The organism is Corynebacterium sp. 74A (genome assembly GCF_008930665.1).
In the GTDB taxonomy this organism is placed as follows: Bacteria; Actinomycetota; Actinomycetes; order Mycobacteriales; family Mycobacteriaceae; genus Corynebacterium; species Corynebacterium megadyptis.
In genome coordinates, this window is record NZ_PQMG01000001.1 from 57,672 (window position 1) to 173,014 (window position 115,343).

The 115,343-nt window shown below is 63.1% G+C and carries 99 protein-coding genes and 1 tRNA gene (2 of these 100 cut by a window edge); 31 read left to right on the top strand and 69 right to left on the bottom strand.

Going from position 1 to position 115,343, the window contains the following annotated elements; translation table 11 throughout:
- Both cobN and GBB11_RS00270 read right to left on the bottom strand, forming a co-directional pair.
- On the bottom strand, positions 1–321 hold the 5' portion of the coding sequence (cobN, locus tag GBB11_RS00265) for a cobaltochelatase subunit CobN (protein ID WP_151548549.1). It extends 3,300 nt beyond the left edge of the window; 321 of the gene's 3,621 nt are visible here — the first part of the coding sequence; it begins with the start codon at positions 319–321; its stop codon lies beyond the left edge, outside the window.
- Positions 322–506: 185 nt separating this feature from the next.
- Entirely contained in the window at positions 507–1,823 is a 1,317-nt protein-coding gene (locus GBB11_RS00270) for a lipase family protein (protein ID WP_192796338.1), read from the bottom strand.
- Positions 1,824–1,841: 18 nt separating this feature from the next.
- On the opposite strand from GBB11_RS00270, the gene GBB11_RS10780 reads away from it, so the two are divergent.
- The 4 genes from GBB11_RS10780 to cobJ are packed head-to-tail and all read left to right on the top strand — an operon-like array spanning position 1,842 to position 5,733.
- Entirely contained in the window at positions 1,842–2,318 is a 477-nt protein-coding gene (locus GBB11_RS10780) for a hypothetical protein (RefSeq protein ID WP_192796337.1), read from the top strand.
- Between the two features lie 4 nt (positions 2,319–2,322).
- Positions 2,323–3,543, top strand: coding sequence for a precorrin-3B synthase (locus GBB11_RS00275; protein ID WP_151548551.1), 1,221 nt, complete (start codon positions 2,323–2,325; stop codon positions 3,541–3,543).
- A 22-nt stretch (positions 3,544–3,565) separates the two neighbouring features.
- The gene (locus GBB11_RS00280) at positions 3,566–4,210 is read left to right on the top strand and encodes a precorrin-8X methylmutase (protein WP_151548552.1); all 645 of its coding nucleotides are present in this window, start codon (positions 3,566–3,568) and stop codon (positions 4,208–4,210) included.
- Between the two features lie 2 nt (positions 4,211–4,212).
- Positions 4,213–5,733 (top strand): precorrin-3B C(17)-methyltransferase, encoded by a 1,521-nt coding sequence (gene cobJ, locus GBB11_RS00285; protein WP_151548553.1) that lies wholly within the window; start codon positions 4,213–4,215, stop codon positions 5,731–5,733.
- An 84-nt stretch (positions 5,734–5,817) separates the two neighbouring features.
- On the opposite strand, the gene GBB11_RS00290 is transcribed toward cobJ, so the two are convergent.
- The 18 genes from GBB11_RS00290 to GBB11_RS00375 all read right to left on the bottom strand — a co-directional run bounded on the left by GBB11_RS00290 (position 5,818) and on the right by GBB11_RS00375 (position 26,989).
- Positions 5,818–7,269, bottom strand: a complete 1,452-nt coding sequence (locus GBB11_RS00290; protein WP_151548554.1) for a hypothetical protein — start codon at positions 7,267–7,269, stop codon at positions 5,818–5,820.
- Positions 7,270–7,553: 284 nt separating this feature from the next.
- Positions 7,554–8,195 carry a DUF3558 family protein gene (locus GBB11_RS00295; RefSeq protein ID WP_151548555.1) on the bottom strand — a complete coding sequence of 214 codons (642 nt, stop codon included), beginning with the start codon at positions 8,193–8,195 and terminating at the stop codon, positions 7,554–7,556.
- An 806-nt stretch (positions 8,196–9,001) separates the two neighbouring features.
- Entirely contained in the window at positions 9,002–9,739 is a 738-nt protein-coding gene (locus GBB11_RS00300; protein WP_151548556.1) for a cobalt-precorrin-6A reductase, read from the bottom strand.
- Positions 9,727–10,497, bottom strand: coding sequence for a precorrin-4 C(11)-methyltransferase (cobM, locus tag GBB11_RS00305; RefSeq protein ID WP_151528795.1), 771 nt, complete (start codon positions 10,495–10,497; stop codon positions 9,727–9,729). Before cobM ends, GBB11_RS00300 begins: the two co-directional genes overlap by 13 nt.
- Before the next feature lie 13 nt (positions 10,498–10,510).
- The gene (gene cbiE, locus GBB11_RS00310) at positions 10,511–11,689 is read right to left on the bottom strand and encodes a precorrin-6y C5,15-methyltransferase (decarboxylating) subunit CbiE (RefSeq protein ID WP_151548557.1); all 1,179 of its coding nucleotides are present in this window, start codon (positions 11,687–11,689) and stop codon (positions 10,511–10,513) included.
- 15 nt (positions 11,690–11,704) lie between these two features.
- Positions 11,705–12,424: an SDR family oxidoreductase gene (locus tag GBB11_RS00315; protein ID WP_151548558.1), complete on the bottom strand. Its 720-nt coding sequence runs from the start codon at positions 12,422–12,424 to the stop codon at positions 11,705–11,707.
- Positions 12,424–13,554, bottom strand: a complete 1,131-nt coding sequence (locus GBB11_RS00320; RefSeq protein ID WP_151548559.1) for a Xaa-Pro peptidase family protein — start codon at positions 13,552–13,554, stop codon at positions 12,424–12,426. The genes GBB11_RS00315 and GBB11_RS00320 overlap by 1 nt, the downstream gene beginning before the upstream one ends.
- A gap of 65 nt (positions 13,555–13,619) precedes the next feature.
- Positions 13,620–16,421 (bottom strand): RNA helicase, encoded by a 2,802-nt coding sequence (locus GBB11_RS00325; RefSeq protein WP_151548560.1) that lies wholly within the window; start codon positions 16,419–16,421, stop codon positions 13,620–13,622.
- Between the two features lie 59 nt (positions 16,422–16,480).
- Positions 16,481–17,629 (bottom strand): twin-arginine translocase subunit TatC, encoded by a 1,149-nt coding sequence (gene tatC / locus GBB11_RS00330; protein WP_151548561.1) that lies wholly within the window; start codon positions 17,627–17,629, stop codon positions 16,481–16,483.
- A 91-nt stretch (positions 17,630–17,720) separates the two neighbouring features.
- Positions 17,721–18,035: a Sec-independent protein translocase subunit TatA gene (gene tatA / locus GBB11_RS00335; protein WP_151548562.1), complete on the bottom strand. Its 315-nt coding sequence runs from the start codon at positions 18,033–18,035 to the stop codon at positions 17,721–17,723.
- 2 nt (positions 18,036–18,037) lie between these two features.
- Complete coding sequence (locus tag GBB11_RS00340) at positions 18,038–19,039, bottom strand: YafY family protein (RefSeq protein ID WP_151548563.1); 1,002 nt, start codon at positions 19,037–19,039, stop codon at positions 18,038–18,040.
- 4 nt (positions 19,040–19,043) lie between these two features.
- Positions 19,044–20,060, bottom strand: a complete 1,017-nt coding sequence (locus GBB11_RS00345) for a YafY family protein (protein ID WP_151548564.1) — start codon at positions 20,058–20,060, stop codon at positions 19,044–19,046.
- Positions 20,057–21,571 carry a Pup--protein ligase gene (gene pafA / locus GBB11_RS00350; RefSeq protein WP_151548565.1) on the bottom strand — a complete coding sequence of 505 codons (1,515 nt, stop codon included), beginning with the start codon at positions 21,569–21,571 and terminating at the stop codon, positions 20,057–20,059. Before pafA ends, GBB11_RS00345 begins: the two co-directional genes overlap by 4 nt.
- Positions 21,572–21,580: 9 nt before the next feature.
- Positions 21,581–21,769 carry a ubiquitin-like protein Pup gene (locus GBB11_RS00355; protein WP_151548566.1) on the bottom strand — a complete coding sequence of 63 codons (189 nt, stop codon included), beginning with the start codon at positions 21,767–21,769 and terminating at the stop codon, positions 21,581–21,583.
- 12 nt (positions 21,770–21,781) lie between these two features.
- Positions 21,782–23,281 carry a depupylase/deamidase Dop gene (dop, locus tag GBB11_RS00360; RefSeq protein WP_151548567.1) on the bottom strand — a complete coding sequence of 500 codons (1,500 nt, stop codon included), beginning with the start codon at positions 23,279–23,281 and terminating at the stop codon, positions 21,782–21,784.
- Positions 23,278–24,813, bottom strand: coding sequence for a proteasome ATPase (gene arc, locus GBB11_RS00365; RefSeq protein WP_192796344.1), 1,536 nt, complete (start codon positions 24,811–24,813; stop codon positions 23,278–23,280). Before arc ends, dop begins: the two co-directional genes overlap by 4 nt.
- Positions 24,814–24,857: 44 nt before the next feature.
- The gene (locus GBB11_RS00370) at positions 24,858–25,697 is read right to left on the bottom strand and encodes a tRNA (adenine-N1)-methyltransferase (protein ID WP_151548569.1); all 840 of its coding nucleotides are present in this window, start codon (positions 25,695–25,697) and stop codon (positions 24,858–24,860) included.
- Between the two features lie 47 nt (positions 25,698–25,744).
- The gene (locus GBB11_RS00375; protein WP_151548570.1) at positions 25,745–26,989 is read right to left on the bottom strand and encodes a M18 family aminopeptidase; all 1,245 of its coding nucleotides are present in this window, start codon (positions 26,987–26,989) and stop codon (positions 25,745–25,747) included.
- Positions 26,990–27,055: 66 nt separating this feature from the next.
- On the opposite strand from GBB11_RS00375, the gene GBB11_RS00380 reads away from it, so the two are divergent.
- Positions 27,056–27,922, top strand: coding sequence for a RecB family exonuclease (locus tag GBB11_RS00380; RefSeq protein WP_151548571.1), 867 nt, complete (start codon positions 27,056–27,058; stop codon positions 27,920–27,922).
- A gap of 15 nt (positions 27,923–27,937) precedes the next feature.
- On the opposite strand, the gene GBB11_RS00385 is transcribed toward GBB11_RS00380, so the two are convergent.
- Entirely contained in the window at positions 27,938–28,888 is a 951-nt protein-coding gene (locus GBB11_RS00385; protein WP_151548572.1) for a LysR family transcriptional regulator, read from the bottom strand.
- Positions 28,889–28,979: 91 nt separating this feature from the next.
- Between GBB11_RS00385 and GBB11_RS00390 the strand changes: the two genes are divergently transcribed.
- A complete protein-coding gene (locus GBB11_RS00390; protein WP_151548573.1) occupies positions 28,980–30,107 on the top strand; it encodes a TDT family transporter in 1,128 nt (375 codons plus the stop codon).
- Here the strand turns inward: GBB11_RS00390 and GBB11_RS00395 are convergent.
- The 10 genes from GBB11_RS00395 to GBB11_RS00440 form a co-directional block, all read right to left on the bottom strand.
- The gene (locus GBB11_RS00395) at positions 30,104–31,414 is read right to left on the bottom strand and encodes an anaerobic C4-dicarboxylate transporter (RefSeq protein WP_151548574.1); all 1,311 of its coding nucleotides are present in this window, start codon (positions 31,412–31,414) and stop codon (positions 30,104–30,106) included. The two genes, GBB11_RS00390 and GBB11_RS00395, sit on opposite strands and share 4 nt — an antisense overlap.
- A gap of 409 nt (positions 31,415–31,823) precedes the next feature.
- Positions 31,824–33,263, bottom strand: a complete 1,440-nt coding sequence (gene aspA / locus GBB11_RS00400; protein WP_151548575.1) for an aspartate ammonia-lyase — start codon at positions 33,261–33,263, stop codon at positions 31,824–31,826.
- 375 nt (positions 33,264–33,638) lie between these two features.
- A complete protein-coding gene (hisG, locus tag GBB11_RS00405; protein WP_151548576.1) occupies positions 33,639–34,484 on the bottom strand; it encodes an ATP phosphoribosyltransferase in 846 nt (281 codons plus the stop codon).
- A 124-nt stretch (positions 34,485–34,608) separates the two neighbouring features.
- Positions 34,609–34,872 carry a phosphoribosyl-ATP diphosphatase gene (locus tag GBB11_RS00410; RefSeq protein ID WP_151548577.1) on the bottom strand — a complete coding sequence of 88 codons (264 nt, stop codon included), beginning with the start codon at positions 34,870–34,872 and terminating at the stop codon, positions 34,609–34,611.
- An 81-nt stretch (positions 34,873–34,953) separates the two neighbouring features.
- A complete protein-coding gene (locus GBB11_RS00415; protein WP_151548578.1) occupies positions 34,954–35,634 on the bottom strand; it encodes an HAD family phosphatase in 681 nt (226 codons plus the stop codon).
- Entirely contained in the window at positions 35,627–36,082 is a 456-nt protein-coding gene (locus GBB11_RS00420; RefSeq protein WP_151548579.1) for a DUF2867 domain-containing protein, read from the bottom strand. The genes GBB11_RS00415 and GBB11_RS00420 overlap by 8 nt, the downstream gene beginning before the upstream one ends.
- Positions 36,083–36,120: 38 nt before the next feature.
- Positions 36,121–39,741 (bottom strand): methionine synthase, encoded by a 3,621-nt coding sequence (gene metH / locus GBB11_RS00425; protein WP_225979071.1) that lies wholly within the window; start codon positions 39,739–39,741, stop codon positions 36,121–36,123.
- A 162-nt stretch (positions 39,742–39,903) separates the two neighbouring features.
- Complete coding sequence (locus tag GBB11_RS00430; protein ID WP_151548580.1) at positions 39,904–40,320, bottom strand: hypothetical protein; 417 nt, start codon at positions 40,318–40,320, stop codon at positions 39,904–39,906.
- A 94-nt stretch (positions 40,321–40,414) separates the two neighbouring features.
- Positions 40,415–41,668 (bottom strand): cysteine--1-D-myo-inosityl 2-amino-2-deoxy-alpha-D-glucopyranoside ligase, encoded by a 1,254-nt coding sequence (gene mshC / locus GBB11_RS00435; protein ID WP_151548581.1) that lies wholly within the window; start codon positions 41,666–41,668, stop codon positions 40,415–40,417.
- Positions 41,669–41,743: 75 nt separating this feature from the next.
- Positions 41,744–42,568, bottom strand: a complete 825-nt coding sequence (locus GBB11_RS00440) for an undecaprenyl-diphosphate phosphatase (RefSeq protein WP_151528874.1) — start codon at positions 42,566–42,568, stop codon at positions 41,744–41,746.
- Between the two features lie 62 nt (positions 42,569–42,630).
- On the opposite strand from GBB11_RS00440, the gene GBB11_RS00445 reads away from it, so the two are divergent.
- From GBB11_RS00445 to GBB11_RS00455, 3 genes are all read left to right on the top strand, one after another.
- Entirely contained in the window at positions 42,631–43,563 is a 933-nt protein-coding gene (locus GBB11_RS00445; RefSeq protein ID WP_151548582.1) for an aldo/keto reductase, read from the top strand.
- A gap of 58 nt (positions 43,564–43,621) precedes the next feature.
- Entirely contained in the window at positions 43,622–44,638 is a 1,017-nt protein-coding gene (locus tag GBB11_RS00450) for a YncE family protein (RefSeq protein WP_151548583.1), read from the top strand.
- 81 nt (positions 44,639–44,719) lie between these two features.
- Positions 44,720–45,823: a quinone-dependent dihydroorotate dehydrogenase gene (locus GBB11_RS00455; protein ID WP_151548584.1), complete on the top strand. Its 1,104-nt coding sequence runs from the start codon at positions 44,720–44,722 to the stop codon at positions 45,821–45,823.
- Between the two features lie 100 nt (positions 45,824–45,923).
- Here GBB11_RS00455 and GBB11_RS00460 read toward each other — a convergent pair whose 3' ends face one another.
- Together GBB11_RS00460 and GBB11_RS00470 are read right to left on the bottom strand one after the other, a co-directional pair.
- Positions 45,924–46,373, bottom strand: a complete 450-nt coding sequence (locus GBB11_RS00460) for a hypothetical protein (protein ID WP_151548585.1) — start codon at positions 46,371–46,373, stop codon at positions 45,924–45,926.
- Between the two features lie 90 nt (positions 46,374–46,463).
- A complete protein-coding gene (locus tag GBB11_RS00470) occupies positions 46,464–47,003 on the bottom strand; it encodes a YbhB/YbcL family Raf kinase inhibitor-like protein (RefSeq protein WP_151548586.1) in 540 nt (179 codons plus the stop codon).
- 176 nt (positions 47,004–47,179) lie between these two features.
- Between GBB11_RS00470 and GBB11_RS00475 the strand changes: the two genes are divergently transcribed.
- Positions 47,180–47,265 (top strand) — tRNA-Leu (locus GBB11_RS00475).
- Between the two features lie 198 nt (positions 47,266–47,463).
- Here GBB11_RS00475 and GBB11_RS00480 read toward each other — a convergent pair.
- Both GBB11_RS00480 and GBB11_RS00485 read right to left on the bottom strand, forming a co-directional pair.
- Positions 47,464–49,224 carry an alpha-glucosidase gene (locus tag GBB11_RS00480; RefSeq protein WP_151548587.1) on the bottom strand — a complete coding sequence of 587 codons (1,761 nt, stop codon included), beginning with the start codon at positions 49,222–49,224 and terminating at the stop codon, positions 47,464–47,466.
- Positions 49,225–49,234: 10 nt separating this feature from the next.
- Positions 49,235–50,098, bottom strand: coding sequence for an endonuclease/exonuclease/phosphatase family protein (locus tag GBB11_RS00485; RefSeq protein ID WP_151548588.1), 864 nt, complete (start codon positions 50,096–50,098; stop codon positions 49,235–49,237).
- A gap of 232 nt (positions 50,099–50,330) precedes the next feature.
- On the opposite strand from GBB11_RS00485, the gene GBB11_RS00490 reads away from it, so the two are divergent.
- From GBB11_RS00490 to GBB11_RS00500, 3 genes are all read left to right on the top strand, one after another.
- Positions 50,331–51,959, top strand: coding sequence for an alpha-glucoside-specific PTS transporter subunit IIBC (locus GBB11_RS00490; protein WP_151548589.1), 1,629 nt, complete (start codon positions 50,331–50,333; stop codon positions 51,957–51,959).
- An 87-nt stretch (positions 51,960–52,046) separates the two neighbouring features.
- Positions 52,047–52,820: a MurR/RpiR family transcriptional regulator gene (locus GBB11_RS00495; RefSeq protein WP_151548590.1), complete on the top strand. Its 774-nt coding sequence runs from the start codon at positions 52,047–52,049 to the stop codon at positions 52,818–52,820.
- A complete protein-coding gene (locus tag GBB11_RS00500; RefSeq protein ID WP_151548591.1) occupies positions 52,817–53,275 on the top strand; it encodes a hypothetical protein in 459 nt (152 codons plus the stop codon). The genes GBB11_RS00495 and GBB11_RS00500 overlap by 4 nt, the downstream gene beginning before the upstream one ends.
- Positions 53,276–53,398: 123 nt before the next feature.
- Here the strand turns inward: GBB11_RS00500 and meaB are convergent, their stop codons facing one another.
- The 3 genes from meaB to GBB11_RS00515 all read right to left on the bottom strand — a co-directional run bounded on the left by meaB (position 53,399) and on the right by GBB11_RS00515 (position 58,904).
- Complete coding sequence (gene meaB, locus GBB11_RS00505; RefSeq protein ID WP_151548592.1) at positions 53,399–54,535, bottom strand: methylmalonyl Co-A mutase-associated GTPase MeaB; 1,137 nt, start codon at positions 54,533–54,535, stop codon at positions 53,399–53,401.
- Between the two features lie 282 nt (positions 54,536–54,817).
- Positions 54,818–57,061: a methylmalonyl-CoA mutase gene (gene scpA, locus GBB11_RS00510; protein ID WP_151548593.1), complete on the bottom strand. Its 2,244-nt coding sequence runs from the start codon at positions 57,059–57,061 to the stop codon at positions 54,818–54,820.
- Between the two features lie 7 nt (positions 57,062–57,068).
- Positions 57,069–58,904 (bottom strand): methylmalonyl-CoA mutase family protein, encoded by a 1,836-nt coding sequence (locus GBB11_RS00515; RefSeq protein ID WP_370513506.1) that lies wholly within the window; start codon positions 58,902–58,904, stop codon positions 57,069–57,071.
- A 521-nt stretch (positions 58,905–59,425) separates the two neighbouring features.
- On the opposite strand from GBB11_RS00515, the gene GBB11_RS00520 reads away from it, so the two are divergent.
- Entirely contained in the window at positions 59,426–60,160 is a 735-nt protein-coding gene (locus tag GBB11_RS00520) for a TVP38/TMEM64 family protein (RefSeq protein ID WP_151548594.1), read from the top strand.
- 98 nt (positions 60,161–60,258) lie between these two features.
- Positions 60,259–60,837, top strand: coding sequence for a MarR family transcriptional regulator (locus tag GBB11_RS00525; RefSeq protein WP_151548595.1), 579 nt, complete (start codon positions 60,259–60,261; stop codon positions 60,835–60,837).
- Positions 60,838–60,916: 79 nt separating this feature from the next.
- Here the strand turns inward: GBB11_RS00525 and GBB11_RS00530 are convergent, their stop codons facing one another.
- From GBB11_RS00530 to GBB11_RS00555, 6 genes are all read right to left on the bottom strand, one after another.
- Entirely contained in the window at positions 60,917–62,152 is a 1,236-nt protein-coding gene (locus GBB11_RS00530; RefSeq protein ID WP_151548596.1) for an SPFH domain-containing protein, read from the bottom strand.
- 8 nt (positions 62,153–62,160) lie between these two features.
- Positions 62,161–62,595, bottom strand: coding sequence for an NfeD family protein (locus tag GBB11_RS00535; RefSeq protein ID WP_151528754.1), 435 nt, complete (start codon positions 62,593–62,595; stop codon positions 62,161–62,163).
- Positions 62,596–62,620: 25 nt separating this feature from the next.
- Positions 62,621–63,454, bottom strand: coding sequence for a DUF3097 domain-containing protein (locus GBB11_RS00540; protein WP_151548597.1), 834 nt, complete (start codon positions 63,452–63,454; stop codon positions 62,621–62,623).
- A gap of 1 nt (position 63,455) precedes the next feature.
- Positions 63,456–64,568: a ferrochelatase gene (locus tag GBB11_RS00545; RefSeq protein ID WP_151548598.1), complete on the bottom strand. Its 1,113-nt coding sequence runs from the start codon at positions 64,566–64,568 to the stop codon at positions 63,456–63,458.
- 161 nt (positions 64,569–64,729) lie between these two features.
- Entirely contained in the window at positions 64,730–66,442 is a 1,713-nt protein-coding gene (locus GBB11_RS00550; RefSeq protein WP_225979074.1) for a DIP1281 family NlpC/P60 protein, read from the bottom strand.
- 777 nt (positions 66,443–67,219) lie between these two features.
- The gene (locus tag GBB11_RS00555) at positions 67,220–67,741 is read right to left on the bottom strand and encodes a DUF6676 family protein (RefSeq protein ID WP_151548599.1); all 522 of its coding nucleotides are present in this window, start codon (positions 67,739–67,741) and stop codon (positions 67,220–67,222) included.
- A gap of 426 nt (positions 67,742–68,167) precedes the next feature.
- Between GBB11_RS00555 and acnA the strand changes: the two genes are divergently transcribed.
- Positions 68,168–70,972 carry an aconitate hydratase AcnA gene (gene acnA / locus GBB11_RS00560; RefSeq protein WP_151548600.1) on the top strand — a complete coding sequence of 935 codons (2,805 nt, stop codon included), beginning with the start codon at positions 68,168–68,170 and terminating at the stop codon, positions 70,970–70,972.
- Between the two features lie 87 nt (positions 70,973–71,059).
- Positions 71,060–71,623 (top strand): TetR/AcrR family transcriptional regulator, encoded by a 564-nt coding sequence (locus GBB11_RS00565; protein ID WP_151528750.1) that lies wholly within the window; start codon positions 71,060–71,062, stop codon positions 71,621–71,623.
- Here the strand turns inward: GBB11_RS00565 and GBB11_RS00570 are convergent.
- Complete coding sequence (locus GBB11_RS00570; RefSeq protein WP_151548601.1) at positions 71,620–73,299, bottom strand: formate--tetrahydrofolate ligase; 1,680 nt, start codon at positions 73,297–73,299, stop codon at positions 71,620–71,622. The genes GBB11_RS00565 and GBB11_RS00570 overlap by 4 nt on opposite strands.
- A 75-nt stretch (positions 73,300–73,374) precedes the next feature.
- Here GBB11_RS00570 and GBB11_RS00575 point away from each other — a divergent pair, with 75 nt between their 5' ends.
- The 3 genes from GBB11_RS00575 (at position 73,375) to GBB11_RS00585 (ending at position 75,911) form a co-directional block, all read left to right on the top strand.
- A complete protein-coding gene (locus GBB11_RS00575; RefSeq protein WP_192796336.1) occupies positions 73,375–74,127 on the top strand; it encodes a glutamine amidotransferase in 753 nt (250 codons plus the stop codon).
- Positions 74,128–74,219: 92 nt separating this feature from the next.
- The gene (locus tag GBB11_RS00580; protein WP_151528870.1) at positions 74,220–74,489 is read left to right on the top strand and encodes an ACT domain-containing protein; all 270 of its coding nucleotides are present in this window, start codon (positions 74,220–74,222) and stop codon (positions 74,487–74,489) included.
- 48 nt (positions 74,490–74,537) lie between these two features.
- Positions 74,538–75,911, top strand: a complete 1,374-nt coding sequence (locus GBB11_RS00585) for a PFL family protein (protein WP_151548603.1) — start codon at positions 74,538–74,540, stop codon at positions 75,909–75,911.
- A gap of 83 nt (positions 75,912–75,994) precedes the next feature.
- On the opposite strand, the gene GBB11_RS00590 is transcribed toward GBB11_RS00585, so the two are convergent.
- Positions 75,995–77,626 (bottom strand): ABC-F family ATP-binding cassette domain-containing protein, encoded by a 1,632-nt coding sequence (locus tag GBB11_RS00590; protein ID WP_151548604.1) that lies wholly within the window; start codon positions 77,624–77,626, stop codon positions 75,995–75,997.
- Positions 77,627–77,782: 156 nt separating this feature from the next.
- Between GBB11_RS00590 and GBB11_RS00595 the strand changes: the two genes are divergently transcribed.
- A complete protein-coding gene (locus GBB11_RS00595) occupies positions 77,783–78,955 on the top strand; it encodes a lycopene cyclase family protein (RefSeq protein WP_151548605.1) in 1,173 nt (390 codons plus the stop codon).
- A 41-nt stretch (positions 78,956–78,996) separates the two neighbouring features.
- On the opposite strand, the gene GBB11_RS00600 is transcribed toward GBB11_RS00595, so the two are convergent.
- From GBB11_RS00600 to GBB11_RS00630, 7 genes are all read right to left on the bottom strand, one after another.
- Positions 78,997–79,413 carry a metal-sulfur cluster assembly factor gene (locus GBB11_RS00600; RefSeq protein ID WP_151528744.1) on the bottom strand — a complete coding sequence of 139 codons (417 nt, stop codon included), beginning with the start codon at positions 79,411–79,413 and terminating at the stop codon, positions 78,997–78,999.
- Between the two features lie 48 nt (positions 79,414–79,461).
- The gene (gene sufU, locus GBB11_RS00605) at positions 79,462–79,914 is read right to left on the bottom strand and encodes a Fe-S cluster assembly sulfur transfer protein SufU (RefSeq protein WP_151528743.1); all 453 of its coding nucleotides are present in this window, start codon (positions 79,912–79,914) and stop codon (positions 79,462–79,464) included.
- Positions 79,915–80,062: 148 nt separating this feature from the next.
- Entirely contained in the window at positions 80,063–81,322 is a 1,260-nt protein-coding gene (locus GBB11_RS00610; protein ID WP_151548606.1) for a cysteine desulfurase, read from the bottom strand.
- A gap of 66 nt (positions 81,323–81,388) precedes the next feature.
- Positions 81,389–82,147, bottom strand: coding sequence for a Fe-S cluster assembly ATPase SufC (sufC, locus tag GBB11_RS00615; protein WP_151548607.1), 759 nt, complete (start codon positions 82,145–82,147; stop codon positions 81,389–81,391).
- Between the two features lie 97 nt (positions 82,148–82,244).
- Complete coding sequence (gene sufD, locus GBB11_RS00620; protein WP_151548608.1) at positions 82,245–83,441, bottom strand: Fe-S cluster assembly protein SufD; 1,197 nt, start codon at positions 83,439–83,441, stop codon at positions 82,245–82,247.
- A gap of 5 nt (positions 83,442–83,446) precedes the next feature.
- Entirely contained in the window at positions 83,447–84,880 is a 1,434-nt protein-coding gene (gene sufB, locus GBB11_RS00625) for a Fe-S cluster assembly protein SufB (RefSeq protein WP_151548609.1), read from the bottom strand.
- A gap of 2 nt (positions 84,881–84,882) precedes the next feature.
- Positions 84,883–85,662, bottom strand: a complete 780-nt coding sequence (locus GBB11_RS00630; RefSeq protein ID WP_225979076.1) for a metalloregulator ArsR/SmtB family transcription factor — start codon at positions 85,660–85,662, stop codon at positions 84,883–84,885.
- Positions 85,663–85,818: 156 nt separating this feature from the next.
- Here GBB11_RS00630 and mptB point away from each other — a divergent pair, with 156 nt between their 5' ends.
- The 5 genes from mptB (at position 85,819) to GBB11_RS00655 (ending at position 91,643) form a co-directional block, all read left to right on the top strand.
- Positions 85,819–87,570 carry a polyprenol phosphomannose-dependent alpha 1,6 mannosyltransferase MptB gene (gene mptB / locus GBB11_RS00635; RefSeq protein ID WP_151548610.1) on the top strand — a complete coding sequence of 584 codons (1,752 nt, stop codon included), beginning with the start codon at positions 85,819–85,821 and terminating at the stop codon, positions 87,568–87,570.
- An 81-nt stretch (positions 87,571–87,651) separates the two neighbouring features.
- Positions 87,652–88,602, top strand: a complete 951-nt coding sequence (locus GBB11_RS00640; protein ID WP_151548611.1) for an ABC transporter ATP-binding protein — start codon at positions 87,652–87,654, stop codon at positions 88,600–88,602.
- A gap of 58 nt (positions 88,603–88,660) precedes the next feature.
- A complete protein-coding gene (locus GBB11_RS00645; RefSeq protein ID WP_151548612.1) occupies positions 88,661–89,431 on the top strand; it encodes an ABC transporter permease in 771 nt (256 codons plus the stop codon).
- A gap of 130 nt (positions 89,432–89,561) precedes the next feature.
- Complete coding sequence (locus tag GBB11_RS00650; protein ID WP_151548993.1) at positions 89,562–90,551, top strand: heme A synthase; 990 nt, start codon at positions 89,562–89,564, stop codon at positions 90,549–90,551.
- Positions 90,552–90,683: 132 nt separating this feature from the next.
- Positions 90,684–91,643, top strand: coding sequence for a quinone oxidoreductase (locus GBB11_RS00655; RefSeq protein WP_151548994.1), 960 nt, complete (start codon positions 90,684–90,686; stop codon positions 91,641–91,643).
- Between the two features lie 107 nt (positions 91,644–91,750).
- Here the strand turns inward: GBB11_RS00655 and GBB11_RS00660 are convergent, their stop codons facing one another.
- Positions 91,751–92,683 carry a heme o synthase gene (locus GBB11_RS00660; protein WP_151548613.1) on the bottom strand — a complete coding sequence of 311 codons (933 nt, stop codon included), beginning with the start codon at positions 92,681–92,683 and terminating at the stop codon, positions 91,751–91,753.
- Positions 92,684–93,293: 610 nt separating this feature from the next.
- Between GBB11_RS00660 and tkt the strand changes: the two genes are divergently transcribed.
- The 5 genes from tkt to pgl all read left to right on the top strand — a co-directional run bounded on the left by tkt (position 93,294) and on the right by pgl (position 100,082).
- Positions 93,294–95,384, top strand: coding sequence for a transketolase (gene tkt, locus GBB11_RS00665; protein WP_192796335.1), 2,091 nt, complete (start codon positions 93,294–93,296; stop codon positions 95,382–95,384).
- Between the two features lie 115 nt (positions 95,385–95,499).
- Positions 95,500–96,576, top strand: a complete 1,077-nt coding sequence (gene tal / locus GBB11_RS00670; RefSeq protein ID WP_151548614.1) for a transaldolase — start codon at positions 95,500–95,502, stop codon at positions 96,574–96,576.
- A 192-nt stretch (positions 96,577–96,768) separates the two neighbouring features.
- Positions 96,769–98,301 (top strand): glucose-6-phosphate dehydrogenase, encoded by a 1,533-nt coding sequence (gene zwf / locus GBB11_RS00675; RefSeq protein ID WP_151548615.1) that lies wholly within the window; start codon positions 96,769–96,771, stop codon positions 98,299–98,301.
- A gap of 73 nt (positions 98,302–98,374) precedes the next feature.
- A complete protein-coding gene (locus tag GBB11_RS00680; protein ID WP_151548616.1) occupies positions 98,375–99,349 on the top strand; it encodes a glucose-6-phosphate dehydrogenase assembly protein OpcA in 975 nt (324 codons plus the stop codon).
- Between the two features lie 28 nt (positions 99,350–99,377).
- Entirely contained in the window at positions 99,378–100,082 is a 705-nt protein-coding gene (pgl, locus tag GBB11_RS00685; RefSeq protein ID WP_151548617.1) for a 6-phosphogluconolactonase, read from the top strand.
- Positions 100,083–100,217: 135 nt separating this feature from the next.
- Here pgl and secG read toward each other — a convergent pair whose 3' ends face one another.
- The 15 genes from secG to GBB11_RS00760 all read right to left on the bottom strand — a co-directional run.
- Positions 100,218–100,454 (bottom strand): preprotein translocase subunit SecG, encoded by a 237-nt coding sequence (gene secG, locus GBB11_RS00690; protein WP_018019764.1) that lies wholly within the window; start codon positions 100,452–100,454, stop codon positions 100,218–100,220.
- Positions 100,455–100,589: 135 nt separating this feature from the next.
- A complete protein-coding gene (gene tpiA / locus GBB11_RS00695) occupies positions 100,590–101,375 on the bottom strand; it encodes a triose-phosphate isomerase (RefSeq protein WP_151548618.1) in 786 nt (261 codons plus the stop codon).
- A 120-nt stretch (positions 101,376–101,495) separates the two neighbouring features.
- Positions 101,496–102,707 carry a phosphoglycerate kinase gene (gene pgk, locus GBB11_RS00700; protein WP_151548619.1) on the bottom strand — a complete coding sequence of 404 codons (1,212 nt, stop codon included), beginning with the start codon at positions 102,705–102,707 and terminating at the stop codon, positions 101,496–101,498.
- 241 nt (positions 102,708–102,948) lie between these two features.
- Positions 102,949–103,956, bottom strand: a complete 1,008-nt coding sequence (gene gap, locus GBB11_RS00705) for a type I glyceraldehyde-3-phosphate dehydrogenase (protein ID WP_151528728.1) — start codon at positions 103,954–103,956, stop codon at positions 102,949–102,951.
- A gap of 484 nt (positions 103,957–104,440) precedes the next feature.
- Positions 104,441–105,427, bottom strand: a complete 987-nt coding sequence (whiA, locus tag GBB11_RS00710) for a DNA-binding protein WhiA (RefSeq protein ID WP_151548620.1) — start codon at positions 105,425–105,427, stop codon at positions 104,441–104,443.
- Between the two features lie 34 nt (positions 105,428–105,461).
- Positions 105,462–106,433, bottom strand: coding sequence for a uridine diphosphate-N-acetylglucosamine-binding protein YvcK (yvcK, locus tag GBB11_RS00715; protein WP_151548621.1), 972 nt, complete (start codon positions 106,431–106,433; stop codon positions 105,462–105,464).
- A gap of 63 nt (positions 106,434–106,496) precedes the next feature.
- Positions 106,497–107,363 carry an RNase adapter RapZ gene (rapZ, locus tag GBB11_RS00720; RefSeq protein ID WP_192796099.1) on the bottom strand — a complete coding sequence of 289 codons (867 nt, stop codon included), beginning with the start codon at positions 107,361–107,363 and terminating at the stop codon, positions 106,497–106,499.
- 170 nt (positions 107,364–107,533) lie between these two features.
- Positions 107,534–109,588 carry an excinuclease ABC subunit UvrC gene (uvrC, locus tag GBB11_RS00725; RefSeq protein WP_151548622.1) on the bottom strand — a complete coding sequence of 685 codons (2,055 nt, stop codon included), beginning with the start codon at positions 109,586–109,588 and terminating at the stop codon, positions 107,534–107,536.
- A 73-nt stretch (positions 109,589–109,661) separates the two neighbouring features.
- Complete coding sequence (locus GBB11_RS00730; RefSeq protein ID WP_151548623.1) at positions 109,662–110,168, bottom strand: PH domain-containing protein; 507 nt, start codon at positions 110,166–110,168, stop codon at positions 109,662–109,664.
- A gap of 137 nt (positions 110,169–110,305) precedes the next feature.
- On the bottom strand, positions 110,306–110,776 hold the full coding sequence (gene ribH / locus GBB11_RS00735; RefSeq protein ID WP_151548624.1) for a 6,7-dimethyl-8-ribityllumazine synthase: 471 nt from the start codon (positions 110,774–110,776) through the stop codon (positions 110,306–110,308).
- A 4-nt stretch (positions 110,777–110,780) separates the two neighbouring features.
- Positions 110,781–112,058: a bifunctional 3,4-dihydroxy-2-butanone-4-phosphate synthase/GTP cyclohydrolase II gene (locus GBB11_RS00740; protein WP_151548625.1), complete on the bottom strand. Its 1,278-nt coding sequence runs from the start codon at positions 112,056–112,058 to the stop codon at positions 110,781–110,783.
- A complete protein-coding gene (locus GBB11_RS00745) occupies positions 112,051–112,677 on the bottom strand; it encodes a riboflavin synthase (RefSeq protein ID WP_151548626.1) in 627 nt (208 codons plus the stop codon). Before GBB11_RS00745 ends, GBB11_RS00740 begins: the two co-directional genes overlap by 8 nt.
- Positions 112,678–113,706: a bifunctional diaminohydroxyphosphoribosylaminopyrimidine deaminase/5-amino-6-(5-phosphoribosylamino)uracil reductase RibD gene (ribD, locus tag GBB11_RS00750; RefSeq protein ID WP_151548627.1), complete on the bottom strand. Its 1,029-nt coding sequence runs from the start codon at positions 113,704–113,706 to the stop codon at positions 112,678–112,680.
- 11 nt (positions 113,707–113,717) lie between these two features.
- Positions 113,718–114,380 (bottom strand): ribulose-phosphate 3-epimerase, encoded by a 663-nt coding sequence (gene rpe / locus GBB11_RS00755; RefSeq protein ID WP_151548628.1) that lies wholly within the window; start codon positions 114,378–114,380, stop codon positions 113,718–113,720.
- 21 nt (positions 114,381–114,401) lie between these two features.
- A protein-coding gene (locus tag GBB11_RS00760) for an RsmB/NOP family class I SAM-dependent RNA methyltransferase (RefSeq protein WP_151548629.1) crosses the window boundary here: on the bottom strand, positions 114,402–115,343 show its 3' portion. The gene runs 642 nt beyond the window's last position; only the last 942 of its 1,584 coding nucleotides appear in the window; its start codon lies beyond the right edge, outside the window — the gene reads right to left on this strand; its stop codon occupies positions 114,402–114,404.

Below are 115,343 nucleotides of genomic sequence, written 5' to 3' on the forward strand. Positions count from 1 at the left end.
CTCTGCGAGATAGGTGTGGGCCTCGGTGGTCACACCCGCCGGTGTGGTGGAGGTGCGGGTGAGCTCGGCGTCCACGGCCAACTCGCCCGAGACAAACACGGTGGGCTTGTTATGCGCGAGCACGGTGGTGATGAGGTCTTCCCACCAGCGATAGCCACCCAGCAGCCGGGCGACGATGATCTCGGCGTCGCCCACCAGCTCATCGATGCGTTCAGAGCTCAACCCAGTGGGATTGGCGTAGCGGAAATGAACATTATCCTCGGAATTGGCCGCCTTTGCGGAGAGCAAATCCGTATCAGACGTGGAGAGCAACAGAATCATGGAGAAGATGACTCGCTTTCATCGTGTGTGGGTGTGCGCGCCCACGCGAACAATGGGGGTACGACAGCGGCAGCGGCCTTGAGGTCTGGCTATCACAGTGGCGCGACCGCGACCGGAGTTGCACCGGTTTCCCAAGACACTGACTGTGACCTAACCCTACACATATGTGATGTGTCTCAAGGGCACTAGCCGGTCGATCTACCGCAAGTTTTTTTCTCTGCGCCATAGAGATGACTGCACAGCCACTGGGCATGACGACGCATCGTTAAGGCATAGGTGCCAAAGTGGCCCACAGTGAAGTGAAAGATGGTGGGCAAAAAGGCATACACTCGATAATCCAGAAACTCCGGGCTGAGCCTGGCCCAGCCGCGCGCCACTTCCTCTACCTGTGGGAAAGGGATCACATCGTCATAGCGGTTGCCCCACAATAGCGTGGGGTGATGCAGCGGCTGGGTGCCTAAACGATGCCGCTCCAGTTCGGCGGTGAGCGCCGCAGACTCATCAAGACTGGCGCTGAGGCGTTGGTCATTCGTAGTCCAGTGCCTACTACCACGCCAGCCGCCGCGCAGTGCCGCGCCGAAGGCAGAGAGCAGCGCTGTGGCCCGGATCTGTTCCAGTCCGTAGTCACTGACATTCGCCAACGCCGCACGCACCGTCTCCGGATGGGAGGTATAAAAACCGAGCACGGCAAAGGAAACAATGCCGGTGAGAGTGTGGTGATCCACAAAGCGCAATACCTTCACGAGGTCCGAGGGCGGTGCCCCCACCACCGCCGCGCGTGGCCGCGGCTCAGCTGTAGCGGCCAGTTCGCAGGCCTTGCCTACGGCTCCCCCGCCCTGAGAAAATCCCCACCACCCCACCGGGGCGGCTGCGGGAAAGAAATGGCTACTGCAGGCGCGGACGGCGTCGATAAGCGCATAACCGCAGGCGATGTTGTTAGCGTAGAGCTGAATGCCGGTGCGTGGATCGCGGGGATAATCGATGACCACTACCCCCATGCCGCGGGAGACAAAATGATTGATCACCGGCAGCTCATAGGCAAAGATCACATCCTCGATACGGCGGCCGCGGCGCCGCACCGCCCAGCCGACCGGCGCCGACTGCGAGGGGTCAGAGGAGGCCCCCATGCCCTGGGTGGAGGGAGCAAACGCCACCACTGGGCGCGGCCCAGGCCCCGTCCACGGGCGCAACGGGCGGATATACAAACCCGTGGCGGGAATGACACGGCCGGTCGAATCGTCGGTGGTATAGCTAAAACGCCAGCTGCGCGCCGGGATAGCACGCCCACCCACCCCGACAGTGGAGGTGGGTTGGGCATCAATGAGGACTCCTCGCACATCCGGGTGAGGCTGGGTGCGCACCTCGACCGCAGGGGCGGCAGGCGGCCGCCGGAGCGCATGGCCAACCAGACCGGCCACCACCCGCAGCTGCGCGGCCACTCCCCGCCCCGCAGGCATGCTGCGCCGCCGCTGCTCGCTAGGAGGAGACTGAGGATCATCCATGCCAGATAGGATAAACCCATGTCTGAATTTGACCAGAACATTGCTCTCGGGAGGGAGCTTTTCGGCGACACCCTCGATAGCTATGAACGCAGCGCGGAGTCCCTGTTGGAGTCCTGGGACCAAGACTTCAGCGATGCCGCGCTCAAGGAGCTCGACCAGATTCTGCTGCGCGCTTATGGTCTCGAGAGCGACTACGCAGATAAGGTTCTCGGCGCGTTGGGATTGCCCGTTCCCGAGGAGGCGGAGTATGTGACCATGCTGCTCGGCCAGGCCCTCGTGGCCACCGGGCAGTGGGAGTGGGCGCTCGTGTGGGCGCCGCCGAAGATCCCCGGCGAGATCACCTTCACCTACTGCCTCGCCTGCGCCGACCATGAGCAGCTGCTCTTTCCTGGGTCTTGGGTAAAAATGGCCGTATTCGGCACCGCCCCCGAGGAGCCGCTCGTCGCCGCGCCGGGGCTGGCATGGGCTCTGGGCTCGGCACGGGACTATCTTTAAAGCTATGGAGAAGTTCGATCACATCCCCTCTGTCGCCGACACGCTCGGTCTTGGCAATCGCCAACGCGGTGATGGCTGCCCTGGCGCGTTGAAGATGCATGAGGCCGCCGATGGGTTCATCGGTCGCATCCGCATCGCCGGTGGTCGCGCCAGCTCGGAGCATCTTGCAGCGCTCGCCCACCTTGCCGAGGAGCATGGCGATGGCGATATTCACGTCACCACCCGCGGCAACGTCCAAATCCGCGGTATCCGCCAACGCGAGGCGTTTTCCTCGGCGGTGTGCGAACTCGGCCTCTTACCGAGCATCGCCCACGACAAGATCCGCAATATCATCGCCTCTCCCCTCTCCCGCGACCTCGACGCGCTCGTCGCCGACCTCGATCGCGGGCTCCTGGCCAGCGAGGAAGTCACCGGCCTCTCCGGCCGTACTCTCTTTGGCCTCGATGGCGGCGACGGGGGCATCACCGCCCAGCACCCCGACTTCGGCATCCAACTGATCTCGCCGCGCGAGGCCATCGTGATCCTCGGTGGTCTCCCCACTGCCCTCTCGGTGCTTATCGACGCCGCCCCGCAGGTCCTCATCCACGCCGCTGAACAGTGGCAACGAATCCGCGGTGAGTGCTGGCGCGTGCAGGAAAGCCCAGAGTTGCGTGCCCAGCTGCTCGACTATCTGGCGGAGCTGCCCGAGTGCAGCCCCACGCGAGAGACCGTGCAGCTGACTAAGCGGGCCAAAGCCGAGGACGCCCCCATCGGCTGGCTGGAGCGCAGCGATGGCCGGGTGGATCTCGGCGCCTCCTTGCCTTTTGGCGTCCTCAGCGCCCGAGTGGCGCTGATGCTGGCGGCTAGCGACAAACCCGTTCGTATTACTCCGTGGGCCGGCGTGGTGGTGTGCGATCTCGACGAAGACGAAGCCGAGGCCGCGGCTAAGGTGCTTGCTCCTCAAGGGCTGGTATTTGACCGCCACTCCCCATGGCTGCGGGTCAGCGCCTGCACCGGGCTTCCCGGGTGCAGCAAATCCCGCAGCGATGTGCGCGGCGATGCCCTGAGCGCGATCCGCACCCAGGCCCTGCCCGATCCCTCCACCGCCGACGCGGTGCACTTCTCCGGCTGCGAACGCCGTTGTGGGCACCCCTTGCACAATTACTGGGACTATGTGGCCGAAAGCGATGGTGACTATGACGTCACCGTCGCCAGCGGCACTCCCGCTACCGCGCGCACCTTCTAACCCCGAGAGGAAACCCTGTCAGGTGTACACCTACGAAACAGACGGCAACGAGATTTACCGGCAGTCCTTCGCCATGATCCGCGAGGAATCCGATCTCTCCCCCTTCGATAAAGAGCAGTCCCAGGTGGCGGTGCGCATGATCCACGCCGCCGGTGCCACCGATCTTGCAGCAGATATCGAGTTCTCTGCGGGACTTGTCCCCGCCGCGCGAGAGGCACTACGCAGCGGAGCTCCCATCATTAGCGATGTGAACATGGTGCGCTCAGGCGTGACGCGCACCCGGCTGCCCGCGGACAACGATGTTGTCTGCATGTTGCGCGATGAGGAGACCGTAGAGCTTGCCCGCAGCAGAGGAACTACGCGCTCTGCCGCGGCCGTGGAACGCTGGGAGCCGATCCTCGAAGGCGCCGTGGTGGCCATTGGTAACGCCCCCACCGCACTATTCCACCTGCTCAACTGGCTCGCCGAGGATTCTCAGCGACCTCGCCCAGCAGCCGTGCTCGGCATTCCCGTCGGTTTCGTCGGCGCCGCCGAATCCAAGGTGGCCCTAGCGGAGTCCGCTGCCGATCTCGGAATCGAGTTCCTCACCGTTCATGGCCGCCGCGGCGGCTCTGCCATCACCTGCGCCGCCCTAAACGCCCTAGCCACCGAGAAGGAGATCATCTAACCGTGGCTTCCGGAACACTCATCGGCATCGGGGTCGGCCCCGGTGATCCCGAACTACTGACCCTCAAGGCCGTCGCCACGTTGAAGCAGGCCGATGTGGTGGTCTATCACGCCGGTCCGAAGCGCAGTTCGACCGCGCGAGCCATCGCCGCCGACTACCTGCCCGAGGACTGTGAAGAGGAACTGCTCGCCTACCCAGTGACCACTGGGATTACCAACCACCCCGGCGGCTACGCCGGGGCCATGGCCGAGTTCTATAGCGAGGCCGCCGAAAGGCTCAGCGCGCATCTCGCTGCCGGCAAGACTGTGGTGGTGCTCAGCCTGGGCGATCCCATGCTCTACTCCTCGTATCAGCACCTGCACCGCCTGTTGGCGAGCGACTTTAAGGCAAAAATCATTCCCGGTATCCCGTCTATTACCGCCTCCGCTGATGCCTTGGGGCTTCCCCTCGCCGAGGCCGAGGACATACTCGCTGTGCTGCCCGCCACCGTGGGCGTGGAAAACCTCAAGCGTGCACTGAGCACCGCCGATACAGCCGTGATCATGAAGTTGGGCCGCACCTTCACCGCCGTCCGAGACGCCTTGGAGGCCACCGGCCGGCTGGAGGACTCCTATATCGTCTCCCGCGCCAGCATGGAAGGCCAGCGCATCCTGCCCGTGCTCGAGGCTGATCCGGAGAATATTCCCTACTTCTCCTGCGTTGTGGTGCCCAGCCAGCGTCAAGGCTTTGTGCTTGAGGATCAACAGCCCTCCCATGGTGAGGTGGTAGTGCTGGGACTCGGCCCAGGCGACTCTGCGTGGACCACTCCCGAGACGTCATGGGAGCTTGCCAGAGCCACCGATGTGGTGGGCTACTCCACCTATGTGCGGCGGGTGTCGCAGCGGGCCGGACAGCGCCAGCATCTCTCCGATAACAAGGTGGAAGCCGAGCGCGCCGCTATGGCCCTCGACTTGGCGAAGGAAGGCAAGCGCGTGGCCGTGGTCAGCTCCGGTGATCCGGGAGTATTCGCCATGGCCTCAGCGGTGCTCGATGTAGCCCAAGACCCGCAATGGGCCGATGTGTCGGTGCGGGTCGTGCCGGGAATGACCGCAGCGCAGGCTGTGGCATCGCGCGTCGGCGCCCCTTTGGGGCATGACTTCGGCATGATCTCCTTGTCCGACCGACTAAAACCGTGGGAGGTTATCGAGAAGCGGATCCGCGCACTCGCCTCCGCCGACATGGCCTTCGCGGTATATAACCCGGCATCGAAGACTCGTCGCGAACAGGTGGCGAAACTCGCCGAGATCGTCGGTGAGTACCAGTCGCCCGAGCTGCCGGTGATCGTCGCCCGCGCCGTGGGCTCCGAGCAGGAACGGGTGCAGGTGACTACGCTCCGCGACTTCGACCCAGAGATCGTGGACATGCGCACTATGGTGATTATCGGCGCCTCCACCACCACCGTGTATCGTGGCGGGCCGGAGAAGGCCACGAGGGTGTTTACCTCTCGCCGCTACGCCACCCAGGACCCGTTGAATCTGTTTTAGAGCCTGATTCCGCAATAATGAAGCCGGCTGCGCACCTCTCAGGGTGCTGCAGCCGGCTGTGCTGTGTGGCGAAGCAATAAGGGCCTAGTTTTTCTTCGATTCCTGGCGCTTGTCTGGGGTTTGGCGAGCCCACGTGCCGATGGGGCCGGCCACACGCGGAGTTTGTTTGCCCAGTAAGGCGCGTTTATTCGCGTCCTTTTCCTCTGGCGCAAGTACAGAGATGACGGGCCCCTTCCCCTGTGCCTTAGGGTTGCGGCCCCCAGCGGGGCCGAACGCCGCCATGGGGCCGCGACCAGGGCTGGGCTTGCTGTTGCTTGTATTCTGCCCCAGCACCGCCGGCGGTGGCGTGGCGGCACCGCGTGGCGACGCCGTCGTGTTCGGGGAGTGATTCGGAGTAGAAGTAGCCGCGGGAGGGATCAGCGGCTGAGCAGAGCGTGCCAAGGGGGCCGGCCCTGCCCCACTGCTACTACGCAGGGGCGCACCTGGTGCGGAGAACCCAGCGTGCCGGGACGTAGTGGATGTCACCCCGCGGGCCGAGCCGGTGGCGTGTGGCACCGCTCCGAGTGGCTGCACTGGGCTGGTTGCGGTGTGGCGGCCGGCAGATGCTGGGGATGGCGAGCCCAACGTGGTGGGCGTGGTGAGCGCATTGGTGAACGTCTGTGGACTTCTCGCGCCGCCTACCGTGCCAGCAATCGGGGATGTCTGCGGTGAAGAAGGATGGAGCAGGTTCTGGGACAGCTGTGGTGCGGCCGCTGAGGTGCCGGGTGTCGTAGTGGTGCCGGCGGTCTCCGTAGAGGGCGCGGCGATACTGGAGAGTTCGTTGAGAGCGGCGTGGGCACGCGCCATAGAACCCGGGTGATTGCTGGTGCTGTTGTGGGTGATGGCGTCGAGGGTCCGGAGTGTTTTAGGAACGTTGGCTCCCGCCGCGTCAACGGCGTGATCCATTCCCGTGGGAATGAGGTGGGCGTAGCCGCCTTGTGGCGGAGTAGCCATGAGATTGCGGAGAACCGGCACACCCATGTGGAGTGTGGGCGGAAAGAGCGTGGTGGTGAAAGTTTTGACGAAGGCGTCCTCGGCCTGAGCCTTGAGAGCCGGATCAGTGATGTGGGCGGTCCGCGCAGCCGCCTCGTTGACGAGGGAGTGGCCGTAGCTATGGATGGTGTGCAGGTTCTGCACCGTCATGCCCATTGCCTCAGCGTTGACGGAGAAATTCTGGGCTTGTTGCGCAGCTTCTCGGATGGTGGCTGCAGAGGCTTCGATCGCTTCGCCCTCATTGGTGCCGGCGATATCTGCAGCTATATGGTGCAGATCAGCGGAGATGGCGGCCGATTCAGTAGAGATCCATCGCCAGAGGTCCGCCGTAGTATCAACAAGGTTGAGCCGTGTGGCGGCGAAGGCCGCCTGGAGCGCTTGTAAGGAGGTGGCTGGATTAACCACCGCTGGCGCGAAGGGGAAATCACTGTAGAAGATGCTCGGTTTCGGTGGAAAAGTTCCTAGGACTTCCGCAGAGGATGTTCCGTAGAGGCTTTCACGCATAGCCTCATCCTGAAACTGGAATCCGCCATTTGTTGCATGTGTGGCATCGCTGAGCCAGTGAACGTGCTTCGCAAAAAGGGAGCAAACCTGTGTCAAGCTGCCTGGAGTAGACAGAAGAACATTCCCATGCTGCATGCCCAGCTGGTCTAGCCCAGAGACTTCGGTGAAAGTCTTTATGAAAGTGCCGCCGAGTACACGTATATTTAGCACCTCCATCCGTTTTAGGCATGAACTTAATCGGTCTCCGTTGAGGCCGAGATTTCCAGTACAGACGTCCATGGTGATTATTCCTTCGCCTTTTCAGATATATGTTTTAGTACGTTATATGCAGAAGTGCATGCATCGTCTTGTGTTTCTTTAATGAAATATGAAGAGTAAATAACCGAAACTCGTCCTTCTGGGCTGAAACTTCCGACGCCACAATGCTTTGACACCAAATCTTGACTCTCAAAGGTGTGTACCTTTTCATCGGCGATGAACTGCCCCTTCGGATGGACTAGTGCCTTAACTTCGAGTGTCTCTAGAGTATTCGGGTCCGTCATCGTTAAATAGGTTCCGGACGCTGGTGGGTCGGTATGGTATGTGCATGAATCAATGCCGTCATTGAAAACATGGGGAACAAATTTACGGTCTCTTAGACCGAGCTTTTCCATGTCTGCCGGCGAAATTACTTCACAGGTATTGAAATAGGCGAATCCCGGCGCCCGGTAGTCGAAGTTTTCTGATGTGGCTTCGAACCAGTCGGATAATTCAGTTCCCGCCTCCTTAGTTGTTGTTGGGTTCTCCTCGGTGGTACTGCGTGTTGCCTCCTCAGTTTCCGGTTGTCCAGTCGCTGCTGTGCAGCCGCTGGTTGTGATCAGCGTTAGGGCTAGGGCGGTGCCGAGGGCGCGGCGGCGTTGTACTGCGGAGTATCGGTTGCTCCTCATGGGTGTCCTTTCATTAGGTGTGTGAAACTAAGAGTGAATGAGGATGGACAGTTGTGCAGTACAACTCACTGCGGGTGCCCTTTTAAGGGGTGGCGAAGTGGTTGCGGAGACGACATCCCCCGAGGTCATCTCTGCACCACTTCGCCGATATCGCCGCCATTGCCTAGGGATGTGACGGCGACGGGGCGCGCTGCTCAAACAACCCCTATGTTTGAGCACGCAGCCGATGCTGCCGAGGTGTGCGTCGCCACGGTACGGTCGCCGCTGAAAGCGGATTCCGCCGCTGGGTGTGCGGTGGCGAGCACGCGCCTTTTCGGAGAGATGGCCCTCGCCGGGATCGCCGGCGTGAGGCTTTCTCCTTGGGCGCACGCTGCGGTGAGAGGCAGTTTCTTTCGAGTTCCGTTCCCACATCAGAGCCGCACCAAAGCGAAGCGAACGGCGGAGCGCCGCCGCGTCACTCTGCTGCGTAGTAGCACCACAAACCATGTGTGCTGCTTCCCCTTTGTCTCAGATATTGGTACGTTCACTCGGCCACAGCGCTGCAATACAGTGTGGTTGCGAGCGCATGGTTGACGCCCTAGTGCCATGGGTGGGACACCGCGCGCACTCATGCGCTCACAGGGAGTAGACGTATCCACGGGGCGGCGAGGTTCCCTTGGCCCCTTTAGGGGGTAATAGCCGATAGAGGGCAGAATAAAGACCCCTCTCCCCTGCTGCTGTGATGCAGGAGGGATGGAGAGGGGTCGGAGAGGTATCCGTTAAAGGAGCCTCGGGCATCGGCCGAGGTGGGGATACGAGCCGGCCGGCTAGACCAGCCGAGCTTCGCGCATGGCGTCGGAGGCGTTGTCCACCACGATCACGTTGGAGCCGCCCGGTAGCGGAGGTCGTTCGACCATGACCACGTCGATGCCGAGCTCCCGTGCAGCGTCGAGCTTGGCACGGGTGTAGTTGCCGCCGGAGTTTTTGGTGACGACAACGTCAATCTGGTTGCCGATCATGAGTTTCTTCTCCCCAGCGACATCGAAGGGGCCGCGGTCGAGGAGAACGCGGTTGCGCGGCGGTAGCGCTACTTCTGGCGGGTCGACGCAGCGGATGACGTAGAGGTTATGGGTATCGGCGGCGAAGGGCGCGAGTTTCTGTCGCCCGATAGTGAGGAAAATATGCGAGTAGTCGCGGGCAACCACCCGCGCTGCCTCTTCCACGCTGTTCACGGAGTGCCAGCGATCCCGCGGCTGCGGGCTCCAAGCGGGACGGTGAAGAGCGATGAGCGGGCGGCCAGTGGCGCGGCTTGCCTCGGCAGCGGATTCGCTGATGACCTCGGCGAAGGGGTGGGTGGCATCGATGAGCACGTCGATATCGTTGCTCACGATCCACTGCGCCAGCCCCGCCGGCCCGCCGAAACCGCCGATACGCACCATGCCCACAGGCAGGCGTGGATTCGCTACGCGGCCCGCCAGCGAGGTCGTGACCTCCCAGTTCTCGGCGAGCATGCGCTTAGCAAGGTCACGTCCCTCCGAGGTGCCGCCCAAAATTAGTGCACGCATGGAATCGTCCTTCCGTGTTCATCGCGGGGCCGGTCATCCGAGTAGAGGAAGGAATCTGGGAACTGCTCGGCGGCGAGAACTTTGCCGACGATAATCATGGCAGTGCGGGTAATTCCTGCTTCGCGGATGGCGGCAGCGATCGTCGATAAGCGCCCGCGCACGATCTGCTCGTCGGGGCGAGAGGCATAAGCCACCACGGCCACCGGGCAGTCGCCATAATAGGGCTCGAGGGTGGCCACAACCTCGTCGATTGCGTGGGCGGCGAGGTGAATGCACAGGGTGGTGCCGGTGCGGGCGAAGTTCTCCAGCTCCTCCCCTTCGGGCATCTGGCTGGCGCGACCATTGATGCGGGTGAGCACCACGGACTGGCCCACGGTGGGCACCGTCAGCTCATGGCCGAGGCTGGCGGCCGCAGCGGCGAAGGAGGGCACCCCGGGCACGATCTCGTAGTCGATCCCGAGCGCGCTCACACGCCGCGCCTGCTCCGCTAGCGCCGAATACACGCTGGGATCCCCCGACTGCAGCCGGGCCACGTCCTTGCCCTCCTTGTGGGCGCGCTCGATGACCTCCATGATCGCGTCGAGCGGCATGCGGGCGGTATTAATCACCTCCGCGCCGTCTGGGGTGTGCTCCAGTACCTCCTCCGGCACGATACTGCCGGCGTAGAGGCACACGGGGCAACGCCGAATGAGAGCATCGGCCCGCAGCGTTAAAAGATCAGCGGCACCGGGGCCAGCGCCAATGAAGTACACAGTCATAGGGGTTGTCTTTCTATTTGCTTACACGCCACTGCCATACAGGATAGGCCGGCTTATAGGCGGTGAAGGAACCGATCGAGGTTTCGTTTTCAATCGCGATGCGCCGCAGTGTGCCGCCGTACTCTCGTTTCAGCTGCCAGAGCTTGTCGACGCTTTCTGCCGTCACCGCATTGGCCACCAATCGCCCGCTTGGGCGCAGGGCCGCCCACGCCGCCTCCCAGACCCCCTCGGCGGTGAGGCCGCCGCCAATGAAGATGCAGTCGGGAGAGTCACTACGCAGTAGAGCATCGGGTGCGGCGCCGCTGATTTCTAGCTGGGGCACGCCGAGGGCGCGGGCGTTGGCCGCGATGCGCTCGGCGCGCTGCGGATGGCTTTCGAAGATGCGGGCGCGGTTACGGGGATCGAGTCGCAGCCATTCGATACTGATTGATCCCGAACCTCCACCAATGTCCCACAGCAGCTCCCCCGCTCGGGGCGCCAGCGCGCACACGGTGAACGCACGAATATCTTGTTTAGTCAGCTGTCCATCATGGTCATAGCTGTCATCGGGCAGCCCAGGGGCGAGGGTACGCGCCGCCCGTGCCGGCGGTTCGACCGCGATAACGGCAAGGCCGCTGTCTTGTGCCGGTGGCGCGGCGGCAGTACCGGTGGTGATGCACTCGTGTGCCGCCCCGAGATCAGCGAGCACCGTCACGGCCGCGTCCTCGAGGCCGCGTTCGCGAAGATAGTCGCATATCGTGGCCGCGGAGGAGCGATCGCGCCCGAGCACGAGGAAGGGCCGGGCCTGATCCACCAGCACTCCGATGCTCGCGACATCGCCGGTCACCAGCGAAGTGTGCGGGGTGTTCTGCTGCGCCCAGCCAAGACGGGCACAAGCCATAGCGAAGGAGGACACCGCCGGATAGATACGCAGCTGCACCCCAGGGACTTCCCGCTGCAGCGTGCTGGCAATGCCGTGGAAGAGCGGATCACCGCTGGCGAGCACGGCGACGCGCTGCTGCTGCAGCTCGGCGATCATCCCCGGTAGCGCAGGAACGAGCGGTGAGGGCCAGGCGCGGGTGGCGGGTGCATCGACCAGCGCAAGCTGGCGCGTCGAGCCCAGCACAATCTCGGCGGAGTCGAGGGCGGCACGGGCGGCGGGGCTGAGCGAGGACATCCCCTCGGCGCCGATTCCGATGACATCAATGATCACAGAAGATGACCTTTCTTAACGCGGCATCCGCCGCCACACCGGGCGCGGAACCAGAGACATGATCCACGCCAGCAGCCGCAGCCGACGCGGCACCCACACCGTGGTGCTGCGGCCGCGGGCAGCCAGCACAGCCTCGGCAACCTGATCGGGGGTGGATGACAGCGGCGCCGGCTTCATGCCGGTGGTCATGGACCCGATCACAAACCCAGGGCGGGCAGTGAGCAGATGCACCTTCGTGCCATGCAGCCGATCAGTGAGTCCTTGGCAGAAGGCGTCCAGGCCGGCCTTGGTGGAACCGTAGACGTAGTTGGCGCGTCGGGCCCGCCAGCCGGCGATAGAGGAAAAAGCGTAGATGGTGCCCGAGCGCATCACATCGGCCAGCACGGTGAGCATCGATACCTGCGCCACGTAGTCGATGTGGGCGATCTCGGCGGCGTGCTGTTCTTCGTGCTCTGCGCGTTCTTGTTCGCCGAGAATGCCGAAGGCGACGATGGCATCGGTGATCGCCGCTCCCCCTGCCTGTTCAACGAGGCGGCGGTGCGAGTCCAGCTCCGTAGCATCCCACTCGATGATCTGCACGCTGGCGGCTCCCAGCCGGCGGAGCCGCTCGGCTACCGGCTCCATTCTTTCTGGGGATCTCCCAGCCAGCACAACGGGTCGTCCGCGGCAGAGCCGAGACGCCATCTCGCCACCAATATCAGAGGTGCCGCCAAGCAGCAGAAGGGTCTCTGACATCAGTGATCCTCGGGGTGCGCGCCGGAGCTATCGGGGTAGAGATTCCGGGGGCGTGTGTTGAGCACGCGGACCCCGTCATCGTCTACCGCCACGACGTCTTCGATGCGGGCGCCGAAACGCCCGTGCAGGTAGATGCCCGGTTCCACAGAGAAGCACATACCCGGCTGCAGCACGAGATCATTGCCCGCGATGATGAAGGGCTGCTCGTGTACCTCGAGCCCGATGCCGTGGCCGGTGCGGTGGAAAAAGGCTTCGCCATAACCCGCGGCCTCGATGATGTCCCGCGCGGCGGCGTCGATGTCTGCCGCGCGCACCCCAGGCGCAATGGCGGCGATGGCGGTGCGTTGCGCCCGATCCAGCACGGAGTACATCTCCGCGACGTCGGTGTCGATCTCGCCAACTGCGTAGGTGCGGGTGCAGTCGGAGTGATAGCCGCTGGGCATAGTGCCGCCGATATCCACGACCACGATGTCGCCGGCCTGTAGGCGGCGATCGGAGAAGCTATGGTGCGGATTCGCGCCATTGGGTCCAGAACCGACGATGACGAAGTCCACGGTGCTATGCCCTGCGCGGAGGATGAGCGTGTGCAGTTGCTCGGCGATAGCGCGCTCACTCACACCCTCTTGAAGCAGCGCGGGAACCTGCGCGTGCACCGCGTCGATGGCGGCTGCGGCCTCGGCGAGCCACTCGATCTCGATGTCTTCTTTGACCACACTCAGCTCCGGAAAGGCGCTATCGACCCCACGGATCGGCCGGTCCATAAAGTGCGCTGCATGCGCGAGGGGCATCTGCTCACTCAGCGCCAGCGGAGCGTCGCTGGCGGCATCGTCGAATACTGCGCGAACCATGCCGTAGGGGTCCTGCCCATCCCGCCACCCGCGGGCGGTGACGGAAGCGGGCGCCTCGTGGGCGTCTACTTCGGGGATCACCACCACGGGCTCGCCGTGGGCGGGAATCACCAGCGCGGTGAGTCGCTCGTGGGTATCGAGCCCGAGACCGGTGAAGAAACGAAACTCTCGCCCCGGACTGGCCACCAGCGCGGCATAACCTTTCTCCGCGATGAGCGCCTGGGCGCGTGCAATACGTGCTGAATAATCGATACTCACTACAGCCTTCACCTTCTTTTTCATGGGCACGGGGATAGTGTGCGGTGCTGCCTGCCCACTACCTTAGGCGGGCGGCGTCGACAAGCGTGCTAGGTGCCCACCGCCACCACGCCGCGACGCATGGCGTCGATGGCCTGCCGTGCAGCCCGCTTGGTTTCCTCGTTATAGCCGGTCTTGCGCACCTGCTCGAGCAGATCCGCGACCTGGCGCACCTGGCGCACGAAATCGCCGGGGGTCAGCTCGGCGCCGCACTCATTGGCCGCGGCGAGGCAATAATCTAGGGGCGCGCCGGCGCTCCACTGATGGATCGCCAAGGCAAAGGCCGCATCCGGTACCGCCGTTTGATCGAGCTGGTAGCGCTTTTCATCCACAACCAGCTCATCCCACACCCGCATCGTGCCGTCGATAGCGGCCGCGAGCGCATCGGTCGGTGCTTGCGGGCTGCCCTGGCCCGGCTTGCGGTTTTCGAAGCTGGCACAGCTCGCTGCTCCCGCCAGCTCAGCGGGGTCGAGGCCATCCCAGATTCCGCGCCGCAGACACTGGGCCACGAGCAGATCGGATTCGCTGTGGATATGCGCGAGCTTCTCGCCTTCCTCGGCCACCACTGGCTCCCGGGTCTCAGGATCGAGTTCGACATAGTCCAGCTCGGTGAGCAGCCCGAGAATCCGGTCGAACTTTTTGCCGAGGCTGTCGGTGGCGGTATCGATGCGCGTGCGCAGCTTATCGACGCGACGCTGCGCCTTCGCCGACTCCATGGCGATCGCCACTAGGTGCTCGCGCTCCGGATAGCGATGTGCGGGATGCTCAGTCAGCGCCACGCGGAGAGCATTAACCTTCTTATTCGGGCGGGTGCGCACCCGCATGCGCTTGGGCCGGGCAAAACCGCCGTGTCGCAGCTGCCCAGTCAGCTGGCTGCGCTGCTTCTTCGAGGCTTTGCCGTGCACGATCGCCCGCGGCAGCCGCATAGTGCCCAGCCGCTCCGGCGCCATGCCCACTGCCTCCGAGTCGATCCGACCCATCCAGCCACTTTCCAGCAGCACCAGCGGGGCCGGGTTATTAGCGAAGCGGGCCTTTTCGATCACGACGGCGAGCAAGGGCTTTTTTTGCCCCGGCACGGCGATGACTTCGCCCACCTCGAGCCGCCGCAGAGTGGCGTCTGCCTCCTGAAAACGATCCAGCAGGGAGGCACGTTTGGCCTGTTTTTCCTCTTCACTCAGTCGCTGCCGCAATGCGGCATAGTCGCTGAGCTGCTGGGCGGCCTCTGCCGCGGGAATGTCGAGCTCGACATCCTCGAGGCTGCGTTCGAGGGTGGTGCGCGCCTCCTCGAGGCGCTTTTCTGCTCGCTGTAGCGAGCGAACTTCCTCCACCACGGTGCCATCGGCTTGGAACTGGGCAAAGGACTGTTCGATGAGGGTGAGCGCTGCCTCATAGCCTTGGGTGGCCAAGAGGTTCACGCTCATGTTGTAGCCGGGTTCGAAGGTGGAGTTGAGCGGATAGGTGCGGGTGGAGGCCAGCCCTGCCACGCGGTGCGGATCCATCGCGGGCTGCCACAGCACCACCGCATTACCCACCGTGTCGATACCGCGGCGACCGGCGCGGCCGGTGAGCTGAGTGTATTGGCCAGGGGTGAGATCCACATGCCCTTCGCCGTCGAATTTCACCAGCTTTTCCAGCACGACAGTTCGTGCCGGCATATTGATACCAAGCGCCAGGGTCTCTGTGGCGAAGATGGCTTTGAGCAGCCCCCGCGAGAAGAGATCTTCCACGATGTGCCGGAACGCGGGCAGCATGCCGGCATGGTGTGCGGCAAAGCCCCGAACAAGCGCCTGCTTCCAACGGCGAAACTGCAGGACTTCGAGATCGTCGGCGGGAATATCCGCCACGCCTGCATCCACGGCCGTGGCGATGGCCTGTGCCTCCTCCTCATCGGTGAGCACCAGCTTGGAGCGCAGGCACTGGTAAAGGGCGCCATCGCAGCCGGCACGCGAGAAGATAAAGGTGATCGCGGGCAGCATATCGTGATCCTGCAGCACCCGCAGCACCTCGGGACGACCGAGGGGGCGATAGGCGTCCTGGGAGCGCGTCTGGCCCGAGCGGCGGGCCGAACGGGCGGGCGCACCGCGGGAGCTCGCCCGATTCCGAAAGGAGCCAGAGCGCGGAGCAGCTGGGGTGTCGGCGCGGGACTCGAGCTTGGTGATTTTTTCTACGAGGCCGCGATTGACCTCGGGGTCCTCCGCGCCATCGCCTTTTTCGAAGAGCGGAAACAGCCGCCGGCCCACGAGCATCCACTGATCCAGAGGCACGGGGCGGGAATCAGTGACGATCACATCGGTATCGCCGCGTACGGCGCGCATCCATTCGCCAAACTCTTCCGAGTTGGACACGGTGGCAGATAGCCCGATCACGCTCACCCACTCGGCGAGGTTGAGGATCACTTCCTCCCACACGGCGCCGCGGGAGCGATCGGCGAGGAAGTGGATCTCATCCATCACCACATAGCCCAGCCGATCCAGTGCTGGGGAGTCGGCGTAGAGCATATTGCGCAGCACCTCGGTCGTCATCACGAGGATGTCTGCGGAGCCGTTGATAGACACATCGCCGGTGAGCAGCCCCACCTCTTCTTCGCCATGAATGGCGACGAGATCGTGGAACTTTTGATTACTCAGGGCCTTGATGGGAGTGGTGTAAAAGCATTTGGTGCCGCGAGCCAAGGCGAGAGAGACGGCGAACTCCCCCACGATCGTTTTGCCCGCGCCGGTGGGTGCACAGACCAGCACGCCACGCCCGGCCTCGACTGCTTGGCAGCCCTCGATCTGGAAATCATCGAGCTCGAATCCGAGTTCTGCGGTGAACACGTCCAGATGAGATAAAGGATCAATCTTTAGCGCCATGCACCCCACTTTAAGGCATGCCCGCGACACCAGCCGCGGGCACCCAATGCCTCGCGGGGCTAGAGGACGTCATCGAAGTGCGAGGAGGGCGCACTGCCATAACTGGAGGAGGGTTCTTGGTTTCCCAGCTGGCTGGGAGTGACCTGTCCCGGTTGGGCGATGGGATGCGGCTGGGCGACGCCACCTAGCTGCGAGATAGGACCAGCATTGTGCACCGGCGCTGTCGGCGCTGTGGGGCGCACCTGCGCGGTGGCGGAGGGATCCGCGATCGGCTGCGGGGCGTCTACCCCACCAGGCTGGGTGGACAGCGTCGAGGCGTGTTCATCGTCCACATCCATCCAGTCGGGGCGTTGCTTTTTCCGGCGCTTGTCATTGAAGCGGGTGAACTGCAGCGCTCCCTCAACGAGCAGGATGAGACTCAGGGCGAGAACCACCATGGAGAAGGGATCCTGGCCAGGGGTCATCACAGCCGCAAAAATGAAGAGCAGCACGATGATGATACGGCGCTTATCTTTGAGCTGATCATAGGAGACCACGCCCATGATGTTGAGCAGGCCCAGGATGAGAGGCACCTCGAAGCTGATTCCGAAGATCAGCACCAGAGCCAGCAGGAAGCGGAAATACGAGTGGGCGTTCAAGCCCGCCACAGCAACATCGGAGGCCATGGTGATGAGGAATTCAAGCCCGATGTCCACGATGAAATACGCCAAGCAGGCACCCACGATGAATAGGGTCACGGCCAGCACCACAAAGGTGACCGTCCATTTGCGCTCATTCTTTTTCAGTCCAGGGGTGACAAAAGCCCATAGCTGGTAGAGCCAGACCGGGGAGGCCAACACGGCCCCAGCCAACGCACCGACCTTCATGCGCAGCAGGAACATCTCGAAGGGCGAGGTTACCAACAAGCGACATTCATCTCTCATGGTAAAGTCCGCCCGCAAGTCTGGATCCACGCTGCAGTAGGGGCCGCGCAGGATCTCACCAAGAGACTGGATCGGCCCCACACTCACTTGGAACCAGGCGAAGCCCACCACCGTGCCGATGCTGAATGCGATCAGCGAGATGATCACGCGCGTGCGGAGCTCGCGGATGTGATCCGACAGCGACATCGTGCCGTCGGGGGATTTCGGTGGTTTCCGGCGCTTCGTCTTGGTGCGGCCGGCAGTACTCACCGCGCGCCGCGGAGAGCCGGGAGTGGAGCTGCTCATATGGATAGAATTCCTCTTCAACCCAGATAATGAACAACCGCGCGCACCACCACCACAGCTACTGGTGGCGGTCGCGCGCGGCGGCGGTTAACTAGCCCTGCTGTTTCGGGTATTGCTGAGCGGCAGGGTCGGGCTGCGGCTGCTGCACCGGCTGGGGCTGTTGGACGCCCTGGGGCTGCTGCATATAGGCACCATTGACCGGCTGCTGGCCCTGCTGCGGCAGCTGCTGTTGCTGGGGCTGGGCGGGCTGGGGGTTATCGTCGTTGCTCATTTCCTTGACCTCGGACTTGAAGATGCGCATGGATCGACCCAAGGATCGGGCCGCATCCGGCAAACGCTTCGCGCCAAAGAGGACAAGGATGACGAAGACGATAAGGGCAATTTCCCAGAAGCCTAGAGTTGGCATAGTTACCTCTCAGTAGCTGTCGGTGACGTGTGGTCGTTTATGAACTGATCATACGCGTCGAGTGCGGCACGAGCGCGCACGAGGCTCGCTTCTTGTGCCACCGCCGGCGAGGAGATTCTCACATTCTCCCCGAGCGATGCCACGAAGCAATAGAGCCAGTGCGGATGCAGCATGCGCACTGTGGCTGGATACCATCCATCGATAGGCTCCAGCTGAAGCTGTACAGGATAGTATTCTGCCACCCATAGCGCCTCTTCTTTTAACTGGATGTGTACGTCTTCCCCCGAACTCGTGAGATCGAAGGGATCATCGGCGTCCAGGGTGACGATGCTGGGGACCTCCCGCGGCAGATCGAGCACGCCCGCGCTGTGGGCGCGGTCGGCGCGAAAGGTGCGCTCAGCAGCGCGGTCGTGGTCCCAGCCACGCACATAGGAGTGGCCATCGTGATCGAAGATGGCGACGGGGCTGATAGTGCGCTGCTGGGGCTCGGCGTCGAGCGCCCCGGAGTAGCTAAAACGCAGCTGCTTATCCACGGCCACGGCGTGGCGCACCGTGGCGAGAAAATCTCGTTCCGCGGCGGAGAGGCTCTGCTCCACATCCATCACCGGCGCCCCAGCGGCGCCGAGCGCTGTGCGCAGTTTCTCGGCAGCTGAGGTGATGGAGTCCACATCGGCCACCGAGCCACGCGATTCTAGGGCTTCGAGGGCGAGCAGCAGCGCGCCCGCCTCACTGGCGGTGAGGTTGAGCGCTTTGTCCATGCCTTGGCTATTGGTGATGGTCACGGACTTAAAATCCGTTTCGAAATCCACCAAGTTATCGGGCATCAACCCCGGGGTTCCACAGCACCACAACCGGCGCAAATCGGCGGCGATCTCACCGGGCGAGCGGCCTAGATCGGCGGCGGCCTCAGCGATGGTGGTGTCGGGATGCGCCTGGAAATAGGGAATGAGATTGAGCAAGCGAACGAGATCATTGACCCGCTCGCCGGTGTGTGCACGGGCCATGAGATCAGTGTCCTTTCGCGGTGTCTGGGTCGAGGGACTCCTGGGTGGCTATGAATCCACGCAAGCGGTGCGTGATGGCCTCGACGGCCTCCGGCGGCGAGGTGACCAGCACCTCCGGTGCCTCACCTACCGCGGTGGTAACCAGCCAGTTGAAGTCCACACCGCTGAGGCTATAGTGCCCAGGCTCTGTTTCCTCCGCGGCACGCAAGAGTTCGGAGCTAAAACTGGGAGATTGCTGTAGCACGAGGTGGGCGTCGACAAGCGGCTGGCGAAAAGACAACAGTTCGGTGATGATCTCCGCGGGCGTGGTCTCGGCCGGTGGCTCGTGGGTGCGCGGACCGTTAGCGGCGATGTTATCGATGCGGCTGATACGAAACGCTCGTGGGGCTGTGCGGTCGAGATCGAAACCGAGCAGGTAGATCCGGCCGCCGACCGGGGCGAGCGCCCAGGGATCCATGGCGCGAGGCTGCGGGTCGGCGCCGACATGACGGTAGTAATCGAAGGTGATGGACAACCGGCGATGGCACACTCGCACTAAACGCTCGAAGGTGGTGGTACTCAGCGTGGATAGATCACTCACGCTGGTGTACTCCCCTGCTGGGCTGAGCTCCCCGCGCTGCGCCCCGCCGGCGGCGATCTTGGTCCAGCCGGAGCGGGCGAAGGTAGCGAGCTCGCCGCTCATGCCCTGCTCCCCCGCGAGCGCCAGAACACTCGCTTCCTCGGGGGTGAAGGTCATCTCCGGCAGCGAGTATCGCGACTCCACGAGGCGGAAGCGCTTGGTGTTGAAGATATCTTCCTCAGAGACGATGGGCACGCCCACGGCGCGCAATACCGCGCGGTCGCGCTGGAACATCTTGTCAAAGGCGGCATCGCTTTTGTTCTGGTATCCGGACACATGGGTGCGGATCCATTCCTTGCTCAGCCCGCGGCCCTGGGCCGGGGCATTGAGCAGAGCGAAGGTGAGGTTGATGGCTCGTTCCAGAGCCTCTTCGCTAGCCGTGCGCGTACTGGGGGAACTCATAGCCTCAGGTTATCGCGTTGGCGGCAGCAGTGTGCGCCTTCACACAAAGGAAAATGCTTCTCCATATAGGCGATGAGCGCATCCACGTCCGGATCGGTAGTGGCGAAAGGATCGCCGAGCTCCACCAGCTGCGGCTCCGGTCGTGAGACTTTCATCCGCATCCAATCCACCGCCACCGGCGCGGCCCGGGTATAGGCGGCGTCGAGGAAACGGCCCCGCAGGTGGGCGCGGGTGGTCGTCGGCGCGTGGAACATCGCGGCGTCAATGGCCTCGTCGCTCGTCCAGCGATTGATCAGGCCTTTGCGCTGCAGCAGCAGCGCCAGCCCGCGATCGGGGGCGATGTCGTGATAGGTCAGATCCACCTGCGCCAAGCGGGGATGATCCAGTCCACAGCCGAGACGCGTTTGATAACGCTGCAGCAGGGACCGCTTGATCACCCAGTCGATATCCCGCGAGACGGGGGTGAAGTCACCGGTGTCGAAGCAGGTAATCACCTTCTCCCACAGCTCGACGACCCGCTCGAGTTCGGCGTTCGGCTCGGGGCGCTGCTGCAGCCACTGCTGGGCAGCGTGGAGATAGATGCGCTGAATTTCGAGCGCCGGCAGTGTGGAGCCATTACGCAGTGGCACGGCTGCGGCCCCGCTGAGATCGCGGGAGATCTCGCGAATCGCGCCCACCGAGGATTCCAGCTCCACATCGGGTAGCGGCATGCCTGCCTCGATGAGTTCGAGCACCAGCAGGGTGGAGCCGAGCTTGAGGGCGATGGTGGGCTCGGCCATGTTGGCGTCGCCGACGATCACGTGCAGCCGCCGATAACGCTTGGAATCAGCATGCGGTTCATCGCGGGTGTTGATAATCGGCCGAGTGCGGGTGGTGGCCGAGGACACCCCCTCCCACACGTGGTCGGCCCGCTGGGACAAGCAATAGCCGAGCGAGAAATCATCCGCCTGCGGCAGCCGTGGGTGATGTATCATTCCGGCGCCACAGATGAGCTGGCGGGTAATCAAAAAAGGCAGCAGGGTACGCGAGAGCACCTTCAGCGAGGTATCCCGAGAAACAAGGTAGTTCTCGTGGGCGCCATAGGAGTTTCCGCGCGAATCCACGTTGTTTTTGAAGAGATAGATCGAGCCGGGATAGCCCATGGTCTCGAGGCTCGTCTGGGCCTGTTCGGCCAGCTGATTCACCAGCCGATCACCGGCGATGTGATAGTTGATGAGCTGCTCGATGGAGTCGCATTCCGCGGAGGCGTATTCGGGGTGATCGCCCACATCCAGATAGAGTCGGCCGGCATTGCGGGTGAAGATATTCGTGGAAGAAAAACGCTCGCGGATTGGCCGGTACAGGTGGCGGGCCACCTCGTCCGGGGTGATTTCGCGGCAGCGCTGTCCTGGGGCGCAGCGGAAACTCACACCGTATTCGGTTTCAATTCCCATGATGCGCCGCAGAATCGCGGCCTCGACGGATTCCGCTGCTGCGTGCTGCGTCTCTGGCGTACTATCCCCGTGTGTCATTGTGCTGGCCTACTGTCCGCCCTTTTGCACATAGGCACGCACGAATTCTTCGGCGTTGTCCTCGAGCAGATCGTCGATCTCGTCGAGCAGCTCGTCCGTGCCCTCGGTGCTGATGCTCAGTTGGCCGAAGCCGCTGTCCTGGTTGTTCTCTTCTGGACCGCCACCGGGGGTGGTGATCTGTTCTTGTGCCATCGTCATTGTCTCCTTGAGTTAATCGGGGTTGATCATTCGCGCCGCGGCGGCGGCTGTGGGCTGCTCGAAGGCAGCGGCGGTATCGGCGTGGGTATATCCATCGACGGCGACCATCGGCACCGTGAGCATCGCCTCGCCTTCGGCCACCACCACGCGGTCCCAGTTGGCGCCCACGACCTCATCGGGATAGCGCGTCATAAACATCCCGCGGGTATAGGCGCGCGAATCCTTGGGCGGCTCATAGGCGGCGCGCCGGATGGTCTCTTCATCCACCAGGGTGCGCATGCGTTGTTTGCGCACCAAGGCGTGATAGAGCGAGGTACGCGGATCGATATCGCTATATTGCAGATCCACCAGCGCAATCTTGGGATCATCCCAGCTGGCCCCGCGCGCCACGAAGCCCTGCATGAGCGCGTACTTGGCTACCCAGTCCAGCCGGTCCGCCGCCGCAAGCGGGTTGGTGGCAAGTAAGTCCGCGGCCTCATCCCACTCCGAGAGCAGCCGCTTATCGACGCTATCTCCCACCGCCGCAGCCGCACGGCGGCGGTACTCGCCAAGGATCTCCAGCGCCGTGAGGCGCCGGCCATCGGCGAGCTCGAGGCGGTGGCTGAGCGTGAGATCACGGGATACGGCCGAGACCTCGGCCACAGGATGCGCGAGAGCCAGATCGCTGAAGCGTTCGCCGCGCTGAATGGCGGCGATGACCACAGAGGTCATGCCGAGCTTAAGGAAGCTCGAGATCTGCGACATAGAAGCATCGCCGATGATCACGTGCAGCCGGCCATAGTGCTCATCGTCGGTATGGGACTCATCGCGGGTGTTGATGATGCCGCGGTTGAGCGTCGTCTCTAGGGAGATCTCTTGCTCGATATAGTCGGCGCGCTGGCTGATCTGGAAGCCCGGCTGCTCACCATGGGTACCCAGCCCCACTCGGCCGGCGCCGGTGATTACCTGACGGGTGACGAAGAAGGGAATGAGCGCGGCCGCGAGCTCATCGAAAGGCACGGTGCGGGAATAGCGATAGTTCTCGTGGGCGCCATAGGAGGCGCCCTTGCCGTCCACATTGTTTTTATACAGCTTCAGCGGCGGGCAGGGCTCGTGCTTCTCCAGCGCGCTCACCCCAGCCTCGCTCAGCTCCGCCACTGCGGCGATGGCGTCGAGTGCTACCCTATCCCCCGCTTGGTCGAAGACCATAGCGTCTAAAGGGTCCGCGGTCTCGGGCGAGGACACCTCGGGGTGGGCGTGATCCACATAGAATCGGCCGCCATTGCCGAGCACGAGATTGGCCACCCCGAGCGCGTGGGGGTCAATCGTCGGCGCGGTGTGATAGCGGCGCAGATCAAAGCCTCGGGCATCGCGCAGCGGGGTCTCCGGTCCGAAGTCCCATTGCGTGCCCCGCCGCGCACCCCGCGAGGTGGCATATCCCACCACCGCGTGCGTGGAGGAGATAATCGGGCTCAGCAGCGGTGCGCTGGGGGTGGAAATACCGTACTCGGTTTCGGTGCCGATGAAGATCATGAGAGCACCACCCGAGCTTCCACCACGCGGGCACCATGCCGGCCGGTAATCCGCGCCCACTCATCGGGGTTGGAGGTATTGGGCAGATCCTCGTTTTCTTTCATCTCCACCCGCACGGCCTCGCGGAGGTGCTCGGCAGAAAGGCCGCAGACTGTGTCCTGGGGATGCGCCAAATGCTGCTTGATGGCCAGCTTCTTGGCGCGGTCCACGATATTGGCGATCATGGCGCCGGAGACGAAATCATTGGTGTAGAGAGTCTCCGTGCAGCCATTCGAGAGCGTCAGCACCACATAGGGGCGCGGGGTAAAGAGCTCCTCTGTGCCGAGGCTAATGAGCTCCTCGCGCTCGCACGCCAAAGGAATGGTGTCGGTGATATAGCGGCTAAAGATCTCGCGGGCCTGCTCCCTATTCGGCCGGGACACCTTGATCTTCACATCCAAGCGGCCAGGACGCAGGATCGCGGGGTCAATGAGCTCCTCGCGGTTGGTGGCGCCAATCACGATGACATTGGCCACCGACTCCACACCGTCGAGTTCTGCCAGCAACTGCGGCACCACGGTGGTTTCCATATCCGAGCTGCGTCCCGAACCGCGGGTGCGGAAGATGGATTCCATCTCGTCGAAGAACACGATCACGGGGCGGCCCTCGCTGGCCAATTCCCGGGCGCGCTCGAAGATCAAACGAATCATGCGCTCGGTCTCGCCGACGAACTTATTCAGCAGCTCTGGGCCCTTGACGTTGATGAAATAGGAGGAGCCGACTTCCCCAATGCGCGCCGAGAGCGAGTTCGCCACGGCCTTGGCAATGAGGGTTTTGCCACAGCCAGGCGGGCCATAGAGCAGTACCCCCTTGGGCGGGTGCAGATCAAAGTGCTTATAGAGCTCGGGATGGGTAAAGGGAAGTTCCACGGCATCGTGGATCATCTCGATCTGCTCATCCAAGCCACCGATATCGGTATAGGTGACATCCGGGATCTCCTCCAGCGCCAGCCGGTTGATCTCCGTGTGGGCCACGACCTCCAGCGCCATGAGGGCGCGGGAATCATAGAGCACCGTGTCGCCCGGTTTAACCGCGCCGGGCTCGCGTAGCGCATGCGCCACGGTGAGCACAGCGTTATCGCTGGTGGTGGTGCTAATCAGGATGCGCGAACCATCCAGTATTTCCGACACAGTAGCTAATTGGCCGGTAGTTTGGGTGCCGCACACCTCAACCACTGCGGAGCTCTCCCCCAGCCGCACCAAGGCGCCGGGCACCAACTCGGTTGCAGCGACCTCGGGGCTCACCATCAGCCGCATCCGCCGTCCGCCGGTAAAGACATCCGCGCTGGAGTCCTGATAGCCGGCGTCGAGCACGACCCCATAGGTGCTGGGAGGCTGGGCCAGGGATTCCATCTGCTCGTTGAGCAGGGCGAGTTTATCGCGCGAGGACTTTAACAACTCCACGAGCTTGGTGTTTCTGCCGGCCAGCTCGCGGTTGATGCGCTGGAGGTGGCGGACCTCAAAGGTCGTCTCCTGAGCGTCGGTGGTCAAAATAGACGCATCTCCTCTAACAGTGTGTCGTACTTTTAAGGCATAGCTTACTTGCGGGCGCGGCGCTGTGGACGAGGAGGGGTCACTCCATCCGCCAATTTGCGAGTCCACACCAAAAACGCGGTGTGCGCATTCATGCGGTGCTCGGGCCGCGTGGCCAGGCCTTCCACCTTCCATTCGCGCACCAGCGATTCCCAGGCACGCGGCTCGGTGAAGCACTTCTTGTCCCGAATGGCCTCCATGATCTTCATTAACTGCGGCACCGTGGCCACATAGGTCATGAACACCCCGCCCGGCATGAGCAGCTCTGCAACATTGTCGATGCACTCCCAGGGCTCGAGCATGTCGAGGATAATGCGATCGACGGGCCCACCGGTGTCCTCGGGGCCCACCTTGGTCATATCCCCCAGCCTCAGCGACCAGTTCTTCGGGGCGGTGCCGCCGAAGTATTCACTCACATTGTTCTGTGCGACCTCCAGGTGATCTTCTCGGATCTCATACGAGATCACCTCGCCTTCATCGCCGACAAAGCGGAGCAGCTGCATGGTCAGCGCACCTGAGCCGGCACCGGCCTCCAGCACGCGGGCACCGGGGAAAATATCGCCTTCGATGAGAATCTGCGCGGAGTCTTTGGGGTAGATCACCGCCGCACCGCGCGGCATGGAGAGCACGTGATCCACCAGCAGGTGGCGGAAACAGAGATACTGCCCGCCCTGTGGGGTGGTCACCACCGAGCCTTCGTCGAGGCCGATGATGTCATCGTGTTTGATCTGGCCCTTGTGGGTGAACATGCTCTCACCTGGGGTGAGCTTGATGGTGTGGTGACGGCGCTTAGGATCCGTCAATTGCACCCGGTCACCGGGCTGAAAGGGGCCGGAATAGGCCATGGCGATTGTGCTCCTTTTTAAAGAGGTATTACGGGCGAAAAGAACGTCTAGGACAGCAGATAGGCCTGCATGGCCGTGGCGAAGGCGTCCACATCCTCCGGTGCGGCCAGCTCGCGAGCGGAGTGCATAGACAGCATCGGGATGCCCACATCCACTGTGTCGATGCCTAAACGAGTGGCGCTGATCGGGCCGATCGTCGAGCCGCAAGGAACATCATTGCGGCCCACGAACTGCTGGCACTGAACCCCGGCGTCACGGCAGGCACGCTCCCACAGCGCCCAGGTGTGAGCGGTGGTGGCGTAGCGCTGATTAGCGTTGATCTTCGTCACCGGCCCCTGGCCGAGCTGCGGCAGATGCTCGGGGGCGTGCTTGTCTGCGTAGTTGGGGTGCACCGCATGTGCGGCATCGGCAGATAGGCAGCTGGCCTGCGCCAGCATCTGGTGATACTCCTCTCGGCCGCCCCCGAGGGCGGCGCAAAGCCGGCTAATCAGCTCCTCCAGCAGCGGCCCACCGGCACCAGTGGGCGATTGGGAACCCACTTCCTCGTGGTCAAAGGAGGCGAGAACCATAATCGAGTCCGGGTCTTCTGCGGCAGCCTGACGCAGGGCCAGCAGCGATGGGTAGAGACTGGAGAGATTATCGAGCCGCCCTGCAGCCAGCATGGACTGCTCGGCGCCCAGCAAAGCTGGGGGCTGGGCATCGACCGTGATGACGTCGAAGCTGGCAATATCCTCCGCCTTCACCTCGGCGCATCGGGCGAGTTCTTCGAGGATCACGGCGCGGTCGGGGCGGCCGAATCCGGCGATGGGATGCAGCTGGGTTTGCTTATTCAGGGAGATATCGTTGTCGCGGCTTAAGTGGATAGCGAGGTGCGGGATACGGGCGATCGCCGGTGTGTGGACGAGCCGCGAGGTGGCGTCGTGAAGAACCAGCTCGCCGGCGAGGGCGAGATCCCGATCCAGCCACGAGGCGAAGATGGGGCCACCATAGACCTCTACTTCTACCTGGTTCCATCCATGCTGGTAGCTATCGGCGTGGGGCTTGAGCTTGAAACCCGGCGAATCAGTATGGCTACCGATGATGCGCAGCGGCGAAGTGGCGCTGGCACTCGCCGGCACCCACCAGGCGAGCAGCGCCCCGCCGCGCACGAGATAGTGGCCGCCGGGTTCGGCGTCGAAAGCCTGGCGGCGGTCATAGGGGCGGAAACCCGCTTCGGCGAGCAGCTCGGCGCCGCTGCGGGCGGCGTGAAAGGAACTTGGCGAGGAGAGCAAAAAGTCGCGGAATGAGGTCATGGCACTTAAGGATAGTGCCGCCTACTCCCCACGCTTGCGCGGGGAGGCTTAGACTACATAGTCACTATGGCACAGCTAGCACTTTCTCCCTCCCGCGCCTCGGACTACCAGCGCTGCCCGCTGCTCTACCGCCTCCGCGCCATCGATAAAATTCCCGAGCCCACCACCCTGCCCCAAATCAAGGGCACCCTCGTGCATGCAGTGCTCGAAGAGATGCATAAAGAGCAGCGCTCCACCCGCGACTTTCCCCGAGCCGTGAAAAAACTCAAGCCGCTATGGGCACAGATGGTGGAGAAAGACCCAGAGCTGCTAGAGCTCGTGCCGGAGGAGGATCTCTATGATTTCCTCGTGGAATGCCGCGCCCTGCTGCGGGGCTATTTCGAGATGGAAAACCCGCAGGGCTTCGACGCCAAACAGTGCGAGATGTATGTGAACACCACCCTGCCCAATGGGGTGCCGGTGCGCGGCTTCATCGACCGAGTAGACGTCGCCCCCACAGGAGAAGTGCGCGTGGTGGACTATAAAACCGGTAAGAAACCTCTGCCCCGCTATTCCCACGACGCCACTTTCCAGATGCGTTTTTATGCCCTCGTGTACTGGCGCCTCTATGGGGTGATCCCGCACCAGCTGCGGCTGATGTATCTGAAAGTGATCGACTCGCTCTTTCTCACCCCCTCCAAGGAAGAGCTGGAGTATTTCGAGCGGGATCTCGGCGAGCTCTGGGACAAGATCCTCGCCGATGGCCGAAGCGGGACGTTCCGGCCCCGCACCTCGAAGCTCTGCGGCTGGTGCGCGCATCAGTCCCTCTGCCCCGCCTTCGGCGGCACCCCGCCGGAGTATCCGGGCTGGCCTGGGCCGCAGGACACGCTGCCCCTGCACGAGGTCAGCGCCGCGCAGGACGCAGGCCAGAACGCCGTGCAGGACGCGGAGTAGATCGCACCCGATGAGCTAGTCGCGCCGAATCCGCGGCGGCGCTTCCTGCGCGCTCACCTCGCGCGCTGCCCGCAGCATCAATGCTGCGGCTCCGCGCGGGCGCGATCCGGTGCGCCACAGCGCGCGTATAGGGCGGCGCAGCGTGGCATCAGCGATATCTACTTCCACCAGCTTTCCGCTGGCACAATGCTCGGCGACGCTGATTGCCGGCACCACGGCCGGAGCCCCCGTGCTGAGCGCGAGATTGATCTCCGCCATGGGGCTGCTCGCCTCCGCGACGGGAGGAGCCCACGGCACCCCGACGGCAAGGTCGAGGACCTCCCGGGTGCCGGAGCCAGGCTCGCGCAGGATCAGCGGGGTGCGTGTCAGCTCGGCGCGGCGCACCGAGACCGCTGTCGCCCACGGGTGATCGGGGCGCACGACGAGGCTGAGCCGATCCTCGCAGATCACGGAGGTGCTGAAGACTCGGTGGCCGCCGAGGGAGTCGGGGACGGGAACATTCACTGACTCAATAAACCCGAGACTCGTGTGTCCCTGCGCCACGGCGGTGGCCACCTGATCGGAATTGACGGCGACCATTTCCAGCTGTGCGCGCGGATGGTTGCGGCGCAGCGCGGCGAACCAGCGTGGCAGGTAGTACTCGCTGACCGTCCGCGAGACGTAGACGCTCACTTTCGGCGCATCGGGATGGCGTTCGAGTGCGAGGGCATCGCCCAACGCGGCCGAAGCCCCCAGGATCTCCTGGGCGGTCGCCTGCACTTTCTCCCCGGCGGCGGTGAGCCGAGTGCCCGTGGGGCCGCGCTGAAACAGGGTGACACCGAGCTCGCCTTCGAGCCTGCGCATCCGCTCCGAGACGGCCTGTTGGCTTAAGCCATGGGTGCGGGCCGCAGCCCCAAAGGAGCCCAAGCGGGCACTATCCACCAATATTTGGAGAGCGCGAAGATCGGGCAAATCACTGAGCGACATGCCTCGATGGTAGCTCCCACAGGCTGCGCTTGTGGCCACATCGGACGGAGCGGTCTACTCTCCGCAGCACCGTTTTGGCACAGTGGTAGAGGTGACTCAAGAAACAACCACCTCTCAGGCTCGACCTTCCCTGCCGCATGCCCGTGTTCTGGGCAGGCAGCGTCCCCTCCTCGTCCCAGGACCCGGCCCCGCCTGGTTCGGTGCGGTGATGGGTACTGGCATCCTTGCCAATCTGTTCATCACTGTCGGCGGCATGCGGCTGCTCGGCGCCGTCATGCTAGTGCTGGGCTGGCTGATGCTGGTGGGCATCACCGTCGCCTTTTTTCACCGTTCGCACCGGGATCGCGCCGTGCTCTTTTCCTCGATCACCGATACCGGCCAGTGCACCGGCTGGGGCATGGTGGCCATGGGCTATCTCTCGGTGGGCGCGGCCACTCCCGTGGTGTTGGGGGCCTGGGAGGCCCCAGCAGGGGTGATGGATGCCGCCTGGAGCGTGGACATGCTGATGTGGCTGACCGGAACCACGATCGGCATCATCGGCGCCTTCGGCATGGGCTATGTGATCATCAGGAACCGCCTCGCCGAGCCTCGCCCGGTATGGGGGCTGCCGATCGTGGCACCGATGGTGGCGGCGACCACGGGCGCCTCGCAGGTGCCGCAGCTGGCGTCGACAGGCGCCAAGGTGTGGATGCTCATAGCATCCACGGCCTGCTTCTTCATCGCCCTCGTTTTGGCCTCGATCGTCTTTATGCTGTCCTATGTGCACGCGTGGCGACGCTCTCCTCTGCCGCCGGCGGCGCTGATTTCGGCATGGATTCCGCTGGGCATTATCGGCCAGTCGAGCGCGGCGGCGCAGGTGATCGCGCGCCAGGCAGCATCCTTCGCGCAGCCGGATCCGGCTAGCCATATCCTGCACATCGCCGACGTCTATGGGCTGGTGATGATGCTGCTCGGCATTCCGATGCTGCTGGCGGCCTTCTACCTCAGCTATAGCGGCTTTTTAAGCGCGATGCCGGTGCATCCCGGCTGGTGGGCGCTGACCTTCCCCGTGGGAACGCTCGCGCTCGGCACCCACTTTTTGGGTACGCATATGCCGCTCTTCTCGGCCCTCAGCCATGCTTTCTTGCTGCTCCTCGTCGCCCACTGGTTCGTCGCCGCCTATGGCTCGGTGCGCAGCATCGTCGCTGCGCACCAGCAGCGCAAAGGCGCACCCAGCTAGAGGACGACGCCGCCGATGAGAAAGCCCAACCCCACTGCGAGGGCGATGCACACGGTGCCCGGTACGAGGAAGGGGTGGTTAAACACTGCCTTGCCGATGCGGGTGGAGCCGGTGTCGTCCATTTCCACTGCGGCCAGCAGCGTGGGATAGGTGGGCAGGATAAAGAGCGAAGACACAGCGGCAAAGGAGGCCACGGCCGTGAGCGGAGCGACGCCCACGGCCAGGGCGGCCGGCATAAGCGCCTTTGTGGTGGCGGCCTGGGAGTACAGCAGGGCTGCGGCGAAGAAGAGGATCACCGCCAGGCTCCAGGGGTAATCGGTGAGGAAGTCCGCAGAGAAGGCCGTGATCTGCTCCAAGTAGTTATTGATAATGGTGGTGCCCAGCCAGGCCACGCCCATAACGCAGACGCAGGCGCTCATCCCGGCCTTGAACACCTGGGTGCCCACAATCTCTGCCGCCGGAATCTTGCACACCATCACGATGATGGCGGCGGTGCTGAGCATGATCGCCATAATCGCTTCATTGCGCGGCAGGCTCGGATCGCTGATCAGCCCCACTTGCTCGGAGATGAGGGTGGCATAGACCATCACCAGCGCGATAGCGGCGAGAAAAATCAGCACCGAGGCACGAGCCCCTGCGGGAGCGGTATAGTCCCGTGCCCCCTGCGGCGGTGAGACCAGTCCTTGTTTCAGCCGGGACTGGTAGACGGGATCGTCCTCTAGTTCCTTGCCCGAGCGGTTGGCGAGGAAGGCTGTGGGGAAGATTGCGAGGAATGTCGCGGGGATAACCACCGCGAGCAGCTGCAGATACCCGACTCCGAGCGGCTCTATGATCGAGGCCATAAACACCACTGCTGCGGAAATTGGCGAGGCGGTGATGGCCATCTGCGAGGCCACGACCGCCACCGAGAGAGGCCGCGAGGGGCGTACTTTGCCTTCCTTGGCGACTTCGGCGATGACCGGCAGGGTGGAAAAAGCAGTGTGGCCAGTGCCGGCGAGCAGCGTCATCAGATAGGTGACCACTGGTGCGTAGTAGGTCACGCGCTTCGGATTGGAGCGCAGGATCTTTTCCGCCCAGTGCACCAGATAGTCCATACCTCCGGCTCGCTGCATCGCGGCGATGGCGGCGATGACGGCCATGATGATGCCGATGACATCGAAGGGGATGTCCTCACGGCTCACGGGCACGCCCGTGGCTCCCAGCAGCAACACCCCCAAGCCGCCGGCAAAGCCAATGGCGATCGAGCCGAGCCGGGCACCGAGGACGATCGCCGCGAGAACAATAAGGATCTGTAGGGCAACAAGCACGAGTGGCTCCTCACATCTTGGGGATGGTGCGCAGCGATGTGCACAACCGCGCCCGCGGTTACAGACACCGCTCGGCGCCTCCCACATTCACCTGAGGGCTAGAGAAGCCCTCAGCAATACAAAACAGGTACGTACACGTGTCCTCTGTGCTGCGACATGGGCCTTCACTTCTCGTGTGGAAGGCAGGAGAGCACAGGCGGACACCGCATGCCTAGGACCGGTGCGAGGGAGATGCGCAGCGGGCGAGCTCACGCCACAGCGCGCACGGAACATAGCTTCGCGGCATGCCGAAAAAGGGGCAGTAGATGAGCCATCGATAGCGTGGCTCATCCCCATACCAGAGACATCCTACTTCAACTGAGGGGTGCTCGAACGAGGGTACTGCTCCCCTAGCACCCAGCAGGTAGAACTACTGCTGCTCCTGCTGCTGGTGCGCAGCCTTGAACTTCGGGTGCATGAGATTGTCCACACTTAGCACCTCGTCCAGTGTCTCCTCATCGAGCAACCCACGCTCCAGGACGAGCTCCCGCACGCTGCGGCCGGTACGGGCCGCCTCCTTGCCGATGAGATCGCCATTGTGGTGGCCGATGAAGGGGTTGAGATAGGTGATCACTCCAATGGAGTTATCCACGTAGTCGCGGCATACCTGCTCATTGGCGGTGATGCCGGTCACGCACTTCTCCCGCAAGGTGTCGCAGGCATTGCCCAGCAGCGAGATGCTCTCGAAGATCGCCTGTCCAATAGCAGGCTCCATCACGTTCAGCTGCAGCTGGCCGGCCTCGGAGGCCCAGGTGACCACGCTGTCATTGCCGAAGATCTTGAAGCACACTTGGTTGACGACCTCGGGGATCACCGGATTGACCTTGGCCGGCATGATCGAGGACCCCGCCTGCATCTCCGGCAGGTTGATCTCATTGAGGCCGGCGCGCGGACCCGAGGAAAGCAGGCGCAGGTCATTAGAGATCTTGGACAGCTTCATGGCGGCGCGCTTCAAGGCGCCGTGCAACAGCACATAGGCGCCGCAATCGCTGGTGGCCTCGATGAGGTTCTCGGAGGCGGAGATATCGAGCCCCGTGACCTCGCGCATCGCTTCGATGATGGTGTCTTGATAGCGCTCGGGGGTATTGAGCCCCGTGCCAATGGCGGTGGCGCCCAAGTTCAGGGAGAGCAGCCGGTGGGCGGCTTGCTGGATCACCTCGTGCTCCTCGCCAAGATTGACCGAGAAGCCGGTGAACTCATCGCCTAGGGTCATCGGAACGGCGTCCTGGAGCTGGGTGCGGCCCATCTTGATCACGCCAGAAAATTCCTCGCCCTTGGCCGCGAATGCCTCGCAGAGCGCATCGATCTTGGCCACCACGTCCTGCACGGCCGCATAGACTCCGAGCCGGAAGCCGGACGGGTACGCGTCATTGGTGGACTGGCTCATATTCACATCGTCATTGGGATTGATAAAGACGTATTCACCCTTGTTCTTCCCGATGTGCTCGAGCGCGAGATTGGCCACCACCTCATTGGTGTTCATATTCACTGAGGTGCCTGCCCCGCCCTGGAAGACGTCGATCGGGAACTGGTCCATGGCTACCCCATGGTCCAGAATCTGATCGCAGGCCCACACAATGGCATCCGCCTTATCCTTTGCCAGCACCCCGAGCCGATGATTGGCCATAGCCGTCGCTTTTTTGACCATTACCATTCCCCTAATAAATTCAGGGATCTCATTAATGGTGGTGCCGGAAATCTGGAAGTTCTGCATCGCCCGAAGGGTATGCACGCCATAATAAGCGTCTTGGGGAACCTGCATTTCTCCAAGCAGGTCTTCTTCAGTACGAAAAGCGTAGGTCGAAGCCATGCGAACCCTTTCAATTCACTCGATTCTCTGTATATCCACCCCAATGGTAACGCCGCTTCTGGCGCGGCGAATCGGGCCGCACAAGTGGCGGAAGAAAAGAGATCGTGGCCAACATAAGAAGAAATGAAGAGTTTTTACATAACGGTTGTACTGGATCAATGTCCATGCTGTGTATCCACCATCGTCTGCGCTCCCGAGCTGAGAACACGCTGCGGTTCCAGGAGCTAGTCTTGCGGCTCCGGCGGCCGCTCCCCCAGAGACGCAAAACGCCCACCTCCACCTATTTCGGGGGTGGGAATGGGCGGGCTATGGCTCCACGGATAGTGGCGGAGCACAGAACTCCTCGGCCGCAGTGGCCGTCGAGCGCGGGTGCGGCTAGATGCGGGCGATGGCGATCTCGGAGGCGAGGATGGCCTTGGCACCGACGGCGGCCAGTTGATCCATCACGGTATTGGCGTCCTCTCGCGGCACCATGGCGCGCACGGCCCGCCAATTGTCCAGTGCCAGCGGCGAGACGGTGGGACCGGATAGACCTGGAGTAATGGCCGCACATTCCTCGAGCTTCTCGGCCTCCACGTTGTAGTCGAGCATCAGGAAGTTGTGGGCGTGCAAAATGCCCTCGATACGGCGCAGCAGCACGCGCTGCTCTTGGGTGACTTCGTGGCCCTTGCGCCCCACGACCACCGCTTCGGAGGTGATGATCGGTTCACCGAAAGGAGCCAGGCCCTGCTTGCGCAGGGTACGGCCGGTAGACACCACATCGGCGATCACATTGGCCACGCCCAATTTGATGGAGATCTCCACCGCGCCCTCGAGGCGGATAACACTGGCATCGATGTCGTGTTCCTGCAAGAAGGAGCGCACGAGATTGGGATAGGAGGTGGCGATGCGGGCGCCTTCCAGATCCGAGATGCTCCACTGCTCGTCCTTGGGCGCGGCGAAGCGGAAGGTGGAATCGCCGAAGCCGAGGGCAAGCACCTCCTCGGTCTCCTCGCGGCAATCTGCGGCCAAATCACGGCCGGTGATGCCGAGATCTAATTGGCCACTGGCCACATAGATGGCGATGTCTTTGGGGCGAAGGAAGAAGAACTCGACGTCATTGCGCTTGTCCATCACGGTCAGCGCTTTGGAATCGCCGCGGGAGGGATATCCGGCCTCAGTGAGGATGGACATGGCCTTCTCGGATAAGGAACCCTTGTTGGGAACTGCCACTTTCAACATGATCTAGCTCGCTTTCTACGCTGGGTCGCACTGGGCGCTGCTTATTGCCGCGGGAACGCTGTGGGGTGCATGCTGCGCTGCACTGAGAAAAGGAGCGCCCGTTGTGGGGCGCCGTCGATCGTGCTTAGAGGTACTTGTACACGTCCTCGGGGCGGATGCCACGAGCCACCATAATTACCTGAGACCAGTAGATGAGCTGCGAGAGTTCCTCGGCGAGTTCCTCATCCGACTGATACTCCGCAGCGAGCCACACTTCGCCAGCTTCCTCAATAACCTTTTTGCCCAAGGAATGGACCCCGGCATCAAGGGCGGCTACAGTGCCGGAATCGGCGGGCCGATTCTTCTTGCGGTCGAGGAGCTCTTCATACAGCGATTCAAAATCTTTCACAATCGATCATTCTTTCACAGAGCCGCCGCGGGCGTGTGCTGAGGCGGTGTTTTCCCCTACAGCGAGGGCAGCCGCGCAGGGCTAGGGCAGCTGCTCGAACCACTGCTCGACCATATCGGCGGTGATCGTGGAGAAGTCGATGGAGCCATGGAGTTCGGCGAGGGTGCGCACCCGCTCGGGCGTGGGTGTCGTGGCATCAGCCACCACGCCAATCACCCGACAACCAGCTGCGGCAGCGGCTTGCATGCCCGTGGCCGAGTCCTCGAAGACCAGGCAGTCGTGGGGGTCGAGGCCGTATCGCTGAGCGGCGAGGAGATACATGTCCGGCGCCGGTTTTGGCCGCGGTACCTCATCGCCAAAGAAGGCGGTATCAAAGAAGTGCTCCCCCACCGCAGAGACCGCGTGATGGGCCAAGGCGCGCGGGGTGTTGGTGGTGATCGCCATGTGGATGCCCCGGCGAGAGAATTCGCCCAAGAGGGCCCGCATTCCCAGCACCGGCTGCAGCTGATTATCAAAGAGTTCGGTCACACGGGCATACATCTGCTGGCGCAAGCCCTCATAGTCGAGATCGGCCACCTCTACCTCGGCGTGGGCGGCGCAGATAGCCAAGGTGTTATCGAAGTTGCCGCCCACCGTTTTTTCCCGCAGCTCTGGGGTGAGCCGGCGCCCGACCTGCTCGGAGAGTTCATAGGTGGCCACCCCCCATAGCGGTTCGGAATCCACAAGGGTGCCGTCCATATCCCAGAAAATAGCTTTAAGCACTACGAATAATCCCTTTGAGCATGGAAGAAAGAATGAAGAGGTGGATGGGCAAAAGCGCGTACCAGTAGAGGTTGCCGGCCACGGAGGTGCTATGAAAGCGCGCCCGTTGGGTCAGGGTGTGGCCATGAATCTCCCAGGCGAGCGTGGCTTTGCCAGGAAGCCGCGCGGCTACCTTTAGTACCAGCCGCTCAGGGCGCTCGATCTCGGAGACCACGAAGAAGCCCACCGCATCGCCTTCGCGCAGGGTGCGCGGGTGGCGCCTGGGCCGGCGCATCCCCGGCCCGCCGAGTAGCTCGTCCACGCGGCCGCGGATGGCCCACGGCAGCGCGAGTGAGAACCAGCCATTCTCGCCGCCGATACGTTCCAGGGCGGCGAACACAGCGTGGGGAGAGTGGCAGAACACGGCGCTGCGCTCGTCTTCAAAGGTCCGTTTCGGGGCAGTGAGCATGCGTTCGAGAATACCGCACGCCTAGTATCCGGCCGGCGCTAGACGTTGAAGTACTTCGCCTCGGGGTGATAGAGCACGAAGGCGTCGGTGGATTGCTCGGGGTGGAGCTGCAGCTCCTCCGAGAGGCCCACGCCGATACGCTCGGGCTCGAGCAATTCCACGAGCGCGGCTCGATCTTCGAGGTTCGGACAGGAACCATAGCCGAAGGAAAAGCGCGCCCCGAGGTACTCAAGGTCAAAGAAGCCGGTGACATCGGTGGGATCGGCCTTGGCCGCATCGGAGCCATCCGCGAAGGCCAGCTCGGCGCGGACGCGCCCGTGCCAATACTCGGCGAGAGCCTCGGTGAGCTGAACGCTAATGCCGTGGATCTCGAGGTAGTCGCGGTAGTTGTCCTTGGCAAAAAGCTCATTGGCGAAGTCAGCTATGGGCTGGCCCATAGTCACTAGCTGCATCGGCCACACATCCACCGTGCCGCGGGCACGCGCCTCTTCCCAGGGCAGGATGAAATCGGCGATGCATAGAAACTTGCCGCGCTGCTGCCGGGGGAAGCTAAAACGCATCCGCTCGGGGGCATCTGGGCGCGGCTCGGAGAGGATCACCACATCATCGCCCTCCGATACGGCCGGGAAATAGCCGTAGACCACAGCAGCATGATCGAGGATTCTCTCGGGCTTGAGCCGATCAATCCAAGCGCGCAGGCGCGGCCGGCCTTCGCTCTCCACGAGTTCCTCATAACTTGGTCCGCCGTCGCCACGGCTGCCGCGCAAACCCCACTGCCCGAGGAAGAGGGCTCGCTCATCCAGGCAGGTCATATACTCCTTCAAGGCAATACCCTTGACCACGCGGGTGCCCCAGAACGGCGGGGTGGCGACTTCTTCGGGAATGCTCACTGCGGAGCGGCTGGGCACCTCCACTGGTTCCTGGGCGGCCTTGCGCTCGGCGGCGATGCGCTTGGAGCGCTCGCGGCGCTCGCGACGCGCCTTCTTTTTCTCCTCGCGCTTCGCCTTCTCAGCTGCCTCGGCCTCGCTCAGTTGGCCCTTTTCGCCGCGCGCATCCTGCATCACCTCGTTCATCAGCCGCAGCCCCTCGAAGGCATCGCGGGCGTAGAACACATCGCCGTGATAGAGCGCATCGAGATCGTCTTCCACATAGGTGCGCGTCAGCGCCGCCCCGCCGAGGAGCACGGGATAACGATCCGCTTCTTCGCGCTCCGCGAGCTCGTTGAGCTCGAGCAGGTTGTCCTTCATCACAACGGTGGATTTCACGAGCAGCCCCGACATACCGATCACATCGGCTCCGTGTTCCTTCGCCGCGGACGCGATGGTGGCGATCGGCTGCTTAATGCCGAGATTCACCACGGTGTAGCCATTATTAGAGAGGATGATATCCACTAGGTTCTTGCCGATATCGTGCACATCACCCTTCACCGTGGCGAGCACAATGGTGCCCTTTGACCCAGTGTTATCGGAGGCCTCCATGAAGCTTTCGAGATAGCCCACCGCCGATTTCATGGTTTCGGCGGACTGCAGCACGAAGGGCAGCTGCATCTCTCCGGAGCCGAAGAGATCACCCACCGTTTTCATGCCCCGCAGTAGGTCCTCATTGATGATGGCAATAGGGCTCTTTTCCGCCATCGCGGCATCGAGATCCTCCTGCATCCCGTTTTTCTCGCCATCGATGATGCGCTGGGCCAGCCGGTCGAGCAGCGGCAAAGCGGCGAGGGCTTCTTGGCGGGCATCTTGGGCAGAGGCCGCGGAGACGCCGTCGAAAAGCTCCATGAACACCTGCAGCGGGTCATAGTCCTCGCTGCGGCGGTTGTACACCATATCCAGCGCCACCTCGCGCTGGCGCTCATCGATGCGGTTGAAGGGGATGATCTTGGAGGAGTGCGCAATCGCGGTGTCGAGGCCCGCGTTGATGCATTCGGAGAGAAATACCGAGTTGAGCACCTGGCGGGCTGCCGGATTGAGCCCGAAGGAGATATTGGACAGCCCGAGTGTGGTGTGCACCCGCGGATACTTCGCCTTGAGCGCCTTGATGGCCTCGATCGTTTCGATGCCATCGCGGCGGGTCTCCTCCTGTCCCGTCGAGATCGGGAAGGTGAGGCAGTCGACGATGATGTCTTCATGCCGCAGCCCATAGGTGCCGGTGATGTCCTCGATGAGGCGGGTGGCGATCTCCACCTTCTTCTCTGCGGTGCGGGCCTGGCCCTCCTCGTCAATGGTCAGGGCCACCACCGCGGTGCCATGCGCCTGCACCAGCTCCATGATGCGGCGATAGCGGGAATCGGGGCCGTCTCCATCTTCGAAGTTCACCGAGTTCACCGCGCAGCGCCCGCCGAGCTTTTCCAGCCCCGCCTCGATCACGGCGGGCTCGGTGGAGTCGATCATGATCGGCAGCGTGGAGGAGGTGGCCAGCAGCTCCGCGAAGCGTGCCATGTCCTCGCGGCCATCGCGGCCTACATAGTCAATACACACATCGAGCATGTGTGCGCCATCCCGGGTTTGGGTCTTGGCGATATCCAGGCAGGTCTCCATGTCTCCAGCGAGCATCGCCTCACGAAAGGCCTTGGAACCATTGGCGTTGGTGCGCTCGCCGATCATGGTGATACCGGTGTCTTGGGTGAGAGGCACCGCCGTATAGAGCGAGGACACAGTATCCTCCGGCTCTTCTTGGGGGCGTGCGGTGGGGTTATCCCTTTTGCCCTCGAGCTTGTCGACGACAACCCGGATGTGCTCGGGGGTGGTACCACAGCAGCCGCCCACCATGGCCAAACCATAGTCATCGACAAAGCGGGCCAGCGCATCGCCGAGTTCTGCGGGCGTGAGGGGATATTCGGCGCCATTGGGGCCGAGTACCGGCAAGCCAGCATTGGGCATCACGGACACCGGCACCGAGGCGTGGGTGGCCAGATAGCGCAGGTGCTCGCTCATCTCGTGGGGGCCGGTGGCGCAGTTGAGGCCGATCATGGAAATACCCAGCCGCTCCAGTGCGGTTAGGGCGGCGCCGATCTCGGAGCCGAGCAGCATTGTGCCGGTGGTTTCCACGGTGACGTGGCAGAGAATGGGCCGACTGACCTGCAGCTCTGCCTCGGCCTGATGGATGCCGTGGATAGCGGCCTTGACCTGGAGCAAATCCTGGGCGGTCTCCACTAGGAAGGCGTCGACCCCGCCGCGGAGCAGGCCCTTGGCGGCCAGATAGTAGTACTGCTTGAGATCGCCGAACTGGGCGTGCCCCAAGGAGGGCAGCTTCGTGCCCGGCCCGAGGCTGCCGAGCACATAGCGCGGCGTGGCCTCCTCACCGGCGGAGTACTCATCGCACAACTCGCGAGCGATCTGCGCGCCCGCGTAGGCCAGTTCCTCGCAGCGATCGGCGATGTCATAGTCGGCCAGGTTCGGCAGGTTACAGCCGAAGGTGTTGGTCTCCACCAGCTCGGCCCCGGCATCGAGGAAGTCGCGATGGATCTCGCGGAGCACATCGGGGCGGGTGACGTTAAGGATTTCGTTGCAGCCCTCAAGATTCAGGAAGTCGCTGTCTAAGTCCAGATCAAAGCTCTGCAGCTGGGTGCCCATGGCCCCATCGCCGACGAGTACGCGGGTGCCGAGGACCTCGGCGAGAGGCGGGGTGGTGATCTGCGAAATAGCGTCAATCTGGCTCATGAAATAGACAGCTTAGTACGCAACTAGCGAGTGATCCAAGCCAATGGCCCTGCTCGCAAGAAACCGAGCGGTCTAATCACTGCCTGAGCTGCGCTCTCCCTACACACCACCGACACTCGGACGCTGGCGCGGATACATCCAGAGTGTGCAGCGTAGACGTGGTTATTTCTCCCCGTCCGAGGGCTCGCCGAGCTCCCACTCCTGCTCCAGCGGGGCGCCGAGGCTGCGGCATACTGCGCGGAAAAAATCGCTGAACTCAGCGGATTCCTCGGTGTCCAAGAGGGCATAATCGACGCTGCGATCAATGCGTTCAAGTTCGGCGATGGCGGCATCCACCTCGCGGTGCAGTGCCGCCTCGCTGGCGGTGCCGGTGTCCGCGGCGCAGCGATAGGCGCGATCGAGGAAGCCCCGCAGCACGGACTCCACCAGCGGCACAATGGCTGGTGGATAGGGCTCCTCCCAGTAGTCGGTGTCACCGTCGGAGAGATAAGCGCCGGTGGCGAAGTCGCTGAGATCTGCGCACAGCGTGCTGATCTGGGAATCGAAGTGGCTGCGTGGCGCGGGCGTGGTCTGGCTCATGGTGTGTATTCTGCCTGAGCCCACGCCGCCACGCAGCCTCGGAGACTGCGGCCAGCCCCACCCCCAGGCTGGATCGCGGTGCGGAGAGAGGTGTTTAGAGCTCCACGCCGAGCAGGGCGTCGAAGGCGGTGCGCACATACTCGCCTGCGGCCGAGAGCTGCTCCTGCGGGGACGATGTCTCCGTATCCTGCGCTGCGGCCCAGGCATCTGCGGCCTCCAGCGCCCCAGGGGTGTCGAGATCCGCAGCCAGGCGCTCGCGTAGCTGCTGCACCAAGCGCTGCGCGGCAGCCTCATCGGTGGTGGCGGCCATCGCGGCGCGATAGGTGGCGAGACGCTCTTCCGCGCGTGCCAAAACGGCATCGGACCAGTCACGGTCCCCGCGATAGTGTGAGGAGTAGATACCGAGGCGAATGGCGGCCGGCTCATGACCAGCAGCGGTGAGCTTATGCACGAAGACGAGATTGCCCAGCGACTTGCTCATCTTGACCCCATCGAGGGAGATCATTCCGGCGTGCACATAGTGCCCGGCCATGCGCTGGGAGCCAGTGAGCGATTCATAGTGGGCGGCCGAGAATTCGTGGTGCGGAAACGCCAGATCGGAGCCGCCGCCCTGGATATCGAAGATGTCCTTCAAGCGGTTGTTGGCGATCGCGGAGCACTCGATATGCCAGCCGGGCCGGCCCGCGCCAAAGGGGGCGTCCCAGCTCGGCTCGCCTTCGCGGGCGGCGCGCCAAATGAGCGCATCCAAGGGGTGGCGCTTGCCGGGGCGATCGGGATCGCCGCCGCGGTCGGCGAAGACATCGCGCATCTGCTCGGGGGTGTAGCCGGAGATGTAGCCAAAGTGCTCGGTGGCGTCGATTGGCGCGTAGATATCGGGATGCTCCGGATCGTCCACCGCATAGGCGGCGCCCTTGTCCAGCAGCTGCTGCACCACCGTTATCACTTCGCCGACGGCCTCGGACACCGAGACGAAATCGCGCGGCGGGATCACCTTCAGCGCGGTCATATCCGAGCGGAAGAGCGTGGTTTGGTCGTCGCCAAGCTCGCGCCAGTCCACATTATCGCGGGCGGCGCGCTCAAATAAGGGGTCGTCGACGTCGGTGACGTTTTGGACGTAAACCACCTTGTGCCCGTTATCCAGGAGCTGGCGGTAGATAAGATCGAAGGCGACATAGGTTGCCGCGTGGCCTAGATGCGTCGAGTCATAAGGGGTGATTCCGCACACGTACATCCCAGCGGTTGCTGCGGGGTGGACGGGGCGCACGCACTGATCTGCGGTGTCGTATAGCTGAAGTTCTACGCAGTCCCCGCTCAGGGCAGGAACATCAGGTTGAGGCCAAGAATGCATGCGCCCCACTCTAATCCATCACATAGTGGAGCAAAGAGCGGGGCGATAGCCACGGGCACAGGCGCAGATAACTCCCTAGGCCTGCAGCACTCCGAATCCGAGCAGCGCCATCACGAGAAGGCCGAAGGGGATGCGGTAGGCCGCGAACCACGCGAAGGAGTTATTGGCCACGAAGCGGAGTAACCAGGCAATGGAGACATAGCCCAGCACGAAGGCGATGGAGGTTCCGACCAGCAGTTGCAGGCCGCTGGCGGCTTGGCCGGCGTCCGGCGCGAAAGCGTCGGGAAGCGAAAACAGCCCCGATGCGAGCACGGCGGGAATCGCGAGCAGGAAGCTGAAGCGGGTGGCCACTTCCCTATCCAAGCCCACGAGCAGGCCGGCGGAGATGGTGCCGCCCGAACGGGACACGCCGGGAATAAGAGCCAGGCATTGCGCGAAGCCCATGGTTAGCGCATCCTTCATCGTCAGCTCGTCATAGCTGCGCTGTTTTTTGCCCACGCGCTCCGCCCAAATGAAGACGAAGGAGAACAGAATCAGCACGGTGGCGGTGATCCACATATTGCGGAAGTTGTCGCGGATGAGGTCCTTGAGCAGCAGCCCCAGCACACCCACTGGGATGGAGCCGACGATGACCATCCAGCCCATGCGGTAGTCGAAGCCACGCTTGTTTTTATCGACTACGCCGGCGAACCAGCCGGTGAGGATGCGCCAGATGTCTTTGGCGAAGTACACCAGCACTGCGAGCTCGGTGCCGAGCTGGACCACGGCGGTAAAAGAGGCACCGGCATCGGCGCCCCAGAACAAACTGGAGACGATGCGCAAATGCCCTGAGGAGGACACGGGAAGAAACTCGGTGAGGCCTTGCACGATAGAGAGCACAATGGTTTGTGTCCATGACATCGTTTCAGGGGCCTGTGCAGCGATTACGTCGTTCACCCGTTAGAGGCTACTACTCTTGAGGCGTGGAACAAACCAATGTAGGACGGAGCGGACTGCGCATCCCGCGCTTAGGACTAGGCACCCTGACATGGGGTGCGGGCACCGATCGGGAGGCGGCGAGCGAGATTCTGCGCCTGTTCACCAGCGCCGGCGCGTCGCTTATCGACGTCACCCCGCAGCACACCACCGGCACGGCCGCAGTAGAGTACCTCGGCACATTTCTGGGGTCTGAGATCTCTCGGGAGGATCTCATCATCTCGGCTGCGGCGGGTACGCTGCCAGATCAGCCGGTGGGCCGGCGCGTCGATTGCTCCCGCCGCGGATTGCTCAACCAGCTCGATAGCTATCTGCGGCTGCTCGGCACGGACCATCTCGATCTCTTTTCCATCGACTACTGGGACGAGCTCACCCCCGTGGAGGAGGTAGCCGATGCCCTCGACTATGCGGTGCGCACGGGCAGGGTGCGCTATGTGGGCGCGCGTGGGCTCAGCGGCTGGCAACTTGCCGTGCTGCGCGCCGCCGCCCCCGTCGCCGCCCGGGGCGTGGTGGGCGCCAGCGGCGAGTACAACCTGCTCAATCGCCTACCCGAGCAGGAGCTTTTGCCTTCGGCGCACCACCACCAGGTGGGGTTTATCGCTGGTGCGCCGCTGGCCCATGGGGTCTTGACCGGCAAGTATCGCGAACAGAATGCTTCTGCTCAGGGACGCAGCGCGGAGGCCCACGCCTATTCCGAGGCGCGCGATCGCGCCATCGTCGAAGCGCTCACTACGGCGGCCCTGGGATTGAATATCTCTGCCACCACGGCCGCTATCGCCTGGGTCTTGGCCCAACCCGGGGTCGACGCCACCCTAGTGGGGGCGCGCACACCGGAGCAGTGCGAGGAGGCCTTCGCTGCGGCCGAGGTGCAGCTGCCCAAGGCGATCATTGAGGCCTTAGACGACGTCTCGCTCTCATAGCGCTCTGGTAGCCTTAAGCGTTGTGAAGAAGCGTCGGAATCTAGTTCTAGCAGCACTTGTGACCTCCTCCGCTCTGGTGTTGGGCGCCTGCGGATCCAGTGGAGACGATCCCGGAAAACAGGCTCGTCCGGTGGGATCGGCAGAGGCGCAACGCTCCCCCGCCGCGGAGAACGTGGACGGTGACGTGCTCACGCTCGGCGGCGAGTTCAGCACGATCGATGGGCTGGCCGTTCTCGGCGATCATATTGCCGTGCGCTCCGGCGATAAGCTGGGTATCGGAACTCGGGAACAATTCGAGGACGACGACTTCAGCGTTGTCGATATCGCCGAGGGCTGTGGAGAGCTCAGCGCCGGCGCCACCGACTTTGTGCTCGCCTGTCCGCAGGCCGTCGACGGCACGGAACAAGGCGGCGTGGTGTATCTCATCGACCCCACCGCGCCGACACTGGAGAACACCCGCACCGCTGAGGAAAGGTTCACCACCGCCACCCAAACTAGCACCGGCGATGTGGTGGCTGCCGCCGCGGATTCCTCACGCATCATTACCTTCCCGCATGACGATCCCACGGCCACCACTGAGATCTCGATGACCGACACGGTGGATCAGCTGGTGTCTACCACCTATGCCGATCACCTCGACCCGGTCGTGGTGATCAACCGCAAGTTCACCACTATTCAAGGCCTCGACAGGGAGCAGCGGCGTGAGGGCGGGCGTTTGCGCGCCGGCGCCGGTATCGGCACGGTCGCCCCTGGCGAACAGGGTGTGTTCCTCGCCGCCGACACCGAGGGCGATCAGCTCTTGGTGTATACCCGCTTCGATGTGGTGCGCCTGCATCAATCGATGCCGGTTGACCGCAGCCCGTGGGCGGTGGCTTGGGACTCCTCCCAGCAGCTGGCCTGGGTGGCATCCACTGGCACCAATAGCCTCGTGGGATATGACCTATCTACCGGCGAGCCGCTCGAGCAGCAGCGCTACTCCACCGTGGCTGATGCCACGAGCCTCGCAGTGATGGATAATGGGACCAAGGTTCTTGCCTCGGCTAGCGGAGATGGCATTCAGTTCCTCGACTCTTAGCAGCGTGGCCAGCTCCGTCGGCGCCTGCGGACTTCCCCCTCTGACACACCGTTGATACTCATCGTTTAAGGACACCCCTGTATGGCCTCATCGTCGTTTCGTTCCACCCTCTATAACAAGGCCTTGAAGGCGATGTTCACGCTGCGTCCCGAACGCATCCACGGGATCATCAATAACGGCCTCTCCGTACTGCAGACCACTGGGCCCCTTAATCGTGGCTTGGAGAAGATCCTGCCGGTGCACGACGAGATCTTGGCTCAAGACATATTCGGCGTGCGTTTCCCCCGCCCGCTGGGGCTGGCGGCCGGCTTCGATAAAAACGGCAGCTCCCCCGATGCCTGGACCCCGATTGGTTTCGGCTATGCCGAGCTCGGCACCGTCACGGCCTCCCCGCAGGCGGGCAATCCCACCCCGCGGCTGTTCCGCCTGCCCGAGGACCGCGCGATCCTCAACCGCATGGGCTTTAACAACGACGGCGCCGCCGCGGTGGCCAAGAACCTCAAACGCCGCAGGTCCGACGATGTCATCGGCATCAACATCGGCAAGACGAAGGTAGTGGATGCTGCCCACGCCGCCAGCGACTATCGCCGCTCCGCGACCCTCTTGGGCAATCTGGCCGATTACGTCACGGTGAACGTCTCCTCGCCGAACACCCCGGGCCTGCGCGATCTGCAGGCAGTGGAATCCTTGCGCCCCATTCTGGAGGCGGTCCTCGAATCCACCACCACCCCAGTGCTGGTGAAGATCGCCCCCGATCTCTCGGACGAGGATGTGCTGGCCGTGGCCGATCTCGCCCTCGAGCTCAAACTCGCCGGTATCGTGGCCACCAACACCACCATTTCCCGTGAGGGGCTGCGCACCGACCCAGCCGAGGTAGAGACCATGGGCGCCGGCGGCATCTCCGGCCCTCCGGTGGCCGCCCGTTCCCTCGAGGTGCTCCGGCTCCTGCGTGAGCACGTGGGCGATCAGCTGGTCCTGGTGAGCGTCGGCGGTATCGAGACCCCCGAACAAGCCTGGGAGCGCATCGCTGCCGGCGCCAGCCTATTGCAGGGCTACACCGGCCTGATCTATGGCGGCCCCGACTGGATCCGCGATATCCACAAGGGTATCGCCCACCAGGTTCGTGCCCACGGCTTCTCCTCGCTCAGCCAGGCCGTCGGCTGTGGCAAGGCATGGGTGGACTAGAGCCAGCCGCACATCCGAAAAAAGGGCCGCCCGTACGGGGCGCGCCCTTCTTTTCTGCCTTGCGTGTCTGCCGCTGGAACTCCACCGACTCCCTGTGTGGCTATGCCACGGAGCGGCGGATCACCAGCGCGCAGATGAGAGCCATGGTGGCGTAGACCGGCAGCCACCACGATTCCAAGATATAAATCGGCTCGGTGGTGATGAAGCGGCTAAACACGACCAGCCCCACAGCAACCACCAGCACCACGATATGGCGGGTGGTGCGTTCCTCATTGCGGTGTGTCGTGCCGAAGGCACCCAACAACATGGCCGAGACGATGATCAGTAAAAAACCCCACGTGACGGGAAAGAAACCGGTTAAACCGCCGGTGATCAGGCTGATCAGCGTAAACAGCGCCAGGACTATGGCTAGGGCCAAAAATGCGCCGCCCACTCGCAGAACCGGAGGGACGACCACCACGGCCGCCTTGTCCTGCGCGCGCGGGGTGCGGGCGCGCTGCGCAGAGGATGCAGGAGTGGTGCGGGGCCGAGAACGCTTCTTTTTTCCCATAGTGATTCAAAACACTACCCCAAGCTGGGGTTATATGCACGTCCCCGCACCGAATGCGGGGGCGACGGGTATGGGAGTATCCGGCGAGTTTTAGGAGTTTTCGTGCCAACCCCACGTGATCGCACGGCCGATCGAGTGGAAGTAAAGGTTGAAGCCGAGCACCGTGGGGGTGGCGTCCGGATCAATGTCGAGCTTCTCGGTATCGACGGCGTGCACCGCGAAGAGATAGCGGTGCGGGCCGTGGCCCTCCGGCGGCTGCGGTCCGAAGTAGCCGCGGGAGCCGGAATCGCCGCGCAGCGAGACGACATCCCCCATAGATTCCAGGGTGCCATCATTGGCGGCGCCGGTGGCGAGTTCACTGACATCGGCGGGAATATTAAACACAGCCCAGTGCCAGAAACCAGAGGCCGTAGGAGCGTCTGGGTCGAAGCAGGTGATAGCGAGAGACTTCGTGCCCTCGGGAAGATCAGACCAGGCCAGCTGCGGGGAGACATCCTGGCCGCCGAGCTGCTCCTCCTTGAAGGTGCCGCCGTCCTCGAAGTCGCTCGAGGAGAGCGGGAAGCTCGGGAGGTCCTTCAACGGGGCATAGGGGTCGGGTCCGGGGAATCGTGAATCGTTGTAGTTGCTCATACTCCCCGTTTCTACCGAAAAACTCTCCACCGTGCCGCGAAGCGGAACTTTCACCGCTGAGATTCGCTCCGTTCATAGGTGTGAAAATGTCCCTTTGTGCAGGGGATTTGATTATATTGCCGCGTTCGGGCTACAGTATGCGAGTGCCCAGCCGAGAGGCTGCAAACAAAACCCAAGCCCGGGTGGCGGAATGGCAGACGCGCTAGCTTGAGGTGCTAGTGTCCTATTAACGGACGTGGGGGTTCAAGTCCCCCCTCGGGCACTTTGTGAAATCCTGTGTTCATCATGTGATGAGCGCGGGATTTTTTCATGTCTCGGTGCGCAGCTGAGCACGGTAACCACGGCGGCGAGTAGCCCTAAACACCGGCCTCTACCCCACTGCCGCGCCCACAAAGAAGCAAGCGGAGAGCCCGGTTCACGCTATGTGCCGGGACGTCTCCCCTCTCCTCCAGCTCGTGGGCTAGGGCTGTAGGGCGTGGCCCAGATACACCTTCGCCTCATAGGGGCGCAGAACACTACCCGCATCGTCTGCGTAGTTAGAGGAGATCAGCCGCCACCCATCGCCGTCGATACCACGGCGCTGCAACGCCGCGGTAGATGCATCTGCGTAATCACACTCCACCGTGGTGGCGCTGAAGTTGGCCACCACCACCAGCCGTTCATCCGCGGTGGCGCGGGCGTAGCTAAAGATGGTCTCGCTCCCTGGCTCGAGCAACTGGAAGCTACCCCGGCGAATTACTGGATGCTCGCGACGCAGGGAAATAAGGCGCCGGTAGTGGTGGTAGACGCTGTGCGGATCTGCCACGGCGGCACGGGCGTTGATATCGGGATAATTCGGGTTCAGCGGCAGCCACGGAGTACCCGTGGTGAAGCCAGCGTGCTCACTCTCATCCCATTGCATAGGAGTGCGGGCGTTATCTCGGCTCTTCGCCGCGATATAGCGCATCATATGCTCATGCGAGATGATTCCGCTGCGCACATACGTCTCATAGGCGTCGTGGGTTTCGAGATCGTCATAGTCATCGATTTCAGGGAAGCTGACATTAGTCATCCCTATCTCTTCACCCTGGTAGATATACGGGGTGCCGCACATCATGTGCAGCACAGTGCCCAGCATGGAGGCAGAAACCACGCGGTACTCGGGGCTGTCATTGCCGAAGCGGGATACGGCCCGGGGTTGGTCGTGGTTATTCCAATACAGCGAGTTCCAGGCGCGATCTTCTAGTCCCTTTTGCCAGTGCTCCAGCGTGGCAGTCAGTGCGCTCAAGCTGGTTCGACGATCCGACCATTTACCCCATCCTTGCTCGGAAAAGTCGAGGGATACATGCTCGAACGTGAAGATCATGTCGAGTTCCCCGCGCTCGAATCCGGCATAGAGAATACCGTCCTCCACCGTGGTGATTGGGGTCTCCCCTACGGTGAGCGTGTCATAGTCGTCGAGCACCTCTCGGCGCATCTCCTGGAGAAACTCGTGAACGCGTGGCCCATTGGCGCTCATAGCGAGCGAGGATTCGCGGCTACCGCGTGCGACGGCGGGATCATTGACCGCTAGGGGTGCGTCGATAAGCTCCTGCGGCTTGGAAATCAGGTTGATCACATCCATACGGAAACCGCCGACGCCCTTATCAAGCCAGAAACGCATCAGATCGTAGACTTCGCGGCGAACCTCAGGGTTCTCCCAATTCACATCCGGCTGTTTGGGGGAGAACATGTGCAGATAGAACTGCCCCGTGGTCGCATCGAACTCCCATGCCGAGGGACTAAATGCGGAGATCCAATTATTAGGCGGCAGCGGCGTGCCGTCTCCGCTATATCCGGATGGATCGCGCCAGATGTAGTAGTCGCGATAGGGATTGTCCCTCGAGGAACGGGAGCGGCGAAACCACTCGTGTTCATCCGAGGTGTGATTGACCACCAGATCCAGCAGAATCCTCATTCCGCGCTGGCGTGCCTGCGCAATAAGTTCCTCCACATCGGCCATGGTGCCGAATTCCTTCATCACCGCGCGATAATCGGAGATGTCATAGCCGTTATCGTCATTGGGCGAGGCGAAAATAGGAGAAAGCCACAGCACGTCGACGCCGAGCTGCTGCAGATAATCCAGTTTTTCGCATATGCCGCGGATATCGCCGATGCCATCGCCATCGGAATCTTTAAAGCTGCGCGGATAAATCTGATAGACCACCGCGTTGTCGAGCACGCTGCGGCGTGGGCTGGTCATTCGGTACTCCTTAGAGTTGTGGGTCGTCATCGGGTGTGGTGTCCAGCGAGACCACAACGCCGGAGTGGTCGGACACCGCTTCGGAGCTGTTGTCGGCAAAAACCACGGTGTGGCTGCGGGCGCGCACCCCGCTGCTGGTGAACACATAATCAATGCGCAAATCTTGGGTGTTGTCGTCCCAGCCGTGAATTGTTGTGTGCACAGTCGCCTCGCCCTGCACCTCAGCCGCCTGGTGGAAGCTATCGGACCACTGGCCCGAGCGCATCACGTAGTCGTAGCCGCCGTCGGTGTCTCCGGCAGGAACGTTAAAGTCGCCGCAGAGCACCACTGGGGCTAGGCGGCGCAGCTGGTCGAGTTGCGGACTCATATGGCGCCATTCGCGGGCGAAGAAGGTATCGTTATCGCCACGCCACCACGAGAAGTGGGAGGATACCCACCACAGACCAGCGCTATGTACCGCGAGCGAGGCGCGGCGGCGCACGTCGTCATACTCGAAGTCACCACCATGGCTGAGCTGGCGCGCCTCCGCGATGCCGTGGCGGGACACGATCGCAGTACCCTCATCGAAGACGCCGAAGCCGCGGTGCACCGGAATCCACGTCCAGCTCCACGCGGTATGGGAGTCGAGCTGCCGCAGAGCCTGCACGAGCAGTAGTGCGTAGTTGTCCCCGTGCACGGCAATGGAATCCAAGGCATCCCGAGCAGGTATCCACCCTTCGAGATCCGCGGCTGGGGGCATACAGCGGGACTGATTGACTTCCTGCAGCGCGATAATGTCTATGCTCTCGTCGACAAGCATGCGTGCGAGGGAATACAGCTTGGGAATTTGCATCTCTTCCATCCAGCTGTGGGTGTTGAGGGTGAGAACCTTCATAGGCCTTCCTAGCTCACGGGGCGCAACAATAGCGGTCTCCCCCAGTGTATGAAGACGCGGCCGCGGCACAGAAGGCCGCGATGCTCCAAAATCTGGAGTGTTCTCCAGCCGGCGCAAAAGTGCTTCTCAGCACTGAAGCGAAGAACTATGAATAGAGACAAAGCCAATACACACGCAGCTCATGACACCTGCACCCTAGCTGCGCCCCTGAAGTGGAAAGGGACGAGAAACCATGATGGAGAAAGTCCAGAGGTTCGGCTCGGCCATGCTGGCCCCGGTCCTCATCTTCGCTTTCGCTGGCCTCGCGGTGGGCCTGTCAATCATCGCGCTGAACGAAGACCTCGTGGGCGGAATTGCCGCCGAGGGAAGTTGGTGGTGGTCTTTCTGGACCGTGTGGCAATCCGGCGCTTGGACAGTCTTCAATCAGATGGAGCTGCTTTTCGTGCTGGGCCTGCCTATCGCCCTCGCCAAAACAGCCAATGCTCGCGCTGTGCTGGAAGCCGCGATGGTGTATCTGACCTTCCAGTACTTCCTCAGCTCTATCTTGGAGCACTTCGGCGATAAGCTCGGTGTGGACTTCAGCGCTGAGGTCGGCGGCACCTCCGGTTTGAAGGAGATCGCCGGCATCAAGACCCTCGACACCGGTATTTTCGGGGCGATCATTGTCTCCGCGATCGTGGTGTGGTTGCACAACCGCTACTTCAACACGAAGCTGCCGGACTTCCTCGGCATCTTCCAGGGCACCCAATACGTCTATGCCCTCGGGTTTTTCCTCATGATTCCGGTGGCACTACTCACCGCGTTTATCTGGCCGAGTATCCAGAACGGTATCGCCAGCATGCAGGGATTCTTTATCTCCTCCGGCGTCTTTGGCGTGTGGCTGTACACGTTCATGGAGCGCATCCTCATCCCCACGGGACTCCACCACTTCATCTACACCCCCTTCGTCTTTGGCCCCGCAGTGGTGCCCGATGGCATTACCAAGTACTGGGTGGCGCATCTGAATGAGTATGCCGCCTCCACCGAATCCTTGAAGGATCTCTTCCCCTCGGGCGGTTTCTCGCTGCACGGCAACTCCAAGGTATTCGCCCCGATCGGTATCGCGGCCGCGTTTTATACGACAGCTCGCCCCGAACGGCGCAAGGAAACCCTCACCCTGCTGGTACCGGTGTGCTTGACCGCCATTCTCATTGGCATCACCGAGCCGCTGGAGTTTACCTTCCTCTTCGCTGCCCCGATTCTTTTCGTCGTCCACGCCCTCTTGGCCGCGACGATGGCCGCGGTCATGTACTCCTTCGGCGTGGTGGGCAACATGGGCGGTGGCTTGATCGACTTCGTGTTCCAGAATTGGGTGCCGCTGTGGGCTAACCACCACGCCACCTATATCGCTCAGATCCTCATCGGTCTCACTTTCACTGCCATCTACTTCCTGCTCTTCCGCTTCCTCATCCTCAAGCTCGACCTAAAGACTCCTGGGCGCGAGGCCGATGGAGCCGACGTGAAGCTCTACTCCAAGAAGGAATACCGCGAGATGCAGGCCGCGAAGAAAGCGGAGAAGAAAGGCAGCACGGACACCGGCGATACCACGGCGGCCGATGATCCCTATAGCCAACGCGCCCGGGATTTCCTGGCCCTGCTCGGCGGCCCAGCGAACATTACGGATGTGAATAACTGCGCCACCCGGTTGCGGGTATCAGTGGATGATGCCACGCTGGTCTCCGATAATGACGCCGATTTCAAGGATGCGGGGGCGATGGGCATCGTCCGTAAGGGCCGCGCCTTCCAGGTGATCGTCGGCATGGACGTCCCCCAAGTCCGCGACGCCTTCGAAGCGATGGTCACAAGCGACTCTCCTGCGTAGTGCCTCGCGCTGCACCTCGTTCCGTGCCTGCACGCAGCGTCCACGAGGTGCAGCAGATGCGCTAACTCTAGGGATAGACTATGAGCCATGAATCTGGCGGATCATGTAAAAAAGATTGAGCTCCGGCTCAGTGCCACTGAACGTGATGTCTTGGCCTTCATTTTGGCCGAGCAGGAATTCGTGGCCGATGCCACGCTGAGCGCTGTGGCACACCGGGCGTTCACCTCAACCTCGAGCGTGATCCGTTTGACCCAAAAGCTCGGCTTCACTGGGTTCGGCGAACTCAAGTTCTTTATCAAAAACTCCCTCGCGCACATCCCCACCCCCTCGGAGGACCTCGTTGGGGTGCTGCGCTCGGATGTGGAGGCCACTCTCACGACCATGGAGGGCACCGATCTCTCCGAGATCCTGCGCTGGATCGCCGGTGCGCGCACGCTGTACTGCTTCGCCACCGGCTATGCGCAGCGGCTTGCCACCGAGGAATTCGCCAAGTCATTGATTTCGAGCCGGCGCTTTACCGTGGTGTTGCCGACCATCAACGAGTTCAGTGCCTCCACCGCGGTCATGGGGCCAGAAGACATGGTGGTGATCGTCTCTCTCTCGGGGGCGACCGATGGCCTCGAGGAGATTCTGCACGAGATGGAGCTGCGCGGGATCAGGGTACTACTGATCGCGGCACGCAGCGATGGCTATATCGCCCAGCATGCCGATCGCACCCTCACCTACACCTCAACACCGACAATGACCAGCATCAACGCCGGGCTGCACCATTCCTTTGTGGGATTGAACGTGCTGCTGGACTATGTGGCCCGCAGCCTTATTGTCTACAACGAACAGCAACTAGAAAGCAGGCGCTCGTGAGCACATTCTTCGCGATGTTCAAGGACTATCGTCGTACCACTACGATTCTCTTTTGGTATTGGCTGCTCAGCGCCGTGGCCTATCTCCTCTACCAAACCGCGGTGAGTACCCAGACGGGGATGAGCTTCGAGGAGGTCATCACCGATCCCAGCGTGGCGTTGGCGTTCGTGGCCAGCTGCTCGGTGATTATTATGGCTGCACTCCTCCGTGTGGCCGAGGCCGAAAATCTGCGCACGCTGCGCATCTACGCCATATTCAGCGTTATCCACCAATTGCTTACCGGCAATGTCATTGGGCTTATCCTCGCCGCGCTGATCGTGTACTACCTGCCCCGAGCGAAGGGCGAGAGCTTCGCCCCCACCCAGAAGCTGATCCTTAGTGGCGGCATGGTGCTCATCGGGCTTGTGCTTGTGCTGTGGCTGGTCGCGCAGCTCAACCGGATGCTGGGTGGCTAGGCACCAGCGCAGACACAGCTGCACCGCCATCCCCGTGGGCGTGGGGCTGGCGGTGCAGCTGTGTGCTCTCACCAAAGCCAGCACGAGAGCAGGCCTGAGAGTCGGCCTGAGCGGGTATCGGCTCTAGTTGGCGTTGTCACTCTGCCCCGGCGTCGGTGCCGGCTGCGCAACGTTATCGAAGGCGGCGAGGATGCGCTCGGCGGCGAGCGTCGGGGTGATCTGCCCCTGTTTGAGCTGCGATTCCACTAATTGCTTTGTCTCTTGCACCGAAGCATTGGTGTTGAGCCGCTGCAGAATGGTTTCGTGCACCATCTGCCACATCCAGCCCACCTGCTGTTCGCGGCGCAGCCGCTCGAAGGCGCCGGTCTCCAATTGGCACTGGTGGTGCTTTTCCACGATCTCCCAGAATTCGGAGATCCCGGTGTCCTCCACAGCGGACATGGTGATTGTTGGTGGGTGCCAATCATCGTCCTCGGAACGCACCATGCGCATCGCCGCGGCCAGTTCTCGGGCGGCGCGCTTGGCGTTCTTTTTATTCGAGCCATCGGCCTTATTGATGGCCACCAGATCAGCCATCTCCAGCACGCCCTTCTTAATGCCTTGGAGCTGATCGCCCGCCCCAGAGAGGGCGAGGAAAGTGAAGCAGTCCACCATATTGGACACGGCCACCTCGCTTTGGCCCACGCCGACGGTTTCGACGATGATGATGTCGAAGCCCGCGGCCTCGAAGACCACCATGGATTCGCGCGTGGCCTTCGCCACGCCTCCCAGGGTGCCCGCCGAGGGCGAGGGGCGGATAAAAGCATCATCCTGCGCCGAGAGCTTCGCCATGCGGGTCTTATCGCCCAAGATCGAACCGCGGGTCTTGGTGGATGAGGGATCCACCGCCACCACCGCCACCTTGTGGCCCTCATTGACCAGCTTCATACCGAGACTTTCGATCGTGGTGGACTTACCCACTCCGGGCACACCGGTGATGCCCACGCGTAAGGCATTGCCGCTAAAGGGCAGCAGCTTCACCAGCAGTTCCTGCGCTAATACTCGATGCGCTGCCGCGCTGGACTCCAGCAGCGTAATCGCGCGAGCAATCGCGGTGCGCTCACCATTGCGGACGCCGTCGAAAAGCTCATCAACATTAATGCGGCGGCGTGCCCTTTTCACCTTCTCCGGGGCCACGGCGGTGGCAGTGCCAAGATCGGTTCCGGCCGTGGTAGTCAGCGATCCGAGGTTTTCCTCAAGGTATTCGCGTGTGCCCTCCATGATTAGGTGCTCCCAGCCTTTCTCTGCAGTAAATAGTCCTTCGTTCCCCATTGTGCCTGAGTGCCCCAGCGCGTGAGTCCAGATGGGGTTAATAAGAATCACCCTCACCGCTCCCGGGCCCGTGTGTACCTCCCCCAGGGCAGGCCGCAGCGTGGCAGGTCGTGATTCCCTAGCTCTGCCCTCGACGCACAACCGCCCCTTGCACAGGCCACGATGTGGCGGGTGTGTAAGGGGCGGTGCGTGAGCGGCTAAGCCGGCAGCGAACGTAGCGGCGATGGCGCGCTACTCCGCTGCGGCCTCCTCCTTCGGATCAGGAAGATCGAAGCCGAGATCGGCGGCAAGCTTTTGCATCATGTCGATGGCAGAGTCCGCGATCACGGTGCCCGGCGGGTAGATCGCGGCGGCGCCGTCGTCGTAGAGCTCCTGGAAATCTCCGGGAGGAATCACGCCGCCGACGACGATCATGATGTCCTCGCGGCCCAGCTTCTTCAGCTCCTCCTTCAGCGCGGGCACCAGGGTGAGGTGACCGGCGGCAAGGGAGGACACGCCCACCACATGCACGTCAGCGTCCACGGCGGCGCGGGCGGCCTCGGCCGGGGTCTGGAACAGCGGTCCCACATCCACGTCCATGCCCAGATCGGCGTAGGCGGAAGCCACCACCTTCTGGCCGCGGTCATGGCCGTCCTGGCCCATCTTGGCGATGAAGATACGCGGGCGGCGACCTTCCTCTGCCTCGAAGGCATCGGCCATCGTGATGGCGCGTTGCACGTTAGACACCTGGCCTTCCTTTCCGACCTCGTCCTTGTACACGCCCGACAGCGTGCGAATCTCGGCCTCGTGACGGCCAAAGACCTTCTCCAGAGCCATCGAGATCTCGCCCACGGTGGCCTTGGCGCGAGCCGCATCCACCGAGAGCTTGAGCAGGTTGAGGGAGAGATCCCCGGCTTCCTTCTCGTCCTCGTGGGCGGCGGCATAGGTCAGGGCGTCGAGGGCCTTGGTTACTGCCTCTTCATCGCGGTCAGCGCGCAGGCGCTCCAACTTGTCCAGCTGTTCCTGACGCACGCGCGAGTTCTCAACCTTGAGCACCTCGATCTGCTCATCCTCGGCCACCACGTACTTATTCACACCGATGAGGGCCTGGCGGCCGGAGTCGATGCGGGCCTGGGTACGTGCAGCCGATTCCTCGATGCGCAGCTTCGGGATGCCCTCGGCGGTGGCCTGAGCCATACCGCCCGCGTCCTCCACCTCTTGGATGTGCTTGCGGGCGCGGTTGGCCAGCTCATTGGTGAGCCACTCGATGTAGTAGGAGCCAGCCCACGGATCCACCGGACGCACGGTGCCGGACTCCTGCTGCAACAGCAGCTGGGTGTTACGGGCAATACGAGCGGAGAAGTCGGTGGGCAGCGCCAGCGCCTCGTCGAGGGCGTTGGTGTGTAGCGACTGGGTGTGGCCCTGGGTCGCGGCCATTGCCTCGATGCAGGTACGGGGCACGTTGTTGTACACGTCCTGGGCGGTCAGGGACCAGCCGGAGGTCTGCGAGTGCGTACGCAGCGACTGCGACTTCGGGTTCTTCGGATCGAAGGTGGCCACGAGCTCGCTCCAGAGGAGGCGGCCGGCGCGCAGCTTCGCGATCTCCATGAAGGTGTTCATGGAAATGCCCCAGAAGAAGGACAGACGCGGGGCGAACTTATCCACGTCCAAGCCCACGGCCTTACCGGCGCGGATGTACTCCACACCATCGGCGAGGGTGTAGGCCAGCTCCAAGTCGGCGGTCGCACCGGCTTCCTGGATGTGATAGCCCGAGATGGAAATCGAGTTCCAGCGCGGCATCTTCATCGAGGTGTACTCGAAGATGTTGGAGATGATGCGCATGGAGGGCTGCGGCGGATAGATGTAGGTGTTACGGACCATGAACTCCTTCAGAATGTCGTTCTGAATAGTTCCGGCCAGCTGCTCCGGCTTCACGCCCTGCTCCTCAGCAGCGACGATGTAGAGAGCCAGAATCGGCAGCACGGCGCCGTTCATGGTCATCGACACCGACACGCTCGAGAGGTCAATGCCCTCGAAAAGCTGGCGCATGTCCAAGATGGAGTCGATGGCCACACCGGCCATACCGACGTCACCGAGCACGCGCTCATTGTCAGAGTCGTAGCCGCGGTGGGTGGCGAGGTCGAAGGCCACAGACAGGCCCTTCTGACCGGCGGCAAGGTTGCGGCGGTAGAAGGCATTGGACTCGGCCGCGGTGGAGAAGCCGGCGTACTGGCGAATCGTCCACGGCTGGTTGGTGTACATCGTCGGGTACGGCCCGCGCATGAATGGGGGCATACCGGGGAAGGAATCCAGCGGGTGCGAGGGGGTGTCATTGACAGCCTCATCGCGGTTGTCGCGGGTGAACACGCGGGCGACATCAATGCGCTCTGGGGTGGCCCAGACCTGCTCCTCGCCCTTGATCTCGTCTACGTTGCTAGCCGCAGTGGCTGCCTCGGGGGTACGAGCGACATCAGCGAAATTCGGGATGGTGGTCATTGTCTCCTCACGCTCCCAGCTTCTCGAGCAACTCGGACAAGGTGCCGGCTGCGTCGATGGTCATATTTACGTAGCCGTCTGGCTTCTCCTCGGCATCGGCGAAGGACTTCTCCGCGCCGGCCAGGAGGATTTCCTTCACCCCGGCCTCGCGCAGGGCTGTGACGGCCGCTTCGCCGGAGGCGGCGTATTCCTGGTCGGTGCCACAGATCACCACGATCGGCGATGCCTGTGCAGCGGCGGTGAACTCCTCGGTGCCGGGCTCTACCTGGCCCGGGTTAAGGGCCTGGATACCGCCGGTGGCGAGCAGGTTGGTGGTGAAGCCGGTGCGCACATTGTGCTTAGCCAGCGGGCCCAAAGGAATCAGGCCGATCTGCGGGCGCTCACCCTTCTCGGCGAGGAACTCGTCGGAACGGTCACGCAGTCGCTCGAACTCGGCAGCCCAGCGGCGAATACCCGGGGTGGCATCGCGTTTCTCTGGGGGCAAGGGGGTTTCCGCGAGGTTCGGGAACTCGTTGATGCCGGTGACCTTCTTGCGGCGGTGAGCCACATCCACGCGGGTGAGCTCGGCCTGCTTATCCAGTGCAGCCTGCACGGTCTCGGTGCTGGAGCTAAAGCCGCCCTCGCCCTCGATGGAGGTGAAGATCTCCCATGCGTTGTCGGCGATCTGGGCGGTCAGCGACTCCACGTAGAAGGAGCCGCCGGCGGGGTCGATCACGTGACCCAGGTGCGACTCCTCCAGCAGCAACAGGTTGGTGTTGCGGGCGATGCGGTGAGTAAAGTTACGGGAGGCGGTGGGCATACCGCCGGGGACAGCCGCGTCGAAAGGCAGCACCTCGATGTCCTGGGCGCCACCGACACCGCCGGCGAAGGCGGCCACGGTCACGCGCAGCATGTTCACCCACGGATCACGCTGCGAGAACATTACCGGCGCGGTGGTCGCGTGCACCACAGCCGACCCGGCCTCGGGCACGCCGATGACCTCGGCAACGCGGGCCCACAGGCTGCGCAGGGCACGCAGCTTGGCGATCTGCGCGAATTGCTCATCGGTGACGGCAACCCGGAAAGCGATCTGGCCGAGTGCTTCCTCGGCCGAGAGCCCGGCGTCGACAAGCGCGCGCAGGTACTCGACGCCAGCGGCAATACCGTAGCCGATCTCCTGGATATCGCTGGCGCCTTGGTTGGACAGCGGCACGGTATCCACGAGGATGGCGCGTACCGTACCGGGGCGCTTGGCGGCGGCCACGGCCAGTTCCACGGCCTCGTCGAGGCTGATGGTCTCGGAGCCGTCATAGACGGCGGTGAGCGGGGCAGCGCCGAGATCGATGTTCACGCCCTCGGCTACCTCCTCGCCGGCCTCGTCGATCAGCTGGTAGAGCGCATCTGCCGCGGCAGAGACCGTGGCGCCGGCGTTGAGGCGGATCGGGGCGAGATCCAGCAGCACTCCGTCGAGAGTTTTCTCCAGATCGGTGCCATCGATGATGAGGTGAGTGGTGCCCACACGCAGGGCATGCAGGATGTCCTTGTTGGCGGTCTCGCCTTCGAAGGACTCGGCCACTCCCCAGCCCTCACGAGCGTGAGCAGTCTTGTCACCGCGCAGGTACGGGAAGTGTCCGGGAGCAGCTGCCTCCGCGAGCTCATCGGCCCGGTTGTAGAGCGGCTTGATGTCTACATCGTTATAGGTGGCCTTCACCAACTTTTTCCACACATCGAGTGGAACGTCGGCGACATCTTTCTTCTGTACCCGTGCGAACACTTTGGCTACTGCCTTGTGCCACGCGTTCTCCATCTCCGAGTAGTTCTCGGGAAGATCAGCGTTGGGGGTACCGGACTGTGTATCAGTCACAGTGAACCTTCTCCCTTATGGAGCCGTCCCCTGCCTCGCGTGCAGGCGCCACGCATACAGCGCATGCCCCACCATCTGGTGCGGCCGCGCGACGCCCGAGCCAGGGCAGAGACCGACTCTCTAGCTTGATTTGTCGCAGAAATATTCTCTTCGAATCGTGACCTCTTCCAGCGCAAGAAATGGTCCCGCAGGGCGGTGCGTCGAGCACCCATTCCCTGTCGCAGTGCGGGCTCCGTTTCTTCCAAGGCGGTATCTCCGTGCGAGGCGATGTGCTCACACTGAGCCCTCGTATCCGGAAACGGTCACATTCACCTCATCAGTGTAGTGCCAAGCCCCCGCTTCATGTGAAGATTGACGCCGCCGTCGCCAGCCCTGCCCGCGCATAGCTGCGGAAGTGCACGGATTCATACTCACCAATGTGGGTAATAAAGCAACACCACCCTGTTGGTTTGTCCACAGAGTGTGCCCGCAGTCCGTGGCCATATGGGCGGATACGGGCACGGGCGCTATGCTCAGAGCCCATGCACAGACTCTCCGCCGCTGCGCACCGCGTAGCTCGCTCGCTGCGTGGAATCGCCCGCGGTTTCCGCGCGCTGTCGCGGCTGCGCCAGGTGGCCATCGTGGGGTGCATCCTGGCGGTGATCGCGGTACCGCTACTGGTGGATATTCCCAGTATGGAGCAGTGGCGCGCCTGGAGCGAGGCGCTGGGCCCGGGGTTCGTGCTGGCGTTTGCCGCCATCTATATCGTGGCCACCCAGTTCCCTATTCCGCGCACTGTTTTCACCCTCTCCAGCGGCGTGCTTTTCGGGCCACTCATCGGCATTGTGCTTGCGCTGAGCTGCACGACTGTCTCGGCATGGATCTCTCTGAGTGTGGTGCGGGCATTCCTCAGCGACTGGATCCGCCCCCATCTCACCCACCCAGCGGTGGAGGCCATCAATACTCATCTGCGCCGCCGCGGCTGGCTGGCCGTCACCAGCCTGCGCATGATCGCTGGGGTGCCCTTTTCCATTCTCAACTACGTGGCCGCGATCTCAGAGGTGCCGCGTCGCTGGTTCACCCTCGCCACCCTCATCGGCTCGGCGCCAGGCACCATCGCCACCGTGGTGCTGGGATCGGCATTGAGCCACGGCGGCGATGCACGCCTTGTTCTCATCACCATCGCCCTGCTCATCATGGGCGCCATGGGGATGCTTATCGACGCTCTCCTGCCGCTTCGCCCGGCCTCCCCACACACGCCCCAGCCTTCGGTATAGTCTACGTTTAGGACTTGACTTAAGGGACGCCCTCTCGGCCAGTATCTAGGCCCGGTGGCGTCCCCTCCCCATGAGTGCCAGGTGAAAAAGGGGTCTAGATGTTTGCTGTACACGCCCGTTATCGGGGCCGTTCCACCCACCGCGCCGAGCTGGTGGCACGCTCCGCCGAGGCGCTGTCCACCCTCGATGGTGTCGGGACTTTCAACGTCTTAGGGGTGGAGGATATCTGTGCGGCCATCGACTCCGCCCGCGCCACCACTGATACCGCGATGGCGCTGCTGAGCGCCGGCGAATGGGCGGTCTCCATCGGGGTGACTCCCCTGTCCAATGACACCGGGCGGGTGCAGGCCATCGCTACGGCTGCGATGCCGCAGCGGGTGCGCGCGGGCACGGTCAAGGCACAGATCTCCGCCCCTGGCGTGGATACGGCGGATATCACCGAAGACATTATTGCCGTGTTCGCCCTGCTCAATCATGTGTTCTCCAAGCGCACCCACGAGGGCCGCGAGGCCACCGCCTTGGTGCGCCAGGGATTGAATCAAAATGAAGCTGCCGAGGAACTGGGCATCTCGAAACAGGCAATGTCGCAGCGGCTGCAGGCGGCGGGCTGGCTGGCGGAATCCGCCGGCTGGCAACTGGCGGTACACCTTCTACAGCGGGCGGACTCGCTCGCCTAGCCCGGATACGCCACCCCGCACACGCGAGCGGCCCCGTCCCCAGCAGAAGAAGCGTGGGGCGGGGCCGCGAGTACAGTCCTTAGTCCGCGGGCTGCTGCGGTGTGCGTGACGCCGGAGTATCCGGTAGCGGGCTGGGTGCTGTGTCGAGCGCAGAGTGCTGCGGTGTAGCCGTGCCGTCTGGTACTGAGGCCTCGATCGAGCGTGCCGGATCGGACTCGTCCACCGGCTTATTGGCCACGGCATTTGCGGCGGCCACCGCTGCGGCGATCTCGGGGGCGGATTCGGTATTGAACCAATCCTCGTCCTCATCCACCTCGGCGACGCGCTTGGTTTCCTCATCCACGCCGGTGGGCTCGTAGCGGAACACACCCTCCTCGTCCTTTTTGGCGAAGGACTTGGCGAAGCGCTCCAGGGAGTCACCGAATTGGGATGGGATCATCCACGTGGTGTTGCCCTCGCCCTCGGCGATCTTCGGCAGCTTCTCCAAGTACTGATAGGCCAGCACCTCCGGGGTGAGCTTGGAGGCCTTGACCGCCGCATTGACCTTCTGAATGGCGCGGGCCTCGCCTTGGGCGCGCAGATAGATAGCGGCGCGTTCACCCTCAGCCTTGAGCATCATGGCTTGGCGCTCGGCTTCGGCGGCGAGAATCGAGGCGTGCTTTTCACCCTCCGCCCCGAGGATACGAGCCTGCTTCTCGCCCTCGGCGGTCTTGATGTCCGCCTCGCGCTGGCCCTCGGCCGTGAGGATCATGGCGCGCTTTTCCCGCTCGGCCTTCATCTGCTTCTCCATGGAGGCCTGAATGGAGGATGGCGGATCAATGGCCTTCAGCTCCACACGGGAGATGCGCAGACCCCACTTCGTGGTGGCATTGTCGAGCTCGCCGCGGAGACGACGGTTAATCACCTCGCGGCTGGTGAGGGTTTCCTCCAAGGTCATGCCACCGACCACGTCACGCAGGGTGGCTACAGAGATCTGTTCCACGCCCACGATGTAGTTGTCCACACCATAGATGGCGCGATCGGGTTCGTTAATTTGGAAGGTCACCACCGTGTCGATAGCGACGGTGAGGTTGTCTTGGGTGATCACGGCCTGCGGCGGGAAGGACACCACCCGCTCACGGGTGTCGACCTTGGCGCGCACCTTATCCACGAAGGGGATGAGGAAGCCAATGCCTGGGGCGATGGTCTGGGTGTATTTACCCAAGCGCTCCACCACGGCGGCGGAGCCCTGGGGAACGATCACAATAGAGCGTGCGATAGCGACCGCGACAAACACGATCACCAGCGCAAATAATGCGAGAGGAAGAAATTCCATGGCTATGGTTATGAGCTCTCTTTCCACACGACGGCGGTGGCGCCGTCAATTCTGAGGACATGAACGGTATCGTCCGGTTGATAGGACTCGGCAGGATCAACTGCACGAGCCGACCACAGATCGCCATCGAGGCGAATCAAACCGCGGTGCTCATCCACCGGCTCCACCACCACGGCGGAGCGGCCAGCAAGCGCTGCGAGGGAGCTACCTCGATCCGAGGTAGACGAGAGCATCTTCTTTCGAAGAACCGGTTTGACGAAGAAGATCATGCTCACTGATACCACTGCGAACACGATGAGCTGCACCCACAAGGAATCGCTGAGCAGCGCGGAACCAGCCCCAGCGAGGGCCCCTGTTCCGAGCATGAGAAAGGTGAGCTCGCCGACGAACATTTCTGCACCGACGAGCGCTATGCCTGCAATGAACCAAATTAGTGCACTCACACTGTCCAGAATACGTGAAAAAGTACTAAGTGAGGTCTTCCTTAGTTAGCTCGGGAACGGTGACGAAATCCACGAGCCGTTCCACCGCCCCGATGAGCGTGGAATCGAGATCACGGAAGCTGTGCACGGCGCTATACACCCGGTTCCATCCTTCGCGCGGGTCGGACCAGCCCACCCGGCGGCAGATCCCTTCCTTCCAGTCTTCGCCATAGGGCACCTCCGGCCATGCTGTGAGTCCGAGGCGCTCGGGCTTGACCGCCGCCCATATATCCACATAGGGGTGGCCGGTGACGAACACATCGGGGCCGAGGCGCTCGGTTAAGCGGGTCTCCTTGGAACCGCGCACGAGGTGATCGGCCAGCACCCCGATACGCCGGCCGGGGCCAGGCTGGAACTCGGCCAGTCGCTGCTCGAGATTATCCAAGCCCTCCAGATATTCCACCACCACGCCTTCGACGCGAAGATCGTGGCCCCACACCTTTTCCACGATCGCGGCATCATGGATACCTTCCACCCAAATGCGCGAGGGGGCGGCGACCTTCGCCTGCACATTGGCCACCTTGCGGGAGCCGGAATTGGAGCGCTGCGGGGCACTCGGTGCCACATAGCGCTGCAGCGTGACCCGCTTGCCCTCCACGAGGAAAGCGCCTGGGCGCAGCACGAATACTCGGCGGGTACCACGGCGGTCTTCTAGCCGCACCACATCGCCCTCGACAGCCTTTTCATAGCCCACGATGGCACCGACGAATCCGGTGGCCAGCACCTCCACAACCTCGCCTGGAGGCAGCGCCAGCTGCGGGTAGCGGGGCGCGGAGCGGGAGGCGTGACCGGAAAAAATATCAGTGGAGTAGCGCGACATATCAGCCCTCTGCACTAGCGGGTCGGGCAGCCGGCCGGGTGGGCCGTGCCGAAGGACAGCATTCCGGAGAGCAGGGTGATCCATTGACCCCACAGCCATAGCTGGGCTCATGCCCCAGGCGCTGCGGGCTCACTAGCCCGCAGGCCTCGAGGATCAGCTCCATGATCATCTGTACGAAGCGGGGGTTGTGTCCCACCGAGGCAGCGCGATAGACGGAGACATCGCGCTTGTTGGCCGCAGCCACCAGCTCGGTATCGAGATCCCAAATCACCTCGATGTGGTCGGAGACAAAGCCAATGGGGAACACGATGAGCTCGCGCACTCCCTCATCGGCCAAGGCCTCCATATGGTCCACAATGTCGGGTTCCAACCACGGGATATGTGGAGCACCGGAGCGCGACTGCCACACCACATCCCAGTCGGTGATCCCGATCTTTTCCGCAACCAGACGCGCCGCCTCGGCGATCTGGGAAGAGTACAGCGCCCCGTCCTCGGGGCGGCCGGAGGCAGCATCGGCCGCAGTGGGGATGGAGTGGGCCGTAAATACCATGCGCGCCTGCGGGTGCTCAGCGATAAGCGGTGCCACCTCGTCCACGGCGGCCTGAATAAACGTGGGGTGATCGAAGAACTGCCGCAACTTGGTGAATTCGATCTCCGGCAGCCCCTTCTCGGCGAGGTGGCGGCGCATCCGCGCAATATCCTCGTGGTATTGCTTGCAGCCGGAGTATCCCGCCCAGGCGCTGGTGGCAAAGACATAGGCAGAGCGCACCCCGGCGGCGGCCATGCGCTCGACCGTCTCCTCGGCGAAGGGATGCCAGTTGCGGTTGCCGAAATACACCGGCAGATCCCAGCCATGGGCGGCGAGGCGCTGCTGCAGGTCGGAAATGATCTCACGGTTCTGCTCGTTGAGCGGGCTCACACCATCAAAATGGGCATAGTGCTCACCCACCTCCACGAGCCGCTCATCGGGGATACCGCGACCGCGGGTGACATTGCGCAAAAAGGGCAATACATCATCGGGGCCTTCCGGGCCGCCGAAGGAAAGAACGAGCAGTGCATCTGCCTCCGGGACCGAGTCCACGGGAGTTGAATCAGCAGAACGAGGCGATGTCATAGAAAGACACACTACCAACTTCATCCTCGGCTCCTTCACGCGGCGGCGCCCGAATGTGTCACCCGCGGCTGATAGACGACAACGACGCCGCTCTCCGTGGCTCTTTTCCCGCGGGGAGAAAAGTCAGGAGGGCGGCGTCGATAAGCGCCAGAGTGCTGTTACTAGATCAGGCGAACCACATAGGGGCTCATGCCGGCCCAGCGGACCGGGGACTTCTGCACATAGGAGCCGGACTGCGGCGCCTCGATCATCATCCCATTGCCCAAGTAGATGGTCACGTGGTGCTGCGCGTGGGTGCCGTAGAAGATGAGGTCACCGCGCTGCATCTGCGAGGGGCTCACCTTGGTGCCACGCTGATACTGATAGCCGGAATAGTGCGGCAGGGAGATGCCCACGCCGGCAAAGGCGTAGAGCGTCAACCCGGAGCAGTCGAAGCCGATCTTGTTGTAGTCGCCATACGAATCAGCCACGCCGCCATCGCGGATACCCTTCGTCGGGCCGTAGGCATTGCCGCCACCCCACGCGTAGGGCACGCCCAGCTGGCTTTCGGCCCGCGCGATCACGGTCTCGATCTTTTGCTGGCGAGTACCAGAGACCACCTCGGTGGCCTGCTCGCTCACATCCTCATCGGTGGTGGTGTTCGACGTTGCCTCGGTGGTGTTCTCCCCCGACACGGCTGCCACCGTAGTTGCCTCGGCGTCCTCGTCGGTGGGATAAGGATTGTCCAAGGCGGTGTGGTCCGGCTCATTGGCGGCGACCACGGCCTCGGCGGCTTCTTGGGAGGCGCGCTGGGCTTCCTCGCGGGCGGCCTGAGCCTTCTCCTCATCCTCGGCAGCCTTCTCGGCCTCGCGCTGGGCGGCTTCCGCCTCTGCACGCTTCGCCTCGGCCTCCTTGCGGATCTTCTCGCGCTCTTCGGCACGAGCCTTCTCGGCTTCCTCCGCAGCCTTGGCGGCGGCTTCGGCCTCCTTGCGGGCCTGTTCTTCCCGCTCCTGCTTGGCGCGACGCTCCTCGGCGGCCTTGCGCTCTTCCTCTGCCTTGCGCTTGCGCTCTTCTTCCGCGCGCTGGTACTCCTCGTACTCACTGCGCTGGGAGTTCAGCTCATCGGCGTGGCCTCGAGCGGCGTCGAGCTGCGCTTGGGCCTCGGCCTGCTCGCGCACCAGCTCGGAGCGACGGGCTTCCGCCTCTTCCAGCTGGCGAGAGCTCTCGTCAATCTGGTTACGGGCGTCTTGTTCCGCGTCCTCGGCTGCGCTGAGCTGCTCATCGGCCTTCTGGCGGGCCTGGCGCAGCAAGGACTCGGCATTGGCTTTAGAGGTGCGCAGCGAATCCAGGTTCTGGATGGCGTCCTTTTGCTCCTCCGCCCGCTGCCGCAGATAGGTCAAGCGGTCCAACGCATCGTCGGACGTGGAGGATCCGACGAGATCATTGAGGGAGGAGGGAGATACCGAGCGGCGATAGGCCGAACGGGCGATCTCATTCAGCAGTTTCTGGGCCTCGGCGATATCCGCCTGGCTCGCATCCAGCTCCTCGCGGGCTGTCTGGGCTTGCTGGCGCGATAGCTCGGCCACCGCGCGGGCATCCTGCAGATCCACAAGGGCCTTATTCACGGCTTCGCGAAGAGCACCCATCTCGTTTTCGATCGCAGCGATGGACTCGGCGGCATCTGCCACGGTGTTCGCCAACTGGGCGACACTCTGCGAGGAGGAATCCACGGCACTCAGGGCGTCCTGGATGGCCTCATCGGATGGATTACTCGGCGCGGCGTGGACGGACGTCGAAGCCAGCACGCACACAAGCGAGGAGGAAACAAGCGTCATCAGTGCACGGCGTGCGCGCCGCCGAGGGAAACGACCTCGGTGCTCGGTAGACGTGGCCACAAATTCTCCTTAGGCGCTATCGAAAACTAGATCAGAGCTACTCCTATCCCGCGCCCTGTGCCGCCTCAGCTAAGACAACACATGGTCAAGATAGGGGTGCAGCAACCGCAGCCTCACCCGCGGGAATCGGGCGTGCGGCGCGCGCACCATGTATCGGCCAGTGAGTACCGCACGGCTATTGCCATCACACCCGCCGTGTCTTCGACTCGAATTCTGCTCTGGATCTATCCTGCGACCACGGGTAAAAGCAAGCTTCCCCACGTGCTCTTCGATGTGGCCATGCGCCATCGCAGTGCGCCGGGAGTCTCAAACTCTGAGCGAGACTCACGCTCCTGTGATGAATGCGGGTAGGAACCAGCAGTCAATGAACTCGATATGAAGATATCCCGCCGCCGGCATGGCGCCAGAGGCGAGGGCGTTGTTCTTGATCACCACGCCGCTGGATGCGGCGCAGTAGAACAACTGTGGCGTCTGAAGGTGATAGAGGCTGAGAAACCTCGGTCTCTCGAACCCAGCACTACTCACAAGCTGACAATGGAAACATTAGGACACAATCGGTACCAATAACCAGACAATCCACTTGAGTCACACGAGTAAAGCCCTGCCCCATGACTCTGCGGGCGGCTCACCTGCGAACTTAGCTTTATCAAAAAGATATGTGAGTTTGCTCACTTGCGCAGAGATATCGGCGTGTCACGCTGCGAAAAGGGGCGAAAGTAGTGTTCGACTTTCGAACACGTCTGAATGCTAGGTTTAATACTGTCTAGCGTACAGGCTTTACTTGCAGTGAAGCTTCGCGCTCCAGCGAGCACTAAAAGCCGTCGCGACGGCCACGAGGGCGAGCGTGCCCACGACAAGAGGTACAGCCCCAACACTTGACCCAGGCAGTTCTTCGACCACCTCGCGCGCCCCAAGGACATAGTCCGTTGTGGTGGCGAGGCTATATTGCACACTTTCAATATCGGCGCGGGCATGCTCACTCGAGACCACCGCGGCACTGCCGGGAGTGCGCACCATCATCAAGCTGGAGTCCGTGGCATCGGCGGCCGCCTGTGCAATATCGCGTTCATCGCCCGGCCCAGGCTGCTTCGCGCCCAGCACGATGATCCCGGGATTCTCATAGCCCTCCCCCTCGGCCATGTCCACAACTTCCACGAGCTTGGCGTTGAGCGCCGCATTGCCCTCATGCTCATAGCTGAAGGCCACTCCATCCTCCTCAAGCTGGGCAATTATGGAGGCCATATCTATAGAGCTCGGAACCATGGATGCTGTATCGCTTTCTTGCTTATCGACGCTCACTCGCCGCCCCTCGGGACACCCCTAGTTAAGGGGGGCGGATCCTTGCCCACTGAGTCTAGTGCACCACTCCCCCAGATCTCGCTACCGCGCGGAGGGTATATATATTGCCCAATTCTTTGCCCACACGTGCTCTAATCTCCTCCATCTCCACGGCGTTCCGGCTACCATGGACAGATAGGTGCGGCGTGACGCACGCCGCCGTTTTCACCCCCGCGATGGGGTGGAAGCGCTGGCTGCACCGCGTTGCCCGCCCAATCTTTATTAAACATAACGAGCGTACTGTTATGCTGGTTTGGGTTCGCACCGGATACCAGTGCCCATGCATGTAAGTGGCACGGATTCGGGGCGCCGCGAGGGAGGAGTCAGCCTAAGACGAACCGCCCCTCGCAGCAGTTCACTCATATTTTCTAGGAAACGGAGCTTTACGTGACTGAAAGCAATAACTCCTTTGATGCGAAGAAGACGCTCGAGGTCGGCGATAAGTCTTATGACTACTTTGCCCTCGATGCCGTCGATGGCATGGAGAAGCTGCCCTACTCTCTGAAGGTTCTCGCCGAGAACCTTCTGCGTACCGAGGACGGGCTCAACACCACCGCCGACCACATCAAGGCACTAGCCAACTGGGATCCGGAGGCTGAGCCGGACACCGAGATTCAGTTCACCCCGGCCCGCGTGCTCATGCAGGACTTCACCGGTGTGCCCTGTGTGGTGGACTTGGCCACCATGCGTGAGGCCGTGTCTAGCCTGGGCGGCAACCCTGATCAGGTGAACCCCCTGAACCCGGCTGAGATGGTCATTGACCACTCCGTGATCGTCGAGGCCTTCGGCCGTTCCGACGCCCTGGAGAGGAACGTGGACATCGAGTACCAGCGCAATGAGGAGCGCTATAAGTTCCTCCGCTGGGGCGCCGAGAACTTCTCCAACTTCCGCGTTGTTCCTCCGGGAACCGGCATCGTCCACCAGGTGAACATCGAGTACTTGGCGCGCGTCGTCTTCGACAACGAGGGTCTCGCCTACCCCGATACCTGTATCGGCACCGACTCCCACACCACCATGGAAAACGGTCTCGGCATCCTCGGCTGGGGTGTCGGCGGTATTGAGGCAGAGGCCGCTATGCTCGGCCAGCCCGTATCCATGCTGATCCCGCGCGTGGTGGGCTTCAAGCTCACCGGCGAGATCCCCGCCGGCGTGACCGCCACCGACGTGGTGCTCACCATCACCGACATGCTCCGCCAGCACGGCGTGGTGCAGAAGTTCGTTGAGTTCTACGGCAACGGCGTGAAGCAGGTGCCGCTGGCCAACCGCGCCACCATCGGCAACATGTCCCCCGAGTTCGGTTCCACCTGTGCGATCTTCCCGATCGACGAGGAGACCACCAAGTACATGCGCCTGACCGGCCGCCCAGAGGAGCAGGTTGCTCTGGTCGAGGCCTACGCCAAGGCCCAAGGCATGTGGCTGGAGCAGGACGCCCCCGAGGCCAAGTACTCCGAGTACCTCGAGCTGGACCTGTCCACCGTGGAGCCCTCCATCGCCGGCCCGAAGCGCCCGCAGGACCGCATCAAGCAGTCCGAGGCCAAGGAGCAGTTCCGCAAGGATCTGCCGGACTACTGCTCTGCTGAGCCGGTCGACGCCTCCGAGCCCGCCAAGCGTATGGACCACGAGGGTCCGACGGGCGAGTCCGATGGCGCGTCCAACTACAACGCCTCCCGCGCCGGCCATGGCGAGTCCGCGGCTGAAGGTGCCGAGGGCCGCCAGTCCAACCCGGTCGTGGTGCAGTCCCCGCACGGTGGCGAATACACCATCGACCACGGCATGGTGGCTATCGCCTCCATCACCTCCTGCACCAACACCTCCAACCCCTCCGTGATGCTCGGCGCTGGCCTGATCGCCCGCAAGGCCGCGGAGAAGGGCCTGAAGGCAAAGCCGTGGGTGAAGACCATTTGCGCCCCCGGTTCCCAGGTTGTCGACGGCTACTACAAGCGCGCTGATCTGTGGAAGGACCTGGAGGCCCTGGGCTTCTACCTTTCCGGCTTCGGCTGCACCACCTGTATCGGTAACTCCGGCCCGCTGCCGCAGGAGATCTCGGACGCCATCAACGAGCACGACCTCACTGCTACCGCCGTGCTCTCCGGTAACCGTAACTTCGAAGGCCGCATCTCCCCCGATGTGAAGATGAACTACCTGGCCTCCCCGATCATGGTGATCGCCTACGCTATCGCCGGCACCATGGACTTCGATTTCGAGGCCCAGCCGCTCGGCCAGGACCAGGACGGCAACGATGTCTTCCTCAAGGACATCTGGCCCTCCACCCAGGAGATCGAGGACGTCATCGCAGAGTCCATCTCTCGCGACATGTACGTCGAGGACTACGCCGATGTGTTCAAGGGCGACGAGCAGTGGCGCTCCCTGGACATCCCCACCGGCAAGACCTTCGCATGGGATGAGGATTCCACCTACATCCGCAAGGCTCCCTACTTCGATGGCATGCAGCCCGAGCCGGCTCCGGTGGAGGACATCCACGGCGCTCGCGTGCTGGCGAAGCTCGGCGACTCCGTCACCACCGACCACATCTCCCCCGCCTCCTCCATTAAGCCCGGCACCCCCGCGGCGCAGTACCTGGACGAGAACGGTGTGGAGCAGCAGGACTACAACTCCCTGGGTTCCCGCCGTGGTAACCACGAGGTGATGATGCGCGGTACCTTCGCCAACATCCGCCTCGCCAACCAGCTGGTGGATGTGACCGGCGGCTACACCTTGGACTTCACCAAGGATGACGCTCCGCAGTCCTTCATCTTCGATGCCTGCGAGAACTACAAGGCCGAGGGCACCCCGCTGGTCGTGCTCGCCGGCAAGGAGTACGGCACCGGTTCCTCCCGCGACTGGGCTGCCAAGGGCACCCTGCTGCTGGGCGTGAAGGCCGTGATTACCGAGTCCTTCGAGCGTATTCACCGCTCCAACCTGATCGGTATGGGCGTCATGCCGCTTCAGTTCCCGGAGGGCGAGTCCCACGAGTCTCTGGGTCTGACCGGCCACGAGACCTTCGACATCACGGGCATCGAGGAGTTCAACAACGACTCCATCCCGAAGACCGTGCACGTCACCGCCACCGCGGAAGACGGCTCCACCACCGAGTTCGACGCCGTTGTGCGTATTGACACCCCCGGTGAGGCCCAGTACTACCGCCACGGCGGCATCCTGCAGTACGTGCTGCGCAACATGGTCAAGAGCTAGGTCCTAGCTCAGACGTGAGACAAGGCGGGCAGGAAGCATCCAATGCCACCTGCCCGCCTTTGTCGTGAAGAAAGTAGGTGCGGGACTATGCCTAGAGTCAGTTCGAGTGACCTCAATCGACGCCGCCAAGGCATTCTCGACGCGGCGCGGGCCTGCTTTGCCCAGCACGGCTATGAAGGCGCCACCGTGCGCCGGCTGGAAGAAGCCACCGGGAAATCCCGCGGCGCCATCTTCCACCACTTCAACGATAAAGAGCACCTCTTCTTGGCGCTCGCCCGAGAAGACGCTGCCCGCATGGCGGAAGTGACCGCTCGGGAAGGCCTGGTGGAGGTGATGCGCGATATGCTGCACCATCCCGAGCGCTATGACTGGCTCTCCACCCGGCTAGAGATCTCGCGCATGCTGCGCACCGATCCCCACTTCCGCTCGCTCTGGCAGCAACATCAGGCGGTGCTCGATGAAGCCGTGCGCTCGCGCCTCAGCGACAATGCCAGCCGCGGCCGGATGCGCGACGACGTAGAAGTGGATGTGCTCATGGTCTACCTCGAGACCTTCATGGATGGGTTCATCTCTCAGCTGGTGAGCGGCCAAGAACCTGCCCACTTGGAGCAGGTTCTCAACCTCATCGAGGAAACCATCCGCGGCCGTTAAAACAGCCCCGAAATTCGCCCGCTGCCATCGACATCAATGCCGTTGGCAGCGGGCTTTTTCGGCAGCCCCGGCATGGTCATCACATCGCCGGTGAGGGCGACGACGAATCCAGCGCCAATCTTGGGAATCAGCTGCCGCACATGCAAGGTGTGGCCCTCAGGGGCGCCCAGCTGGCTCGGATCATCGGAGAAGGAGTACTGCGTCTTGGAGATCACCACCGGTAGGGTGTCCCAGCCATGATTGCGCAGCACCTGTAGATCCTTGCGGGCCTGCTTAGTGAACTCTACGTCCGCTGCACCGTAGATCGTGGTGGCAATGGTGTTAATGGAGGCCTCCACGCCCTCGGCGGGGTCATAGAGCGGGGCCGGGTTATTGCGCCCAGAGTTCATCTCCTCCGCCACTGCTGCTGCCAGCTCGGTGGCACCGGCGCCGCCCTCGGACCACACCTGGGTATCCACCACGGCGAAGCCAGTGCGCTCGGACCACTCCTGCAGCACCGCCCTCTCTGCATCGGTATCGGAGACGAAGCGGTTGAGCGCCACCACGGGCTGCGCCCCAATTGTGTCGATATTGCGGCAGTGTCGCTCGAGATTCGACAGACCAGCATGCAGCGCATCGAGGTTCTCCTCATTGAGTGCCTCGCGCTCTACCCCGCCGTTGTACTTCAGGGAGCGGATGGTGGCGACCACGACTACCGCGTCGGCGGACATCTCGCCCATGCGGCACTTGATGTCAAAGAACTTCTCGGCGCCCAGATCGGAGCCGAAACCAGCCTCGGTCACCACCACATCGGCATGTCGCATGGCGGTCGTGGTGGCGATGAGCGAGTTGCAGCCGTGGGCGATATTGGCGAAGGGTCCACCGTGCACGAGCGCGGGGGTGCCGCCCAAGGTCTGTACGAGGTTGGGGTGAATGGCATCAGCCATGAGGGCTGTCATGGCCCCCTCGGCGTGGAGATCACCGGCAGTTACGGGCTCGCCTGCGGTTGTGAAGCCAATAACGATGCGGGCGAAGCGCGCCTTGAGATCCTCCAGATCGCTGGCGAGACAGAGAATGGCCATGATCTCGCTGGCCGCCGTGATATCGAATCCGGTTTCGCGCGGCACGCCGTGGGCGCGACCACCCAAGCCGATCACGGCGGTACGCAGCGCCCGATCATTGACATCGAGGCAGCGTTTCCACGTGATGCTGCGGGGATCGATACCGAGCTCGTTGCCTTGGTGGAGGTGATTGTCGATCATCGCCGCCAGGGTGTTGGTGGCGGTGGAAATGGCGTGGAAATCTCCGGTGAAGTGCAGGTTGATGTCTTCCATGGGCACCACCTGGGCATAGCCGCCGCCGGCAGCGCCCCCCTTGATGCCCATGACGGGGCCGAGCGAGGGCTCGCGCATAGCCACGATGGTGTTGTGGCCAGCGTTGCGCAAGGCATCGCCCAAGCCGATGAGCACGGTGGATTTTCCTTCACCGGCGGGGGTGGGCGACATGGCGGTGACGAGCACCAGCTTGGCGTCGGCGGGTTTCTCGATGCTTGAGGTGATATCCACCTTGGCCTTGCGGGTGCCATAGGGGATCAATTCTTCGTCGCTGAATCCAGCGCGATGGGCGATATCCGTGATGGGCTCAAGGGTGTGAGCCTGGGCAATGTCAACGTCCGAGGGTTGGGTGCGAGAACTCATAGTACCCATCGTAATGAACGCTCGGACACAGCAAGTATTGACAAAATAGACCAAGCGGTATGTACACTGTCTGCCATGCGTACTTTCTTGGTGGTTTCCCCTCGTCTGGGCCATGCAGTGGCCCGTGCAGAATTCGACGACTTCCTCAATACTGCAGGACTCGACGCCACCGAGATGGAGCACTACATGCTCGACTCCCCCACAGCGCAACTACCGGATCTCAGCCGCTACGCCGGGGTGTTCATCGGCGGCAGCCCCTTCAACGTGACCAATGAGCACTACAGCGAGCACCAATTGGCTGTCCATGAACAATTGGACGCCATCTTGCACTCCCCCGTGCCGAGCCTTTTCGTCTGCTTCGGTACCGGCTTTAGCCAAGCCGTCCGCGGTGGCGAGGTTGGCCACACCCACCCCGAGGTAGCCGGGCTGACCACGGTGACGCTCAGCGACGCCGCCGCGAGCGATCCTCTGACCGCCGGTGTGCCCGCCACCTTCCGCGCCATGACCGGCCATAAAGAAAACGTCGTGACCCCCGCACCGGGATCCACGGTTCTCGCCACTGGCCCCGGCGGCTTCGTGCACATGCTCCGCACCCACGAGCATTCCTGGGCCACCCAGTTCCATCCCGAGATGAATGCCGCCGGCATGAAGCGTCGCATGAGCTTCTATATGAACGATGGCTACTTTGCTAAGGACGATTATGAGCGCATCTGCGCGGAACTCGACGCCGCCGATGTCAGCCCCGCCCACACAATCGTGCACAACTTCATCGCCTTCTCCCGGAACTATGTTCCGCAGTCGTCGACGCTGCGCGAACCCGCGCTCTAGGCGCTGGCCGCGGGCGCGGTGCTGGGCAGCGGAGTGGCGTCGATAAGCATCCGCTACCCGAGGGGGTCTGGGCGGTGTGGTCTAATAAGACCATGATCGCAATCATGACAGTCACCGGTTTGGACCACACCGGCATTATTGCCGCCGTCTCCACCAAGTGTGCAGAGCTGGATGTGAACATCCTCAACGTCTCTCAGACCATCATGGATAAGTACTTCACCATGATTCTGCACTGCGAGTTCGACGATTCCGTCCGCGGCATCTCCGATGTGCAGAACGCCATGAAGGATGTGGAGGCCGCCGAGAAGCTGGAAATCCGCGTCCAATCGGAGGCCATTTTCTCCGCCATGCACAGCATTTAGCGGGAGCCCTCCGCGAGTAGTCGATACCACATCCGAGAGAGAAGACACATGGATTCCCGCTACCGTCAGGGCAATAGCCTTGACATCCTTGAAACCATTGAGATGATCGAACGTTACCGCCTGGATATCCGGACGGTGACGATGGGCATCAATCTCATGGGATGCATTCGTTCCACCATGAGCGCCACCGCCGAGGCAGTATATGAGCGCGTGGTCTCCGCCGCCGAGAATCTCGTTCCGGTGTGCCAGGAGATTGAGCGCGAGCTCGGCATCCCGATCGTGAATAAGCGCATCTCCATCACCCCGGTGGGCGTGTTGGCCTCTGCCGTGGACGGCAATCCCGTGGAGATCGCCCGCGCCCTCGACCGAGCGGCCGCCGAAGTGGGGGTGAACTTTATCGGCGGTTATTCGGCGCTGGTAGATAAGGGCGCCACCGCTGGGGAACAACGGCTCATCACCTCCCTTCCCGAAGCGCTCAGCACTACCGATGTGGTCTGTGGCTCGGTGAATGTGGCCAGCTCCCGCGCTGGAATCAACATGGACGCCGTGGCCACGCTGGGCCACATCATCAAGGAGTGCGCGGAGAATACCGCGGATCGCTCAGCCATCGCCTGCGCCAAGCTGGTCGTGTTTGCCAACTCGGTATCAGATAACCCCTTCATGGCCGGGGCCTATCACGGCCTTGAGGAGCAGGACGTTGTGATCAACGTCGGCGTCTCCGGCCCCGGAGTGGTCGATCGCGCCGTCGGTAGCCTCGCCGGCGCCTCGCTGAACCAGGTGGCCGAGGAGATTAAACGGGCCGCATTCAAAATCACCCGCACCGGCCAGCTGGTAGGTGTCATGGCCGCCGAGCGACTCGGAGTGGACTTCGGCATCGTGGACCTTTCCCTCGCCCCCACCGCCGAATTGGGTGACTCCGTGGCGCATATTCTTGAGCACATGGGCCTCGACCAAGTAGGCACCCACGGCACCACCGCAGCGCTCGCCCTGCTTAACGATGCCGTGAAGAAGGGCGGGCTGATGGCCTGCTCGCGCGTCGGCGGGCTGTCTGGCTCCTTCATCCCCGTCTCCGAGGACAAGGGCATGATCGATGCGGTGCGCTCGGGCGCGATCAGTATCGACAAGCTGGAGGCCATGACTGCCATCTGCTCGGTGGGCTTCGATATGATCGCCATTCCCGGCGACACCCCGGCCTCGACCATCTCCGGTCTGATCGCCGACGAGGCGGCCATTGGCGTGATGAACCATAAGACCACCGCCGTGCGCGTGATCCCAGTACCGGGTGCGCAGGTCGGCGATGAGGTGGACTTCGGCGGGCTTCTGGGCTACGCGCCCGTCATGCCGGTGAATACCGTGGGCAATCAGGCCTTCATCGACCGCGGCGGCTTCATCCCCGCACCCGTGCACGGTTTCCGCAACTAAGCACCGGCGCCGCGGGGCGCCTCGCGCCGGTGCTCCGTACGTGGGCCTGCGGGGCGTGCCGCACGCGGCGGTGCTCTGCTGCTTTAGGCGAGCTCCACAATCTCGAGATAGGACTCGTTCCACAGATCCTCGGTGCCATCGGGTAGCACGATCACGCGCTCCGGCTCGAGGGCTTCCACCGCGCCTGGATCGTGGGTGACGAGCACCACCGCTCCGGTGTAGGTGCGCAAAGCATCGAGCACCTGCTCGCGGGATTGTGGGTCGAGGTTATTGGTGGGCTCATCGAGCAGCAGCACATTGGCGCGCGAGCTCACCAGCGTCGCCAAGGCCAGACGGGTTTTCTCACCACCAGAGAGGGTGCCGGCGCGCTGGTCGAGCTGATCGCCGGAGAACATGAACGCGCCAAGAAGGCCACGCAGGTCCTGCTCATTGGCATCGGGGCAGGCGTTGATGGCGTTCTCCCACACGCTCGCCTCGGTATCGATGGTGTCGTGCTCCTGGGCAAAATAGCCGATCTTCAGGCCATGGCCGCTGACAATGCCGCCTTCGCCATCAGTGCGTTCCACCCCGGCGAGCAGTTTCAGCAGCGTCGTCTTACCGGCGCCGTTGAAGCCGAGCACCACCACGCGCGAGCCCTTATCGATGGCCAGATCCACCCCGGCGAAGACCTCCAAGGAGCCATACATTTTGGTCAGGCCCTGCGCATTGAGCGGTGTCTTGCCGCAGGGAGCTGGGGTGGGGAAAGAAATGGAGGCCACGCGATCGCTCACGCGCACCTCGTCGAGAGAGTCCACCATTTTCTCCGCACGGGCAGCCATCTGCTTGGCGGCCTTAGCCTTGGTGGCCTTCGCCCCGAGCTTCGCGGCCTGCTGTTTGAGGGCGGCGGCTTTCTTCTCCGCATTGGCGTGCTCGCGCCGGCGGCGCGCCTCGTCCGTGGCACGGGCGTCTAGGTACTTCTTCCAGCCCATGTTGTAGACATCGGCTTCGCCGCGCACCGCGTCCAGGAACCACACCTTGTTACATACGGCCTCGAGAAGCTCGACGTCGTGGGAAATCATGATCAGCCCACCCTCGTGCTTGGAGAGGAACTCCCGCAGCCAGGTAATCGAGTCCGCGTCGAGGTGGTTGGTGGGCTCGTCGAGCAGCAGCGTGGTCGCCGAGCGTCCCGAGCCGGCGGTGGCCGCGAAAAGGATTTGCGCCAGCTCGACACGGCGGCGCTGGCCACCGGAGAGTGTTTTGAGTTGCTGCTCTAAAACGCGCTCCTCGAGGCCGAGCGCATGGCAGATGCGGGCAGCTTCGCTATCGGCCTCATAGCCGCCGAGAGAGTGATAGCGCTCCTCCAGCCGGGCATATTTGCCGATCGCAGTATCCCGTTTGGTATCAGAGAGCGTGGATTCCATGATCTCTTGCTGCTTATCCATACTGCGCCGGATCTGATCCAGCCCCCGAGCGGACAGCACGCGATCCCGTGCGGTCTGCTCGATATCGCCCTCCTTGGAATCTTGGGGCAGATACCCGATCTCGCCGCTGCGGGTTACGCTACCGCCATAGGGCTCGCCCTCCCCAGCGAGGATGCGCATGGTAGTGGTTTTGCCTGCGCCATTGCGCCCCACCAAACCGATACGATCACCGGGCTGCACGCGCAGCTGCTGCCCCGGTGCGTTGAGCAGGGTGCGGGCGCCAACTCGGACTTCAAGATCATTGGTTACAATCACAAACAGCCAAGATAGCAGGTGCGCCTCGGCATCAATGCGGCGAGGCGGCGGGAACGCCACTGGGTGGCACATAACGTCCGTGCCACCGCCCTCACCTCGCCCGCGTGCTCCCACCGATCGACGGCGGCGAACACCAACAACAACGGGAAGGTAAGCGTGCGTATAGCGATTCTCGGACTGGGGCCGGCGGGGGCGATGGTGGCGCTGCGCGCCGCGGCCCGCGGCTGGGAGATCGACGCCTATGACCCCCGCGGGCTGCAGCAGTGGAGCGCCACTTATGGCCTGATCGATCACCAACTGCCCGCCTGGCTGGAGCCGCTGCTGGGGCCGCCGACTCCCATGCAGTCCAGCGGCACGAGCGGCCAGCTGCAGCCGCTACCCTTCTGTTATCGCATGCTGGACAATGCCGCGGTGCACGAGGCCGTGGAGAGGCTGTGCCGTGCAGACCGGTTCCGAGTGCATACCGCGGCTGTTCATAGCGCCGCCGATGTGAGCGCCGATGCGATCATCGATTGCCGTGGCGCCAACCCGCACCGCGCGCTCTGGCAGGTAGCTGTCGGCCGGCTGCTGCCCGCGGCCCCGCCGCAGGATACGCCGGTATTCATGGATTGGCGGCAGTCCACGACACAGCAGCAGCTGCCGCCGAGTTTCCTCTACACCCAGCGGGTGCAGGGGCAGTGGCTGTGGGAGGAAACCATCCTCGCCACCGATATCGATTGCACTGATGCCGCTTCACGACGCCATCTCCTCGCTCTTCTCCGCGAACGGCTCAACATCCGCCTAGCGGACCATCTACCGGATCCACGCGCCGCCGCAGCCGCGCAGCAGGATGAGGAGATCGTGTTCATCCCGATGGGCACCTATGGCCGGCCGCTGCCCGGTGCCTGGGCGTGCGGGGCGCGAGCTGGGTCCATTAATCCCGCCACTGGCTATTCGGTGGCTGACACCGCACGCAGCGTCGATCCCCTGCTGGATCGGCTCGCCGCGGCCGAACACTCTGTTCTGCCGGCTCTGCGCGTGCCGCAGCCACGGCGCTGGCTGGCTCATCTGCTGCGCAATATCGGTGCCCAGTTGATTACCCAGGCCTCTGGGCCGCAGCTGCAGGACTTCTTCGGGCGTTTCTTCTCCTTGCCGGCGGCGGATCAGTTGGCGTATGTCACCGGCGAGGATCCGTGGGCGGTGGCGCGTACCATGGTCCGGCTGCAGAGCCGCATCAGCCTGCGCCACCCCTTTCTGCGCCCGCTGTGGCGGCGGCCGTGGGCGATTGTGCTTCCCGCACTGCTGCGTAGTAGCAGAAAGCGCGGTCGTATCGCCGCGGGTGTGCGGTGAGATACAACGACGCCATGTCTGCAAGCGACGGGTGCTCGCGCTTAGACGGAGAATCCGAGCGCGCGTAGCTGCTCGCGGCCTTCCTCGTTGATCATCTGCGGGCCCCAGGCGGGCATCCATACCCAGTTGATCTGAAGTTCGCTGATTTCACCCTCGAGGTTACTGAGCACAGCGGTATTAGCCTGCTCTTCGATGACCCCCTGCAGGGGGCAGGCGGGAGAGGTCAGCGTCATGTTCACCATGGCGGTGCTCTCCCCTTCGATCCAGATGTCGTAGACCAAGCCGAGATCAACAACGTTGATGCCGAGCTCGGGGTCGATCACATCCATCAGGTATTCCTCTACCTTGCCGGCGAGCGCAAGCTGCTCAGGGGTGCGCTCGGCGGGCGGCTGCGGCTGTTCGGCGGCCGCGTCGATGGTGGTGTCCTCGGTCTCGGGCGTGGTGTGTTCTTCAGACATGCGTCCTCGCTTCGGTGTGTGTAGCTGCTCGGGCTGGCGGTGGTGTGGCTAGGCGGCGGGGTCGGCGCCGGCGTCATACGTCGCGGCCTCGAAGGCTTTCCAGCCCAGCAGGGCGCACTTCACGCGGGCCGGGTATTTCGATACGCCGGCGAAGGCGATGCCATCGCCAATGATCTCGTCATCGCCCTCGATGGTGCCGCGGGAGGTGACCATCTTCTCGAACTCAGCGAGGATCGCGAAGGCCTCCTCCACGGACTTGCCCACGATCTCCTCTGCCATCACTGAGGTGGAGGCCTGGCTAATCGAGCATCCGATGGCCTCATAGGAGACATCCTCCACGGTGGACTTATCCTCGGACAGTCGCACGCGCAAGGTGAGCTCATCGCCGCAGGAGGTGTTCACGTGATGCACTTCCGCATTGAAGGGTTCGCGCAGCCCTGCGTGTTGGGGGTTTTTATAGTGATCCAAGATCACTTCTTGATACATGTTTTCCAGCTTCATCAGCCTGGACTAGCCCTTCTGCAATACAAAGTCGGATTTTCGCACGGGTATTCCGCGGTGCAGGCACTCAGACGCCCGCCTCAAGCTATCAACCTATCTCCCCGATCTTAGCCACTCAGGGAGATAGTGGCCGTGGCCGCCTTACGTATCAGCGGCTCAGGCCAAAGAAGGATTGGGCGGCCTTGATGGCCTCCACGAGGGCGTCAATCTCCCACTTCTCGTTGTAGAGGTAGAAGCTCGCCCGCGCGGTGGCCTGTACGCCCAGGGTGGTATGCGCCGGCCACGCGCAGTGGTGGCCCACCCGGATGCACACGCCGTGATCGTCAACAACCTGCCCCAGGTCGTGCGGATGGATACCTTCCACCACGAAGCTGACGGCACTGCCCCGATTCTCGGTGGTGGTGGGGCCAATGATGCGCAGCCCCTCAATCTGCTGGAGCTGCTCCAGCGCATAGGCGGTGAGTTCGTGCTCGTGGGCGGCAATCGCCTCCATCCCCACCTCTTCGAGATAGGCCACCGCAGCGCCGAGCCCCACGACTTGGCTCGTCATCTGGGTGCCGGCCTCATACCGTTGCGGCGCCACCGTGTAGGTGGAGCCGTCCATGTTCACCTTCTCGATCATGGAGCCGCCCGTGAGGAAGGGCGGGAGGCAATCCAGCAGTTCCTGGCGGCCATAGAGTGCACCCACCCCAGTGGGGCCGAGCATCTTGTGCCCGGAGAAGGCGGCGAAGTCCACACCCAGCTGGTGCAGATCTACAGGCATATGCGGCACAGACTGGCAGGCGTCGAGCACAAAGAGTGCCCCTACCTCGTGGGCGCGGCGGACGGCTTCCTCGACATCGAGCACGGCTCCGGTCACATTGGACTGGTGGGTCAGCGCCACCACCTTGGTGCGGGGGCTGAGCTCGAGGGAATCGAGGTCGATTCGACCATCCTCAGTACTGCTGTACCAGCGAAGGGTGGCGCCTGTACGTCGCGCCAGCTCCTGCCAAGGCACGAGATTGGCGTGGTGTTCCAGCTCGGAGACCACGATCTCATCCTCCGCGCCCACGGCGTACTCGCCGGAGCGATCATCGCCGAGAATATAGGCGACCTCATTGAGGGCCTCGGTGGCGTTTTTAGTGAAGGCGATCTCCCCCACCGATGCGCCCACGAAGCGGGCAATACGCTCGCGGGCCTGCTCGTAGTCATCGGTGGCTTCCTCGGCCAGCTGATAGGCCCCGCGGTGCACGGGTGCGTTGTGGTGGAAGAGGAAGTCACGCTCCGCATCCACTGCCTGACGAGGGCGCTGGGCGGTGGCGCCAGAATCCAGATAGATCAGCGGGCGCTCTTCGCGCACCGTGCGGCTCAGGATCGGGAAATCCGTGCGAATCCGCGCGGTATCGACAGGGCTGTGCCTTTCTGCCATGGGTGATTCTCCTCTATGGGTGTCTCGGTCGAGGTGATGGTGCGGCGGCGACTACTCGCTGGGCTGCTACTTAACGAACTTCTCGTAGCCTTCTGCCTCGAGCTGCTGGGCCAGCTCGGGTCCGCCGGACTCCACCACGCGACCAGCGGCGAAGACGTGCACATAATCGGGCTTCACGTAGTTGAGGATGCGCTGGTAGTGGGTGATCATCAGCACGCCACCGTTCTCGCGCTCCTTATAACGGTTGATGCCCTCGGAGACGATACGCAAGGCGTCCACGTCCAGACCGGAGTCGGTCTCGTCCAGCACCGCGAACTTCGGCTTCAGTAGGCCGAGCTGCAGCACCTCGTGGCGCTTCTTCTCGCCACCGGAGAAGCCTTCATTCACCGAACGCTCGGCGAAAGCCGGGTCGATGTCGAGCTCATTCATCGCGGTGCGGGCTTCCTTCACCCAATCGCGAATCTTCGGGGCCTCGCCGCGCACGGAGGTGGCGGCGCTGCGCAGGAAGTTCGCCATCGACACGCCGGGGACCTCGGTCGGGTACTGCATGGCGAGGAAGAGACCGGCGCGGGCGCGCTCGTCGACGTCCATCTCCAGCAGGTTCTCGCCGTCGAGAAGCACCTCGCCCTCGGTGATCTCATAACGGGGGTGGCCAGCGATGGCATAAGACAGTGTGGACTTGCCGGAGCCATTGGGGCCCATGATGGCGTGGGTTTCACCGGACTTAATGGTGAGGTTCACGCCGTGCAGGATCATCTTCGGCTTCTCGTTTTCGTCGGCCGGCACAACCTGGGCGTGCAGGTTCTTAATCTCAAGAGTGCTCATGAGTGGTATGTATTCCTAACTGTGGTGAATCGGCACCGAGCATAACGGCGCCTTGTCGCAATGGTGTGGCAGGGGCGGTGTTCGTGCGCATTACGCGCTAGAGCACCGTGGCGGTCAGTTCCTGCTCCACCATCTCTTCCAGGTTGTCGCGGATCTCCTGAATCGGGATCCGCTTGATCACGTCGGTGAAGAAGCCCCGCACGATCAGCATTTTGGCCTCGGACTCGGGGATACCGCGAGACTGCAGGTAGAACATGTGCTCATCGTCGAAGCGGCCGACGGTGGCAGCGTGGCCGGCGCCGACGATCTCTCCGGTCTGAATCTCCAGGTTCGGCACCGCATCGGCGCGGGCGCCCTGGGTGAGCAGCAGGTTGTTGTTCTTCTCGTAGGTATCGGTACCAGTGGCCTCTGGGCGGATCAGCACATCGCCGATCCACGCGGTGCGGGCTTCGGAGCGGCTGGATTCACCAGTGGACTGCAGCGCGCCCTTGTAGAGCACATTGGAGCGGCAGTTCTTCACGGAATGATCCACCAGCAGTCGCTGCTCGAAGTATTGGCCGGAGTCGGCGAAGTAGAGTCCGAGCATTTCGGCGTCACCACCGGGAGCGGTGTAGCGCACGTGCGGCACGGTGCGCACCACCTCGCCACCGAAGGCGGCGTAGTAGTGGCGCACGGTGGCGTCGGCGCCCACCAGCAGGTGAGAGTTGGACAGGTGGACGGCGTCATCCTCCCAGTCCTCGAGCACCACAGTGGTCAGCCGGGCATTGTCGCCGATGATGAACTCGACATTGTCGGAGTGGGCGCCACAGCCCTCATAGCGCAGGAAGACGACGGCCTCTGCGCACTCTTCCAGCTCGATCACGACCGTGCCATAGGACACGGCATCGGTGCCGGGGCCGCTGATGGTGATCACCACGGGCTCGGAGAGAGCGACGTTCTTGGCCACCTTCACACGATCGGCTACCTCGGAGTTCTCCCAGGCCTGAGCGGCGGCACGGTCCACGGGGGCGCCGGCGCGTCCCAGCGAGGGATCGTCCATCGCCAGTTCGCTCACGCTCACGCCCTCGCTCGCGCCCGTGACGGTGATCGCGGCGCGCTGCCCCGCACCGGCGCTGCCATCGTGCAGGCCGCGGAGTTTACGCATGGGGGTAAAGCGCCAGTCCTCGTCACGCCCCTTCGGGACCTCGAAATCGGCGGTGGAAAACGATGTGAAGCGATCGCCCTTAGTCTGGTGGCCGGTGCCGGCCCCAACCGGGGTGATAGTCGCTTCGGTTTCAGTGAGGGGAGTTGACATTGTGCTTAACCCACCGATCCTTCCATCTGCAATTCGATCAAGCGGTTGAGCTCGAGGGCGTATTCCATCGGCAGCTCCTTGGCGATCGGCTCCACGAAGCCGCGCACGATCATGGCCATGGCCTCGTCCTCGGGGATGCCGCGGGACATGAGGTAGAAGAGTTGATCGTCCGACACCTGCGACACGGTGGCCTCGTGGCCGAGGGTCACGTGGTCATTGCGAATGTCGTTATAGGGGTAGGTATCCGAGCGGGAGATGCTATCCACCAAGAGCGCATCGCATTCCACATTGGAGGTGGAGTGATGGGCATCCTTGTTGATCTGCACCAGACCGCGGTAGGCGGCGCGGCCGCCGCTGCGGGCCACGGACTTGGAGACGATATTGGAGGAGGTGTAGGGAGCCATGTGGGTCATCTTGGCGCCGGTGTCCTGGAACTGGCCCTCGCCAGCAAAGGCCACAGACAGCACCTCGCCCTTGGCGTGGGGGCCGGTCATCCACACGGCCGGGTACTTCATCGTCACCTTGGAACCGATGTTGCCATCGACCCATTCCATGGTGGCGCCCTCTTCACACTTAGTGCGCTTGGTCACCAGGTTGTAGACGTTATTGGACCAGTTCTGAATGGTGGTATAGCGGCAGCGGCCACCCTTCTTCACGATGATCTCCACCACGGCGGAGTGCAGGGAATCCGACTTGTAGATCGGGGCGGTACAGCCCTCCACATAGTGCACATAGGCATCCTCGTCCACGATGATGAGGGTGCGCTCGAACTGGCCCATGTTCTCCGTGTTGATACGGAAATAGGCCTGCAGCGGGATGTCGACGTGGACTCCCTTGGGCACGTAGATGAAGGAGCCACCGGACCAGACGGCGGTGTTCAGCGCGGAGAACTTATTGTCGCCGGCCGGGATCACGGAGCCGAAGTGCTCCCTGAAGAGGTCGGGGTGCTCCTTCAGGGCGGTATCGGTGTCGAGGAAGATCACACCCTGGGCCTCGAGGTCCTCACGAATCTGGTGGTAGACCACCTCGGACTCGTACTGCGCGGCGACGCCGGCGACAAGGCGCTGCTTTTCGGCCTCGGGGATGCCCAGCTTGTCATAGGTGTTCTTGATGTCCTCGGGCAGGTCATCCCAGGTCTGTGCCTGCTCCTCGGTGGAGCGCACGAAGTACTTGATCTGGTCGAAGTTGATGCCGCTGAGGTCCGCACCCCACGTGGGCATGGGCTTCTTATCGAAGATGCTGAGCGCCTTCAGGCGGTTATTCAGCATCCACTCCGGCTCGTCCTTTTTAGCGGAAATATCGCGAACGATGTCCTCGGACAGGCCGCGCTTGGCGGTGGCGCCGGCTACGTCGGAGTCATGCCAGCCGTAGTTATAGGGGCCAATGGACTCAATGATCTCGTCATCGGAGGACGGAGCAGTGGGTGTTGCTTGAGTCATGTTCAGCTCCTTTCTTCAGGAGTGTGGTCTATGGGTGTTAAGGGAATGTTGGTCGTGCAAATTCCGTGCCCCTCGGTAATGGTCGCCAGCTGTTGCACGTGTTGACCGAGTAGCTCGGAGAGCACCTCATACTCTGCAGCGCATAGCTCGGGGTGTTCCGAGGCCACATGCGAGATGGGGCAATGGTGGTGGCAAATTTGCACGCCCCCACCAGCTTCTTTGACTTCGGATGCGTAGCCATTGGCATTGAGTGCATCCGCGACCTGTTGGGCTGTTTTATATGTCGAGTCTTCATCGTCCGCCGCAGGGTCCACATGCGCAAGTAGCTGGGCTACACGCTGCCGAGCGAACTCCCGCACGGCCTCGGGCCCACCGGTCTCCCGCAGCGCAGTGATAGCGAGCACGGCGAGAGTGTCGTAGTCGTGCCCAAAGTGGGCTCGGCCTTCGTCGGTGAGCTGGAATGCTTTGGCTGGTCGACCGCGCCCACGCCCGCGAGAGGAGCGGGGCTCCACCGTTTCCGCGAGGGCGTCGTCAACCAAAATATCGAGGTGACGGCGCACACCTGCCGCGGACAGCCCTAAGGCCTTACCCAATGCGGAGGCCGTCATTGGCCCCTGCTTGAGCAGGGTCATGAGGATCTGCTTGCGGGTATCACCATCCGTTGAGCGAGTTTCCACTTCGCTGCGTTTCTTCTCCTCGCCGCGAGCAAGCCCAGCGCGAGAAGCAGCCGTCGCCCGTGGCTGCACGGACGGAGTGGTGTGACGGGAAACAGAGTGCGTCATGTGCGCGTTCACCTCCTTAAATTCACTATGATGGACAACTCGTGTCTCATTATAAGACAACACTAGTGTTCCTTAATTAGCGGGGGCCGCGCAAACGCGATCCCTGCCGGCCAGCGTGCGCCAACGATGTCCCGGTGGTGTTTTAGACTCATAGCTGTGTCGGATACCCAACAGCCCCGCCGCCGGCGCGCGGCCGCAGCAGCAGATGATTTCAAGGCGACCCTGCCGCGTCTCGGCCACGCTGGCTCGCGCTCGGCCAGTCTGCACATTGGCGCCGAGCCAGAGGCGAGCGGGTCCACCATCGTGCGCGCCGCCACCGGCCATGATCTCCTCCCGGTCTCTAGCTCCCGCGCCCCACGGCGGATGGATCCGCTGCAGCTCGCTCGCTTTGCGACGCTGCGCTGGCTGGGCGCCCTCGGGGCACTGACGTTGGCCCTCGGTGGACTGGGCGCTGGGGCAAAGCCGGTGTTGGGAGATCCCTATACGTCTTTCCCAGGCGGCTCGATCATGGGGCGGATGATCCAAACCTCCTCCATCTTGGTGATCACCGGGGCGGGGTTGATGGTGATTGCATGGCTGCTCATCGCCCCGTTTGTGGGCGCGGATATGGCCCGCCCCCGCCACTCGCGGGTGTTGGTATCGACCTCCATGCTGGCGCGCACCTTCGTGGCCTGGGTGGCGCCGATCTTCTTCACCGCTCCCCTGTTTACCCAAGACATCTATTCCTATCTGGCGCAGGGCGCGATCGTGGATCGCGGTTTCGACCCCTATAGCGCCGGCCCGGTAGACATCCTCGGCACCGATGACGTGCTGGCCCGCTCGGTGCCGTTAATTTGGTCCCACTCACCCTCGCCCTATGGCCCCGTGGCACTCGGCATCGCGTCCGTGATTGCGAAGATCACCGGCGATTCGATCGCGGCCGGGGTATTCGCCCACCGCATCATCAGCTTAGTGGGCATGCTTCTCGCCGCCTGGGCGCTCAGCAAGCTGGCCAGCCGCTGCGGGGTGTCCGTACAGGCGGCGCTGTGGCTGGGCATTCTCAATCCCCTAGCCATCTTGCACCTCGTGGGCGGGATTCATAATGAGTCGATCCAATTGGGCCTCGTGCTACTCGGCATGGAATTGGGGCTACGCGGCATCGACCGTCTCAGCGCCCTTAAGGGACCGGCCTGGCAGGCGTGGGGCTTGGTCGTGGTCAGCGGGGTGCTGATCTCGAGCGCCGGCATGGTGAAAGTCACCGGCTTTATTGGCCTCGGCTTCATCGGTATGGCACTCGCTCGGCATATCCATCTCCGCGGGCGCCACACGGCCGTGGCGGTCCTCGGCGCGGGCGCGGTGCAGCTCGCCATACTCGTCGGCTCCGTGGCGGCCGTCACCGCGCTCACGGGCATCCCCACCGGCTGGATCAGCGGCCAAGGCGGCGCGGCCACCATCCGCTCCTGGCTCTCCCTGACCACAGACATCGGGGTGATCGGCGGCTGGATCGGCATGCTGCTCGAACTCGGCGATCACACCGAAGCACTGCTGAGCATCACTCGCGGGGTGGGCCTGCTGCTGGCAGCCGCCTTCATGGTACGCATGCTTTTTGCCACCTATCGCGGCACCATCCACCCCATCGGCGGGCTGGGGGTGGCCACCTTCATGCTGGTGCTCCTCTTTCCAGTGGTGCATCCCTGGTACATGCTCTGGGCCATTCTGCCCCTCGCCGCCTGGGCCAACCGGCGACTCTTCCGCGCCGGAGCGGCCGGCTATTGCGCCCTGCTCAGTTTGTTCATCATGCCGCGCGGGCTGTCGCTTCCTCCTACCACAGTGATCGCCATCTATGTGGGCTCTGCCCTGCTGGGCGTGGTTTTCCTCACCCTGGTCTACGTTTTCCTGCGCCGTCGCGGGATCGTTGGCTGGGACTAAGCGTCGACAAGCGTCGTAGGATGCGCGCCACGGCGGACAGGTTATGCCACGCGGCGGCTGGGTATCCTAGACTATCGAGTTGTGAATACTGAGCACAAAGATCGAACGGCGACCCCAGGTCCCGCCCTCGCGCTTAAAGAGCTAAGCAAATCCTTCGGGGCCACCCAGGCCGTCGCCGCGCTCAGTCTCAGCGTGGACCACGGTGAGGTCGTGGCCCTGCTTGGCCCCAATGGCGCAGGCAAGACCACCACGATCGAGATGTGCGAAGGCTTCCTCACGCCCACCGCAGGCAGCATTGAGGTGCTGGGAATCAACCCCACCACCCACCCAGAGCATGTCCGCCGCCGCATCGGTATCATGCTCCAAGGCGGCGGCACCTACCCAGGAATCAAGGTCGGAGAACTGCTCCGCCTGGTGGCCTCCTATTCAGCCCGCCCTCTCGATGTGGACTGGCTTTTGCATACCCTTGGCCTTGAGGGGCTGGTGAAAACCAACTACCGGCGGCTTTCTGGCGGCCAGCAGCAGCGCGTCTCCCTAGCCTGTGCCCTTATCGGGCGCCCAGAACTGGTCTTTTTGGATGAGCCCACTGCGGGCATGGATGCTCAATCGCGGCTGCAAGTGTGGGAGATCATCCGCAGCCTCAAGGCGGACGGGGTGACGGTCATCCTCACCACCCACCTGATGGATGAGGCCGAAGCGCTCGCCGACCGCGTTGTCATCATCGATCACGGCAGCGTCGTGGCCGAGGGCACACCCGAAGAACTCAGTTCCTTAAGCGCCGAGGCCGCCGATATCAGTTTTGAGACCAGCGTGGCTATCGATACCGCAGCCTTCTCCGCCGCCGTGGGGGCGAATGTCGTGGAGACCCACCCCCGCAGCTATCGCGTGCAGGCGGCGGCCACCCCGGAGCTGATCGCAGCTCTGGCTACCACTGCCCGCGCCCAGGATGTGCTACTGCGCAGCATATCCACCAACCATCGCACCCTCGAGGATGTTTTCCTTGATCTCACCGGACGCGAGATGCGCTCCTAGCAGCGCCAGCGCCCCACGTTGCATGACGGACTTGAAGCAGAGAAAAGAGGAATAACCAGTGACTAGCGCGCACACCCCCTTCCCCGCGGGCACGTTTCGTGCGGATCCCGAACGGGCCTCTGTGCCGGCCATGGTGTGGGCGCAGGCGGTGATCGAATCCAAGCTCTTCCTGCGCCACGGCGAGCAGCAACTGCTCAGCGTGATCATTCCCATCGCCCTGCTGCTGGGAATAAGCAAGGTCAACGTCTTTGATCTCGACGACCCCATCGCCCTCGCGGTGCCCATTACCTTCGCCATTGCGGCGCTCAGTTCCGGCTTTACCGGCCAGGCCATCGCGGTGGCCTTCGATCGCCGATACGGGGCCCTGAAACGCATCGGGGCCTCGGGAGTGCCCGCCTGGGCCATCATCGTGGGCAAGATCTGCGCAGTGGTGGTTGTCACCATCGTGCAGGTGGTACTCATCGGCGGAACCGCCCTGCTCCTCGGCTGGCAGACCAGCGGCATAGGAGTGGCCTATGCCGCGCTCATGCTCGTCATCGGGTTGTGCGTCACCACCTCGCTCGGCATGCTGCTCGGCGGCACACTCTCCTCCGAGGCAGTACTGGCGCTGGCCAATCTCATCTGGTTCATCCTCATAGGCATCGCCGGTTTTTCCATGCTCGATCCCGACGCGGCCGGGCTGCTGAATGCGGTGCCCTCGGTGGCGTTGGCCATTGGCCTCGACCGGGCCTTCAGCGGCACCTTCCCCGTGGCCCAAGCGCTCATATTGGCGCTGTGGGCAGTGGCAGCCATGTGGGCGGCGAATCGCTGGTTTAAGTTCCACGACTAGAGACGTGTCACACCTCCGCGTTCTCATGCACGCCTAAGTTTCTTTCAGCCACGTCAGACAATAAAATAGGACAACTGTGAGTACCCACGCATCGACCCCAACGCCGCCGCAACCCGTGCAGAATCGTCGCATGGGTCTGCGCAGCCAGTCGCCCAAAGTATCCACCCAGCGCCTGCTTGCCCTATTTACGCTGATCGCCCAAGGCGGCATCACCGTAACCGGCTCCATTGTGCGTGTCACCGGCTCTGGATTGGGGTGTAATACGTGGCCACAATGTCACGAGGGTTCCTTCGTGCCAGTGGCTGGGGCAGCGCCGTGGATTCAACAGGCCATCGAGTTCGGCAACCGTCTGCTGACCTTCGTGCTCATTATCTTCGCCGGCATGCTGCTGCTCTCGGTGATCTCGGCTGGCCGCCGCAAGGAGATCGTCAACCTCGCATGGGTACAGGTTCTCGGCATCGTGTTACAGGCAATTATCGGTGGCGTCTCGGTGCTCATCAACCTCCAATGGTGGTCGGTCGCCCTGCACTTTATTCCCTCCATACTGCTGGTATTTTTCGCCGGCATACTCTTTGTGCGCGTCCAAGAGCCCGATACCGGCACGATCACTTTCAACTATCCGGCCGCGCTCCGTGGGCTCGCCGCCGGCGCTGCCGTGGCGCTGCTTATCACCGTGATCACCGGCACCATGGTCACCGGCGCGGGAACGCACTCCGGTGACGCTGAGATCCGCCCCGAGGATCGCCTGCAGGTAGACATCGTGGAGATCGCGAATCTGCACGCGCACGCAATGTATCTCTATCTCGGCCTCACCATCGGCTTGGCCGTGGCCTTCGTAGCGGTGAAGACGCAGCTGAAGATCGTCAAGCTCGGCTTCTGGTTGGTGGCTATGGTCGTCGTCCAAGGCGCTGTTGGCATCATTCAGTACAACTGGTCCATTCCGGCTTGGACCGTGCCCGTGCACGTCGGCATGAGCTCGGTGTGCACCGCGCTGACCGCGGTGGTCTACGCCCACTACGCCCGCCGCCAAGGATCGGCGCTCGTCACCGGTTCTCCCGCGGGCGATGAAAAACGCACCATCATCCAAGAGGATCGCAGCAACAAGGCCGCGAAAAACTAGCGCGCTCCTTACACCCCGAACTCCTCTCCCCCAGTACCTCGCTGCCGAACTCACGGCGCGGTGCTGGGGTTGTTCATTAGTATCGACACTATGACCGCACATACCGCATCAAAGAACACTGTCCCCAGCACCATGCGCGCTATCTGCGTGGAGGAACCTGGTGGCGTCGAGAAGCTCCAACTACGAGAGGTCAGCGTTCCCGAGCCCAGCGATTCTGAGGTGCTGGTGTCCGTGGATTATGCGGGCGTCAACTACATCGATACCTACTATCGCGAGGGAATTTATCACTCCTCGCTGCCGATGACGATCGGCTTCGAAGGCACTGGGCGGGTGGCCTATGACCCCCAGGGCGAGATCGCCGCCGGCACACTCGTCGCGTGGTGCGATGGCTTTGGCTCCTATGCAGAATACGCCACCGTGCCGCGGGATCGTCTCGTGGCGGTACCCCAGGGCATCGAGCCCGAGGTAGCAGCCTCCATGCTTTTGCAGGGCATTACCGCCCACTATCTCACCGATGGCGTCTATCCCCTAAAGCAGGGCGATAGCTGCCTCATCACCGCCGGCGCGGGAGGTGTGGGCCTGATGGCCACCCAGTTCGCGCGGCTACGCGGGGCCACCGTCTACACCGTCACCTCCTCCGATGAGAAGGCCGAGCTCTCCTACGAGGCCGGCGCCACCGAGGTCTTTCGCTACTCCGAGAACCTTGCCGAGCAGGTGCGACGTTTCAATGGCGGGCATGGGGTGGATGTGGTCTATGACGGCGTGGGCCAAGCGACCTTCCACGAGTCCCTCGAGGTGGTGAAGCCGCGGGGCGTGGTGTGTCTCTTCGGCGCCGCCTCTGGGCCGGTGGAGCCCTTCGACCCGCAACTGCTTAATACCCACGGATCCATTTATCTCACCCGCCCCTCAATCGGCGCGTGGACCAGCCTCGAGGGCGAATTCACCCGTCGTGCCCAGGCCGTGACCCAAGAGATCATCGACGGCAATCTCAATGTTCGAGTCGGCGGCGTCTATGATCTTGCCGACGCCGCCCAGGCACATCGCGACCTGCAGAGCCGCGCCACCACCGGCTCAATTGTGCTGAAAATCTAAGACGCCGCCCACCCTCGGCATAGACGACGACACCCTCGATACCTGTGATGAACTCTCACGTATCGAGGGTGCTGCTGTAGTAAGAAGTGGCTGGGCGAGTGCCGGTATTAGAAGAGGATCTGGCCCCAACCGAAGCCTTCGCCGAGGGTCTGGAGCCCGAGGGCGGCGTCGACGGAGAGCGCCACGAACACCACGGCCAAATAGTTATTAGAGATGATAAACAGCCGGTAGGGCTTAGAGCGATCACCCGCGGCGGTGAGCCGGTGCACGCGATGGGCTTCCATGATGAACCACACGCCCGCAGCCACGGCAGCCACGGCATAGATCCAGCCGGTCGCCGGCAAGAGCAGCAGCGTGGTCGCCACGGTGATCCAGGTGTAGACCACGATCTGCTTGGTCACCTGCGTTTCGGTGGCCACCACCGGCAGCATGGGTACGCCCGCGGCCGCATAGTCCTTCTTATACTTCATTCCCAGCGCCCAGGTGTGCGGCGGGGTCCAGAAGAAGATGATGAGGAAGAGCACAATGGCCTGCCACCACTGGGCGTTATCGAGGTTCGGGATGCTATCGGTGATCACGGCCCAGCCCACGAGCACGGGCATACAGCCGGCAGCGCCGCCCCAGACCACGTTCATCGGTGTCCGACGCTTCAGCCATTTGGTGTAGACGAAGATATAGAAGGCGATGGTCACCATCACCAACATCGCGGCGGTCAGGGAGCCGCACAGTAGCCACAGCCAGAGGAAGCTGGCGACGGTCAGCGCCCATGCGAAGACGGCGGCGTTGCGGGTAGAGACGCTCGATTTCACCAGCGGCCTCGTGGAGGTTCGGGCCATCACCTGATCGATATCGGCATCAGCCACCATGTTGAACGTATTGGCGGCAGCCGCTCCCATCCAGCCACCGATGAGAGTGAGCAGGATGAGGACGAGGTCGATGGAGCCGCGATCGGCTTGGAGCATCGCGGGGAAAGTAGCCACGAGGAGAAGCTCGATCACTCTGGGCTTCGTCAGCGCAAAATAAGCCTTGATCGTCTCCAAGAAATCGCCTTCCCACAGGTGTACATCGCTCGTCGCTGGTTATTGCTGTCTGGTGCTCGCCGCGCGGCCCGTGCACAACGCACAGGACGGTGGCATCGGTGCGTCTACTCTCAGTTCGCTGCATGAAAAATTCCGCAGTCCATCTCGAGAGTAGTCGGTGGCTGGGGCAAAAAAGTTCCCACACGCCGCCTCCCCGTGGTTCGGGAACCCAACGCGCATCCCTGATGCGGACTCGAATTCCGTACCCCATTTATATGGGGCGGGCCGCTACCGAATAAGTGTGCCGCAACCCACACCACGGGCCGCGGCGGTGGCCACGACGGCCACCAAGGGCCTAATCCTAGCGTGCGCCAGCGCCGAAGGTGAATCACCGCCACACCTTCCCACCGTGTGGGAGGGTGGGATCGACCGAATCCGTGGGGTGTGAGAAACACCGCTACCGCGTGTGGGTGCGAGGGCGCTGCACCCACTAGACTGGTGAACGATTGTGCGTGGCCCCGTCGCGCACTGCCGCGGCCACCGCCCCTGCCCCACCTCAACGCGGGTGGGCCTCACAGTTTCGGTGGACGCGAACATACGACCAGCACTGATAAGAAGGATGATTGAAGCAGTGGCCCTTTCCCCTGAGCTGAAGGAATTCACCACCCGGAACTACCCGGAGACGTGGACTGAGTTGGACACTCGCGCCGTGGATACCGCGCGCGTCCTCGCCGCCGACGCCGTCCAGAACTGCGGCTCCGGCCACCCCGGCACCGCCATGAGCCTGGCCCCGCTGGCTTATACCCTGTACCACCGCGTCATGAACGTCGCGCCGCACGATCCCACGTGGGCTGGCCGTGACCGCTTCGTGCTCTCCTGCGGCCACTCCTCGCTGACCCAGTACATCCAGCTCTATCTCGCGGGCTTCGGCCTCGAGCTGGACGATCTCAAGGCGCTGCGCACTTGGGGATCGCTCACCCCGGGACACCCCGAGTACGGCCACACCGATGGTGTGGAAATCACCACCGGCCCGCTGGGCCAGGGCCTCGCTTCTTCTGTGGGTATGGCCATGGCCGCCCGCCGTGAGCGTGGTCTCTTCGACCCCGAAGCCGCCCCCGGCGAGTCCCCCTTCGATCACTTCATCTATGTCATCGCCTCCGATGGCGATGTGCAGGAGGGCGTGACCGCCGAGGCGTGCTCCCTGGCCGGCACCCAAAAGCTGGGTAACCTCATCGTGTTCTGGGACGATAACGGCATCTCCATCGAGGACGACACCACCATCGCCTTCACCGAGGACGTCGCCCAGCGCTATGAGGCCTACGGCTGGCAGGTGCTCGAGGTCACCGGTGAAGATGTGGCCGCCATCGAAGAGGCAATCGCCCAGGCCAAGGCCGAGACCTCGCGCCCGACCTTTATCCGGATGCGCTCGGTGATCGCCTACCCCGCCCCGAACGCCATGAACACCGGCGCCTCCCACGGCGCTGCCCTCGGCGAGGAAGAAGTGGCCGCCATTAAGCGCGAGCTCGACTTCGACCCCGAGGCACACTTCGCCGTCGACGACGCCGTGATCGCACACACCCGCGAGGCCGTGGAGCGCGGCAAGGAGAAGGTGGCGGCGTGGACCGAGAAGTTCGATGCCTGGTCCGAGGCCAATCCCGAGAACCGCGCCCTCTTCGATCGCCTCAGGGCCTACACCCTGCCCGAGGGCTACGCCGATGAGCTGCCCACCTGGGATGCCGATGCGAAGGGTGTTGCCACCCGTAAGGCCTCCGAGGCTGTGCTGCAGGCCCTAGGCGCCACCCTGCCCGAGCTTTGGGGCGGCTCCGCCGACTTGGCTGGTTCCAATAACACCGTGATCAAGGGCGCCGATTCCTTCGGCCCGACGGAGATCACCACCGATACGTGGACCACCAGCCCTTATGGCCGCAATATGCATTTCGGTATCCGTGAGCACGCTATGGGTTCGATCATGAACGGTATCGCGCTGCATGGCGGCACCCGCCCCTACGGCGGAACCTTCCTCATCTTCTCCGACTACATGCGTCCGGCTGTGCGTCTCGCCGCCCTCATGGGTACCGATGCCTTCTATGTGTGGACCCACGATTCGATCGGCTTGGGCGAGGACGGTCCTACCCACCAGCCGGTGGAGCAGCTGGCCTCGCTGCGCGCCATCCCGAACATGTCCATGCTGCGCCCGGCGGATGCGAATGAGACTGCCGCTGCGTGGAAGGCGGCACTGGAGTACCGCAAGGGCCCGAAGGGCTTGGCGCTGACCCGCCAGAACATCCCCGTGCTGGAGGGAACGAAGGACAAGGCTGTCGAGGGTGTGGCCCGCGGCGGCTATGTGCTGGTGCGAGAGTCCGCTGAGACCCCCGACGTGATCCTCATGGCTACCGGCTCCGAGGTGCACCTGGCTGTGGAGGCCGCGCAGCGCCTAGAGGCCGAGGGCACCGCCACCCGCGTGGTCTCCATGCCCTGCATGGATTGGTTCGCCGAGCAGGATCAAGACTATATCGACGAAGTGCTGCCGCCCGCAGTGACCGCCCGCGTGTCCGTGGAAGCCGGTGTGGCTATGCCCTGGTACCAGTGGCTGGGCAGCCAGGGCGAGGCCGTGTCTCTGGAACACTTCGGTGCCTCTGCCCCCTATGAGAAGCTTTTCGAGGAGTTCGGTATCACCACCGACGCCGTGGTGGCCGCCGCCAAGAAGAGCCTTTCGCGCTAACGATCCTCTTAACCATCCTCTGCCCATCGCCATACCCACCACCGGTCCGCCGCGACCGGGGTTATGGTGGTGGGCATCCACTACCCCACTAGCTCTCAAGGAGAGTGTGCAGTTTATGAGCACTATCGATGACATCTATGAGCTCGGAACCTCGACATGGCTCGATGATCTCTCACGCGATCGCCTCGACTCCGGCAACCTCGCCGAGATGATCGAATCCACCTCCATTAAGGGTGTCACCACCAATCCGGCAATCTTTGCCAAGGCCATGACCACCGGCAACGCCTATGATGAGCAGCTCAAGGAGCTCGCTAGCTCCCGCTTGGGCGCGGATGAGGCCGTCTACGCCATGGCGATCGACGATGTGCGTCGCGCCTGCGATGCCTTCGCCGAGGTCTACGAGCAGACCAAGGGCGTCGATGGACGGGTATCCATCGAGGTTGATCCCCGCATCTCTGCTGAGCGGGAGGCCACGCTGGTGCAGGCCCGCAACCTGTGGCAGCGGGTGGACCGTCCGAACCTGATGATCAAGATCCCCGCCACCGAGGAGTCTCTGCCGGCGATCAGCGATGCGCTGGCCGAGGGCATTAGCGTCAATGTCACCCTCATCTTCTCCGTGGCCCGCTACCGAGAGGTTGTTGCCGCCTATATCGAGGGCATTCAGCGCGCTGCCGAGAACGGCCACGATGTCTCCACTATTCACTCGGTGGCCTCCTTCTTCGTTTCCCGCCTCGACACCGAGGTGGATGCCCGACTGGAAAAGATCGGCTCCGAGGACGCGCTGGCACTGCGCGGCAAGGCGGGTGTGGCCAATGCTCGCCGCGCCTATGACGTGTTCCAAGAACTCTTCGCCGCCGCTGATCTGCCTGCCGGCACCCATGTGCAGCGCCCGCTGTGGGCCTCTACTGGGGTAAAGAACCCGGACTACCCCGCGGATCTCTACGTCACCGAGCTGGTGGGCCCGCACACGGTAAACACCATGCCCGAGGCGACGATCGACGCGACCCTTGCGGCCAGCGCCAAGGGCGAGACCCTCACTGGGCACTCCGCAGAGTCGGACGAGCTGTTCAGCCAGCTCGATGCGCTCGGCGTGGACTTCGAGGATGTCTTTGACACCCTCGAGCGCGAAGGTGTGGAGAAGTTCGTCGACAGCTGGAATGACCTGCTGGAAAAGATCGACGCCCGCATCTAGCGGCCGAGCCTGCACCGCCTAGTGGAATATCTGCCCTCTAGGCGGTGTTTCCGGCTGTATGGCCCTGCAGCCTAGAATGAAGCGGCTCGCTTTCGCACCCCGAGGAGGCGGCGTCGTCAATGCTGCAGCGTGCGCGCTAGATTTGGGGTAGTGAGAACGCAGGAACGATCCACACATCAGAAGAGGACTGACATGGACTATCAGCCGCCGTCGAACCCCTTGCGGGACCCGCACGATAAGCGCCTACCGCGTATCGCCGGCCCCTCCGGCATGGTGATTTTTGGCGTCACGGGCGATCTGGCGCGCAAGAAGCTGCTGCCAGCGGTGTATGATCTCGCCCATCGCGGGCTGCTGCCGGCTGGTTTTAGCTTGGTCGGTTATGGACGTCGCGAGTGGGATAAAAAGGACTTCGAGGACTATGTCCGCACCGCCGTGAAGGACGGCGCCCGCACCTCCTTCCGCGAGAACGTGTGGGAGCGGCTCGCCGAAGGCATGGAGTTTGTCACCGGCAACCTCAACGTGGACGAAGACTTCGATAAGCTGCGCGACACGCTCGACGCCATTGATTCTTCCCGTGGCACCGCCGGTAACTGGGCCTTTTATCTCTCGGTTCCGCCGGCACACTTTACCGACGTGTGCCATCAGCTGGATCGATCCGGTCTCGCCGAGGACGAGGGTGAATCCTGGCGCCGGGTAATTATTGAAAAGCCCTTCGGCCACGATCTGGAGTCGGCTAAGGAACTCAATGAGATCGTGAACTCGGTCTTCCCCGAGAATGCCGTCTTCCGTATCGATCACTATCTCGGCAAAGAGACTGTGCAAAACATCATGGCGTTGCGCTTTGCCAATCAGCTCTTCGAGCCTTTCTGGAATGCGCAGTTTATTGATCACGTGCAGATCACCATGGCCGAGGATATCGGCCTCGGAGGGCGCGCTGGCTATTATGACGGCATTGGTGCGGCCCGCGATGTGATCCAAAACCACCTGCTGCAGTTGCTGGCGCTGGTAGCGATGGATGAGCCACGCACCATCTCCCCCGATGAGCTCCAGGCGGAGAAGGTAAAGGTGCTGCGGGCGACAAAGCCGGTCTATCCGCTCGGCAAGACCACCGCCCGCGGACAGTACACCGCCGGCTGGCAGGGCTCGAAGAAGGTCATTGGGTTGCGCGATGAGGACGGTTTTGATCCTGACTCGAATACCGAAACCTTCGCCGCCTGCACCCTCGAGATCGAAAACCGCCGCTGGGCAGGGGTGCCTTTCTACCTGCGCACGGGCAAAAGGCTCGGCCGTCGTGTCACCGAGATCGCGGTGGTATTGAAGAATGTGCCCCATAATCCCTTCGGGGATTCCACCATGGGCACCCTGGGCCCCAATGCCGTGGTGATTCGCGTGCAGCCGGACGAGGGCGTCCTGATGCGCTTCGGCTCCAAGGTGCCCGGCTCCACCATGGAGGTCCGCGACGTGAACATGGACTTCTCCTATCGCGAAGCCTTCACCGAGGAATCACCGGAGGCCTATGAGCGTCTCATCCTCGATGCGCTTCTCGACGAGGCCAGCCTCTTCCCCACCAATGAAGAGGTGGAGTTGAGCTGGACCATCCTTGATCCCATTCTGGAGTTCTGGGCGCAGCGCGGCCAGCCCGATGACTATCGCGCCGGCACGTGGGGCCCAGAATCCGCCGACACTATGATGGAACGCGACGGACGCCATTGGCGTCGCCCCTAATGCGACCACCGCGAGCTATGACGGCCCGCCCTTTATCGTCCGCTGCCCCCAACGAAGGAAAGACAAGTCTCCCGTGATCTTTTCTCTGCCCTCCACAACGTCTAGGGATATCTCTAAGGCGCTTGTCAGCATCCGCGACACCGGCTCCCAGGTGATGACCGGCCGTGTACTCACTCTCATCATTGTGGCCTCCACCGAGGACAACACCACAGAACTCATCGAATTGGCTACCGACGCCACCCGCGAGCACCCCGCCCGCGTACTCATGGTGCTGCCCGAGCCCACCGAGGGCGAGGACAACCTCAACGCGGAAATCCGCATTGGTGGCGACGCCGGCGCCTCCGAGATCGTGGTCATGCGGGTGCGCGGCGAATTGGCCTCGCATATCGATTCCCTGGTCACTCCCCTGTTGCTGCCGGACACCCCGATCGTGGCCTGGTGGCCCTCCCGGGCGCCGGAGATTCCCGCCGAGGACCCTATCGGCAAGATCGCGCAGCGGCGCATCACCGATTCCTTCTTTGATCCCCGCGAGGACGCCATTTGCGTCCGCCGCAGCAACTATGCCCCCGGCGATTCCGATCTGGCGTGGTCGCGGCTGACTACCTGGCGCGGTGTGGTGGCCTCGGCACTGGATCGCCCGCCGCATCACGAAATCGTAGGCGTGGAGATCACCGGCCCGCAGGAGTCCCCCTCCGTGGAGCTCGCTGGGGGTTGGCTGGCTGATCGTTTGGGGCTCACTGTGGCGCGCCACTCCGTGGCCTTTGCCCGCCTCGCCTCGCCGGTGTTCACGCTGGTATTGCACCGCAAGGATGCCGAGCCGGTCGTGGTCGAGGCCGTGGATCGGCGCACCATGCGTGTCTCGGTGCCCGGCTCGACCGATGCCTTGGTAGCGGCGTCGCGGCGCAGTATCGCGGATTGTCTCGCCGAGGAGCTGCGTCACCTCGACCCCGATCGCGCCTATGGTCAGGCGCTACGCGGAATCTCGCGGGTCCACCCCGCCGATGAGCCGGCGGCTACCGCCGGGGCGAGCACAACCGCCGCGGACTAACCCCTACCTTTCGCAAGGAGTACGCACCATGGAATCTATTGTGGCCATCCGTGAATTCGACAGCAAAGAGGCCGTGTGCGCGGGCGCGGCCCGCGACATCGCCGATATCATCGCCGAGGCCATCGCGGAACGCGGCGAGGCGCATGTGGTGCTCACCGGCGGCTCGGTGGGTATCGGCACCCTCGCGGCCTTGCGTGAGTGCAGCGTGGACTGGCAGAAGGTGCACGTGTATTTCGGCGATGAGCGCGCGGTACCGGTCGATGATCCGGAGTCCAATGAAGGCCAGGCCCGCGCGGCGCTATTAGATCATGTGGACATCCCCGAAGCGCACATTCACGGCTATGGATTGGGTGAGAACAGCTTGGAGGATGCTTCCCGTGACTACGCAGCGACGCTGCCGGAGCTGATCGATCTCCACCTGCTGGGCATGGGACATGAGGGGCACATCAACTCCCTCTTCCCGCATGCCGCCGCGACTCTCGCCAGCGAGGGCACGGTTATGGCCGTGAGGGATTCCCCGAAGCCGCCCGCCGAGCGCGTCACCCTTACTCTGCCGCGGGTACAGTCCTGCCGCTATGTGTGGCTCTTGGTGTCTGGGGAGGAAAAGGCCGAGGCGGTCTCTCATGTGGTGCACGGCGGCGATCCTGCCGAATGGCCGGCCTGCGGGGCGCGCGGCAAGGTAGAAACAGCCCTGTATGTGTCTACCGATGCCCTGAGCCAGAGCGAGGTATAGCGACCAAGCCACGGCTCTAGCCGCTAATGGCCCGAGCTCCGCGGGCTACATCACAACAGCAGAAAGGCCGCGCCACCGATAACAGGTGGCGCGGCCTTTTCTCTCCCGCACGTCGTGCGCGCGGGCTGGCGCTAGCTAGGAGGCGTAGGCCTGCAGCAGGTTCAGACCGACAATGCAGCCGATCCACACCAAGGCGGTGAGGATGGTGAGACGGTCGAGGTTCTTTTCAACGACGGTCGAACCGGAAAGATTCGACTGCATGCCGCCACCGAAAAGGCTGGACAGTCCGCCACCCTTGCCCTTGTGCAAAAGAATGAACAGGGTCATCAGAAGTGCGGAAACAACCAGCACAATTTGGAGTGCGAGAACCATGTGTCTCCTCTGGATTAGGCAGTTAAGACGTGGGCAGCCGACGCCGGTGGCGCACCGCCCGATGAACGATCCCTAAGCATACACCAACGCCGCCTACGGCTGGTAGACGGCGCAAGGTGTGTGCCGCGTGGGCTCTTAGGACACGGCCTGAGCGGCGTTAGCGGCCAGCTTGGCGAACTCTTCGCCGTCCAAGGAGGCGCCACCGACGAGGCCGCCGTCCACATCGGCCTGGGAGACGATCTCGGCGATGGAATCCACCTTCACGGAACCTCCGTAGAGGATACGAATACCGGCGGCGATGTCCTCATCAGCCAGCTCGGCGACGGCGGAGCGAATGGCGGCGCAGACTTCCTGGGCGTCGGCCGGGGAGGCAACCTTGCCGGTGCCGATGGCCCAGACGGGCTCATAAGCGATGACGGTCTTGGAAAGCTCATCCTTGTCCAGACCAGCCAGGGAGGCCTTGGTTTGCTCGACCACGAAGGAGACGTGCTCGCCGGACTCGCGGACCTCGAGCTGCTCGCCGACGCACACAATGGGGCTGATGCCGTTCTTCAGAGCGGCCTTCGCCTTGGCGGCGACGATCTCGTCGGTCTCGTGGTGGTACTCGCGACGCTCGGAGTGGCCCACTACGGCCCAGGAGCAGCCCAGCTTGGCGAGCATGCTGCCAGAGACCTCGCCGGTGTAGGCGCCGGAGTCGTGCTGGGAGACGTCCTGGGCACCGTAGCTGATCTGCAGCTTATCGCCCTCGATGAGGGTCTGCACGCTACGCAGGTCGGTGAAGGGAACGGTGAGGGCGACGTCGACAGTCTCGTAGTACTCCTTCGGCAGGGCGAAGGCGAGCTTCTGTACGACGGCGGTGGCCTCGAGGTGGTTGATGTTCATCTTCCAGTTGCCGGCGATGAGCGGGGTGCGGGTAGCCATAAAGTGTTCGTTTTCCTCTCAAAAGGTAATGGGTATCGGGGGAATGCCCCCCTGCCGCCTCAGGTCGGTGCGGAGCACGGTCGCGTGCCGCGGATCTGAGGCGGGTGATAGTGGTGGGTTTTAGGCGAGCACAGCCACGCCGGGCAGTTCCTTGCCCTCGAGGAACTCGAGGGAGGCGCCGCCGCCGGTGGAGATGTGGGAGAAGCCGTCCTCATCCAGGCCAAGCACGCGGACGGAGGCTGCGGAGTCGCCGCCGCCGACAACGGTGAAGCTGTCGTTGTTTTGGGTGGCGTTGATGATGGCCTGGGCAACACCCTTGGTGCCGGCGGAGAAGGCCTCGAACTCGAACACGCCCATGGGGCCGTTCCAGAACACGGTCTTGGAGGACTCGATGACCTCGGCGAAGTGCTTGACGCTCTCCGGTCCGATGTCCAGGCTCATCCAGCCTTCGGGGATGGAGTCGAGATCCACAACCTTGCTCTCGGCGTCCTTGTTGAACTCGGAGGCGGCAATGAGGTCCACGGGGAGCACGATCTTATCGCCGTACTTCTCCAGCAGCTCCTTGCAGGTGTCGATCATTTCTTCCTGGAGCAGGGACTGCTGGACGTTGTGGCCCTGTGCGGCGAGGAAGGTGTAGCACATGCCGCCACCGATGATCAGCTTGTCCGCCTTGGAGGACAGTGCCTCGATCACGCCGAGCTTATCGGAGACCTTCGAACCACCGAGCACCACCATGTATGGGTGGGCGGGATCCTCGGCAACGCCCTGGAGCACGGATACTTCCTTCTCCACCAGGGAGCCGGCGTAGTGCGGCAGACGCTTGGCCACATCATAAACGGAGGTCTGGGCGCGGTGGACCACACCGAAGCCATCGGAGACGAAAGCGCCATCCGGGACCAGAGCCACGAGCTGGTCGGCGAATTCGCCGCGCTCGGCCTCGTCCTTGGAGGTCTCGCGCGGGTCGAAGCGCACGTTCTCCAGCAGCAGCACATCGCCCTCGTTCAGGCCATTAGCGCGCTCGTGGGCATCCTCGCCCACAACGTCGCCGGCCAGAGCCACGTACTGGCCCAGTTCCTCGCTCAGGGCCTCGGCGACGGGCTTGAGAGAGAACTTCGGGTTGACCTCGCCCTTGGGACGGCCGAGGTGGGCCATAACGACGACCTTCGCGCCGGCCTCGGTGAGGGCCTTGAGGGTGGGCAGGGAGGCCTTGATGCGGCCCGGATCGGTGATCTCCTGGTTCTCGTTCAGCGGCACGTTAAAGTCCGAGCGAACGAGGACGTAGCGGCCGTCCACGCCGTCATTGATCAAATCCTGAATGTTCTTCAAAGCCATCTCGGCTGAGCTCCTTAAAAATGTGTCAACACAGTGTGTCTCTTGGGGCGGCACTCCCCCAGCGCGCGGCTGCGAGATGGTGCCGTGGATATTCACTTATTCGCTAGTCAAGCCTAGTGAAACCAAACGCGGCCCGTCGGTGGTGTGCCGCGAGGCACACCCCGGGGCCGCGAGGTAGGGTCTACGCCGAGCCGCGTCTCACGACGGGGAGGCAGCGAAGGCGTAGAGAGAGCCGAGGCTCTTAGAGGCGCTCACCAACGTACTCGGTCAGGGAGACGAGCTGGTTGGAGTAACCCCACTCGTTGTCGTACCAGGAGACAACCTTGACCTGGTCGCCGATGACCTTGGTCAGACCGGAGTCGAAGATGGAGGCGTGAGCGTCGGTAACGATGTCGGTGGACACCAGCGGCTCATCGTCGGAGTAAGCCAGGATGCCCTTGAGCTCGCCCTCGGCAGCTTCCTTCATGGCAGCGTTGACGGCCTCGACGGAGACCTCGCTCTTAGCGGTGAAGGTGAGGTCGGTGGCGGAGCCGGTGATCACGGGCACGCGCAGTGCGTAGCCGTCCAGCTTGCCCTTGAGCTCCGGAAGAACCAGGGCCACAGCCTTGGCGGCACCGGTGGAGGTGGGGACGATGTTCTGAGCGGCAGCACGGGCGCGACGCAGATCCTTGTGGGGAGCGTCGTGCAGGCGCTGGTCACCGGTGTAAGCGTGCACGGTGGTCATGAGGCCGCGCTCGATACCGAACTTCTCGTCCAGCACCTTTGCCATCGGGGCGAGGCAGTTGGTGGTGCAGGAAGCGTTGGAGATGACGTGGTGGTTCTCCGGGTCGTAGTCGGTGTGGTTCACGCCCACGACGAAGGTAGCATCTTCGTTCTTCGCCGGAGCGGAGATGATGACCTTCTTGGCGCCAGCCTCGATGTGAGCCTTGGCAGCGTTAGCGTCGGTGAAGAAACCGGTGGACTCGATAACGATGTCCACGCCGAGCTCGCCCCACTTCAGGTTCTTCGGGTCGCGCTCTGCGGTCACAACCATGCGGTGGCCATCAACGGTGATGGACTCATCGTCGTAGGACACCTCCTTGCCCAGACGGCCAAGGATGGAGTCATACTTCAGCAGAGTGGAGAGAGTCTTATTGTCGGTGAGGTCGTTGAAAGCGACGACCTCAATGTCGGCGCCGCGCGACTGAATAGCGCGGAAGAAGTTACGGCCAATGCGGCCGAAGCCATTGATACCAACACGAATGGTCACGAAAGATCTCCTTGAAGATTGGGGATGTTGTCTCCGAATGAAGCCACCCCACAGGGGCTAATCCCCTACTCACTGGGGCGGTTGTGGATTCCCACACTCACCTTTGCCAGCGGGCCGGTCGGCTCATCCGGTGTCGCTTACTTACTCTACCGACGTAGCGACGTTTATGCAGTGGCGGATCCCCACTTTTCGCTTATCGACGCCCATTCATGCCCGCATCCGCTCCCGAAAACCAATAAAACAAAAAGGTTTCTCTGCCCGTTTATGCGATTGTCATCTCCCGACGCCCGATTTCCCACCGCATGCGCCCCTCATCACCCCCGAATGTGAAAATCCTCCCGCGCGGCGGGGGCGATTGCTACGCCTGCCTCCACCTTCGCGAGAGGATAGTGGGATTACTCACAGTTACTGTGGCGGTGGATGGATGGCACGGGCAAAGCGCCCCAGCAGTCACAGCAACACCACCACCCGCCACAGGAGGGTGTTAGATATCCTCGAGGTTCTCTTCGACCACTGCCTCGCTGGTCGGCGGCACCCCGATCTCGGCGGCCTTTTTATCGGCCATCGTCAGCAGCCGGCGTATACGCCCGGCCACCGCGTCCTTGGTCATAGGCGGATCAGCGAGGCGCCCCAGTTCCTCGAGGGATTCCTGACGATGCTTGATGCGTAGTGTGCCGGCCTCGACGAGATGCTCGGGCACATCGTCGCCGAGGATCTCCATGGCCCGCTCCACCTTGGCTGCTGCGGCCACCGCTGCCCGCACCGAACGACGAAGGTTGGCATCGTCGAAGTTGGCGAGACGATTGGCCGACGCCTGGTCTTCGCGCTTGATACGCTCTTCATCCCACTGCAGTCGCGTGAGATGGGCGCCGAGACGGGCGAGCAGCACCCCGATATCGGTGCCGTCTTTGACCACCACCTTCACTACCCCGCGGGTTTCTTTGGCCTTGGCGTTGACGTTCAGCCGTCGCGCCCCACCCACCAGCGCGGAGGCCGCCAGGGTGCAGGGTGCGGCAATCTCGAGCGCGGTCGAGCGCGCAGGATCGGCCAGCTGCCCAGAGGCCAGGAACGCTCCGCGCAGTGCTGCCTCGATCTCCACTACGGTGCCCGAGACGATATGCGGCGGCAGCCCCACCACGAGATGCCCCGAGCGGGTCACCAACCCCAGCCGGCGAATGATATCAGTGGTGCCATCGTCGAGGTGCAGCACATAGCGGCCATCCCGCGAGGTCGAGCTAGGACCGGGGGTGGTGATGCTCGGGGTGGCGTCGAAAAGCTCGCGGAAGAAGGTCTCGGCGCGGGTCGCGATGGCCTCGGTATCTACCTCGATGTCGATGACCGGCTGGCCTTGGGCGATGCTGATCTCGCCGCCGTAGCGGATGAGAGCGGCCAGTTCCGCCGCGCGGGCCTGGGGCCGGGTACAACGGGCAACGGCGAGTTCTTCTTTGACTCGCGCGGTGAGCGAGGCCATGGTCCTCCCTGTGTTCTATGCGGTGGTGGTGCGTCTAGCGCTGGGCGTAGGCGTGCTCGAGAGCCGTGGCGAGGCGCTGCGGATCGTGGGTATCAAGGTACCTGCCGGCCTCGTCGCGGCCACGCACGGGGGCAAAGTCGATCTCCGCGGAGAGCTTCTGCGCGGCTCGGATGAGATAGTTTTTCTCGTTGTGGGTGAAGGGGGTATCGGCGTCGATGATGATGCGATCCACCTGCAGCCGCGGCGCGTGTTGGGAGAGCATGTGGATGTGGCGCTCGATGGAGAAACCAGCCGTTTCGCCCGGCTCGGAGGTCAGGTTGAGCACCACTATGCGTTGCGCCTTCGTCTCCGCGATGGCGTCCACGATTCCGGGCACCAGCAGGTGCGGAATCACGCTGGAAAACCACGAGCCCGGGCCTAGGGTGACGATATCGGCGCCCAGAATGGCCTCGCGGGCGTGCTCGCTAACCTGCGGGGCCTCCGGGATCACCCGCACCCGCCGCACCGTGCCGGGGGTGGTGGCCACAGCCACTTGGCCGCGCACGGGGTGCATGATCCGCGGATCATCGTCCAGACCCGCCACGTCGGCTTCGATATCGAGGGGTTCTTCCACCATGGGCAGCACCCGCCCCGAGCAGCCCACGAGCTGCGCCACCGTGTCCAAGGCAGCCACCGGCGAGTCGAGGATCTCCCCGAGCCCTGCCAGCAGCAGGTTGCCCACGGCGTGGCCGGCGAGGGCGCCATTGCCGCCGAAGCGGTGCTGCAGCAGCTCCTCCCAGAGCTGTCCGTGCTCGGTGCGGGCCGATAGCGCCGCCAGCGCCATGCGGAGATCCCCGGGCGGTACTTGTTTGAGCTCCTTGCGGATGCGTCCCGAGGAGCCCCCGTCATCGGCCACGGTGACCACGGCGTTGACGGAGTCGGTGGCTAACAGCCGGGCAGCACGAAGGGTCTGGAAGAGGCCGTGGCCCCCGCCAAGGCTGGTAATCACAGCAGGTTGGGAAGACATAGTTGGTGTATAACTCGTTTCTGCAACGACGAGAGACGTATAAGGACAGCGAGCGAGTCGACGTTAGTTGCGGCTGAAGTGACGGTGCGCGACAGACACGTCCACATCGCTGAAGTTGTTCCGGATGCGGCGCGCCAATTCCTCGGCCACTGCCACGCTGCGGTGGTGCCCGCCGGTACAGCCCACCGCCACCGAGATGAAGTTCTTTCCCTCGCGGCGATAGCCGGTGGTCATCGGAGTGAGCATAGCCAAAAAGGCGGTGATGAACTCCTCCGCACCGGGCTGGGAGAGCACATAGTCGGACACGGCCTGGTCGGTGCCGCGGAAGGGCCGCAGCTCCGGCACCCAATAGGGGTTGGGCAAAAAGCGCACATCCAGCACGATATCGGCATCAGCGGGCGCGCCATGTTTGAAGCCGAAGGATTGCACGGTCACGTGCTGGCGGCGGCGTTCCAGTGTGGCGAAGCTCGATTCGATGGAGCGGCGCAGATCGTGCACGGACATCTCAGAGGTGTCAATGACCACATCGGCTTGTTCTTTCACCGCCGAGAGCATCTCGCGCTCGCGTTCGATGCCGGTTTGTAGCGTCCCGGAGCCTTGCAAGGGGTGGGTGCGGCGCACCGAGTCGAAGCGGCGAATGAGCACATCATCGCGGGATTCCATGAACAAGACGGTGGGATTATTGCCGCGCTCGTTCAGCTCCGCGATGGTTTGATCGAGGCTGCCTTTGAACTCGCGGGAGCGCACATCAGTGACCACCGCGAACTTCGACACCGGCGAGCCCTCGCGCAGGCAGAGGTCCACAAACTCCAGCACCATCGCTGCCGGCAGATTCTGCGCCACGTGGTAGCCCAGGTCTTCCAGCACGCGGGCCGCGGTATTCAGCCCCGCACCGGACATACCGGTGATGAGCACAGGCTTCGACTCCAGCGGCCGTTCTGCATCCTTATGCACGGCGCTTGTCGACGCCTTCTCGCTGCGGCTCTCAGCCGCCTCGGCAGGGCGGGAATCGTCTGTCAGGTCCGGGGAGTGAGGGGCTCGATCCATGGCTTTCATTCTAGCCACAGAGCGGAGGAGGGGAAGAGGCGTCGTCACGCGCGCTACGTGGTGGAGGAATGCAGCCCGTCATAGACGGCTTGGGCGAGATTCGGCCCAAAGCCTTTGACGGCCTGAATCTCCTCCACACTGGCCTCGCGGAGCTTTTTCACCGAACCAAAATGCTTCACCAGATCCGTCCGGCGGGCCGGTCCCAGACCCGGGATGGAATCCAAAGCGGAGTGCCGCAGCCGCTTAGAGCGCTGCTGGCGATGGAAGGTAATGGCGAAGCGGTGGGCTTCATCACGGATCTGCTGCAATAAGAAGAGTCCCTGGGAGTTGCGCGGCAGGATCAGCGGATCCTCCTCGCCGGGCAGCCAGATCTCCTCGAGGCGCTTGGCCAATCCGATGAGAGTGACATCCACCACCCCGAGCTCATCGAAGGCTGCCTGGGCAGCATTCACCTGGGGCAGACCACCATCGACGATGAATAGGTGCGGCGGGTAGGCGAAGCGCTTGGCCTCGGCGGACTGTTCCTCAACCTTCTCATCGCTGAAGGTGGAGCCATCGAATTCTTCCTCGTGCGGCACCGCAGATTTATCGGTGCTGTGGCGCATGAAGCGGCGGCGGGTGACCTCTGCGATGGAGGCAACATCGTCCGAGCGCCCCTCACCGGCGGCCTCTTTGATTTTGTAGCGGCGATAGTCTGACTTGCGCGGGGCGCCGTCCTCGAACACCACCAAGGAGGCCACCACATCGGTGCCTTGGATGTGGGAGATATCGGTGCACTCGATACGCAGCGGCGCCTGCTCGAGTCCAAGGGCTTCTTGGATGTCGTGTAGCGCGGCAGAGCGGGCGGTGAGATCGCCGATCCTTTTCAGCTTGTGCTGCTTCAAGGCCTCGGCGGCATTGCGGGCCACGGTATCGGCGAGGGCCCGCTTATCGCCGCGCTGTGGCACGCGGAGATCCACATTCGCCCCGCGCAGCTGGCTGAGCCAGGTCCGCAGCTGCTCGGCGTCCTCGGGCATGACTGGCACCAGCACCTCGCGGGGGATCACCGCCTGGCGCTCTGGGGTGGCTCGGGATTCCTGATCCACCCCGCGGCGGTTGTCGGACATATCAAGCTCGGCGTGTTCGGAGGACTCGGCGGCATCCCCATAGAACTGGGTGAGGAAAGTCCCCAGCAGCGCGGAGATGGCCGGGTCGGCAGCGTCGTTGAACTCGGTGGTGCTGGCGGTCGAAGCGTCTTTTTCCACAATCCATCCGCGCTGGCCACGAATACGGCCCTGGCGGACGTGGAAAAGCTGTACTGCCGCCTCCAACTGATCGGTGGAGACGGCGATGATATCGCAGTCGGTGCCATCGCCGAGCACCACGGCTTGGCGCTCCATCACTTTCTGGACAGCAGCCAGATCATCGCGCAGCCGCGCCGCCTTTTCAAAGTCCAGCTCCTCGGAGGCGGCGTACATATCGGCTTCGATGCGGGTGAGCACCTGATCTGTGCGGCCGGACATGAAGTCGATAAACCCGGCGACGATCTCGCGGTACTCCGGGATGGTCACCCGCGCCACACACGGGGCGCAGCATTTGTCGATATATCCGAGCAGGCAGGGGCGCCCGAGGCTTTCGTGGCGCTTAAACACCCCCGTGGAGCAGGTGCGGAGAGGAAATACTCGGGTGAGCAGATCGAGCGTCTCGCGGATGGCCCAAGCGTGCGAGTAGGGACCAAAGTAGCGGACCTGTCGGCGGCGCGGGCCGCGGTAGACGAAGGCGCGGGGATAATCCTCCCCCATGGAAACAGCCAGCACCGGATAGGTTTTATCGTCACGGTATTTGACGTTGAAGCGGGGATCGAATTTCTTGATCCACGTGTATTCCAGCTGCAGCGCCTCCACCTCGCTGGATACCACCGTCCACTCCACGCTCGCCCCGGCGAAGACCATGTGCCGAGTGCGGGGATGCAGGTTGGCCACGTCCTGAAAATAGCTGGACAGCCGCGAGCGCAGCGATTTGGCTTTGCCCACATAGATCACGCGGCCGTGCTCGTCGCGGAACTTATACACCCCCGGATCCACAGGAATGGTGCCGGGGGCGGGGCGATAGGTTGCTGGATCAGCCATAGGGATGTGGACGCGACCTTAACGTAACTGCTGAAGTGGGGAGGAGAGAAAGCGTCGGCGCTAGTGGGCCGGGTTAGTCTTGGGGCATATACCTGGACTCAAGTTCACGGAACTCGGTAACGGCGCTCACCACCTGTTCCCCATCGCGGGCGAAGAAGGCCCACATGGGAACAAACTCGAAGTCCGGAAGCTCTAGCCGCGCGGCGGGGCTTTTCTTGGGAAAGGACAGCCCGTAGATCAGCTGCCACGGGTAGAAGCGGGTGCCAATGAAGTTGCGTACCTCTACCCCATCTGCGTTGGCCCGCACGCGAGGACGGCGAATGCCCCAGCACAGCCACACGAATACGAGGCCGATGCCCACGAAGGCCCATTGGTCGATGGGGGTGACGGCGGCGCCGGTGTCGCCCACAGCCACCACGAAGGCCATGAAGATGTGGACGGCGAGCACCACCGCCATGGATGCCCAGGAAATCACGCGCAACATCCGAGACGTCACCACGAGCTCCCAAGGCTTATTGGTAGTGGTGGCCGCATCCGCCGAGACATACGTCTGAAGGTTCTCTTCGCGAGAGCTAGTCACTATCTTTCCCAACCACTTTCTGCTTTTGCGTGGCACCGGGGTGCAACCGACGCCTTCACTATCACTAGACCAAACTTACCTGCCTGCATGCTCAAGGGCTAAAAACTCCGGCAGCCGAGCGCGCCGACGGCCGCCTCTTAGCGACGCAGCCGCGCCAGCGTTGCCGCAGTGTGCAGCGCCGCCACGGTGGCCTCCGCTCCCTTGTCCTCGACCGACTCAGGGAAGCCGGCCCGCTCGCGGGCCTGTTCTATGGTGTGGGTAGTCAGCACCCCATTGCCGACTGGGGTGCGCTCGTCGAGGGCGACACGGGTGAGTCCCTCGGTGACAGAATCACAGACATAGTCAAAGTGCGGAGTTCCGCCCTGGATCACGCAGCCAGTGGCGACGACGGCCTCACACTGCTCGGCCAGCGCCTGGGCCACCACCGGCAGCTCGAGGGCGCCCATCACGCGGGCCTCGATCACCCTGGCGCCCAGCTCCTTAGCTTGGGCGATGGCGCGGGCGTGCAGCTGATCGCAGATCTCCTCGTTCCAGGTGGCGCTCACAATGCCCACAGTCAGGCCCTCTACCTTGATCTGCGGGGTGCTGGGGAGTCCTTCTTTGGCCATTTATTTAGCTCCTTCTCGGCTCGGTGCTGGGGTGGGTCGCGTCCCACTGCTCGACCACGGGAAGATCGTGTCCCATGCGGTCGCGCTTGGTTCGCAGATAGCGGATATTGTCCTCGTGGGCCTCGACCGGCACGGGGGTGCGTTCGGCAATAGTGAGCCCGTGGCCCTCGATCCCATGCCGCTTGGCCGGGTTATTGCTCAGGAGGTTTAGCGAGCGTATGCCTAAGTCCTTGAGGATCTGCGCCCCCGTGCCGTACTCGCGGGCATCGGCCGGATAGCCGAGGGAGAGATTGGCATCGACAGTATCCGCTCCTCCATCCTGCAGCTGATAGGCCTTGAGCTTGGCGAGCAGCCCGATACCGCGGCCCTCATGGCCCCGCATGTAGAGCACCACGCCGCGGCCTCGTTGCTGCACCATCGCCATCGAGCTGTGCAGCTGCTGGCCGCAGTCACAACGCCGCGAGCCGAAAGCATCGCCGGTGAGGCATTCGGAGTGGATGCGCACCAGCACATCCTCACCGCCGGCGCTGGCGGGATCGCCCACCACCAGTGCAACATGCTCGGTCCCATCGACGAGGCTGCGGTAGCCGATCGCACGGAAGGTGCCATAGTCGGTGGGCAGCACCGTGTCGGTGACCCGCTCGACCAGTGTTTCTTTGCGGCGGCGATAGTCGATGAGCTGCTCGATGGAGATCAGGCGCAGCCCCTGCTCATCGCAGAAGCGCCGCAGCTCTGGGGCTCGGGCCATATCGGTGGGATCGTCTTCGGAGACCACCTCACAGAGCACCCCGGCGGGGCGCAGCCCCGCCAGCCGAGCGAGGTCCACGGCTGCCTCGGTGTGGCCGGCGCGCACCAGCACCCCGCCGGCCCGCGCCCGCAGCGGCACCACGTGGCCGGGGCGGGTGAAGTGATCCGGGGTGCTGGAGGGATCAGCCAGCCGGCGCACGGTCTCGGCGCGACAGCTCGCGGAAATACCGGTGGTGCCGGTATTGGCGTCCACGGTCACGGTATAGGCGGTGCCGCGGGCGTCCTCGTTATGCGCGGTCATCGGCGGCAAACCCAGCCGGTCGCAGTCGGCGGCCGGCAGCGGGGCGCAGATATAGCCGGAGGAATAGCGCACCATAAAGGCCATGAGCTCGGGAGTGGCTTTTTCGGCGGCGAAGATAATATCGCCTTCGTTTTCGCGGGTTTCATCATCCACGACCACCACGGCTTTACCCTCGCGGATATCGCGCAGCGCCTCCTCCACGGAGTCCAGGCGCACGCCTGCATGATCAGTCATCCTGCGGGGTGTCCTTTCCATCGCGCGGCGCAGCGCCGAGGGTCATCTTCTCCACATACTTGGCGATCACATCGACCTCGAGGTTCACCGTGTCCCCGGGCTGTAGCTCGCCGAGGATGGTATCGCGCAGCGTGGTGGGAATGAGCGAGACCTCGAAGTACTCCTCCCCCACGGCGCTCACGGTCAGTGAGGTGCCGCTGACGGTGATGGAGCCTTTCTCTACCACATAGCGCGCCAGCGGGGTGGGCAGGCTGAAGCGAACGACTTCCCAACGCTCGCCCGGGGTGCGCGAGAGCAGCGTGGCGACGCCGTCGACATGCCCCTGCACAATATGGCCGCCGAAACGACCGCCGGCGGCCATGGCGCGCTCGAGATTCACCGCATCGCCCACCTGGAGCTGTCCGATGCTGGAGCGATCGAGGGTCTCCTGCATCACGTCCACGCTGAAGCTCGTGGCGTTCCACTCCGTGACAGTCAAGCACACGCCATTGACGGCAATGGAGGCGCCGGCGGTGGCGTCTTCGAGCACGCGGGTACAGGCGATGCTGAGACGCGCCGAGTCACTGCCATGATCGATGGCGGCCACCTGGCCGATTTCTTCCACGAGTCCGGTGAACATTTATTCCTTCCTGGTTGCGAGCAGCCGGTGGGCCTGCGGGGATCGTGCGATAACAAGTACGTCGTTATCGAGGACTTCGCTTGATTCAAGCACAAAACGACGCTGCTCGGAGATAGTAGTCGCCAGCCCGCCGGTGCTGATCCCGCGGCCACTGCCGAGCAGGGTGGGCGCGGTATAGGACTCGAGGGCGTCTACGAGCCCCGCCCGCAGCAGGGAGCCGGCCACGGCTGCCCCGCCTTCGATGAGCACATCTACGTGCCCGCGCTGCCGGAGGTAATTCAGCAGTTCTTCGATGCTGGCGCACTGGCGCACGCCGCGGCGGTACAGGTGACTCTCGGGCGGCAGGGCACGCGTGCCGAGCACGATCGCCTCGGGCTGGTGGGGATACTCCTGCCCCTCGAGGGTGCGGGCGCTCAGGCGCGGATTATCGGCCCACACCGTGCCGGTACCCACCACGATGGCATCGCGGCGGGAGCGATCCTCGTGTACTCGGGTGCGGGCGACCGGGCCGGTGATCCACTGGCTGGTGCCATCGGCGGCGGCGCTAAACCCGTCGAGGGTATGCGCTGTTTTCAGCGTCAGATGCGCCCGGCCAAGGCGGGTACTGACAAGCCAAGGTACGAGTGGGCCGCTGCGCAGCTGCGGATGCTGCACGACCCGCACCCCATGAGCGCGCAGCCGCTCGGCCCCGCCCGCGGCCACGGGATTGGGATCGGCGTGAATATAGTGCAGCTCAGCGATACCTGCCTCCAGCAGTGCCTCGACGCAGGGGCCGGTGCGGCCAACGTGGGTGCAGGGTTCGAGGGTGACGAAGGCGCAGCCGCCACGAGCAGCAGCCCCCGCAGCGCGCAGGGCCTGGATTTCAGCGTGGTCCCCACCGGGTGGCTGGGTGGCGCCCTCGCCCAGAATGCGGCGCTGGGTGGCATCGGTGATCACACACCCCACCGCTGGGTTGGGTGCGGTCGTGCCGGCAACTGCACGGGAGAGCTCGATGGCGCGGCGCAGCAGCGCCGCCGGGTCTAGCTGCATTAGCGCGGGGTTTAGCGGGCGCCAGCGGCCAGCTCCCGAAGCCGATCCACCTCTGCCCCGGGATCCTCCGCGCCAAAGACAGCGGAGCCGGCCACGAAGGCATCGCAGCCTGCGGCCGCGGCCTGCTCGATGGTGCCGGCGCCGATACCGCCATCGATCTCGATGAGAGTGGATAGACCGCGGGAGTCGATCTCCGCCCGCAGGGCGCGCACCTTCTCCAGCTGCTCCGGCATGAAGGACTGGCCGCCGAAGCCGGGCTCCACGCTCATCACCAGCACGAGGTCGAAGTGCTCGAGGTCGCTGAGCAGCGGTTCAATGGGGGTGCCAGGCCGCAGGGAGAATCCAGCCTTGACCCCATGGGCCCGAATCTGGCGGGCCACGGCCACGGGATCGTCCACGGCTTCGACGTGGAAAATAATGCAGTCGGCGCCGGCCTTGACGTAGGTGTCGATCCAGGCCTCGGGGCGCTCGATCATCAAGTGCACATCGAGGTGGGTATCGGTGTGATCATTGACATTGGCGGTCACACCGGGACCGAAGGAGAGGTTGGGCACAAAGTGGCCATCCATGATGTCCACGTGCAGCCAATCGGCGTTGGCCACGCGATCAATCTCCGCACCGAGGGCGGTGAAATCGGCGGCAAGAATCGAGGGGGCGATGATCGGGGTACTCATGCCCTCGATCATACGACACCCTTAGGACACACTCTTTTTGCGCAGCACCGCGCAGAACATCGCGTCGGTGCCATGACGGTGCGGCCACATGTGCGCCGAGAGGTACTCGCCCACCTGCTCCATGGGCGCCAGCAGGGGCCGTACATCCAGCTCTTCCAGCTCCGGGTGCTCCCGCAACGCCCTATCCACGATCTCTCGGGTTTCGCGCAGATCCGGAGAGCAGGTGGAATAGAGGATCACTCCCCCCTCCCGGACCAATTGAGCGGCGGAATCCAGCAGCTCCGCTTGCAGGGCGGTGAGCTCGGCGATATCGCTCTCCGATTTGGTCCAGCGGGCTTCGGGGCGGCGTCGTAAAGAGCCCAGCCCAGAACAGGGGGCGTCGACAAGGATGCGGTCATAGCCAGGGCGTAGCCCCGGGGAGCGGCCATCTGCCTCATGCACCGTGACCGGCAGGCCCTCGGTGGCGTTGCGCACCAACTTCGCGCGGTGCGGGGCCGGCTCCACCGCGTCCACGGCGGCACCGTCGATACCAGCAATCGCGGCGATGAGGGCCGCCTTGCCGCCAGGGCCGGCGCAGAGATCCAGCCAGCGGCCGCTATCCTCGCCCAGCAGCGGGGCCTCGGTGAGGGCGCGGCCGATGAGCTGGCTGCCCTCGTCCTGCACGGCCGCCAGTTTCTCCTGCACCGGCGGGCACTCCGCAGGATCGCCCCCGGGCAGGTAGACGGCATAAGGGCTATAGGCGCCCTCCTCGCCGCCGCTGATTAAGGCCAATTCCTCAGCGCTCATCAGCCCCGGCTTGGCCACCAGGTGCACGGTGGGCCGCTCCGAGTTGGCCGCCAAGGCCTCTTGAAGTTCCGCGGCCTGGCCCTCAGCATCCAGCCCCAGCGCCGCCGCGAAAGAGCGAGCGATCCACGTGGGGTGCTGGGCGCGGAAGGCGGTGCGGGCGATACCCATAGTCGGCCC

What these genes read in the sequence shown, in the direction of transcription:
- GBB11_RS00565 (WP_151528750.1), top strand. Translation starts at nt 71,060, where the DNA reads ATGCCTAGAGTCAGTTCGAGTGACCTCAATCGACGCCGCCAAGGCATT.
- GBB11_RS00375 (WP_151548570.1), bottom strand. Translation starts at nt 26,989, where the DNA reads ATGACCTCATTCCGCGACTTTTTGCTCTCCTCGCCAAGTTCCTTTCAC.
- GBB11_RS00490 (WP_151548589.1), top strand. Translation starts at nt 50,331, where the DNA reads ATGATGGAGAAAGTCCAGAGGTTCGGCTCGGCCATGCTGGCCCCGGTC.
- yvcK (WP_151548621.1), bottom strand. Translation starts at nt 106,433, where the DNA reads ATGTCTTCCCAACCTGCTGTGATTACCAGCCTTGGCGGGGGCCACGGC.
- GBB11_RS00420 (WP_151548579.1), bottom strand. Translation starts at nt 36,082, where the DNA reads ATGCTCACTGCCCCGAAACGGACCTTTGAAGACGAGCGCAGCGCCGTG.
- GBB11_RS00525 (WP_151548595.1), top strand. Translation starts at nt 60,259, where the DNA reads ATGTTTGCTGTACACGCCCGTTATCGGGGCCGTTCCACCCACCGCGCC.
- GBB11_RS00745 (WP_151548626.1), bottom strand. Translation starts at nt 112,677, where the DNA reads ATGTTCACCGGACTCGTGGAAGAAATCGGCCAGGTGGCCGCCATCGAT.
- GBB11_RS00345 (WP_151548564.1), bottom strand. Translation starts at nt 20,060, where the DNA reads ATGAGTTCCCCCAGTACGCGCACGGCTAGCGAAGAGGCTCTGGAACGA.
- GBB11_RS00315 (WP_151548558.1), bottom strand. Translation starts at nt 12,424, where the DNA reads ATGTCAGAGACCCTTCTGCTGCTTGGCGGCACCTCTGATATTGGTGGC.
- uvrC (WP_151548622.1), bottom strand. Translation starts at nt 109,588, where the DNA reads ATGGCTGATCCAGCAACCTATCGCCCCGCCCCCGGCACCATTCCTGTG.
- zwf (WP_151548615.1), top strand. Translation starts at nt 96,769, where the DNA reads ATGGACTATCAGCCGCCGTCGAACCCCTTGCGGGACCCGCACGATAAG.
- GBB11_RS00480 (WP_151548587.1), bottom strand. Translation starts at nt 49,224, where the DNA reads ATGACCAGCCCACGCCGCAGCGTGCTCGACAACGCGGTGGTCTATCAG.
- GBB11_RS00320 (WP_151548559.1), bottom strand. Translation starts at nt 13,554, where the DNA reads ATGAAAAAGAAGGTGAAGGCTGTAGTGAGTATCGATTATTCAGCACGT.
- tal (WP_151548614.1), top strand. Translation starts at nt 95,500, where the DNA reads ATGAGCACTATCGATGACATCTATGAGCTCGGAACCTCGACATGGCTC.
- whiA (WP_151548620.1), bottom strand. Translation starts at nt 105,427, where the DNA reads ATGGCCTCGCTCACCGCGCGAGTCAAAGAAGAACTCGCCGTTGCCCGT.
- GBB11_RS00610 (WP_151548606.1), bottom strand. Translation starts at nt 81,322, where the DNA reads ATGGCAGAAAGGCACAGCCCTGTCGATACCGCGCGGATTCGCACGGAT.
- mshC (WP_151548581.1), bottom strand. Translation starts at nt 41,668, where the DNA reads ATGCATTCTTGGCCTCAACCTGATGTTCCTGCCCTGAGCGGGGACTGC.
- tatA (WP_151548562.1), bottom strand. Translation starts at nt 18,035, where the DNA reads ATGCCAACTCTAGGCTTCTGGGAAATTGCCCTTATCGTCTTCGTCATC.
- pgk (WP_151548619.1), bottom strand. Translation starts at nt 102,707, where the DNA reads ATGGCTTTGAAGAACATTCAGGATTTGATCAATGACGGCGTGGACGGC.
- GBB11_RS00380 (WP_151548571.1), top strand. Translation starts at nt 27,056, where the DNA reads ATGGCACAGCTAGCACTTTCTCCCTCCCGCGCCTCGGACTACCAGCGC.
- sufU (WP_151528743.1), bottom strand. Translation starts at nt 79,914, where the DNA reads ATGAAGCTGGAAAACATGTATCAAGAAGTGATCTTGGATCACTATAAA.
- secG (WP_018019764.1), bottom strand. Translation starts at nt 100,454, where the DNA reads ATGGTTCTCGCACTCCAAATTGTGCTGGTTGTTTCCGCACTTCTGATG.
- GBB11_RS00495 (WP_151548590.1), top strand. Translation starts at nt 52,047, where the DNA reads ATGAATCTGGCGGATCATGTAAAAAAGATTGAGCTCCGGCTCAGTGCC.
- GBB11_RS00630 (WP_225979076.1), bottom strand. Translation starts at nt 85,662, where the DNA reads ATGACGCACTCTGTTTCCCGTCACACCACTCCGTCCGTGCAGCCACGG.
- GBB11_RS00430 (WP_151548580.1), bottom strand. Translation starts at nt 40,320, where the DNA reads ATGAGCCAGACCACGCCCGCGCCACGCAGCCACTTCGATTCCCAGATC.
- GBB11_RS00655 (WP_151548994.1), top strand. Translation starts at nt 90,684, where the DNA reads ATGCGCGCTATCTGCGTGGAGGAACCTGGTGGCGTCGAGAAGCTCCAA.
- GBB11_RS00740 (WP_151548625.1), bottom strand. Translation starts at nt 112,058, where the DNA reads ATGACTGATCATGCAGGCGTGCGCCTGGACTCCGTGGAGGAGGCGCTG.
- GBB11_RS00455 (WP_151548584.1), top strand. Translation starts at nt 44,720, where the DNA reads ATGGCCTCATCGTCGTTTCGTTCCACCCTCTATAACAAGGCCTTGAAG.
- ribD (WP_151548627.1), bottom strand. Translation starts at nt 113,706, where the DNA reads ATGCAGCTAGACCCGGCGGCGCTGCTGCGCCGCGCCATCGAGCTCTCC.
- sufC (WP_151548607.1), bottom strand. Translation starts at nt 82,147, where the DNA reads ATGAGCACTCTTGAGATTAAGAACCTGCACGCCCAGGTTGTGCCGGCC.
- GBB11_RS00290 (WP_151548554.1), bottom strand. Translation starts at nt 7,269, where the DNA reads ATGCGTGAAAGCCTCTACGGAACATCCTCTGCGGAAGTCCTAGGAACT.
- GBB11_RS10780 (WP_192796337.1), top strand. Translation starts at nt 1,842, where the DNA reads ATGTCTGAATTTGACCAGAACATTGCTCTCGGGAGGGAGCTTTTCGGC.
- rpe (WP_151548628.1), bottom strand. Translation starts at nt 114,380, where the DNA reads ATGAGTACCCCGATCATCGCCCCCTCGATTCTTGCCGCCGATTTCACC.
- scpA (WP_151548593.1), bottom strand. Translation starts at nt 57,061, where the DNA reads ATGACCACCATCCCGAATTTCGCTGATGTCGCTCGTACCCCCGAGGCA.
- GBB11_RS00355 (WP_151548566.1), bottom strand. Translation starts at nt 21,769, where the DNA reads ATGACGATGGCACAAGAACAGATCACCACCCCCGGTGGCGGTCCAGAA.
- cobM (WP_151528795.1), bottom strand. Translation starts at nt 10,497, where the DNA reads ATGACTGTGTACTTCATTGGCGCTGGCCCCGGTGCCGCTGATCTTTTA.
- GBB11_RS00460 (WP_151548585.1), bottom strand. Translation starts at nt 46,373, where the DNA reads ATGGGAAAAAAGAAGCGTTCTCGGCCCCGCACCACTCCTGCATCCTCT.
- GBB11_RS00275 (WP_151548551.1), top strand. Translation starts at nt 2,323, where the DNA reads ATGGAGAAGTTCGATCACATCCCCTCTGTCGCCGACACGCTCGGTCTT.
- GBB11_RS00440 (WP_151528874.1), bottom strand. Translation starts at nt 42,568, where the DNA reads ATGTCATGGACACAAACCATTGTGCTCTCTATCGTGCAAGGCCTCACC.
- GBB11_RS00385 (WP_151548572.1), bottom strand. Translation starts at nt 28,888, where the DNA reads ATGTCGCTCAGTGATTTGCCCGATCTTCGCGCTCTCCAAATATTGGTG.
- sufD (WP_151548608.1), bottom strand. Translation starts at nt 83,441, where the DNA reads ATGTCAACTCCCCTCACTGAAACCGAAGCGACTATCACCCCGGTTGGG.
- GBB11_RS00580 (WP_151528870.1), top strand. Translation starts at nt 74,220, where the DNA reads ATGATCGCAATCATGACAGTCACCGGTTTGGACCACACCGGCATTATT.
- GBB11_RS00540 (WP_151548597.1), bottom strand. Translation starts at nt 63,454, where the DNA reads ATGTCGCGCTACTCCACTGATATTTTTTCCGGTCACGCCTCCCGCTCC.
- GBB11_RS00270 (WP_192796338.1), bottom strand. Translation starts at nt 1,823, where the DNA reads ATGGATGATCCTCAGTCTCCTCCTAGCGAGCAGCGGCGGCGCAGCATG.
- pgl (WP_151548617.1), top strand. Translation starts at nt 99,378, where the DNA reads ATGGAATCTATTGTGGCCATCCGTGAATTCGACAGCAAAGAGGCCGTG.
- GBB11_RS00600 (WP_151528744.1), bottom strand. Translation starts at nt 79,413, where the DNA reads ATGTCTGAAGAACACACCACGCCCGAGACCGAGGACACCACCATCGAC.
- sufB (WP_151548609.1), bottom strand. Translation starts at nt 84,880, where the DNA reads ATGACTCAAGCAACACCCACTGCTCCGTCCTCCGATGACGAGATCATT.
- ribH (WP_151548624.1), bottom strand. Translation starts at nt 110,776, where the DNA reads ATGGCCAAAGAAGGACTCCCCAGCACCCCGCAGATCAAGGTAGAGGGC.
- aspA (WP_151548575.1), bottom strand. Translation starts at nt 33,263, where the DNA reads ATGGCTTCGACCTACGCTTTTCGTACTGAAGAAGACCTGCTTGGAGAA.
- hisG (WP_151548576.1), bottom strand. Translation starts at nt 34,484, where the DNA reads ATGTTGAAAGTGGCAGTTCCCAACAAGGGTTCCTTATCCGAGAAGGCC.
- dop (WP_151548567.1), bottom strand. Translation starts at nt 23,281, where the DNA reads ATGATCTTCATCGGCACCGAAACCGAGTACGGTATTTCCACCCCCAGC.
- GBB11_RS00485 (WP_151548588.1), bottom strand. Translation starts at nt 50,098, where the DNA reads ATGAAGGTTCTCACCCTCAACACCCACAGCTGGATGGAAGAGATGCAA.
- GBB11_RS00575 (WP_192796336.1), top strand. Translation starts at nt 73,375, where the DNA reads ATGCGTACTTTCTTGGTGGTTTCCCCTCGTCTGGGCCATGCAGTGGCC.
- GBB11_RS00530 (WP_151548596.1), bottom strand. Translation starts at nt 62,152, where the DNA reads ATGGAATTTCTTCCTCTCGCATTATTTGCGCTGGTGATCGTGTTTGTC.
- tpiA (WP_151548618.1), bottom strand. Translation starts at nt 101,375, where the DNA reads ATGGCTACCCGCACCCCGCTCATCGCCGGCAACTGGAAGATGAACATC.
- GBB11_RS00650 (WP_151548993.1), top strand. Translation starts at nt 89,562, where the DNA reads ATGGGTCTGCGCAGCCAGTCGCCCAAAGTATCCACCCAGCGCCTGCTT.
- GBB11_RS00300 (WP_151548556.1), bottom strand. Translation starts at nt 9,739, where the DNA reads ATGCGTGCACTAATTTTGGGCGGCACCTCGGAGGGACGTGACCTTGCT.
- GBB11_RS00295 (WP_151548555.1), bottom strand. Translation starts at nt 8,195, where the DNA reads ATGAGGAGCAACCGATACTCCGCAGTACAACGCCGCCGCGCCCTCGGC.
- GBB11_RS00570 (WP_151548601.1), bottom strand. Translation starts at nt 73,299, where the DNA reads ATGAGTTCTCGCACCCAACCCTCGGACGTTGACATTGCCCAGGCTCAC.
- GBB11_RS00370 (WP_151548569.1), bottom strand. Translation starts at nt 25,697, where the DNA reads ATGGCCTATTCCGGCCCCTTTCAGCCCGGTGACCGGGTGCAATTGACG.
- GBB11_RS00340 (WP_151548563.1), bottom strand. Translation starts at nt 19,039, where the DNA reads ATGGCCCGTGCACACACCGGCGAGCGGGTCAATGATCTCGTTCGCTTG.
- tatC (WP_151548561.1), bottom strand. Translation starts at nt 17,629, where the DNA reads ATGAGCAGCTCCACTCCCGGCTCTCCGCGGCGCGCGGTGAGTACTGCC.
- meaB (WP_151548592.1), bottom strand. Translation starts at nt 54,535, where the DNA reads ATGGAGGGCACACGCGAATACCTTGAGGAAAACCTCGGATCGCTGACT.
- GBB11_RS00585 (WP_151548603.1), top strand. Translation starts at nt 74,538, where the DNA reads ATGGATTCCCGCTACCGTCAGGGCAATAGCCTTGACATCCTTGAAACC.
- GBB11_RS00545 (WP_151548598.1), bottom strand. Translation starts at nt 64,568, where the DNA reads ATGACATCGCCTCGTTCTGCTGATTCAACTCCCGTGGACTCGGTCCCG.
- GBB11_RS00520 (WP_151548594.1), top strand. Translation starts at nt 59,426, where the DNA reads ATGCACAGACTCTCCGCCGCTGCGCACCGCGTAGCTCGCTCGCTGCGT.
- pafA (WP_151548565.1), bottom strand. Translation starts at nt 21,571, where the DNA reads ATGACACACGGGGATAGTACGCCAGAGACGCAGCACGCAGCAGCGGAA.
- GBB11_RS00325 (WP_151548560.1), bottom strand. Translation starts at nt 16,421, where the DNA reads ATGGCGCTAAAGATTGATCCTTTATCTCATCTGGACGTGTTCACCGCA.
- metH (WP_225979071.1), bottom strand. Translation starts at nt 39,741, where the DNA reads ATGAGCCAGATTGACGCTATTTCGCAGATCACCACCCCGCCTCTCGCC.
- GBB11_RS00470 (WP_151548586.1), bottom strand. Translation starts at nt 47,003, where the DNA reads ATGAGCAACTACAACGATTCACGATTCCCCGGACCCGACCCCTATGCC.